The sequence below is a fragment of the Actinomadura sediminis genome, from assembly GCF_042675525.1.
In the GTDB taxonomy this organism is placed as follows: domain Bacteria; phylum Actinomycetota; class Actinomycetes; order Streptosporangiales; family Streptosporangiaceae; genus Spirillospora; species Spirillospora sediminis.
Genome location: NZ_JBHTJA010000016.1, coordinates 1 through 103575 on the forward strand (window position 1 = coordinate 1; position 103575 = coordinate 103575).

The window sequence follows — 103575 nt, forward strand, 5'->3', positions numbered from 1 at the left end:
GGGCGCGGCGCCGCCGGGGCCGCCCGCGCCCGCGGCCGCTCCCGCGCCCGCCGCCGAGCCGCCGCCGAACGAGGACGGGTTGCCGCCGAGGCTTCCGCCGGAGGAACCGCCGTCGCCCGCAGAGGCCAGGCTGACGCCGCCACCGCCGCCACCGCCGCCCCCGTCACCCAGGAGCGCCGCGATGCGGTTGCCGCCGCCACCGCCGGAGTCGCCTCCGCCGTAAGAGCCGCCACCGCCGCCGGACGAGCCGCCGCCACCGGACGTGGAGCCTCCTCCACCGCCGGACGAGCCACCGCCGGAGTGGGAGCCGCCTCCGCCGCCGCCGGAGGAGCCGCCGTCCCCGTAGGAACCGCCTCCGCCGCCGCCGGACGAACCTCCGCCCGTGTACGAGCCGCCTCCGCCGCCGCCGGACGAGCCGCCACCGCTGTAGGAGCCGCCGCCGGATCCGCCGCCGGATCCGCCTCCGCCCGTGTACGAGCCGCCGCCGGACGAGTTCGAGCCGCTGCCGGGGCCGCCCCCGGAGCCGCCGCCGGGGTTGCCGCCCGAGCCGCCGGGGTCGCCGATCGACGGGTTCGGGCCGTTGCCGCCGCCGGACGGGTCGCCGGGGCCGCCGGGGCCGCCCGGGGTGGGGGCCTCGAAGTCGGTCAGGCCGCCCTTGGCGCCGCCGACGCCGCCGCCGAAGGCGCCGGACGTGGCGCCCTTCGCGATGGCCTCCCAGGTCAGCGGGTCACCGTGGATCGCGGCCGTGGCGACCGTCCCGGCGACGCCGCTGATCGCCTCGGACGCCGCCTCGCGCCCCATGCCCTTGAACATGTTGCCGAGCGGGGTGTCGGCGGCCTCGCCCAGGCCGGGGACCCTGCCCATGCCGTGCGAGACGCCGCCGGAGATGGCGCCGCCGATCGCGCCGTCCAGCGTGGAGGACGCGGTCTGCTTCCAGTTGATGCCGTCCCGGTTGCCCTGCGCGACCTGCACGCCCTGGATGAGCAGGTCGAGGCCGCCGCCCTCCAGGGCGCCGAACGCGGCGCCGCGCAGGACGGCGCCGAGCAGCCGCTGGCCGAGCCGCTGCGCCAGCCGCTCCATCAGCTCCCGGAAGATCATCCGGGCGGATACCTGGGCCGCCGCCTGCACCGCCGGAATGGCCGCGGTGGACGCGCCGAAGGTCGCGAACGCCGCCGCGATCAGATAGGCGATTTCGATCGCCGTAATGATCAGCAGGGCGATGAACATGTATTTGGCGTACTCGATGTCGAGTGCGCCGCCGTCCAATATCTCGGCCAATTCCTTGCAGGATTGGACGAGTTTGGGCAGCATTTGCGGGTCCGTGGAGACCCATTTTTCCCAGTTCTCGCTGAACTTGTCCGCGGCGCCGCTGTCGAGCGTGCCGAGCACGTTGGCGGCGGTGCCCTCGAGCTCGCCGATCAGCGACTCGATGTCCACGCCGGCCTGCCGCCACGCGTCGGCGCAGCGGCGCATGGCGGTCTCGTCGCCCTCCGGCCAATCCGCGCCGATGATCCAGGACAGCCACTGAACGGGTTCGGGGATCTCAAGACCCACGGATCAGCTCACTTAATCCTTGACGCCTCTTCGGCCTGCTTGTACGTCTTGGCCATCTTGTCGACGCCCTTTTTGATGCCGTCCAGCCCCTCGGCGAGCTGGCCGAACATCTTCAGCACGTTTCCGGCGGGCTCCCAGTAGCCCTGTTCGAACTGCTGTCCGGTCTCGTCCGCGCCCCAGCACTTGCCCTCGGCGGAGAGCGCGTTGCTCAGCCGGTCGTGGATCGACTTCAGGGTCTGCGCCCCGGTGTGGAAGCCCTCGCCCGAACGCTTGAGGGCCTCGGTGTCTACTTCGAGGTAGTCGTACGTCATTGCGGCAGGATCCCGAGCCGCTCGCGGAGGGCGTCCATGTCGGCGGGCCGCTCCGGCAGGAACTTGGTGAGGTCGGGGGTGCCGTTCTCCGCGCCTTCGGGGGTGAGGCCCCGCATGGCGTCCTGGATCTGCTCCGTGACCTGACGCTGGGCGTCCTTGGACGCCTCCATGATCGCCTCGGAGAGCTCGGTCGCTCCGAGGCGGCGCTGGACGCGCGGGTCGAGTTCGAGGGCCGTCAGCCGTCCCTGCTGGTCGACCTTGACCTTGACCATGCCGTCGGCCGCCTCGGCCTCGGCCTCGATGGCCTCCAGCTTGGACTGCATGTCCTGGATCTGCCGGCGCTTCTCCTGGTACGTCTGCAGGAGATCATCGATATGCGCCTGCCACTCAGCGCGCACAGGGACCCCTCTGTTCGTCGGGAGCTTGCGAGCCCGCGACCGCGCACGATCACAGACACAGAGATTGATCATTTATAGAGTTTTATCGAGGCTTTTGCAAGTTACGTCTTGCTTGCCGGTTGGGTGGGGTTCGTCGCCGGCGTTGTGGAACACTGCGATGGGACGCATGTGCGACGAGGACCAGGGAGAGGGTGCGGGGACCGATGCGCAGGAAGCCGAGCATCTGTGACGCCTGCGTGCGTCTGCAGAAGCGGTCCAACCCGGAGGCGCGGACCACGATCGATCGGTGGATTCCCTACTGCGACGCCTTCCCCGAGCGGATTCCCGGTGAGATCTACACCGGTGGGTTCGATCACCGGAACCCATTCGAGGGCGACCAGGGCATCCGGTTCGAGATGCGCCCGGGCGGGGAGCGGATGCTGGACGCCTATGAGCGGTCGCTCGCCCGCCGCCAGGCCTCGCGCCCGCAGAGCGACTGACGAAGCCGCTGACGAAGGGCGACCGCCGCGGCGGCTCGGGCCGTCCGGTGTTCTCACGGCGAGCTTCCGCACACGCGTTCCGTGTGCATGTGGTGCGGGGCGTCTCGTAGGCTGACGCGGGAGAGGGGGGCAGGTGTCCGACTCCAGTTGGCAGCAGGCGGTTCTACGCGAGATCGGTGCCGCCCAGCGGGGCTTCCAGACGCTCGACGCGACGCCGTCCGGCCCGGTGGGCGCGCCGTCCGACGCGGCGCCGCCCGTCCCGGAACCGCAGGCGGCCCCGGCGCCCGTGCCGTCCTCCCCTCCGGAGCCGTCCCCGCAGGCTGCCCCGGAGCCGACTCCGGCGCCGGCGCCGTCGTCGCAGGGGGGCGACGGGGTCCAGGCGGACACCGCCGACCGGCTGCCGCCCGTGCCCGCCCCGGCCCCCGCCGACGAGCAGGGGACCGGCTACCAGCAGCCCGTGGCGGCGGCGCCGAACGCCGCCGCCGAGCAGACGCCCGCGCAGCAGATGCCTGCTCAGCATCCGCCCGAGCAGCAGATGCCCGAGCAGCAGGCGCCCGAGCAGCAGATGCCCGAGCAGCAGGCGCCTGGACAGCAGGTGCCTGGACAGCAGGTGCCCGGGCACCAGGTGGCCGGACAGCAGGTGGCCGGGCAGCAGGCCCCTGCGCAGCAGGACGCCGCGCAGCAGGCCGCCGCCCGACAGGCGGCCGAGCAGCAGGCGATCGAGCAGCAGGCGGCCGCGCAAGAGGCGCGGCTCGCGGCCGCCCCGGAGGACGCCCCGCCGCTCCTGCACTCCGACTTCGACTGGGCGGCGGCCGTCAACCCGGTCCTCGACGCGGTGTCCTCGTCCGCCGAACGGACGGACGGCGACGCGGCCGACGCCGCCTCGGCCGCGCCGCCCGCCCCCGCCCCGCAGCCGAACCAGCCGGGGGGCGCGCCGCCGATCCCGGTCGACCAGCTCGTCCGCAGGAACCAGCATGGTGATCCGCTGGCCCGCCGGATGGGGCGCGGCGTCCGCAAGGCCGTCGGCGGCGGTGCGCGGGAGGCGCGGGAGCAGGCCGCCTTCGCGGACCTGATGCAGCGGCCGGTGCCGAGCTCCCGGCAGCTCGCCGTCGCCAGTGTGCGGGGCGGCGCGGGCAAGACGACGATGGCGGCGCTCTTCGCCACCGAACTGGCCCGCCACCGCGGCGACCGGGTGCTCGCCGCCGACGCCGACGCCGAGCTGGGCTCGCTGCCGCTGCGCCTGGGCGTCCACTCGCAGCTGTCGCTGTTCGACCTCGCCGCGCAGAACCCGCAGTCGTTCGAGGAGGCCGCGCGCTTCCTGACGCGCACGCAAGAGGGCCTGTACGTGCTGTCGTCCACGCGGAGCGGACGGATCGCGGGCGAGTTCTCCCTGGAGACCTTCCAGAGCGCGCTCAGCAAGGTGAGCCGCTACGTGTCCGCCACCGTGGTCGACTGCGGCGCGGGCATTCTCACCGAGGTCAACCGGGGAATGATCGCCACGTCGCACGCGCTCGTCCTGGTGACTCCCGGGACCGTGGACGGCGCGTTGAGCGCACGGGGCGCGCTGGAGTGGTTCGCCGCGAACAACCAGCAGGACATCCTTCCCCGCACCGTCATCGCGATGGTGTCGCATGCTCCCCAGGTGGGCGCCGACCTGCACCGGGCCCACGAGATGCTGACGGCGTGGGGGCTGCCCGTCGTCTCGGTGCCCTACGACCGGCACCTGGCCACGGGAAGCTCGCTCGACTTCGGCAAGATCTCCGGTGCCGCGCGAACCGCCATCACGCACATCGTGCGGGAAGCGTTCTCCCGCTCACTGATCGCCAGGTGACCGCCCCCGGTCCGCCCGGCGGGCGTGCCGGGGGGAGCGGGCCGGGTCAGAGGGACGCGTAAACGGCGTCGATCAGCGCCATCTTGCGGGGATCGTCGGCGATGTGGGGGCCCATGCGGTTCATGACGTAGCCGAGGCTGAGGTCGGCCTCCGGGTCGGCGAGGCCCGAGGACCCGCCGAAGCCGTCGTGGCCGAAGGCGCGGGGGTTGGGGCCGTAGGAGGCGTTGGGGCCGCTCAGCCACAGGCCCAGGGCGACCTCGGTGTCGTGGGCGAAGCCGGCGCCCAGGACGAGGTCGCGGCAGGCCCCCCTGGCCTTCGCGGACGCGCTCGGCGGCTTCGGGCGAGAGGACGCGGTGGTCCCCGGCCAGGCCGCGGCGGGCGAAGACGCCGTACAGCGCGGCGACGGCGCGTGCGGTGCCGTGGCCGTTGGCCGCCGGGATCTCCGCGGCCCGCCACTCGGGGCTGTTGGCCTGGTCTGCGCCGACGAGCGGGTTGGCCAGGGCTGCCACCGCGACCGGCGCGAGCTGCGCGAACACGGCGGCCTGCCCGCCGGTGTCCGGGGTCGGCGGGTGGACGAGCTCGGCCGCGCGGCCCGCGTCCTTCTCCGGCAGGCCGATCGTGAAGTCGATCCCGAGCGGCCCGGTGATCTCCCGGCGCAGGAAGTCGCCGGGAAGCAGGCCGGTGATGCGGCGGATCACCTCGCCGATGAGGAAGCCGTAGGTCATCGCGTGGTAGCCGGACCGGGTGCCCGGCTCCCACCACGGCTCCATCGCGGCCAGCCGCGATGTGTTCGCCTCCCACGTGTAGAACTCGTCGAGGCTGTGCGGTTCCCGCAGCCCGGCCAGGCCCGCCCGGTGGGACAGGAGGTGCCGGACGAGGACGGCGGACTTGCCGGACGCCGCGAACTCCGGCCAGTACGCGGCCACCGGGGCGTCCAGGTCGAGCCGCCCGCGGTCCGCCAGGAGGTGGGCGCACAGCGCGGTCACGCCCTTGGTCGTGGACCAGACGTTGACGAGGGTGTCGCGTTCCCACGCGCGGGTGCGCGCGGCGTCCGCCCAGCCGCCCCACAGGTCGACGACGGTCTCGCCGCCGACCTGGACGGTCACGGCCGCTCCCAGCTCGCCGCGCTCCCGGAAGTTGGCCTCGAAGGCGGCCCGCACCCCGGCGAACCGTGCGTCGCAGTGCCCGTCGATCGTCGGCTCGGACGCGGTCATGGGGCCTCCCTCGCTCGGCTGGGTTCCGAACATACCGACTGGTCGGTACGAGCGGAAGAGGTGCGGGCGCCCGCTCCCGGCACGGCCACGCCGCGTGTGCCGTGCCGACTTCCGGGCCGCTCGCGGTGCGCGGAGGCCGGCGACGCTACCGGGACGGACAGACGGGCGGTGCGGTCACCGGCCGGGCGGCGCGCAGCAGGTGCAGGCCGGGCCGCAGCCGGCCGCCGGTGGCTCCGCGAGTTCCGCCGGGCCGGACGTCCCCTTGGTCGGGATCGGCGTCCCCGGCGTGGGGATCGACGCGCAGCAGGCGTCGCCGCGCCAGGCTTCGCGTCCTTCCTTCACCGCGACGGCGGCGATGACGAGTGCGGCGATCGGGTCGGCCCACGCCCAGCCGAGCAGCGCGTTGACCCCCAGGCCGACCAGCAGTACCGCCGACAGGTACGTGCACAGCAGCGTCTGCTTGGAGTCGGCGACGGCGGTGGCCGAGCCGAGTTCGCGTCCGGCGCGGCGCTGGGCGTACGACAGGCCGGGCATGATCGCGAGGGAGAGGGCGGCGAGGACGAGGCCGGGCGTGGAGTGCCCGGCCTCGCCGGGGCCGGCCAGGGCGCGGACGGCGTCGGCGGACACGTAGGCCGCGAGTGCGAAGAACGAGAACGCGATGATGCGCAGCGCCGTCTTCTCCCGGCGCCGCACCGTGGCGGGGTCGCGGGCGGCGAACTGCCAGGCGACGGCGGCGGCCGAGGCGACCTCGATCACCGAGTCGAGCCCGAACGCGACCAGGGCGCCGGACGACGCGGCCGTCCCGGCGGCGATCGCGACGACCGCCTCGACCACGTTGTAGGCGATGGTCGCCGCGACCAGCAGCCGGACGCGCCGGGCCAGCAGCGCCCGCCGCGCCGGCGTGCCGACGGTCGGGGACATCGTCAGCAGCACCCCTGCTCGTCCGCGTCGGGGCAGGCGGCGTCGGCGGCGACCGCGACCACGGCGGCGCGCAGGTCGTCGAGGGCGTGCCCGAGCCGGGCGTCCGCCAGCTCGTAGCGGACGCGCCGGCCCTGCGGCACCGCGACGACGAGCCCGCAGTCGCGCAGGCACGCCAGGTGGTTCGACAGCCGGGTCCGCGAGATGCCCAGCGTGTCGGCCAGGTCCGCGGGGTGCGCGGGGTCGTCGCGCAGCGCGAGGAGGATCCGGCAGCGGATGGGGTCGGCCAGCGCGCGCCCGAACCGTGTGAGCGCGTCCAGCCCGCTCGCCAGGTCGACGGGGACGTCCGTGGAGTTCGCCATGGACATCAGAGTACATGGATGCTTGGATTCACGAAACTGTGAATCAACGGGGGGTTCCATGCCGCGCCGTGCCCCATGCCCGCCACCCCCATGCCCCTCCCCGCAGACCTGGCCCCCTGCTGCGCGGCGCCGGTGTCGCGTTGGACTCCCGCCGACCTGCCCGGACGAGGCGTTCGCGGGTCAGCGGGGATCGGCGGTGCCGTCCGTGGCGGGGGACCGGGCGCGGCGCAGCCGTTCCAGCTCCGCCACCGCCCGGACGACCTTCCCGGCGGCGTGGTCGGCGTCGGGCAGCGTGTAGCAGGTGAGGGCGTAGAGCTTCACCGGCAGGTGCCGGCCCTTCAACCGCAGGGCGGGGCAGTCGGCGGGCAGCGGGGCCTGCCCGGCGGCGATCACTTCGACGCCGTCCACGTCGTCCCAGGCGTAGAGGCGGGTCCGGAAGAACGCGTGGTGCCGGACGCCCTCCGGGGCGGCCACCACCTTGCAGAGGGCGGCGCGGGCCACCGGAACCTGTCCCGCCGACAGCGTGAGCAGGACGAGCGCGGCCTTCGGGCCGGTGTGCAGAGGCGCGGACATGATGCCGCCCGCCGCCATGAGCACCAGCAACTCGGTGATCGCCGCGGCGACGAGCCGGAAGGCCGGGCTCCGGTACGTGCGGCGCATTTCCCGACACTAGATCGATACGGGTGGGCGGACAACGGCATGCCCGGTCGGTCACGATGGGAGCCGTCGCGGAACCGTCCGGGGTCGGCCGCTTGACCCTCACACCGTGTCAGGCGGTCTGCTCGGAGGCGTCATGTTCACCATCGGAGAGTTCGCCCGGCACGGTCGTGTATCGGTCCGGATGCTGCGTCACTACGACGCGCTCGGGCTGCTGCGGCCGGCCCACGTCGACCCCGCCAGCGGCTACCGCCACTACACCGCCGCCCAGCTCGCCCGCCTGAACCGGATCATCGCGCTGAAGGACCTCGGGTTCACCCTCCAGCAGGTCCGGGACATCGTGGACGACAAGGTCGGCGCGGACGAGCTGCGCGGCATGCTGCGGTTGCGGCACGCCGAACTCGAGACGGCCGTCGCGGCGGCGCGGGCGCGGCTGGTGCGGGTCGAGGCGAGGCTCCGAGCGATCGAGAGCGAGGGCCACATGTCCACGAACGACATCGTCGTCAAGAGCGTTCCCGCCGTGCGGGTCGCGGAGATGACCGCGACCGCCGCGAGCCTCGAGCCCGCGGAGATCGGGCCGGTCGTCCGGCCGCTGTACGGCGAGCTGTTCCGGCATCTGGACGCGGCGGGCATCGCCCCTGCGGGACCCGGCGTCGCCTACTACGAGGACGCGCCGGACGGCGGCGGGGTCGTCGTCCACGCGGCCGTCGAGGTGTCCGCCCCGCTCCGGGACGGCGCCTTCCGGATCCTCGACCTGCCGGCTCTCGACCGGGCGGCGACCGTCGTCCACCGCGGGCCGATGGACGATGTGCTCCCGACCGTCCAGGCCCTGGCCCGGTGGATCGACGCGAACGGCTACCGGTCGACCGGCCACCCCCGCGAGGTCAACCTCGAGTGCCCCGAGGACCGGGACGACTGGGTGACGGAACTGCAGGCACCGGTGACCGAAGCCTGACCGCGCCGGACGGGCGCACCGCCCGTCCGGCGCGGCCGCCCTCACGCGGGTTCGTGCTCGCGGGGTGGCGCGGTGCGCCGGACGGGCGCGAACACGCGGCGCGCGGGGAGGGCGACGAGGAGCGCGGCGGCGACGAGGGCCCCGCTCGTCCACAGCGGCCCCAGGTTCCCGGACCCGCCGCCGAGCGTGGCCGCCGCGATGACGGGACCGGCGGCGGCGCCGACGTTGAGCGCCGCCGTCGCGTAGGCCCCGCCCATCGCCGGGGCGCCCGCCGCCTCGTACAGGACGCGCGCGATCAGCGTGCTGCCCACGCCGAACGACAGCGCCCCCTGCACGAACACGAGGACGAGCAGCGCGGCCGGGTGCCCGGCCAGGACGGCCAGCGCGGGCCAGCCGACGAGCAGCAGCGGCCCGCCCGCGGCGATGACCGCGCCGGGGCGCCGGTCCGACAGGCGTCCGGCGACGGTCACGCCGGCGAACGAGCCGGCGCCGAACAGCGCCAGGGCGGCGGGGACCCACAGGTCGCCGAGCCCGGCGGTGCCGGTCACGACCGGGCCGAGGAACGTGAAGCCCGCGAACGTCGCCGCGTTCACCAGCGCGCCGAGCCCCATGACCAGGACCAGCCGCGGGCGGCGCAGGCACGCGAGTTCCCCGCGCAGGGACGGCCCCGCCCCGTCCCCGCGCGCGGGACGCGGGATCCCCGTGAGGACGCCGATGGCCGCCGGGAGGCAGAGCGCCGCGACCGTCCAGAACGTGGCCCGCCACCCCAGCAGCGCGCCGAGCAGCGCGCCCCCGGGGACCCCGGCGACCGTGGCCGCCGTCGTCCCCGACAGCAGCACCGCGAGCGCCCGTCCCTTCCGGTCGGACGGGACGAGCGCGGCGGCCGTCGTCATCGCGACGGCCAGGAAGCCCGCGTTCGCGAACGCCGCGACGACCCGGGCGGCGAACAGGACGGCGAAGCTCGACGTCGCGGCGCCCACGACGTGGGCCGCCGAGAACACGAGGACGAACGCGAGCAGGCTCGTCCGTCCGGGCCGGTCGCGGGCGAGCCCGGCCATGAGCGGCGCGCCGACGACCATCCCGATCGCGAACGCCGAGGTGAGGGTGCCCGCGGCCCCGACGGTCACGCCGAGGTCGGCGGCGATGTCCGGCAGCAGGCCGGCGAGCATGAACTCCGAGGTGCCCATGGCGAAGACCGCCATCGCGAGCAGGTAGAGCGGAAGAGGCATCGAGTGACTCCGAGGTGAGGAGAGGTACGAGACGACGTCTCGTCACCGCGGTCAGCGCCTGCGGGCGCACTCGTCCGGCCGCGGGCGCGGCGGGACGGACTCAGTGGTGCAGGGGGCTGACGGCGTGACCGAAAGCCCCCACCTCAACCGCCTCGGGGCTCGACATGCCCCGCACGCTACCGGACGGCACGGCGGCCCGGCACGTCGATCGCGAACGCCCCGGTTCCCGGTGAGCGGCGCCCGCGGGGTCAGTCGAGGGTGGCGAGGATCTTCGCGGCGATCTCGATCGCCTGCTTCTTGGCGGTGCCGTAGGGGAGGTTCGTGCCCTGCACGAGCTTGCCGCGGGTGCGGTAGCCGTCGGCGGCCGTCCAGGTGACGTCGATGGTGACGTTGCCCTCGCGGACGAAGACCTGCGCGCCGCCGAGCCAGTACGTCTTGGCGCGGGCCTGGTCGGGGCCGTAGACGATCGGGCTGACCTGGTGGCTGGCGAACGCCTCGTCGCCGAGGCCGGTCAGCTTCTCCCGTCCCTTGCGGAACTCGGGGTCGCCCGCGTGCTCCCAGGCGCGGCCGAACTCCTCCGCGGCGTCCTCGAGGGCCTTCCCGGGGTCGCCCGAGACGTTGGTGTCCACGACGACGTCGAGGTTGCGGCCGTTGGCGCTCGTCAGCCGCTCCCACTGGCACGACCGGCGGCCGGCGTCGCTCGTGACGGTGTCGACCTCGATGCCCCGGACCTTGGCCGGGAGCGAGCCGCGGAGGCCCTTGCAGTAGTCGGGGAGGGACGTGACGACGGCGGCCCGCGGGCTCGCCGGCGCCGAGGTCGACGGGCTGATGGTGGGGGCGTCCGGGACGCCGATGTTCGTGTCGGCGGACGAACCGCCGCGCATCTCCTTGCGGACGGCGCCGGAGATCGCCTTGCCGCCCAGGAGCACGGCGATCGCGGCGACGACGGCGATGACGCCGACCGCGGCGCGGTTGCCTCCGCCGCCGGCCGGCGGCGGGTGGACGGGTGGCGGCATCGCTCCGGGCGGTACGGCCGGGCCGGGCGGGAAGGCGCCGGGCGGTGCCATGCCGGGGGCGGGCGGCGGGGCCATCGGAACGCCGGGCGGAGGCGGCGGCGCCGGAACGGGGGCGGCGCCGAAGGCGGGGCCGGGGACCGCTTCCCACGGGGGCGGGGGCGGCATGCCGGGGGGCTGGGACACGGCCTCGTCCTCTCGATCGGCGGGTGACCCGGACGGCCGCCGTTCCGGGCCCGCTGCGCGATCGTGCGGTACCGCCCCGGTGACCGACGGTCATGCTAGCGGTCATCGATCTTCCGTCGCCCGGAGCCGTTCGGCGGGACGGCGGCGCCCGGTTCGCCGCGCGGGCGGGCGGGTGCGGGCGCGCCGGCCGTCAGTCGGTGAAGCGCAGGACGTTCGTGATCTCGACGCCGAGTTCGCCGGCGGTCGCGTACACGTCGCCGTCACGGCCGCCGGGGGCGGCGCCGTCGGCGTAGTACGACTGGGCGTAGATGACGCGCTCGTCCAGGGACCACGTGCGGGTCCAGTAGTCCGGTTCGGACCGGGGGCGCGGGAGGCCGCTGTCCTCGGCCGGGGTCAGCAGTTGCGGCCAGCCGTCGGACGCCGTGACCTCCTTGACGGCCTCGGCGTCGGCGGCGGTCCGGAACTCGAGGATCGACACCGCGGTGATGATCTTCTTGGCGGGGTCGGCGTAGACGGCGGAGTTCATGGCGCCGACGCAGGGATGGTCCCGCAGGGCGGCCCGGAGCCGGTCGTTCGCGCGGCCGGCGCAGGACTGGGTGCGGGTGCCCGCGCGGGTGAAGACGGTGCCCTTGGCCGTCTCGACGGTGGGGCCGAGGATGCTGAAGGGGTCGGAGGACGACGCGCGCGTGGGCGCGTCCGTCGCCGTGGACGGCGCACTGGACGGCGGGACGGCGGTGGTGGCGTAGGGCCGGTCGTCGTTGCTCTCGATCAGGATGAACGCGCCGATGGCGGCGACGGCGACGACCACGACCGCGCCGAAGACCAGGAGCGGGATCAGCAGGCCCCCTCCGCCGCGCGGCGGAGGCGGCGGCGGGGGACCCGGCGGGTAGCCGGGCGGATGTCCCGGCGGGCCGGGCGGGTAGCCCGGCGGGCCGGGCGGCTGGCCGGGCCAGGCGGGGCCGTTCATGATCGCTCCGGAGGACGTCGCGGGGGGATCGGATCAGCTTAACGCCGGGCGATGCCGGTTTTCCGCGGGTATCGCCCAACGCGCGATCATCGTGCCGGTGGCCCGGGCGTCCCCCGCAACTCCTAGGCTGGGTGCGGGCCGTCCGCGCTCTTGCGATGCGGGCGGTGCGGAGCGTCTCGTAGGCTTGGCCGGGAGAGGGGAGGCAGGTGTCCGACTCCAGCCGACTGCGGACGGGTGTGCGCGGCAGCGCGCGGCCCGGTTTCCGCCTGCCCTGCACGGTGCCGACGATCGGGCGGATCGATGAGCGCTGACCTGGTCGCCCTGGTGCGGCGCCGCCCCGACGTGCACGCCGTCGCGGACGGCCTGATCGCGCTGGGCGAGCCGCTGGAACTGCGCGGCGGCGCGCCCGCGGCGATGCGGCTGCACGGACCGGACGGACGGCTGCTCGTCTCCGTCGAGGACGCCGTGCGGGTGTCGGTGCAGGGCGAGATCGGGCGGCTGCTCGGCGCCGAGTTCGCCGAACGGGTGAAGGCCCCGGTCTGGTGGGTGGACGTCCGCGCCGTCGCCGACGTCCCGGAGGCCGAACGCGTCGCCCGCCGGTTCGCCGACTCGCTCGTCCACTGGCTCGGCGGCGCCGTCTACCCGGACGGCGAGCACGACGGGCCCGCGCTGAGCTGGAAGGCGGCGGACGCCGAGGCCGGCGGAGCCGGGGTCCCCGGCGAGCCCGGGCCGGCCGCGGAGGGCGCGTACCAGGGCGGTGTCGCGGGCCGCTGAGGCGGCGCGGGGCGGACCGGCCGGACGGCCGGACCGGCGGGCGGACCCGCACGGTCGCGTCCGTAGGATCCCTCAGGCCCTTCGGCTCCTCAGGCCCAGTCGCGGGTGAGGGCGAGGTCCCACGGGACGGCGTTCCACGGGCTGCGCGGCTCGGCGGCGAGCGCGTCGATCAGCCGGTCGTACTCGTCGTGCGCCCGACCGCCGCCGCCCGACCACAGCAGCCGCCCCTGCAGGTAGCACGTCGCCATGTCCCGCCAGGACGTGTACCGGCGCTGGACGTCGAGGGCGAGCGGCAGCATCCGCTCCCAGCAGTACTCCTCGGTCAGCCAGCCGACCATGTGCCCCCACCGGTACAGCATGAGCGCGCGGCCGTAGTCCCAGATGAGGAACCGGCCGGCGTCGGCGCGCAGCGCCGGGTCCGCGAGCGTCTTCAGCCGGTGCAGCTCCTCGGCGGCGTGGCTCCGGTCGTTGAACAGCCGGTGCAGGAAGTGCGCCAGCTCCGCGCCCTGCTCGCTGAGGTCGGCGCCGGGCTCGTCGCGCAGCAGCGGCGGGACGAGCCGCGCGTACGCCTCGCCGCGGTCGCCGTACCGGACGCGCACCAGTGCGATGAGCCGCTCGACGAACGGGGGCTCGAGCATGTCGCGGGCGATGAGGCCGTCGACCTCGCGCAGCAGTTCGGCGTACTCCTCCTGGTCGGCGGGCGGCCGGGCGGCGAGCTCCGCGTCCTGCGCGAAGTCGGCGCGGTGCCCGTCCTGGACGAGCCAGTTCACGGCGGCGAGGAGCTGTTCGAGGTCGTAGGCGCCCCACGGGTCCTGGAGGAGTTCGAGGGCGGTGCGGCGGTCGGCGGCCGCGGCGGACTCGCCGGGCGCGGTGCCGAGCCGGTCGAGCCGGAACCCGTTGGCGGCGCCGTAGGGGGCGCCCGCGCCGATGATCCACTGCTGGACGGGCGTGAGGCCGGCGCCGTGCGCGAGGACGGCGGGCGGGTCGGGCGCGGAGATCAGCTCCCACAGCCGCCGCCCGAACTCCGCGGCCTGCCGCTCCTCGCCCTCGAAGAACCCGGCGACCTGCTTGCGCAGCGACGGGTGGCGCACGTACAGGCGGCGGAAGAACCGGCCGTTCTTCCACACGAGGTGCTCGGGGCGCAGCTCGCCGAACGGGACGCGCGTCCGCCGGTGGACCAGGGCCCGCTCGGCGAAGTGGACCTCGAGTCCGGGCCACAGGGCGGCGACGGGCGTGAACCGCAGCAGCGCCAGCAGCACCAGGACCGCGCCGAGCATGAGCGCGCCGGGGGCGAGCGCCCAGCGCGCGGCGTCCGCCAGCCCGGCCAGGGAGAGGACGGCGCCGGTGAGCAGCATTGTGACGCCGCCGATGCCGAGCGACAGCGACCACCCGGTCAGCAGGATGGGGGAGCCGTCGATCCGCAGGACCGCCGTGTCGCCGTCGAACGCGAAGGCCCCCTCGGCGAGGGTGCCCTCGACGGCCCGCTCAAGCGCCTCGAGCCGACCGGGCTGTCCCATGCAGGGGACGCTACATCATCCCTTACGGGTAGATCATCGGCTCTCTGCGGCGAATGGCGACGGACGACCCGTAAATCCCATTTCGGGGAGGTGTCGGGCGAGCGGGGTCAGGCGGACTGGAGGTGCTGCATCAGCATGCTGTGCCGCTGCCAGCCGTCCGCGGACCGGCCGTCGCCCAGCGGGAAGAACGTGAGCGGTGCCCGCTGCGGCCCGACCTGCTGCCCGGGGATGCCGCTCGGCCCGGCCATCTGACCGGCGACGGCCAGCGCGACCGGCGCCGTCTGCCCGGTCCAGCGCGGCTCCGTCGTGAGGTCGGCGCGGCCGGGCGTGTACTGGACGAACATCGACGCGACCGGGCGGTCGGCGGCGAGCGCCCCGACGAGGGACGGCAGGTGCTGCAGGGGCGGCGGGTCGTCGGGGGCGTACCCGACGGTCACGGTGGTGACCTCGGCGACGCCGGCCCCGACGGCCCGGAAGTCGCACATCGCGAGCGCCGCGCGCGGCCCGTCCCCGCCGGCCAGCAGCCGGACGTTGGAGCCGCCCGTGGCGAGCCGGGTGAACGCGTCGCCGCGCCACGGGTCGCCGAGCGGCTCGTCGGTCCCGAATCCGGCCGGGGGCTTGCCGGTGAGCAGCTGGAGCAGCCGCTCGACGGCGCCGGACAGGTCGGCGCCGGCGTCGTGCCGCAGCCGGTAGACGAGGCTGAGCTGCGCCCCGATCGGGGCGGTCGGCCGGGTGGTGAACCCGGGCGCGTAGTCGCGCGCCTCCGGGACGGGCACGAACGTGCCGCCGTCCCACTTGAGGGGCCGCCCGCTGAGGCCCTCGTAGTAGCCGTCGCCGTTACGGACGACCCACTGCACGGTGTTGCCGGCCGCGGCGGTGCGCAGCGGCAGCGTGAGCCGCGTCTCCAGGGGCGTGACCAGCTGCAGCGTGCGTCCGCTCTCGGCGCATTCGCCGATCGTCTCGGCCAGCCAGGGGCTCAGCGGGACGACGGGCCGGTCCTGGAGGACGACCATGGCCCGGTCGGTCAGCGCGTCTACGATGCTCATCTTTCCTCGAGTCTAGTCCGGCCCCCGCGGGCATGGGCACCGTCGGGGACACCGTCCGCCGGGTTCGGCGGCGGGATCCGCCGGACCGCGACGGGTGTTCGCGCCGGCCTGACGTCGGACTTTTCCGTGACGAGGGTGGCGAGTGTCCAATCTGTGCTGAAATGTTGCGGATGCAGCGAGCCGCCGTGCCGCCTCCCGTCTACTACGCGGACGAGGACTACGACGCTCCGCCGATGCGGGAGTCGCCGGGGCGCGCGTGGCGCGCCCTCGGCTGGGTGTCGATCGCCCTGTCGGTCGTCCTGGTGATCGGGAGCCTGACCGCGTACGGGTTCTGGCGGCGGCTGGACGGCCGCATCGACCGCGAGGACGTCAAGGGGCGGCTCGGGGAGAACCGGCCCGCGAAGCTGAACGACGCGACGAACATCCTGCTGCTCGGCTCCGACAGCCGGGAGGGGGAGAACTCCCGGTACGGGGTCGAGGCCGGGCGGCGCTCGGACACGACGATCCTGCTGCACATCTCGCCGGGCGGGAAGGGCGCGATCGGGCTCAGCTTCCCCCGGGACTCGATGGTGAGCATCCCCGAGTGCGAGACCGACCGGCGGACGGTCCCGGCCCGGTTCGGCATGATCAACTCGGCGTTCGCGGAGGGCGGCCCGGCCTGCACCTGGCGGACGATCGAGGACCTCACCAGGATCCACATCGACCACTACGTCGAGGTCGACTTCTCCGGGTTCACGCGGGTCGTGGACGCGCTCGGCGGCGTGGAGATCTGCGTGCCGCGCAAGATCGACGACCCGAGGGCCGAACTGCACCTGGAGGCCGGGCGGCAGACCGTCCGCGGGCAGCAGGCCCTCGGGTACGTCCGGACCCGGTACGGCTTCGGCGACGGCTCGGACCTCGAGCGGATCAAGCGGCAGCAGGCGTTCATGGCGTCGATCGTCAAGAAGGCGACCGACAGCAGCATGCTGACCGATCCCGGGCGGGTCTACAAGTTCCTCGAGGCCATCGCGAGCTCGATCCGGACGGACGAGGGCATGACGCTCTCGGTGATGCAGGAGCTCGCGACGGGCCTGCGCGGGATCAGCGCCGGGAACGTCCGGTTCGTCACCGTCCCGGTGCAGGCGTACCCGCAGGACCGCAACCGCGTCCAGTTCGACAAGGCGCGGGCCGAGCCGCTGTTCGCGGCGATCCGCGAGGACAACACGGTGCCCGAGCCCGAGCCGCCGCCCGCGAAGAAGGGACCGCCGCCCGTCCAGCCCGCGCAGGTGAAGGTCGGGGTCTACAACGGGACGACCTCGTCCGGGCTCGGCAAGCGGACGGCCGAGCAGCTCGCCGACCGCGGGTTCGACGTCGTCAAGGTCGGCAACGCGGACAGGACGTACGAGAAGACGGCGATCCTGTACGGGACGGGCGCGAAGCGGCAGGCGGAGCGGCTCGCGATCGCGGTGCCGGGGCATCCGCCGAAACCGTGGGCGAAGGCCAAGCCGGGCCAGGTGTACCTCGTCATCGGCGCGGACGGCGCGAAGCTCCGCGGCGCGCCCCCGATGCCGAAGGTGGCCGGAGAAGTCCGAGCAGATCAGGACATATGCGCCGCCGGCTAACCGGACGTACGGTAGCGACGTGGTGTCTCGCGCGTCACCCCGGTATCCTCGCCGCGGGCAACCCCCAACCGCACTAAAGCGTCACATGTAGGACGGCAGCACACCCCCCGACGACACCCGACCCCCCCGCGGAGCCGCCCCCCGCACCCCGCTCCGCCCAGCGTCACGGCCCCCCACCCCGGAAACGGACCGCATGCAGCCCGAGCCATTCACTCTGCTCATGACCGTCTATGGCGGTGACCGGGCCGAGTATGTCAAGGACGCCTTCCGCAGTGCGGTGCACGACCAGACGCTCCGCCCGGACCAGGTCGTGCTGGTGCAGGACGGCCCCGTCTCCCCGGAACTCGCCGCCGCCCTCAAGGAGCTCGTCGCCGCCAGCCCCGCCGAGGTCGCCTACGTCCACCTCGAGCACAACCGGGGCCTCGGCCCCGCGCTGGACGCCGGCCTGCAGGCCGCCCGGTACGACATCATCGCCCGGATGGACGCCGACGACGTCGCGATGCCGCACCGCTTCCAGCTCCAGGTGCCGCTCGTCCGGTCGGGGGCCGACCTCGTCGGCGCGGGCCTGCTGGAGTTCGGCACCGACATCGAGGACGTCGTGGGCCGCCGCATCCCGCCGAGCGACCCCGAGGACATCGCCCGCTACTCGCGCCTGCACGACCCGTTCAACCACCCCACGGTCGTCTACCGGCGCAGCGCCGTGTGGGCCGTCGGCGGCTACGGCGACCTGCCGCTGATGGAGGACTACTGGCTGTTCGTCCGCATGATCGCCGCGGGCGCCCGGATGGTGAACGTGCCCGAGCCGCTCGTCTACTACCGCGTCGGCGACGGCGCCTACCGGCGCCGCGGCGGCCGCGACCTGCTCCGCTCCGAGTTGCGGCTCCAGCGCGAGATGCGCCGCGAGGGGTTCATCACCGGCCCGCAGTACGTGCGCAACGTGGTGGTGCGGGGCGGCTACCGGCTCGTCCCCACCGCGATCCGCAAGCCGTTCTACCGCGCGATCGTCGCGACCTACGGCGACCGCCGCAACCGCGAACGCGACCGCGTCAACCTCGAACGTCCGGACGTCGGCGAGCCGGAGAAGCGCGCGTACGTGCCGCGCCACGCCCGCCCGCCCGTGCCGGACGACGAGCCGATGGCGTGGCCGCTGTCCGCCCCGCCGCCCGAGCACCCCGGTCACCACGCCCGCTGAACGCGGAGGCGGCCGCCGGACCCCGTCCGGCGGCCGCCCAGGACCCTCCCTACGCGCTCACCGCTCCCAGAGGACGGGCTGCGCGCCGCTCGCGTCGACGTTCTGCCCCACGCCGAGCACCCTCTCCTTGAACGGGGCGAGCCCGGTGATCTCCTGGTCGCCGTCGCCGCCGAGGCCGGTCCCGCCGGGCTTCGCCGCCTCCCAGGACTTCCCGTCCTTCGAGGTCAGCGACACCACGTCCGCCGAACCCGACTCCCGGCTCGTCGCGGCCGCGGCGAACCCGCCCGGCGTCGCGGTCAGCGCCGTCACGGTGATCTTCCGGTCGCCGCCGGGGGCCGGCAGGTCCTGCCACGTCTTGCCGCCGTCGGCCGAGGTGTAGCCGATCCAGACCAGCCCCTGCTGCGTCGCGGCGATCCCCGCGGCGACGAGCGTGTCGCCCTGCGCGGCGACGTGCGTCAGATGCGCCTCGCTGACCCCGCTCGGCACCGGCAGCGACTTCAGCGCCCACTGCTTGCCGTCGGCCGACGACCACACCGCCGGATGGTTGCCCTGCGCGTCCCGGTGCCCGCCGACGGCGACGAACCCCGACGCGGGCGCGGCGACGTCCAGCATCCACTTGAACGCGTCGGACGCGCCCTTCAGCGCGTTCGCGTCGGCGCCGGCGCCCTTCTCCCAGTTCTTCAGGTCGGTGGAGAACCAGGCCGAGGCGGAGAAGCCGTGCGTGCCGACCACGACGTACCCGGCGGAGCCCGCGGCGACGCCGCTGGTGGCGGGCACGCCGTCGCCGTCGGGACGGAACGCCGCCGCGGAGTCGGCGGCCTGCCAGGTCGCGCCGTCCTGCGAGGTGACGACGAGCGCGCGCTTCGGCGTCGTCTGGTCGTAGCCGACCGCGACCCAGCCGGACCCGCCGGCCGCGACGTCGAGCAGCCGCTGCGCGTTGGGGCGGGTGAAGGCGGCCCCGAGGCCCTGCGCGGGCTTCCAGGCCGCGCCGTCCGCGGACGTCCACACGGCGGCGTCGCCGGACGCGCTGCCGACCGCGACGGCCAGCGACCCGGACCCGCCGACGGCCTGCACGGCGTGGTCGGGGCGGATCGCGCCGGGGATCTTCGCGAGGTCGACCGGGACCTCCTGGCCGCCGGCGTCCCACACGGCGAGCAGCGGGTCCATGTCGCCGCCGCCGGGCTCGCGGCCCACGAGGACGGTCTGGCCGTTCACGACGGCCGCGCCGGTGACCTCGCGTCCCGGCTTGGCGGGCGCGGTGCCCGCCGCCTTCCACGTGTTGCCGTCCGCGCTGTGCGACAGCAGCACGTCGCCGCCGCGCGCGACGAGCGCCGTGTAGCCGTTCGCGTCGCCGACGATCCGGTCGGTCGACCGGTAGCCCTCCGCGGCGACCTTCCCGGCCTTCGTCCAGCTCTGCCCGTCCTTGGAGACGAACGCCTGCCCGAACATCGTGTCGCCGTCCTTCATCTCGCGGACGGCGAGGAACCCGGCCTCGCCGCCGCCGACGATGAGGCCGCGGCTGCCCTTGGGCACCGGCACCTCGGACGTCGCCCAGGTGCGGCCCCCGTCCTGCGAGCTCCACACCTTCCGGTACTGCGGCGGCTTCTTGTTGTCGGGCTTGATGAGCGCCTCGAGCAGGACGACGTCGCCGCTCGCGGCGACCTCGACCAGCGAGTACGACGCCTTCTTGACGTTCAGGCCGATCTGGTCGCCGGCGCGGGCCTCCCAGGCGCGCCCGTCGGAGGACAGCCAGACGACCGGCTCCGCGTCGCTGAAGTCGCCCTTCGCGGACTTCGCGCCGATGGCGATGTACCCGGCGCCGGTCGCCACGATCCGGTCGACCCGGTTGCCGCCGTCGAAGACGCCGCCGACGGCGTCGGGCTGCCGCGTCCAGCTCTGCCCGTCGGAACTGGTCCAGACGGCGCCGCCGGTCGAACCGGCGCCGATCGCCACCCAGCCGGACGGGCCGCCGCCGACGGCCTGCGGGGTCGCGTTGCCCCCCGCGCCCTCGACCGCCGCCGACTTGAACGTGCGCCCGCCGTCGGTCGACACCAGGAAGATGCCGCGGGACGCGCCCGCGCCGACCTCCGAGCCGACCGTGACGATCGTCTGGCCGACCGCGGCGGCGCCGCCGAGCTCCTGGTCGCGGCCGTCGGTCTGGGCGGAGCCCGGCACGGGAAAGGCGGCCGCGGCGAGCGAGGCGTCCCCGCCGTTCGAGGGGCCGTCGTCGCCGCCGAGGACGTTCACGACCGCGTAGCCGCCGCCCGCGATGATCGCGGCGGCAGCCAGCCCGGCGACGCCGATCAGCAGGCCCTTCTTGCCCTTCTTCTTCTTGGGCGCGCCCTGCTGCGGCGTCGTGCGCCACGGCTCGTCGATCTGCGGGGGCGGCGACGCGGGCTGCGCGGGACCCGGCTGCGCGGGCCCGGCGTTACCGCCCGGGACCTCCTGCGCGTACGGGAACGGCTGCGGGCCGGGGGGCTGCGCCGGCGGCTGCTGACTGGGGACGCCCGGGATCTCCTGCGCCCAGGGGAACGGCTCGGGCGCCGGGTTCGGCGCCGGGGCGGGCGGAGTGTGGGAGGCGGCGCCGTTGGCGGGCGGCTGCTGGCCGGGGACGCCGGGAATCTCCTGCGCCCACGGGAACGGCTCGGGGGGCGGCGGGGCGGCGGGCTGCCGCGCGCCCGCGATCTGCTGCGTGTCCGGCTCGATGGGCTGCTCGGCGCGGGTCGCGTCGGCCGGGACCTCCCACTCGGGCCGCTCGGGCGGCTCGGGCCGCGCCGGGCCCGGGACGGGCGGCGCGGGCGGCTGCTGCCCCACCTGCATGGTCTTGTCGGAGTCGACGGCGTCGGAATCGACGATCATCGTCGCGTCGCCCTCGCCCGAGCCGGCGCCGGACGGCCCGGCGGACTCGTCCGACCACGCGGAGGAGTCGGCGACCGTGTGGTCGGGCGCCTCCTCGGCGCCGCCCGCCCCGGGGAACGGCGGCAGCGGCGGCGGCTCGGCGGCGGGCGCGGGCTCGTCGTCCTTCTTGAAGATCTGCGTGCGCATCCCGCTGAGGTCGAGGTCGCTCACCGTGCGGTTGGTGTCGTCCTCCGGCTCCTCCGGGAGCGGCGTGCCGAACGGCGGCAGCGGGGCGGGCTCGGGCAGCAGCGGCGCGGCTCCGCTCGGCTGCTCACCGTCGTTCAGCCACTGCGGCGGCGGGGGAGCCTCGTCCGGCCGCCCGGTCTCGGGCCGCCCGCCCTGGTGGTCGTCGTCCGGGGTTCCGGTTGCGGTCACACCTGCACTCCAGCCTCTGTCGTGTGCATGCCGCCTGCATGCGCGTCGTCGTCTGCACGGTCATGTCTGCAACACCGTCATGCCGTACGCGCGGGGGCCGTACTCACCGGCGATGATAGCGGCGCATACGGGACGGAACTCCCCGCCGGATTCCCTAACCGCTCCGCCCCGCCGCGGCGCACGACGTCCCCGCGCACCGGGTCAGCGCGTACAGCCGCGCGGTGAGCGTCCGCAGACGTTCCGGGGGCAGCGTCGCGGCGATGTTGGAGAGGTGGTGGGGGTCGCGCGTCAGGTCGTAGTACTCGCGCTCGCCGTCCGCGTACTCGACGTACAGCATGTCGGTCGTCCGAAGCGCATTGTAGGTCGTGGGCGCGCCGGGCAGGGCGTCCTGCCGGTCGGGATCGAGTTCGGAGTACGCGGGCTTGACGTGTTCGAAGAGGGCGGTGTCGCGCCAGTCCGCGGGGGCGGCGCCGCGCAGGAACGGGACGAGCGAGCGGCCGTCGGTCTCGGCGGGCACCGGAGCCCCGGCGAGCTCGAGGAACGTGGGCGCCATGTCGGTGTTCTGCACGATGTGCGAGACCCGCCCGCCGCCGCCGATGCCGGGGCCGACGAACACGAACGGCACCCGGACGTCGATGGTGTACGGGGTCATCTTGCCGCCCGCGAGCCGGTGCTCGCCCATGTGGAACCCGTTGTCGGACCCGAAGACCACGACGGTGTCCTTCTCGATCCCGAGCTGCTTCAGGGTGGCGCGGATCTCGCCGAGCATCTCGTCCACGGACTGCACCATGCGGACCCGGTCGCGGAACCCGGCGTCGATCCGCTCGATCTGGCGCGGGCCGAGCTTCTTGTGCCGCCGCAGCCACGCCGGCTTGTCGCGGACGTCGGCCTCGTTGAACGCGGGCGTCCGGGGCGCCTTCAGGTCGGGGAAGAGCGCGGCGTGCCGGGGCGCGGGGACGAACGGGCCGTGCGGCGCGAACGTCGAGACCTCCATGAAGAACGGCTGCCCGGAGGCGTGCGAGCGCTTGATGAAGTCGAGGCTCTTGTAGGACAGGACGTCCGTCATGTAGTCCTGCGGCTCCTCGCCGTAGTGGACGATGCGGCCGTTCTCGTTCAGGTTGTAGCCGAACTCGGGGTAGCCGTTCCCGCCGACGTACCACTCGTTCCAGCCGGGCGGGACGTTCGTCGAGCCGGTGGCGGGGTCGCGCGGCTGGTAGCCGTTCATGTACTTGCCGAGCATCGCGGTCCGGTATCCGGCCTTCTGCAGGCCGGTCGCGAACGACTTCTGCTCGCCGCCCTCCCGCTGGAAGACGCCGTAGCCGCCGAGCGGCGGGAAGTTCGTCCGGACCTTCGTGTTGTGCGGGTACTGCCCGGTGAAGAAGGTGGCGCGGGACGTGCAGCAGAGCGAGTCGGCGACGAGGAAGTTGTCGAACGTGACGCCCTCCGCCTGCATCTTGCGCACCTGCGGCATGTGCGGGACGAGCTTCCAGGAGAGGTCGTCGGTCAGGACGAACACGATGTTCGGCTTCGTGACGGGGGCCTTCTCCTTCGCCGGGCCGCTCTCTTTCCGCGGGAAGCCGAAACAGCCGCTCAGGACCAGCATGGAGAGCGCGAGGAGGACGGCGGGCCCGCCGCGCCCCAGCCGGCTTCTATCGAACAAAGTCGGCCACTCCTCGTGCCCTCGGTCTCCGGCGCGCCCGGTCGCGGCCGCCGGGGCCAAGCGTAATCGGCCGCCGGGTGATTCGCGTGCCGAGTGGTGGTTCGCCGTCGTGTGCCGGTTGTTGGCATGATGCGAGGTGATGTGGAGGACGGGCGGGGCGCCGCGGGCGCGTGGACCGCTGACGCCGCTGTTCGTCGGTGCGGTCGTCAGCGGCGCGGTCGCGCTGGTCGTCGGGCTGGCGGCGTCGTGCGGCCCGGACGGCGGGCGGCCGGACGCGCGCGCCTCGTCGAGCGCGCCCGCGCCGAGCCCGGCCGGGACGGCCGCGCCGATCCTGCCGCCGGGGTACTCGCCGACCGAACCGGTCCTCGACGACTCCTTCGCCGACCCGGCCGCCGTCAAGGTGGGCGACACCTACTTCGCCTACGGCACCAACGGCGGCGACGCGAAGATGCCGGTCGCGACCGCGCCGGGGCCCGCCGGGCCGTGGACCCGCTCGCCCGGCGACGGCCTCGCCCGCCTGCCGGCCTGGGCGGAGGAGGGCTGGACTTGGGCGCCGGAGGTGGTGCCGCCCCAGCGGCGGGGCGACCCGTACCTGCTGTACTTCACGGCCCGCCGCAGGGACGCGGACGTCCAGTGCATCGGCATCGCGACCGCGACGTCGCCCGCCGGCCCGTTCGTCCCGCGCGAGGGCGAACCGCTGATCTGCCCCGCGCGGCTGGGCGGCGCGATCGACGCGGCGTCCTTCATCGAGGACGACGGGACCCGGTTCCTGCTGTACAAGAGCGACGCCCGCAAGACCGCCGCGATCTACCTGGTGCAGCTGACGTCGGACGGGCTGGAGCTCGCCGCCCCCGCGACCCGGCTCCTCGGCCGCAGCGGCGACGAGCCCGTCCTGGTGGAGGCGCCCGACCTCGTGAAGCGGGACGGCAAGTACGTGCTGTTCTACTCGGCGGGCTGGTACTTCAAGCCGAACTACCAGACCCGGTACGCGGTGGCGTCGTCGGTGTGGGGCCCGTACGAGAAGGGGCCCGCGCCGATCCAGTCGACGGACCTGTACGGCGGGAAGATCGAAGGGCCGGGCAGCGCGGACGTCCTCAGCGACGGCACCGGCGACTACCTGGTGTTCCACGGCATCACCGAGTACCACGGCGGGTCGCGGGTGACGCGCCCCATGTACGTGGCGCCGCTCGGCTGGGACGGGACGCGCCCGGTCGTGCGGGGCGTCCCCGCCCGGTACGAGGTCGAGGCGGCCCGGCTGAACGGCTGCGTGTCCGCGCTGCCGCGCCCGAACGCGTCCGGCGGCAAGGCGGCGGGGCCGTTCGCGCGCGACGACTGCACGGTGGACGTGCGGGTGTTCGCGCCCGTCGCCGGGCGGTACTCGGTGCGGGTGCAGTACGCGAACCGGTCCGGTGCGGAGTCGGACCTGGAGGTGGCGGTGAACGGGACGGCGGCGGGGTCGGTACGGCTCGCCGCGACCGACGGCGCCGACTGGACGTCCGTCACCGCGCAGGTGCGGCTGGGCGGCGGCTGGAACACGCTGGGGCTGCGGCGCCTCTCCGGGGCGGGACGCCCGGCGGGCAAGGGCCAGCTCGACTACCTGGAGGTCCGGTAGGGACGCGTCCGCTCAGGGCCGGGCGCGTTCGCGGTGCGCGCGTTCGTGGGGCGCGCGGTACGGGCCGGTCCGCTCGAACAGGACGAGCCACCCGCCCCGGAACGTCCAGGTGCGGACGGGGCGCCACGGCCCGGCGGCCTGGACGGCCTGTTCCCGGGCGTCGACGATCGGGGGGTGCGGGTCCAGGGACCGGTGGTTCATCACCCACACGCGGTCGTACTTCGCGAGCTTCGGCCCGAGGTCGCGCGGGCGGACGTCGCGGCCCTTGAGGTTCGCGGCGGCCACCGGGCCGACGCGCATGCCCACGTCGTCGAGCCGGCCGAAGACGTCCGGGTAGGCGGCCGCGTTCCACCGCACCACGCCCGCGAGGTACACGACGGCGTCGCCGGGGCGGGCGTTCGCCGCGACGGCCGACGCGGCCTCGCGCATGTTCTCCGGGCGGCTCTCCTCGTGGCGGATGAGGCCGTGCGGCTGCACGGAGGGCCCGGCGAGCGCCGCCGCGGCCGCCGCGAGCACCGCGATCCGGTCGGCGCGGCGGGACGCGGCGGCGAGGAGCCGCGCGAGTCCCGCGCCGAGGAGCAGGCCCAGGGCGGGCAGCGTGTAGACGGTGTACCGGTAGTAGAACATCGGGTCGCCGACCATCGAGACGACCAGCAGCAGTGCCGTCGGCACCACCAGCCACGGGACGGCGACGGCGGCGAGCGGCACCCGGTGCGGGCCGCTGCGCGCGCGCAGGGCCGCGACCGCGCCGATCACCGCGATCGTCAGGACGGGCACCACGAGGGGGCCGGACCCGCACACGAACTGCACCTGCGTCCACACGACGTCCCACGACGGTTCGGGCAGCCATGCCACCTGCCGCGTCTGGTCCCGCGCGGCGAGCGCGAACGGGACGAGCGGCGCGGCGGCGAACGCGGACGCCGCCAGCCACCGCGCCCAGACGCCCGGCGCCGCACGCATCGCCGGCAGCGTCGCGGCGTGCGCCGCGACCAGCAGGACGCCGTGCAGGTGCAGGAACCCCAGCAGCATGACCGCCGGGGCGTACCCCGCGAACCACGGCCACCGGCGCCGCGCGTCCGGCTCGACGCCCCGGACGAACAGGTACGTCGCGAGCACCGCGGCCGCCGCGACCATCGCGTAGGAGCGGCCCTCCTGCGCCCACCGGGACGTCTGCACGGCGACGGCGAACGCCAGGCCGCCGAGCAGGGCCGCGGACGTCCCGTGCAGCCGCCGCGCGAGGACGGTGACGCCCGCCGCGGCCGCCGCCGTCGCGAGGGCGCTCGGCAGCCGCAACGCGAACTCGCCCGTCCCGAACGCCAGCACCCAGGGCCGCATGATCATGTAGTAGAGGGCGTGGACGAGGTCGAGGTGGTCGAAGACGGCGAACATGTCCCGGTACGAGCGGGTCGCCATGCTGATCGTCGCGGCCTCGTCGAGCCACAGCGACGGGCGGCCGATGCCGATGAGGGAGATCGCGAGCGTCAGCGCGGCCGGGAGCAGCGGCAGGAACGGGCCGTTCGCGAACCGCGCCGCGCGCCCGCGCCCCCGCCCGCGCGGTCCCGCGGCGGGGCCGGGGGCGGGGGCGGTCAGCGGCCCGCGCGCCTCGGGAACGTCCTGCGCGTTGGGAACGTCCTGCGCTTCGGGAACGTCATGGGGCGTCGCCGTCATGGGAGGGGACCTCGACTCCGATCTCGCGCAGCACGTCCGCGGTCGGCCGCGGCCGGCCGAACACGCCCGCCCGCGCCCCCCGCACGAGCGCGCGGCGCAGCACCGCGCGGTCCGAGGAGCCGGCGAACGTGCGCGACCAGCGCCGCACCGTCGAACCCGCGTACAGGACGCGTTCCGGCGGCGCCAGCCCGCGGCTGCCGGTGAAAAGCCAGATCTTGTTGCGGACCTCGTAGTAGAAGCGGTCGCCGGGATCGGCGTCCGCACCCCCGAACGTTCTGGTCTTGTGGACGACGACGCTGTCGGGGCACAGCACCCCGCGGCGCCCCCGCAGCAGCCGCGTCGTGAACTCGAAGTCGTCGTTCCACAGGAAGTAGTCGGCGACCGGCAGGCCCCGCGCGCGGACGGCCGCGGCGTCCACCAGCACCGACACGAACGACGCCGACCGGATCGGGACGCACCCCGCCGCGTCCGCCGCCGCCCGCTCGACCGCCGACGCGCGCGGCTTCGGCCGCGGCGTGTTCATCGGATGGTCGCGTCCGTCCGTCCACACCACCCGGCTGGCCAGCAGGGTCGCGGGCCCGTCGGGCCCCGCCGTCCGGTCCCGGGCGGCGAGCAGGGCCCGCAACGCGCCGGGCTCCGGCACGGTGTCGTCGTCCAGCAGCCACAGCAGGTCCGCGTCCCCGGCGAGCGCCCGCGCCATCCCGGCGGCGAACCCGCCCGCGCCGCCGGTGTTGCGCGGCAGCACCAGCAGGTCGGCGTCCGGGAACCGTTCCCGGACCATCGTCGCCGTGCCGTCCCCCGACGCGTTGTCGACGACGACGACGCGGTCGGGCGGCCGCTCCTGCGCGGCCAGCGCCGTGAGGGACTCCGCCAGCAGGTCCCGCCGCTCGTAGGTGACGACGACCGCCGCGACCGTCACCCCGGAGACCGCGGACGCCCGGCCGGACGCCCCGCCGGTCACCCGCGCCTGCCGTTGGGGCGGCCCGCGGCGCGGCGGGCGGCGCGCTGCAGCGTCGGGGACGGCGACGCGGCGGCCTGCACCAGCCGGTCGAGGTTCTCCCGGACGTCCGCGAGCTGCCCGTGCAGGTGCGCGATCCCGATCCGGTCGTGCACCGCGTTGAGCCGCTCCAGCAGGTACGCCGACACCCCGATCGACGCCGCGGCGATCAGCTCGTCCGGGACGTCCCCGGGGAGCGTCGCCGCGCGCGGCGTCCGCGACGTCGTCAGCTCGTCCAGGTCGCCGACCACCCCGTACCCGGCGGTGCGCAGCTCGGCGACGATGGCGCGGGTGCGGTCGGCGGCCCAGTCCGCGTGCCGGGGCGGCAGCCCCATCGGCGTGCGGTCGGCCGCGTCGGTCCCGGCGACGAGGCCGCTCCCGATCAGGTGGTCGCGGACGACGCGCTCGTAGTCGCCGCCCAGCGCGGTCCCGAGCCGCCCGTTCAGCCTCCGCAGCAGCTCCGCCTCGACCGCCGACAGCGGAGCCTCGTCCGCGAGGCCCTCGACGTCGCACGTCGCCGGGTCGATGCCGGTGAGCGCGCAGAACCGGTCCCACAGGACGTCCGGGCCGTCTCCCGGCGCGGGCAGCGTCAGGACGTGGACGCGTTCCCTCGGCACCGCCGACTCCCAGGTCCGCAGCACCCGGACCGGGTCGTGCAGCCCCCAGAACATCGGCCCGAACGGTTCCGGGGCGTCGATGCCGAACTCGACCAGGTCGTCCACGAACCGCTCGAACGTGATGTCGTGGTTGTGGCGGATCTGCTCCTGCCAGTCGTAGATGAGCTGCCAGCCGAGGTCGCGGGTCGCGAAGACCACGTGCACCTCCGCGGGCTCCAGCGTCGCGACCGCGTGCCGCGCCTGGGCCGCGGTCGCGCCGCCCAGCAGCCCGTGCGAGAACACGACCGTGGGGCCGTCCCAGTCGCGGGCCCGCTTCGCCACCCGGTCCCACGCGCCGTCCCACGCCGGGTCGCGGTGCCCGCCCCAGCTCATCTCCCGCAGGTCCATGACGGCGCCGAAGTGCTCGTTCGGGCCGGTGACCGGGTGCCCGACGCCGGCGTCGGCGAGCCGCCGCCGGTTCGCCCACAGCGCCCGGTGCAGGAACGCCGCCCCCGCGGTCGGCGCGCCGACGTGCAGGTAGACGGCCTTGCGCCCGTCCCCGCTCTCTGCCATCTGCCGGTTCACCTCGTGCCTCGTGTCGGTGCTCGTGTCGGTGCTCGTGTCGTGCTCGGGTCTCGGTCCCGCTCCCGGTGCCCGGGTCAGCGGTTCGGGTCCGGGCCGGGGTCGGCGCGGGCGGCGATGTCCTGCAGCAGACGGTAGGCGCCGCGCAGTTGCCCCCGGACGGCCGGGTACCGCTCCCCGACCTCCCGCATCGCGCGGACCGTCCGCGGCACGGCCTCCTCGGCCATCAGCGCCGTCACCTCCCGCAGCAGCGCGGCGTCCGCTCCCAGTTCGGCGAGCCGCTCGGCGACGGGCACGTCCGGTTCGGCGACCCGCGCGGCGCGGTCCTCGGCGTCGCGGAGCCGGGCCAGCAGCGTGCCGACCGCGTCCAGCCCGACGTCCGCGACGTCCGGCCAGACCGGCTCGTCCGGGTCGGGGGCGGGCGGCAGCCACTTCGCGGTGCCCGGCCCCACCATCGGGATCAGCTCGTACAGGTCGCCGACGACGTCGTAGCGGGCGCCGCGCAGCCGCTCGACGGTGTCGACGGCCACCTCGGTCGCCCACGGCAGGTGCTCGGCGGGCAGCACGGTCTTCGCCGGCGACGGCCGCGCCGCCAGCACGCCCTGCGCCAGGTTGAGCTTCACCTCCGCGTTGTGGACGTGCCACCCCACCCGCTCGCGGTCGAGGACCCGGTTGAGCCGCAGCAGCCACTGGGTCTCGGCGAGGCCGAGGGACGGGTTGTCGAACGGGGCCGCGAGGTCGTAGGCGTCCGGATCCAGCCGGACCGCCTCGCAGAACCGCCGCCACAGCAGGTCGCGGGGCGCCCCCGGGCGGGGCAGCGTCACCACGTGCACCCGGTCGCGCGGCAGCGTCCCGCCCCAGCGGCGCAGGACGTCCACCGGATCCTGCAGGCCCCAGAACAGCCGCGACATCTCGAAGGCGTTGCGGTCGGGCTGCTTGAGCGTCGCGACGAACTCCGAGAACGAGGTGTCGAACCGGTTCTTGACGTCCTCCTGCCAGTGCGCCGGGATCTGCCGGGCGAGGTCGCGGACGGTGAACACCACGTGGACGTCGGCGAAGCCCAGGTCGGTCAGCGCCCGCCGCACGTACTTCATGCGGGCGGGCGCGAACAGCTCCTGCGAGATGATCGCGTCGCCGCCCCAGTCGCGGACCTCGTCCACGAGCCGCCGCCACGATCCCGGGACGGACGGGTCGGACGCGCCGGAGAAGAACGTGTGCCGCAGGTCGAACGCGGCCCGGACGTGCGCGGCCTGGTCGGCGCCCGGATACAGGACGCCGTGCTCGCGCAGCCGGTGCCGGTTGTGCCAGAGGATCTGCTGCAGGTACGTGGTGCCGCTCTTGGCCGCCCCGACATGCAGGAAGACCGCCGGGCGGGTACCCCGCTCGGCGCGTCCGGAATGGGACGAGATCACCGTGTTCCTTGATTCCTGCACCGGTATCGATCGAACCCCGGGTATCTTAGCCCCAATCTGTACCAACGGACCGGCTGGCGACCCACGTGCAGCGGGTCCCGCACACCGGGTTCTGCAAACACCCCCCGCCGGATGGACGCCCCCCTGTATGAATGTTGATCTCGTGGTGGCCGGCAGCGGGCTGTTCGGGCTTACCGTCGCCGAACGCTGCGCGGCCGACCTGGGCCTGCGCGTGCTGGTCCTGGACCGGCGCGACCACATCGGAGGGAACGCCTACAGCGAGGACGAGCCGGAGACCGGCATCGAGATCCACCGCTACGGCGCCCACCTCTTCCACACCTCGAACGAGCGGGTCTGGGAGTACGTCAACCGGTTCACCTCCTTCACCGGCTACCGGCACCACGTCTACTCCCGGTACCGCGACCGGATCTACCCGATGCCGATCAACCTCGGCACCGTCTGCGAGTACTTCGGCCGGGCGTTCACCCCGGACGAGGCGCGCGCACTGATCGCCGAACAGGCCGCCGAGGTGACGGACCCGGCGAACCTGGAGGAGAAGGCCATCTCGCTGATCGGGCGCCCGCTGTACGAGGCGTTCATCCGCGGCTACACGGCGAAGCAGTGGCAGACCGACCCGCGCGACCTCCCGCCCGAGATCATCACGCGGCTGCCGGTCCGGTACACGTTCGACAACCGGTACTTCAACGACACCTACGAGGGACTCCCGGTCGACGGCTACACGGCCTGGCTGGAACGGATGGCCGACCACCCGAACATCGAGGTGCGGCTGAACACCGACTTCGCCGACCTGCGCGACGACGCCGTCGGCAACGTCCCGGTCGTCTACACCGGCCCCCTCGACGCCTACTTCGGCCACGCGGAGGGCGAGCTCGGCTGGCGCACCCTCGACTTCGAGATGGAGATCGCGGACACCGGCGACTTCCAGGGCACCCCGGTCATGAACTACGCCGACCAGGACGTCCCGTACACCCGCATCCACGAGTTCCGGCACTTCCACCCCGAGCGCCGCGACCGCTACCCGTCCGACCGGACGGTCATCATGCGGGAGTTCTCGCGGTTCGCCGAGCGCGGCGACGAGCCGTACTACCCGATCAACACCCCCGGCGACCGGGAGAAGCTGCGCGCGTACCGCAAGCTCGCCGCCGCCGAGGAGGGGGTCCTGTTCGGCGGGCGGCTCGGCACCTACCAGTACCTGGACATGCACATGGCCATCGCGAGCGCGCTCAGCATGGTCGACAACCGGCTGCGTCCCCATTTCGCCGAGGGTTCGCGTCTCATCAGTGGAGGTGTCGACGAATGAGCGACATGGGAGCAGGAAACGACCTCCGGGTGCTGCAGCGGGTCGTGCTGCCGGTGGACCGCGACCTGGACGTCCTGAAGCTGTACGTCGAGGGGGAGATCGGGCGCGGCGCGGAGGCGTTCGCGGCCGAGGCCGCCGCCGAGGCGGGCGAGGCGGGCGGCGCGGGCGGCGACACCGTCGGGCGCCGCAGCGTGGTCGTCCCGGTCGGGCGGCGGGTGTCGTTCGCGACGTACTTCAACGCGTTCCCGGCGAGCTACTGGCGCCGCTGGACGTCGGTGGACGAGGTGCTGCTGCGGGTCCGCGTGCGCGGGCAGGGGAACGTCATCGTCTACCGGTCGAGCGCGAAAGGGCACGTGTCGCGCGTCGCGTCCGTCCGGGTCGACAGCGACGACGCCCACGAGGAGACGTTCCGGCTGTCGCTGAGCCCGTTCATCGACGGCGGCTGGTACTGGATGGACGTCCTCGCCGGCGAACGCGACGCCGTCCTCGAGCGGGCCGACTGGTGCGCCGAGCCCGGCCACGTCCGGCAGGGCCGCGTCAGCCTCGGCATCACCACGTTCAACCGGCCGAACTTCTGCGTCGACCAGCTCGTCGCGCTCGCCGCCGCGCCCGAGGTGCTCGACGTCGTCGACGAGATCTTCGTCGTCGACCAGGGGAACCAGAAGGTCCGCGACGACGAGCGGTACGCGGCCGCCGCCGAGGGGCTCGGGGCCCGGCTGCGGCTCATCGAGCAGCCGAACCTCGGCGGTTCCGGCGGGTTCTCCCGCGCGATGGACGAGACGCTCCGGTCCGGCACCAGCGACTACGTGCTGCTGCTCGACGACGACGTCGTCACCGAGACCGAGGGCATCCTGCGCGCCGTCGCGTTCGGCGACTTCGCCCGCACCCCGACCATCGTCGGCGGGCACATGTTCAACCTCTACATCCGCTCCCAGCTGCACGCGTACGGCGAGGTCATCGCGAAGTACCGATGGTGGTGGGAAGAGGCCGAGCACACCCGCCGCGAGCACGACTTCGCGCTCCCGCCGGCGCAGACCCTCGACCCGGACGCGAAGCCGAAGACCAGCTCCGGCGGACTGCTCAAGACGCCGTGGCTGCACCGCCGCGTCGACGTCGACTACAACGGCTGGTGGATGTGCCTCATCCCCACCGACGTCGTCCGCAAGATCGGCCTGTCGATGCCGATGTTCATCAAGTGGGACGACGCCGAGTACTGCGTCCGCGCCGGCGCGGCCGGGTTCCCCACGGTGTCGCTGCCGGGCATGGCCGCCTGGCACGTCCCCTGGCAGGACAAGGACGACGCCATCGACTGGCAGGCGTACTTCCACGAGCGGAACCGGATCGTCACCGCGCTGCTGCACTCCCCGTACGAGCGGGGCGGCAACCTGGTGAAGGAGAGCTACATCATCTCGGTGAAGCACGCCCTCGCCATGCAGTACTCCACCGCCGAGCTGATGCTCACCGCGGTCGAGGACGTGCTGACCGGCCCCGAGCACATGCACGCCGGGATCCGCACCAAGCTCGCCGACATCAACGCGTTCCGCGCCGCGTTCCCCGACGCGCAGAACCGGCCGAGCCACGAGGAGTTCCCGCAGGTCCGTACCAACCGGCCGCCGAAGCGCGGGCGCACGCCCAAACCGCCGGCCGGACGGGCGAACGTGCTCGCGACCGCGATGCTCGGCGCCGTCAAGCAGCTTCGGCCCGTCGACCCGGCCGCGCACGGCAACCCGCAGACCGTGATCCCGCACATCGACCGGCACTGGGGGCTGCTGTCGAAGTTCGACAGCGCGCTCGTGTCGTCCGCCGACGGCACGAAGGTCGCCTGGTACCAGCGCGACCCCGAGCGGTTCAAGCGGATCCTGAAGCGCACGTCGCTGCTGCACGCCCGGCTCAGCCGCGAGTGGCCGCAGCTGAGCGAGCGCTACCGGTCCGCGATGGACGAGCTGGCCTCGCAGGACGCGTGGCGCCGCACGTTCGAGGCGTCCGATCCGCCCGGTGGTCCGGACGGGACGGGCGCGCCGGGGGCCGGGCGGCGATGACGGCCCACCCGACCGCGAACCACGCCGGCCGTCCGGGCTCGGACCAGGCCGGGGCGAACGTCCCGGGCGGCGACGGCGGGCACGGGCGGCACCGCGCGTCGCCCGTCCCGCCCGACCCGGGGCTGCGCCCGCCGGGCGGGGACGGCGGGCTGCGGCAGACCGTCCGGCACACGTACCTGCTGCGGCTGCTTGTTCGGCGCGAGCTGCGCGCGCGCTACAAGGGCTCGCTGCTGGGCCTCGGCTGGTCGTACGTGCGGCCCGGCGTGCACTTCTCCGTGTACTTCTTCGTCGTCGGCGTGTTCCTCGGGATGGACCGCGCGATCGAGGACTTCCCGATCTACCTGTTCTCCGGGATGGTCCTCATCCACCTGTTCACCGAGACGATCCACTCGACGACCCGCTCCGTCACCGGCAACGCGGCGCTGATCCGCAAGGTGTTCCTGCCGCGCGAGCTGTTCCCGTCGGCGTCGGTGCTGGTCTCGCTCGTGCACTTCGTGCCCGGCATGCTGATCCTGCTGTGCGCCGCGATCGTCGCGGGCTGGCGGCCGACGCCGGGCGGCCTCGCCGCCGCCGTCCTCGGGTTCGCGATCATCGTGACGCTCGGGCTCGGGCTCGGGCTGCTGTGCGCGGCCGTCAACGTGTTCTTCCGCGACCTCGAGCAGGTCGTGGACATCTCGATGCTCGTGATCACCTGGTCGGTCCCGATGATCTACCCGTGGACGCACGTGCAGACCCACGCGCCCGCCTGGGTGCTCGACGTCTACCTCGCGAACCCGCTGGTCAGCGCCGTGTCCCTGTTCCAGAAGGCGTTCTGGCTGCCCGGGACGCGCGGGGACTTCGCGCTGCCGCCCGACCTCTACCTGCACGCCGGGATCTCGCTCGCCCTCAGCCTGGCGGTGTTCCTCATCGGGCGTGCGGCGTTCGCCCGCATGCAGACGCGTTTCGCCCAGGAGCTATAGAAGTGTCCGCTTCGATCGTCGTCGACTCCGTGACCAAGCACTTCACCCTGCGGCACGCCCGGTCGATCAAGGAGATGAGCGTCCGGGCGCTGCGCCGGCAGCCGCTCTCGGACCGGTTCAAGGCGCTGGACGACGTCAGCCTCACGTTCGCGCAGGGCGAGACCGTCGCGCTGATGGGGCTCAACGGGTCCGGGAAGAGCACCCTGCTCAAGATGATCTCCGGGGTGCTGAACCCGGACTCCGGTTCGGTGCTCGTCCGGGGCCGCATCGCCGGGCTGATCGACGTCGGCGCCGGCCTGCACCCCGAGCTGACCGGCCGCGAGAACGTCTACCTCAACGGCGCGATCCTCGGGATGTCGCAGGCCGAGATCCGGCGCAAGTTCGACGAGATCGTCGACTTCTCGGGCGTCGAACGGTTCCTGGACGACCAGGTGAAGTTCTACTCGTCCGGCATGTTCATGCGGCTCGCGTTCTCGATCGCCGCGCACACCGAACCCGACGTGTTCCTCATCGACGAGGTCCTCGCCGTCGGCGACCCGCCGTTCCGGCAGAAGTGCGTCAACCGGATCCGGGAGCTGCGCGGCGAGGGCCGCACGATGGTCATCGTCGCGCACGACATCAAGATGCTCACCGGGCTGTGCGACCGCGGCGTCACGATGGAGCACGGGCGCGTCCTGTTCGACGGCCCGACGGAGCAGGCGGGGCGGCTCGTCCGGGAGGCCCGGGCGGCCAAGCGCGCCGCCCACACGGGGACGCCGACCTGACCGGAACCGGAATCCAAAGGTGATCGACGGATGTAGCTGACAGATACCTCCAACTGCTCAGATAAGGTGACCCGGTCCGCGGCGGGCGCCCGCGGTGTCCTGCCCGAGTCCAGAGAAGAGGTGCGGTGTTGACCAGACAGGAAGTCGGTAGTCCGCTGCTCGACAACGTTCACCGGATCATCGCCGACCGCGCGTGCACCGTCCTGTCGCTGGACATCTTCGACACCGTCCTGTGGCGCCGCGTCCCGCGCCCGGCGGACGCGTTCGCGCTGCTCGGCGCCCGGCTCCGCGAGGCCGGGCTGTGCCCGGCCTGGGTGACCGACGCGACCCTGCGCCGGATGCGGATCGTCGCCGAGGAGCAGGCGCGCCGCGGCCGCGACTCCCTCGGCACCGAGGTGTCGCTGTTCGACATCTGGCGGGCCATGCCCGAGGGCCCGTTCGGCGGCGCCCCGATCGAGCGGCTCGTCCGCGCCGAACTGGACCTCGAACGCGAGCTGACGGTCGTCGACCTCGACATCGCCGCGCTCGTCCAGGCCGCCCGCAAGCAGGACATCACGGTCATCCTGGTGTCCGACACGTACTTCACCGAGGACCACCTGCACCACCTCCTCGACCGGCCCGAACTCGGGCCGATGGAGAACGTGCGGATCTTCCGGTCCAACCAGCACGGCTCCGCCAAGGCGTCCGGCCTGTGGGACATCGTGCTGCGCGACCTCGGCGCCAGCCCCGAGCAGATCGTGCACATCGGCGACCACGAGGTCGCCGACGACGAGGTCCCCGCCGAGCTCGGCATCCGCACCGTCCACTACCGGCGGCTGGACGACGCGTTCGAGAGCGTCCTGCGGCGCGAGCGCGAGCCCGTCGAACCGTTCGGCGACCACGCCCCCGACCTCGACGAGCGGCACGGCGACTTCGGCCTCACCAGCCTGCGCGCCAAGGCCATCGCCTCCGGCGGCCCGCACGGCACCTCCGCGCTGGACGTCGCCTGGCGGTACGGCGCCGCCGTCCTCGGCCCGGTCCTGACGGGGTTCGCCGAATGGTGCGCGGCGCGCGCGCACGAGACCGGCACCCGCCGGCTCTACTGCTCCATGCGCGAAGGCGAGCTGCTGTCCCGGCTGATCAACGAGGCCGCCGCCGCGCGCGGCTGGGACGTCGAGGCCCGCCCCGTCTGGCTGTCCCGCTTCGTCACCTCCATCGCGGGCCTCGACCCGTTCGACACCGACGCCGTCCACCACTTCATCCGCAGCGGCTACCAGCTCACCGTCCGGCAGGCCCTGTCCGTCCTCGAACTGCAGGCCGGGGACGTGCCGGGCCTCGCCACCGAGCTGAACACCGTCATCGACAACGGCGACATCGCCGACCGCGTCGCCCGCGCCCTCACCGAGACGCCCCACCTGTGCAACCGGCTCGCGGTGACCGTCACCGCCGCCCGCGAGCGGATGATCCGCGCGCTGCGCGCGACCGGCGCCCTCGACGAGCCCGAGCTCACCCTCGTCGACCTCGGCTGGGGCGGCACCATCCAGCGGCAGCTCGCGAAGGCGCTGCGGATCGCGGGCGTCGACGTCGTCCCGTCCGGCCTCTACCTCGCCACCAACACCCGCGCCGAACGCCTCTACGTCGAGGGGCTGCGCGCCGAGGGCTACCTCGCGCAGGCCGGATACCCCGCGAAGGTGTCGGCGACCGTCACCCGCAGCCCCGAGATCGTCGAGCAGTGCGTCAACGCGCTCTGCGGCTCCCTCATCGGCTTCACCGAGGACGCCACCCCGGTGCTCGGCGAGACCGCCGACTCCCCGTCGCAGAACGCCGAGCGCCGCACGGTCCAGGACGGCGTCCTCGCCTTCCAGCGCATGTGGAACCGGCAGGTCGCCCGCGCGGACGGCGACTGGCCGAGCCTCGCCCACGCGCAGGCGGCCCGCGACCGGCTCTCCCGCATCCTGGTGTCGGCGCTGGAGTCCCCGACCCCGGACGAGGCCGCCGTGTTCGGCAACTGGGTCCACGAGGACAACTTCGGCTCCTCGCAGGTCACCACCCTGCTGCCCGCCGACCTCAAGCCCGCCGTCCCCTACCTCGCGCCCGGCGACCTCGACGACCTGCACATGCGGGACTCGTTCTGGCCCGCGCTGATCGCCGCGTCCGACACCGGCCTCGGCGCCATGGCCCGCGCCATCGCCGACGGCGCCCTCGACGTCGAGGCGTTCGACCCGGCGGGGGAGAAGTACGAGACGCGGCTGCGGTACCGCACCGCCGACGACCGCTGGCACGAGGAGATCCGCCGCCGCGTCCGCATCAACCACAACGGCCTGTCGTTCGCGCGCCTCGCGTTCGAGCACCACGACACCGTCGACATCTCCATCGCGATCCCGGGCCGCCCCGCGATCGTCCGCGTCGACTGGATCGAGGCCAAGGTCATCGCCGGTGGACGGCGCCGCGAGCAGGTGCTGCGCTGGGACAGCCCCGAGGACTTCGTCGGCCTGCACTACGCCGACTGCCGCTACCTCGGCGGCAACCTGATGGAGTTCGACACCCCGTACGCGGCCGTCTGGCTGCCGATCGCCCGCCGCGCGGGCGCCCCCGTGGTGTCGTCCGCGCAGATCACCGTCGCGTTCGCGATGCTGCCGCAGTCGATGACCGGCATGGCCCCCCGCATGCCGCTCGACAAGCACGCGACCAGAGCCGCCCGGGCGGCGCGGCTCACCGACAGGCTCCGCGAGGAGTACCGGACGCTCGGCGTGAAGGGCGTTGCCGCCGGCGCCGGACGAGTGGCCAGGAGGAAGCTCGGTGACGCGAAGTGACCCCGGTGCCGGTTCCGGCACGAACGAGACCGGCGCCCAGGACCCCCTTCCGGAGGACGCCCTGAGCACCGCCCCGGAGGGCCCGGCGGAGGCCGAGGCGGCTCCGGCGGAGGCCGAGGCGCCGGTGGAGCCGGAGGTGTTCGTGGACTCGGAGGTGTCCGTGGAGGCGGAGGCGCCTATGGAGTCGGGGCCCCTGCCTCCCGGGGAGCACACGCCGCCCGTGGAGGCGGGGCCTTCTCTGGAGGCCCGAGTTCCCGTGGAGGCTGAAGTCCCGGTGGAGCCGGAGGCTTCCGAAGGGGCGCCTGCGGAGGCCGCCGAGCCCGCGGCCGACGTGGAGCCGTCCGAGGCCGCGGAGACCGTGGAACTCGTGCGCCCGGTGGAGGAGCCCGCGGACGAACCGGACACCGAGCCGGTCGTGCGCAGTGCCGCGAAGCCGAAGCGGGCGGCGTCCAGGAAGACCGCCCGGAAGAAGGCGGTCAAGACGGACGACGCGCCGGGCATCGTCGCGGCCGGGTTCGCCGGTACCCGCGAGGAGCCGCACCGGCAGGCGCGCCTCGCCCGCGAGCAGCCGCTGCTGCTCCACTCCATGTCGATCTTCCGGAGCCTGTTCGAGGCGATCGCCCGGTGCCGCCCGATCGGCACGGTCGTCGAGGTCGGCGTCGAGTCCGGTCGCACCAGCTCGGTGTACGCCGACCTGGGCGCGACCGTCCACTGCGTCGACCCGAACCCGACGGACGAGCTGCGGGCCGTCCTCGACGGCGACCCGCGGCTGCACCTCGTCGAGGGCCGCTCCCCGGACGTCCTGCGCGAACTGCCGGTCGCGGACCTGTACGTCCTCGACGGCGACCACAACTACGCCGTGGTCCGCGGGGAACTCGCCTGGATCATGAAGAACGCCCCCGACGCCGTCGTGGCCCTGCACGACGTCCTGTGGCCGAGCGGGCGCCGCGACACCTACCACCAGCCGTCCCCGCTCGCCGCGGACGACGTGCACCCGTCCACCGACGGCGGCCCGACCGTGTGGCACGACGGGGTCACCCCCGTCGGCTTCGCCGGCCTGGGCGACTACACGGTCGCGACGCATGCGGGCGGCGAGCGCAACGGCGTCCTCACCGCGGTGGAGGACGCGCTCACCGAGGGCGGCGGCGACTGGCGCTTCGAGATCGTCCCGGCCGTGTTCGGGCTCGGCGTGCTCGCCCGGTCCGGCTCGCCCGGCGCGGCGGAGATCTTCGCGGCGCTGCGGCCCTACACGTCGTCGGACCTGCTCGCCGCCATGGAGAACAACCGGATCGCGCTCTACACCCGCGTGCTGCAACTGCAGCACGAGGCGGAGGCGCGCACCGAGGACGCGACCCGCATGGCCGAGACCATCGCCGCGCAGCAGCGGGAGATCAAGCGCCTGCGCGGCGAACCGGCCGGAACCGCCGCCGCGGCGCCCGCGGCCGCACCAGGGCGGGAGGCACCCGCCGTCCAGAAGGAAGAGAAGCCGAGGAGCGCCGAAGTGTCCGACTACGTCTCGACGGTCGCCGTGCACCACGACACCTGGGGGACCTTCCTCGAACCGGACGCCTCGATCGCCGACCTCGAGAACCCGCACGAGGTCCTCGGCATCCCGATCCTGAGCGGCCACCACGCCGACCTGAAGGCGTTCGCCGGGTACAACACGGTGTTCGACCGCATCGCCGACCGCGTCGCGGGCGTGAACCTCGCGTACGAGGACCAGTGCAGCGCGAACCACTACTTCGACGTGTTCACCCGTATCGAGCGCGACCACGAGCAGGCGAACCGCATCGTCGAGGTCGGCGTCTTCATGGGCGGCTCGTCCACCGTGTTCGCGGGCTGCGTCGAGCCGATGGGCTTCGAACTCGACCTCGTCGACGTCAACCCCGTCTACCTCCAGTTCGCGTACGAGCGCATCCGCCGCACGTTCCCGGGCGCGACCCCGCGCGTCCGCATGTTCTACGGCGACCTGCCGACGTACGTCCAGAAGGTGCTCGTCCCCGAGACCTCGGCGCGCGCGATCGTCCACCACGACGGTGCGCACGACTTCAACCAGGTCGTGAAGGACATCAGCTCGCTGTACTTCGTCCGGGACCGGGTGCACAGCCTCGCGATCCAGGACACGCACCTGCGCGGCCTCATCGAGCACTTCAACTTCGTCGACGCCGCCGTCTACGCGATGTTCGGCGTGGACGTGAAGTACGAGCCGGTCGGCGCCCGCTACGAGGAGGGCTCGTCCGTGACGAACCCGAACCAGTGGAACGGGAACTACTTCCTCGCGGGGATGTCGGAGGGCATGTACATCCCGTTCGAGGGCGTCCAGTGGAAGTACCCCCACCCGTCCATGGACCTGGAGAACTTCCTCCCGGAGAAGCGCTGACCCGCCCACCCGACCGTATCGGGCATCGTGCTCAAAGCGTGACCATTCGGACGGTCAACCAAGATCGCTAGAGGGGCGTCTCCACGGAAAACCACCGATCCGTGGAGGCATCCCCCCTTGCGCCGAACACGACCACTGGCCGTCCTGACGGCCCTGATCGTCGCGGTGACGACGTTGCTCGTCCCCGCGACAGCCCGAGCCGACGTCACGGACGTGAACTTGTCCGTGGCGTTCGACCGGCTGTCCGCCGACCGCGTCGCCACGGTGACCCTGAAGGCCAAGTCGGCGAGCGGCATCACCGGCGTCGAGGCGACCGTCGAGAACCTGGCGAACGACGAGTGGACGCCCATCGCGACCTTGCCGCTCACCCTCAGCGGCGGCACGGCGAACGACGGCACCTGGACGGCCGAGTACAAGACCGACATCGAGGCCCGGCCCGGGACGACGAGGTTCACCGTGGCGGTCACGTCCGCGGACGGCGCCACGGTGACCGAGCGGGAATCGATCGACAACTGCTACCGGACGGTCATCACCGACCTCGCCACGTCCCCCGACACCGTCGACGCGGACACGCCGATGACGGTCACGGGCCGCGTTCTGGTGCAGAAGACACGGGAATCCGATGCCGAGCCCACCGCGAACGTCATCGTGCATAGCGCGACGTCCACGGTGGAGACCGGCGCGGACGGCACTTTCTCCTTCACCCACCCCTACAAGAGCTTTGTCTCGCTGCACGCGAGAGTGGGGGAGCAGGAGTGGCTGTGCGAGGTCGCCGAATTCGCTCCCGCGCCCAAGGAGTTCATCAGGCAGTCCGTGGAGCTGTCGGCGGAGATCGTCACTCCGCAGCCCGTCCAGGTCGGGGACGAGGTCCTCGTGAAGGGGCTTCTCCGGCGGAACGGCGCCGACGGTCCCGTCCCCGCCCGTCTGATCGGTCTGGAGCTCTACCAGCAGTACGGATCCCACCGGGAATGGGTCGGCTCCGGCAACTCGCGAGACGACGGTACGTTCTGGCTGCGGTTCAACGCGGAGCGGTCCGGAAAGTTGATCGTGGAGAGCGAGGAAACCGACGTCCTGTGGGCGGGTTCGGTGTCCCCGGGATCAGTGCAGATCGACTGGGACGCCGAGATCACCGACTTCGAGGTGACTCCGTCCACCGTCGAGTTCCGCAAGCCGGTGGTCGCCACCGGTTGGCTCAACGACACGTCCACGGACCAGAAGTACCCGATCGGGGACGCGCCGGTCACGCTGGAGTACTCCGAGACCGGTGAGTCCTGGCGCGAGGCCGGGAGCGGCAAGACCAACACCGGTGGCCGCTTCGAGGTGGAGAGCTCCGAGACGGTCAAGAGCGGCTACTGGCGGGTGCGGTTCGCCGGCTCCGACGGCGAGACGCGGACGGTGAGCGACCTGCGCCGGGTGCACGTCAAGTTCGGCACGAGGCTGGACGGCTTCGGCGTCGAGAAGGTCTCGGGCGGGGAGGTTCTGGTCAAGGGGAAGCTGCTCCGCCTGAAGGACGAGGCCGAGCCCGCGGGCGAGCTGCCGATCTACTTCTACTTCATGGCCGAGGGCGAGTCGACCTGGGAATACCAGGGGACGATGGACACCTGGCTCGACGGCTCGTTCGGGAAGCGGTTCCCGGCTCGGCAGGACGGCTACTGGACGGCCGCGTTCTGGGGCGACGACGACCACACACGGTCGAACGCGCCGATCGAGTACGTGGACGTGGACGGGCAGTACACGACGAAGTTCGCCGAGTTCGGGGCGTCTCCGTCGCCGGTGGCGGCCGGTGAGCCGGTCACGGTGAAGGGATTGCTCACGCGGGCGATCGGCGGCGGCGCGGCCGAGCCCGCGCCGGGCAAGCCGGTCTACGTCTACTTCCTGCCGGCCGGTGCGACCGAGTGGAAGCAGATGGCGATCGTCGAGACGGGCACGGACGGGCGGTTCGAGAAGGCGTTCGCGGCCGAGCGGGACGGTTACTGGACGGCGTGGTTCTTCGGTGATGACGGGCATCTGAGCGTCAACTCCGGAAGCAAGTACGTCGACGTGCAGTAGGCGGCGCCGACCGGGTTCCGTGGGGGAGGACGCCTCGCGGAACCCGGTCGGCCGACCGTTTCCGGCCAAACGGACCCGGTGCCTCAAACGTGATCATTCACGTGGCCACCAAGATCGTTAGGCGGGCGTCTCCAGGGAAACACCATCGATCCGTGGAGGCACCCCCTTGCGCCGAACACGAAGTCTGGCCGTCCTGACGGCCTTCATCGTCGCGGTGACGACGTTGCTCGTCCCCGCGACCGCCCGCGCGGACGTTACCGACGTGAACGTCTCCGTGGCTTTCGATCCGCTTTCCGCCGAGCGCGTCGCCACGGTCAGCGTCAAGGCCAAGCACGAGACCGAGATCACCGAGGCGAAGGCGATCGTCGTGCATCAGACGGAGGAGGGGGGAGCGTGGACGCCCATCGCGACCGTGCCTCTCACTCTCACCGACGGCACGGCGACCGACGGAACCTGGCAGGCCGAGTACCAGACCGACATCGAGGCCCACCCGGGGGCGACCGGATTCCTCGCGGAGCTCACGACGGCGGACGGGGTCACGCGGGATCCCAACGGGCACTACATCGACAACTGCTACCGGCTGTCGATGGTCGAGCTCACCAGCTCGCCCGCGGCGATCGACGCCGACACGCCGATGACGATCGCGGGCCGCGTTCTCGTGCAGAAGACCCGGGACGCGGCGCCGGAACCCGCCGCGGACGTCCCCGTCTGGAACACCTCGTCCCCGGTTCGGACCGGGGCGGACGGCTCCTTCTCCTTCACCCACCTGTACACGAGCTTCACTTCCCTTCAGGCGCAGGCATCCTGGGAGTGGTACGACCAGTGGTGCGAGGCCGGCGACTTCGCACCTTCCCCCGAGATCACGCGGCAGACCGTGGAGCTGTCGGCGGAGATCGTCACTCCGCAGCCCGTCAAGGCCGGTGACGAGGTCACCGTGGAAGGACGCCTGCAGCGCAACGGCGCCGACGGCCTCGTCCCCGTGGCCAACGTGTGGATCGCCGCGTACGTCACCTCTTCCGAGAAGGAAGGGGTGGGCGACACCTACACCAAGCCGGACGGGACGTACCGGCTGACGTTCACGGCCGAGAAGTCCGGTCCCCTGACGGTGCAGAGCGACGAGCGGGACATCGTCTGGAGCGGTACGGCCTCCCCGGGGCAGATCACGGTGGTGGGCGACCCGCAGTTCTCCGAGTTCAGCCTCACGCCGTCGCCCGTCGACTACGAGAAGCCGATCCGGGCGACCGGGAAGCTCACGGACGCGGGGACTCCGGTCGCGGACGCGACGGTGTGGCTGCTGTTCTCGCCCGACGGTGAGAACTGGCAGAAGATGCAGAACGGCAAGACGACGGCGGCGGGGCAGTTCGACCTGCAGAGCACGGAGACGACCCAGGACGGGTACTGGCGCGTCTGGTACCAGAGCGCCGACGGCACGGCGTCCGCTTCGAGCGACGTCCGCCAGGTCAAGGTCCGGTTCGGGACGCTCCTGGACGACTACAAGGTGGAGGTGGGGCCCGCCGCGACGGTGACCGTCAAGGGCACGCTGCTCCGCCATGACGGGTCGTTGCTGGGCAAGGAACTGCCGATCTACATCTACTTCATGGCCGAGGGCGAGTCGACCTGGGAGCTTCAGGGGACGACCACGTCCAGCGCCACGAACGGGACGTTCTCGAAGCAGTTCACGTCCTACCAGGACGGCTACTGGACGGCGGCGTTCTGGGGCAACGACGAGTACACCAGGTCGAACGCGCCCATCAAGCACGCGGACGTCCCGGGGCAGTACACGACGAAGTTCGCCGAGTTCGGGGCGTCTCCGTCGCCGGTGGCGGCCGGTGAGCCGGTCACGGTGAAGGGGCTGCTCACGCGGGCGATCGGCGGCGGCGCGGCCGAGCCCGCGCCGGGCAAGCCGGTCTACGTCTACTTCCTGCCGGCCGGTGCGACCGAGTGGAAGCAGATGGCGATCGTCCAGACGGGCACGGACGGGCGGTTCGAGAAGGCGTTCGCGGCCGAGCAGGACGGCTACTGGACGGCGTGGTTCTTCGGTGACGAGGGCCACCTGAGCGTCAACTCGGGCACCAAGCACGTCGACGTGCGGTGACCGGCGCCGGCCGGGCCTCGGGGCGGGCGGGAGCCGCCCTCCCGGGGCCCGGCCGGCTGTCCACTGCCGGTCAAACGGACATAATGCTCAAAATGCGATCATTCAAGTGGGCAACCAAGATCGTAAGGTGCGCGTCTTCACCGCGACAGCACAAATCTCGTGGAGAGGCACCCTCCTTGCGCCGAACACGACCCTTGGCCGTTCTCACGGCCCTGATCGTCGCGGTGGCGACGTTCCTCGTCCCCGCGACCGCCCGAGCGGACGTCACGGACGCGAACCTGTCGGTCGCGTTCGACCGGCTGTCCGCCGACCGCGTCGCCACGGTCACCCTCACGGCCAAGTCCGCGAGCGGGATCACCGGCGTCGAGGTGACCGTCGAGCAGCCGTCGGGCGGCGACGCGTGGACGTCCATCGCGACGCTGCCGCTCACCCGCACCGGCGGGACGGCGAACGACGGAACCTGGACGGCCCAGCACGCGCTGGACATCGCGACCCACCCGGGCAGCACCCGGTTCGTCGCGGAGATCACGTCGGCCGACGGGGCGACGCTGACGGCCGGTCACCAGTACATCGACAACTGCCACCCGCTGACGATCACCGGGCTCACCAGTTCCCCCGGCACCGTCGACGCCGACACGCCGATGACGATCGCGGGCCGCGTCCTCGCGCAGAAGACCCGGGACGCGCAGCCCGAGCCCGCCGCGGGCGTCTCCGTCTGGAACGCGACGTCCCCGGTCGTGACGGGCGCGGACGGCTCGTTCTCCTTCACCCACACGTACGCGAGCCCTCTCTCGCTCCAGGTGAACCCGGGGTGGCAGGCCGGGGACCAGTGGTGCTCGGTGAGCCGGTTCGCGCCCTCGCCCGAGATCACCCGGCAGTCCGTGGAGCTGACGGCCGAGGTCGTCACCCCGCAGCCGGTCGGGGTCGGTGACGAGGTCACCGTCGAGGGACGGCTGCAGCGCAACGGCGACGCCGGGCTCGTGCCCGTCCCCAAGGTGTGGGTCGCCGCGCACGTCACCGCCGCGGAGAAGAAGGAGGTGGCGGCGGCGCTCACGGGCGAGGACGGGACGTTCCGGCTCACGTTCAAGGCCCGGGAGGCCGGGCCCGTGACGGTGCAGAGCGCGCAGAACGACATCGTCTGGGCGGGTTTCGCGTCTCCGGGCGAGGTGGCGTTCGAGGACGGCCCCCAGTTCTCCGACTTCACCGTCACGCCGTCGCCCGTCGACTACGAGCAGCCCATCCGGGCCACCGGGAAGCTGACGGACGCGGGCGCCCCGATCGCGGGCGCGACCGTCGCGCTGCAGTTCTCGGCGACGGGCGAGACCTGGCAGGACGTGCAGAGCGGCCAGACGACGGCGACCGGCGACTTCGACATCGAGAGCACCGCGACGACGCAGGACGGCTACTGGCGCGTCTGGTACGAGAGCGGAGGCGCGACGGCGTCGAGCGAAATCCGCCAGGTCAACGTCCGCTACGGGACGCTCCTGGAGAACTTCGCCGCCACCTCGGGCTCCGGCGCGAAGGTGACCGTCAAGGGCACGCTGCTGCGCGGCGACGGGTCGCAGCTCGGCGAGCAGCTCCCGATCCACGTCTACTTCATGCCCGACGGAGGGACGACCTGGGAGTTCCAGGGCACGACCGAGACCAGCGCCGCGAACGGGTCGTTCCAGGCGGAGTTCACGTCCTACCAGGACGGCTACTGGACGGCGGCGTTCTGGGGCAACGACGACTACAGCAGGTCGAACGCGCCGATCGGGTTCGTGGACGTCCCGGGTCAGTACACGACGGCGTTCGCCGAGTTCAGCGCGTCTCCGGCGACCGTGCCGGCGGGTGAGGCGATCACCGTGCAGGGCCTGCTCAACCGGTCGGTGTCCGGCGGCGCCGCCGAGCCCGCCCCGGACCTGCCCGTCCACGTCTACTTCCTTCCCGCGGGCGCGCAGGAGTGGCAGGAGATGGTGGCGACCCGGACGGGCGCCGACGGGCGATTCGCCGAGACGTTCACGGCCGAGCAGGACGGCTACTGGACGGCGTGGTTCTTCGGCGACGAGGGCCACCTGAGCGTCAACTCCGGAACCAAGCACGTCGACGTACAGTGACGGTCGGCCGATCGGGTTCCGCCCGGCGGGACCCGATCGGCCGACAATCCGGACTCTCTCCCCCCGAGAAGGTGCCATGTCCGATCGCCGGCCTCATTCCCCGTCCCCGGTCTGGATCGGGCTGTTCGCGGTCGTGGCGGGTGCACAGATCGTCTGGGTCACCACCGCGGGCGGGTGGCCTGTTCTGCCGACCGTCGCCTTCTTCCTCGGCGCGGGCGGGATGCTCCTGACCTTCTACCGCTGGCGCCTGCACGGGGACGCGTCGGCACGGGCGTGCTGTCTGCTGGCCTTCGGCACGTGGACGGTCGCGGTCGTCGCGGGTTCGATCGGCGACGACGGCTTCACCCCCTCCCACCCCTCCTACTGGATCGCCGCCGCCGCACTGCTCATCGGGTTCCTCGGCGGATCGGTGACGCTGCTGCGGATCTTCATGCGGACGTCTTCGCGCTGAGTGCGGGACGGCCTGAAGCGATCGGGGCCCGAAACAAGGCCGGGGTGGCCGGATGTGGCCAGGGTGGTGTGGGGTCGGGTGTCCGATCTTTCCCGCAGGTGAACCCAGTGACCGAATTCGGGTGTTGTTACGGAGGATGGCGGACGGGTTACGGCGAACGGCGCACGGGACGCCCCCGGGCTCTTTACCCTGTGGATGTGTAGAAAAGGCAGGAAGGCGACCCGACCATCCCCAGGCGTTCCCCCCGTACCGCGACTCCAGGGGTCTACTCGACGTGACGGACATGGCGAGCGGGTCCGCGGCGGCGCGGCTCACGCAAGCAGACCGCGTCTACGTGGGCTGGCGTTACGCGCAGGTGCACCCCGATCCGGGCCCGCCTCCCGAGCCCCCGGCCGAGCCGGAGCGGCCCGCGGCGCGGCCGCCGGTCCGGCAGCCGGGCGAGCACATGGCCGCCCGGCCGCTCCGCATCGCCGTGACCGGGACGCTCGTCGGCGTGGGCCTGTTCCTCGTGTGCGGCGTCGCCGGGATGATCCCGTGGTTGTTCGCGGGCGTCGGGCTCGTGGCGTGCGCGGTCGTCCTCGCGATCACGGGCGGGGCGCTGTGGCGGGACGAGCGCGCGGTGCGGGACCGGCTCGCGCGGTGGCGTGACCTGGACGAGCGGGAGCGGGCCGCGCGGGAGAAGCGGTGCGCGGCGGCGCGGCGGGCGCACGCGGAGGCGGTGCGGGAGTGGGAGCGGCGCCGCGCGGAGTACGAGGCGCAGCGCGAGTGGTACCCGGTGGCGGTGCCGCCCGGGGTCGACCGGGTCGACGTGGTGGGCGGGACGCTCGCGGGGTGGTCGGCGGCCGTGACGACGATGGGCGCGGCGCGGCTCGCGGTCGGTGCGCGGCTCACGGTGATCGACCTGTCGGAGGGCGCGGTCGCGCACGACCTGCTGCGGCTGGCGGCGGACCGGGGCGACGACCCGCTGGTGTGGGTGCTGCCGAACGACCTGCCGAGGCTGGACGTGACGCGGGGGCTCGGCCCCGAGGCGCTGGCGGACGTCCTGTCGCTGGTGGTCGGCGCCGGGGAGGAGCAGGACGGGACGCGGGACCTGTCGTTCGACAACTCGATCCTGGAGCGGCTCATCGAGGTGCTCGGCGCGGACACGACGATCCCGTGCATCACGGCGGCGCTTCGGGTGCTGGCGCAGGTCGGGGACCCGCGCGACGACCTGCGCAAGGGGCTGCTGACCGAGGAGCAGCTCGAACGGATCGCGACGCTGTTCGGGCGGGACGCGACGGACCGGATCGTCGTGCGGCGCGCGTGGGCGCTGGAGGCGCAGCTGCGGAAGCTGGAGCGGCTCGCGGCGGAGCCGGTGGCGCTGCCGCCGTCGCGGCTGCACGTCGTGTCGATGGACCGGCGCGCGGGCGTCCTGACGAACCGGGTGCTCGGGACGTACGTGACGACCGCGCTGACGCACCGGGTGCGGGAGTCGCCGCCGGGCGGGCGGTGGGACCACACGCTGTTCCTGTGCGGCGCGGAGAAGCTCCGGGGGGACGTCCTCGACCGGCTCATCGACGCGTGCGAGGCCACCGGGACGGGGCTCGTGCTGATGTACCGGTCGATCCCGCGGCACGTGCGGGAGCGGCTGGGGCGGCGCGGGCACGCGGCCGTCGGGTTCATGCGGCTGGGCAACCCGGAGGACGCGCGGGTCGCGGCCGAGCACATCGGGGCCGACAAGCCGCTCATCGTCGCGGAGATCACCGAGTCGGCGGGGGAGACGCTGTTCGACGTCGCGGGCGAGACGTACGCGAGCACGGTCGCGTACGCGCGCCCGTCCGGGGACGGGCTGACGGACCCGGTGTGGTCGCCGCTGCCCGCCCCGGCGGCGGACGACTCGGCGCTCGTCGAGGGGATCAGCTCTGCGACGGCGTGGGGCCGGACGGTCGCGGCGGTGCGGGAGGACGCCAAGCAGCGGTTCCGGGAGCTGCTGGTGGGGCCGCCGCAGCTCCAGGAGCTGCCGCCGACCGCGATGGTGTTCACCCACGCGGGCGCGACCGGGCGCCGGATCATGCTCGTCGACGCGAACCCGGGCATCATCACGCTGCCGACCGCGCACTCGATGGAGTTCGAGGAGTACCTGCGCGAGCAGGAGAGCCTCGCGCGCGCCGAGACCGCCGAGCCGGAGGGGCCGCCGCCCGCGCCCGCCCCGGCGGACGAGCCGTCCGTCCCGCGCCCCCGGCACGCGCCGCCGCGCCGGCCGGGCCGGCTCGTCCCGATCCTCCGGCCGAACGGCAAGCACGCCGCCGATCCGCCGGCCGCCCCCTGACCCCGGGATGCCGCCGTGATGCCGCCGCAAGGCCCGATGCCCCCGCCGCGCCGGCCGCCGCAGGGCCCGCCGCCCTACCGCCCGTTCCCGCAGGCGCCGCCGGAGGCGGGCGACGCCGCCGGGCACGGGACGCGCGCGGGCGGCGCGTTCGGGACCGGCACGGGGGAGCGCGCCGCGTCCCGTGCCGAGCCGCTCGACCTGCCCGGCCCCTGGTACCGGATCGAGGCGATCCCGGCGCCCGAGGGGGCGGCGTCCGCCGAGCGGGACTTCGTGAGCGTGCTGCCCGCGGCGCTGTCGGCGGCCCGCGCGGGGCGGCCGTTCGTCGTCGGCTGGCTGTCGCCGGGCGGCGGCGCGCCGCTGGAGCTGATCACGAACGCGGGCCCGATCGGGGCGCCGTCCGGCACGGGACCGCTGTTCCCGAGCGGCGCGCGGGGCGTCCCGATCGGGGACGGCTGGCTGCGCCGCGCGGAGCGGATGGCGTGGACGCGCTGTCCCGGACGTCTCGCGCCGCAGGCGGCGCCGGCGCCGCCGGTCCTCGACCGTCCGGGCGCGGGGCTGTTCGAGTCGACGCTGGTCACGCTGATGGAGCGGCCGTTCGGCTGGTTCGTGGTGGCCGAGCCGTGCGACGAGCGGCTGCTCGACGCGGAGATGCGCGAGCTGCACCACGAACTGCGGATGCTGCGGCGCGGCGAGGACGAGCAGGCGCGGCTCGCCGTCGGCCGGACCGATCGGCGGCTCGCGGAGCTGGACGCGTTCCGGGAGGCGGGGCTCTGGCAGGTGCGGGTCCTCGCGGGCGCCGGCGACCAGGACGAACTGGGGCAGATCGCCCCGGTGCTCGTCGGGTCGATGGAGCTGGGCCACCACCCGTACCGGCTGCGGTCCGGGCACGGCAGCGGGACGTTCGCGGAGATGCTGCGGCCGGGCGCCGCGCCCGCGCCCGTCCGGGCGGCGGCGGAGTCGGACCAGCGGTTCCCGTTCGTCGCGACCGCCGGGGCGCTCGCGGCGCTCGCCGGGCTGCCGAACCGCGAGGTCCCGGGCCTGCGCGTGCTGGACGCCGGATACTTCGACGTCACGTCCGAGACGGCCGCCGAGACCGGCCCGGACGGCCCGGGGACCATCGAGCTCGGCGCCATCCTCGACGGGCGGGACCGGGAGGTCGGCCGGTTCACGGTCCCGCGCTCGACCGTCAACCGGCACGTGTTCGTCACCGGCGCGACCGGCGCGGGGAAGTCGCAGACCGTCCGGCACCTGCTGGAGCAGCTCACCCGCGCGGGCGTCCCGTGGCTCGCGATCGAACCGGCGAAATCGGAGTACGCGGCGATGGCCGGGCGGATCGCCGACCTCGGCGGGCCCGTCACCGTCGTCAACCCGTCCGACCCGGGCTCGGTGCCGCTGTCGGTGAACCCGCTCGCGCCCGAACCCGGCTACCCGGTGCAGGCCCACATCGACATGGTGCGGGCCCTGTTCCAAGCCGCCTTCGACGCCGAGGAGCCGTTCCCGCAGATCATGGCGCAGGCGTTGCAGCGGGTGTACGAGGCGAACGGGTGGGACGTCGTGACGGGCGCGGGCGTCCCCGGCTCGCTCATCGAACCGGCCGTCCCGACCCTCGAGCAACTGCAGAACGCCGCGCTCCAGGTCATCCAGGACGTCGGATACGGCCGCGAGCTCATGGCGGACGTCCAGGGGTTCGTGGACGTCCGCCTGCGGTCCCTCCGGATCGGCTCGGCCGGACGGTTCTTCGAGGGCGGGCACCCGGCCGACATCGGCGGGATGCTCCGCGACAACATCGTGCTCGCCATCGAGGACGTCGCGAACGACGAGGACAAGGCGTTCCTCATGGGCACCCTCATCATCCGCATCGTGGAGCACCTGCGGATGCGGGAGCGGCGCCGCGGCCCCGACCGGCGCTCCGCGCTGCGGCACGTCATCGTCATCGAGGAGGCGCACCGGCTGCTGCGCAACCGCGGCCCCGAACGCGGGTCGTCGCACGCCGTCGAGCTGTTCGCCGGGATGCTCGCGGAGATCCGCGCGTACGGCGAGGGCATCATCGTCGCCGAGCAGATCCCGACCAAGCTCGTCCCCGACGTCATCAAGAACACCGCGCTGAAGGTCGTGCACCGGCTGCCCGCGCACGACGACCGGCACCAGGTCGGCGCCGCGATGAACCTCGACGCCGACCAGTCCCGGGAGGTCGTGTCGCTGCGGCCGGGCGTCGCGGCGGTGTTCGCCGACGGGATGGACCGGCCGCTGCGCGTCCGCGTCCCGCTCGGCGAGGGCCGCGAGGCCGAGCTCGCCGGACCGCCCCCGCCCGTGGACGGGCGCCGCTCGGCCGCGTGCGGCTGCGAGTGCCGCTCGGGACGCGCCTGCACCCTCTACGAGCTCCGCGAGGCCGACCTCGTCGCCGGGCACCCCGACTGGGCGTGGCTGCGGCTGTGGGCGGACGTGCTCGTCCTCGCGCACGTCGCCGGGCGCCCGCTGCCGGCCGTCCCGCCCGACCTGCGCCGCGCGTGGGCCCGGCTGGCGCCGCGGCTGCGCGACTGCGCGCTCGCGACCGTCCTCGAACGCGCCGTCACCCGCCGCTCGTGGGCGCTGCGCACCGCGTTCCCGCCCGCCGACCTGACCGGCGCCGTCGCCGGCGTCGCCCGCCGCCTCCTGGACGGCCGGGACGCCCCGGGCCGCGCCGCCGCGGGCCCGAACTGGGTGATCCCGCAGGTGCGGTGGCTGCACGAACTCGACCGGCTGTTCCCGTACGGGGCCGACGCGCCCGACAAGCACGCGCCCGCCCCGCCCCTCGACTACCAGCTCCCCGGGCTCAAGCAGCAGCCGGACGCGAGACTCGGGCACCGGCTGCGCGCGCTCCGCCGCCACCCGCTGTCGATGGAGCTCGAACGCAACCGCCCCCTGGCGCTCACCGCGCTCTACGGGGACGACGACCACGCGGCCTTCTACCGGGACCTCGCCGACGTCACCATCGGGTTCGAGGAGGACGAGCAGATCGAGCACGTCGCGGACACGATGGACGTCACCGCGTGGCTCGAACCGGTGCTGAGCTGGCCCGACCGGTTCGTCCTGCCGTTCGCCGACCCGTCCGCCGGACTCCCCTTCGCCGCCCCCGGCGACGACCGGGCGGACGGCTGACGGCGAACGCCCGGGGTCAGATGTCGTCGCCCGACCGGGCCGGCAGCCCCGCCTCCCGCGCGATCGGCGCCCAGTGGCCGGCGAACTCGTTCTTCGCGTCCGTCGCGCGCTGGTTCACGTCCGACACCTCGGCGGGCGACGGGCAGCCGGGCGCCACCGCCGCGTACCGCTCGTTCGACTCCACCGACGCCTCGAGCGCGCGCACCAGCGCGTCCTTCAGCTCGGCGCCGCCGTCGAGGGCGCCGACGTCCAGCGCGCGGGCCCGCGCGAGCTGCGAACGCCGGCTCGCCAGCACCCGCTGGATCCCCGAGACGCTGCAGTCCTCGTCGATGACGACCGAACCGAGGTCGGCGCGGGTGCCGCTCATGTCCGCGAGGACGCCGTCCACCGCGCCGGCCTGCTCACGGAACGCGGCGTCCGACTGCGGCTCCGGCTCGGTCGCCCCCGCGCCCGGCCCGGCCGTCCCGCCCCCGCCCGCGCCCTCGCCTGCCCCGCCCTCGCCGGCCGTGGACGACTCCGCCGACGACAGGCCGTTCCCCGACGCGGGCTCGGACCCGCTCGGCCAGAACACGATCCCGAACGCGACGAGCGCCAGCGCCACCCCGCCCGCCACGACCAGCACGAGCGGCCCGCGGCCGCGCTTCGGCGGCGCGGGCGGCCGCCAGATCGCCGGCTCCGCCCACGGCTCCGGCGACAGCGGGATCGACGTCTCGCCCGGCGCCGACGGCGGCACCGGCGTCGTGCGGTCCTGCGGCGGCGAAGGCCACGGGACCCCCACCGGGTCCGGCGGATCGGGCACGGGAATCGTCGGCGGATCCGCCCGCGGGTCGCGGACCGTCTCGTCCCCGGTGCCCGCGCCCGCCAGCGGGGCGCGGCACCAGAGGCACTGAGGCGAGGTCGGTGACGTGTCGCTTCCACAAGCCGGGCACCGCATAGAAACCCCTTACAGCAGCAGGTCCCCCGACGGTGACAAGATACTGCGCGGCGCGCCGGATCGTCCTGCCCAGCGCGCGGTTGCCCGTGTCCCGTTACCGGACGGCTACACGCGTCGCCAGTCGCGCTCCGGCAGGCCCGTCTTCTGCGCGACCGGGTTCCACAACTGGACGAACCGCTGCTTCGCCGTCGTCGCGCGCCGGTTGTCCGCCGCCGTCCCCGGAACCTGCGCCGCGCTCGGCTTCGGCTTCCCCTTGCCCTTGCACTTCGGCTGGACCTGCCGCGCCCAGTGCAGGTACTTCTGGTCGACGTCCAGCGACGCCTGCAGCGCCTGCGACAGGGACGTCCGCAGCTGCTCGCCGTTCGGGACCTGGTCGAGCTTCATCTCCCGGGTGCGCTTGAGCTGGTTCTGCCGCCGCTGCGCCACCGTCTCGAAGCCCTGGATCGCCTGCGGCAGCGTCTTGCACTTCCCGGCCCGGGTGAGCGCCGCGCCCAGCACCGCGCGGGTGTTGGTGCTCGCGTTCAGCACCTCGTTCATGACCGCCGCCTGCTCCCTCGTCGCGGCGGAGACCGGGTCCTTCTGCGCCACCGGGGTGCTGGACGGCGTCGTGTCCGGCTGCGCGGTGTTCCCCGCGGGCTTCTTGTCGTCGCCCGACGGCCACGCCACCAGCGCCACGGTCGCCACCGCGACCGTCACCAGCGCCGACACGACCGCGATGAGCACCTTGTTGGGCGCCGTGCCGCCGCGCTCCGTGCCGCCGTACCCGGCCGGGAGCCCGCCCTGCCCCGGCGGGCCCATCGGCGCGCCGGGCCCGTGCGGCGGCGGCCCGCCGGGACCCATCGGCCCGTGCGGCGGCCCCGCCGCCCCCATCGGCCCGTGCGGGGCGCCCATCGGCGCGGGCCCGCCTCCCGGGTCCATCATCGTGCGGTCGAGCGCGCCCGCGCCCGGCGCCGCCTGCGGCGTCCACGCCTGCGTGGCCGCCTCGGGCTCCTGCGGCCTGCGCGGCTGCGCGAACCAGGAGTCCGGGACGATCGACTCGGTGGGGGGCGGCGCGTCCGCGAGCCCGAACGGGTTCGACGGCGGCACCGCCGCCACCGCGGGAGGCGCGGGCCGCGCGGGCCCGCCGAGCCCCGGGATCTCGACCTCGTCCTCGTCGTCGTCGTCGGGGTCGAACGCCCAGGGCGCCGTCGACTCCCCGGTGGCCTCCGCGGGCCCGTCCCCGCCCGACGTGTCCACGCGCCGGTCCGAGGCGTTCGGGATGTCGCGGATCGTGGCGTCCGCGCCCGCCGCACCGGCCGCGGCCCCGCCGAACCCGCTCCCGGCGTCCGGCAGCCCCGGGAACCCGGACGGCGCGGGGCCGGACGCCGGGCTCGACGGCGCGGGCGCGGACGGCGTCCAGGACGGGCCGGGCGGCGGGACCGTCATCGTGCTCTCGCCGAGGACGTCCGCGGGGGCGTCGGCGACCGGCGCCGCGAGCGGCGGTGCGCCGGGCGCGTACACGTCGACCGGCCCGCCGCAGTTCGAACACCTGCCGAGCGTCCCGGGCGTGTGGGAGCCGCACGTCGGACACTGCATCGCTCAGACCTCGCCTTATCGCCGCTTCGCCCACGTCTGCGATCCCGGCCCGCCGGACCGGGCGGGCACCGCTTCCCCCGCAAAGCGCAGGGCACCCGACAAAAGTAGTGGGTGAGGTCCCATCGGGGCGTGTGGTTGGGAATCTGGCTCACCGACGTCGGGGCTCGCACCGAATCACGAGATCTCGCTCTTGGTCAAGATTGCCGGAGCCGGTTTACGTGGAAAGTTATGATGCTGATCACACCGCCGCTCCGAGCCCGGCGCGCGTCCCCGGGCGAAGCGGGACGGTCGCGCCGCGAGCGGTACGTGCAGCGGCTAGGCTCGGAAGCGGTTTTCCCCGGCGCATCCAGAGAAGACGGAGTCAATGAGCGATCTTCCGCTGCGTTCGCAGCTGGCCGTCGCGCTCGGCCGCACGGCCGCGAAGATGTCCCGGCTCGCGGGCCGAGGGGACGGCTCGGTGATCGGAGGGCGGATCGGCCTCCGGCTCGACCCCGAGCTGCTGACCAGGCTCGCCCGGGACCGCAAACTCGTCCTCGTCAGCGCGACCAACGGCAAGACGACGACGACCCGGCTGATCACCTCGGCGATGACGCCGCTGGGGGAGGTCGCGACCAACGCGTTCGGCGCGAACATGCCCACCGGGCACGTGTCCGCGCTCGCCTCCTCGCCGACCGCCCGGTACGGCGTGCTGGAGTGCGACGAGAAGTACGTCCCGATGGTCCTGCGGGAGACCGGGGCGAACGTCGTCGCGCTGATGAACCTGAGCCGCGACCAGATGGACCGTGCCGCGGAGATCTGGCTGCTGGCGGGCAAGTGGCGCAAGGCGCTGGAGGCGGCCCCGCAGAGCCACGTCATCGCCAACTGCGACGACCCGCTGGTCACCTGGGGCGCGTCCGGGGCGAAGTCGGTGACGTGGGTCGCGGCCGGCCAGCACTGGCGCGAGGACTCGTGGTGCTGCCCCGAGTGCGGCGGCCCCCTCGACCGGCAGGACACCGACGAGGACAGCGACTGGGCCTGCCGCCAGTGCCACTTCCGCCGCCCCCGCCCCGACTGGGCGCTCAAGGGCGACACCATCACGGCCCCGGACGGGCGCGTGTACTCCCTGACGGGCCTGTCGCTGCCGGGGCGGGCGAACCGGTCGAACGCCCTCATCGCGCTCGCGGTCGTCGCGCAGTTCGGCGTCCCGCCCGACCAGGCGCTGCCGCTGCTGTCGCAGGTCACGTCGGTCGCGGGCCGGTACACGACGGTCGAGCACGAGGGCCGCAGCATCCGGCTGCTGCTGTCGAAGAACCCCGCGGGCTGGCTGGAGGCGTTCGACGTCCTGCAGCCGCCGCCCGGCCCGGTCGCGCTGTCGATCAACGCGCAGGGCCCGGACGGGCGCGACACGTCCTGGCTGTGGGACGTCGACTACCGCATCCTGCGCGGGCGTCCCGTGTGGGTGACGGGCGAGCGGCGCATCGACCTCGCGGCGCGGCTGGAGGCCGCCGACGTGTCGTTCACCGTCGTCGACGACATCGACCAGGCGGTCATGGCGGTGCCGCCCGGGCACCTCGACGTGATCGCCAACTACACCGCCTTCCAGAGCATCCGAACGAGGTACGGCCGTGTCGTCTGACCGCATCAAGATCGTCTGGATCTACCCGGACCTGCTCAGCACCTACGGCGACCAGGGCAACACGATCGTCCTGGAGCGCCGCGCGGCGCTGCGCGGGATCCCGACCGAGACCGTCAGCCTGCGCTCGGACGAGCCCGTCCCCGCCGACGGCGACATCTACCTGCTCGGCGGCGGCGAGGACCGGCCGCAGATCCTCGCGGCGCAGCGGCTCGGCAACGACGGCGGCCTCGCCCGCGCCGTCCAGTCGGGCGCCGTGGTGTTCGGCGTGTGCGCCGGCTACCAGATCCTCGGCCGCGAGTTCGGCGGCGACGAGGGGCAGCAACTGCCCGGCCTCGGCCTGCTCGACATCACGTCGGGACGCGGCGAGCAGCGGGCCGTCGGCGAGATCGTCGGGGACGTCGCGGCGGAGCTGAACGTCCCGCGCATCACCGGGTTCGAGAACCACCAGGGCGTCACCCGGCTCGGCCCGAACGCCCGGCCGTTCGCGCAGGTCGTGCACGGCATCGGCAACGGCGACGGCTACGAGGGCGCCTACACCGGGCGGGTCCTCGGCACGTACATGCACGGTCCGGCGCTCGTCCGCAACCCCGGCCTCGCCGACCTGCTGCTCACCTGGGCGGTCGGCCGGGAGCTGCAGCCGCTGGACGACTCGTGGGCGGGCCGCCTGCGCGAGGAGCGGCTGAACGCCGTCATGAACGCCGGCGCCTGACCGCGCTCCCGGGCGTTCATCCGGGCGAACCGGACGCCGCGCGGAGGTGAATCCGGGGCGGCGAACGATCATTGGGCCTGGCGCGCCGCGCCGGGTCCTGTGACCGTGGCGGTCATGGTCGATGCCGCGCGCCGTTCCCTCGTCCTCGGGACGGCCGCGGCGGCCGGGGCCGCCGTGCTCGCCCGCAGCACGCGCGCCTCCGCCGCCGCGGTCCGTCCGGTGAACCTCGAACTCGTCACCGTCACCGAGTCCACGGCCGTCCTCACCTGGTACACGGGCGAGGCCGGGACGGACGACGGGCTCGGGCGCATGCGCCCCGCCCCGTCCGACGCCGAGGTGCGGTACGGCACGCACCCGGCGCGGCTCACCCGGACGGCGCACGGGCCGTCCGGCACCCCGTACCACTACGTGGAGCTCACCGGGCTGGAGCCGAACCGCACGTACTACTACCGGGCGCGGTCGTCCGGGCGGGACGCCGAACCGACCTGGCTCGCGGCGGGGCGGGCCGCCGGGACGCCGCACGGGGACGTCTTCGCGTTCACCACCCCCGCCCCGCCGCCGGGGCGCCACGTGGCCACCATCGCGCTGTGCAACGACCTGCACGTCGGCGAGACCGTCGCGGGCCTCGTCGGCGGCCTGCCGTGGATCAAGGGGATCGAGCAGGTCCCCGGCGGCCCGCCCTACCCGGAGGCGATGGCGCGGGCCCTCGTCGCGGACGCCCGCGCCCGCGGCGCGTCGCTGATCATCGCGAACGGCGACCTGACCGCCGAGGCGGGACGCGCGGACGTCCGCCGCGTGAAGTCGCTCTTGGACGGGTTCGGCGCGTACGGCCGCGACTACCTCGTCACCCGGGGCAACCACGACCGCCCGCACGAGACCGACCACTTCAAGGACGCCTTCTTCCCGGACGGCCGCACGTACTTCGCCCGCGAGCTGCCGGGCCTGCGCGTCATCGCGCTCGACACCTACGACAAGCCGGGCGACGGCGGTGACGCGGGCGGCCTGTCGGCCGCGCAGCTCGCCTGGCTGGAGGCCGAGCTCCGCGCGGATCCGGACCGTCCCACGCTCGTCGTCGGCCACCATCCGCTGTTCGAGGAGCATTCGCCGCTCGCCGTCACGGGGGGACGGTCGCTCGACCCCGTCCAGTCGCTGCGGATCCTCGCCGCGTACAACCGGGCGCCCGGCGTCTTCCTGCACCACGCCGGGCACACGCACCGCAACCACCGGTCGGTGTTCCCGCTCGCGCCGCGGGTCGTCCACCAGGAGGTCGGCGCCGTGAAGGAGTACCCGGGCGGCTTCGCGCTGCTGCGGGTCCACACCGGCGGCCACGCGGTGAACTTCTACAAGACGCGGTCGGACGAGGCGCGGGCCTGGTCGGAGCGGTCCCGGCAGGAGCTCGCGGGCCTGTGGCCGCAGATCTCCTTCGGTAACCGCGTCACCGACCGGAACTCGTCGGCCGCGTTCCGCTGACCGGGCGCGGGTCCGGTCAGGACCGCGTCTCGGAGGTCTCCTCCTCGTGCTTGCGGGGCTTGCGGATGGCGCCCGGCTTGGCCTTCTCCTCCGGGTGCCCCTTGACGCGGACGAGGCTGGCGACGGTCGTGACGACGAGGACGACGAGGATCACGCCGAGGGACACCGGCGTCGCGATGTGCGGGATCGAGTGCGACACGTCCTCGTGCAGGAACTGCAGGATCAGCTTCACGCCGATGAACGCGAGGATCGCCGACAGGCCGATGGACAGGTAGACGAGCCGTTCCAGGAGGCCCTCGATGAGGAAGTACAGGGCGCGGAGGCCGAGGAGCGCGAACGCGTTCGCGGAGAAGACGATGAACGCGGACTTCGTGACGCCGTACACCGCCGGGATCGAGTCGAGGGCGAACAGCAGGTCGGTGCTGCCGACCGCGACGAACACCAGCAGCAGCGGCGTCATCACGCGCTGCCCGTTCTCGTGCGCGAACATCCGGCCGCCGTGGAAGTCGGCGGTCATCGGCATGATCTTGCGGGCCCGGCGGACGACGAAGGAGTCCTCGACGTCGGGCTCCTCGTTGCGGTGCCGGACGAGCTGGACGGCCGTCCAGATCAGGATCAGCCCGAAGATCAGGAACGTGAACGAGAACAGGTTGATGAACGCGGCGCCGACGGCGATGAGGATCGCGCGCAGGACGAGCGCCGCCGCGATGCCGAACAGCAGCACCCTCTGCTGGTACATGTCCGGCACGCCGAACTTCGCCATGATGATGACGAAGACGAAGAGGTTGTCGACCGACAGGCTCTTCTCGACGATGTAGCCGGCGAAGTACTCGGTTCCGGCGGTGTGCCCGACGAGCATCCACACGGCGAGGCCGAACAGGAGCGCGACGGCGATGTAGAACACCGACCAGAAGGTCGCCTCGCGGATGTGGACGGCGTGCGGCTTGCGCACCGCGGCCACGAAGTCGAGCACGAACAGCCCGACGATCAACGCGATCGTCGCGAGCCAGGCCCATGTGGGGATGTCCAGCATGCCGACGGATCTCCTGTGTTCGGGGCGTCGGCTCTCTCATATCCGTTTCGGAGCCGATCAACCGGGGCGGCGGCGTCAGTACACGATGGCCTGGACGTCCTCCGCGGTGATCTCCTCGACGAACGTGGGCGCCCCGGCGATGCGGACGCCGGGCAGGACGTCGTCCGGTCCGATGTCGCGGCGGGCGGCGCACTGGGTGCAGAGCGTCACCCGCCCCGCAGACAGGACGACGGCCAGCAGGTCGTCGAGCGGCGTCGCGTGCGGCAGCCGGAACTCGGCGGCCCGGCCGGGCAGCGCGAACCACGCGGACTCCCCGGTCAGCCAGAGCGACACCGGGACGCCGCTCGCCGCGGCGGCCGCCGCGACCGTGAACGCCTGGTTGCAGCGTTCGGGGGCGTCCGCCCCCGCCGTCACCTTGATCACCAGAGGTCGTGCCATGGACGCACTCTATAGAGCGCGGCGTCCGCGAGACGGCCTCGCCGGGCCGTATAGTCGTCCGACCGGCGGGTCGCGGGAGGCCGGGTGCGGGAGGCCGGGTACGGCAGGCCGGGTACGGCAGGTCGGGTACGGGAGGTGCCGTGGGCGGCGTTGTGAACGCGAGTGTTATGGTCGGCGCGCTGGGGCTGGTGGCGGTCGTCGCCGTCCTGCTCGTGGTGCGTCTCGGGCGGCTGCGCTAGCGCGCTACGCTCGGTTCCCATGGAGCCTGAGCTGCACCCCGACCTTGAGCCGCTGAAGTTCCTCCTCGGCACCTGGGAGGGGGCCGGCGTCGGAGGCTACCCGACGATCGAGGAGTTCAACTTCGGCCAGGAGATGTCCTTCGCCCACAACGGCAAGCCCTTCCTGATCTACACGAGCCGGACGTGGATGATCGAGAAGGACGGGTCGCTGGGGCGTCCGCTGGCGACGGAGACCGGCTACTGGCGGCCGCTGCCCGACCACCAGGTCGAGGTGACGCTGGCGCACCCGACGGGCATCGTCGAGATCTACGTCGGGAACGTCGCGTTCAGCCGGGTGGAGCTGCAGACCGACGTCGTCGCGCGCACCGAGTCGGCCAAGGAGGTCACGGCCGGGCACCGGCTGTACGGGCTGATCGGCGAGGACCTGGGCTGGGCGTACGACATGGCGGCCGTCGGGCAGAAGCTCCAGGCGCACGTGTCCGCGCAGCTCAAGAAGGTCGGCTGACGCGCCCGGCCACCTGACCGGGGCCGGAAATGGAACGATCCCCGGACCTTCCCGCATGGTGCGGGTGATGGACGGGACTGGTCCATCGGTCCGGGGACCGGGTAACTGCCTGGTATTCGCCGGTCACCGTCGCGACCGGTTGCCGCCGCCGGGGGCGGCGGCGCCGAGGCGGAACGGCGACTAGCGGACAGTCACCTCGCGAGTCCCACTGCAAACCATTGCTTGGACCACCTCCTTTCACGCGTGCCTCGAACGTATGCGACGGATCCGGCGCGGAGCAAACGAATTCTCGGCGCCGCCAACCCGCATACACTCGGGTCATGGCGGAGCGCGGCACGGAGCGCACGATGGAGCGCGGTATGGCTGACTCGTGGCAGCAGGAGCTGCGGGCGAAGGGGTACCGGGTCACCCCGCAGCGCCAGCTCGTGCTCGAAGCGGTCACCAACCTGGAGCACGGGACGCCCGAGGAGATCTGCACGGAGGTGCAGCGCACCGCGCGCGGCGTGAACATCTCGACGGTGTACCGGACGCTGGAGCTGCTGGAGGAACTCGGGCTCGTCAAGCACGCGCACCTGGGGCACGGGCCGCCGAACTACCACCTGGCGGCGGAGGCCGAGCACATCCACCTCGTCTGCCGGGGCTGCCACAACGTCGAGGACGTCGACCCGGCGGTGGCGGAGGGGCTCGCGGCGCTGCTGGAGCGCGACCAGGGCTTCGAGACGGACGTGCACCACCTCACCGTCTACGGGCGCTGCAAGGAGTGCCGGGGCGGCTGACCGCCGCATAGTGTGGGGTTCATGGAGAGCCCGCTGCTGCAGTCGCCCGGAGCCGTCGCCGCCGATCCGCCCGACGAGGGCGTCGCCGCGCACTACGGGGAGCCCGCGCAGGAACAACGCGCGCTTGCGGCGGGCGCCGCGTTCGCCGACCGGAGCAACCGGGGCGTGGTGCGGGTCTCCGGGCCCGACCGGCTGGCCTGGCTGCACAGCCTGCTCAGCCAGCATCTCGACGCGTTGAAGCCGCACGAGCCGACCGAGGCGCTGCTGCTCAGCCCGAACGGGCACGTCGAGCACCACCTGTTCCTCGTGGACGACGGCGAGGCCGTCTGGGCGCACGTCGAGCCGGGCACTGCGCCGTCCCTCGTGGAGTTCCTCGACCGGATGCGGTTCATGCTGCGCGTCGAGGTCGCCGACGTGACCGGCGAGTACATGGTCGTCACCGGCCCGCCCGGGGACGCGCCGTCCACGGACGTCCCGTCCTGGCCGGACGCCGCCGGGACGACGACGCGCATCGTCCCCCGCGCCGGCGGCTTCCCCGCGGACCTGCGGCCCGCGGGCATCTGGGCGTACGAGGCGCTGCGGATCGCCGAGCACCGGCCCCGGTTCGGGCTCGACACCGACCACCGGACGATCCCGCACGAGGCGGGGCTCGTCGAGACGGCCGTCCACCTGGAGAAGGGCTGCTACCGGGGGCAGGAGACGGTCGCGCGCGTCCACAACCTGGGGCGTCCGCCGCGCCGCCTGGTGTTCCTGCACCTGGACGGCAGCGTGGACCGGCTCCCGGCGCACGGCGACCCGGTCGAGATCCCGGGCGGCCGCCAGGTCGGGTTCGTGGGGTCGGCGGCGCGGCACCACGAGCTGGGGCCGATCGCGCTCGCGACCGTGAAGCGGAACGTCCCGGTGGACGCGGAGCTGCTCGCGGGCGGGGTCGCCGCCGCGCAGGAGGTCGTCGTCTCGCCGGACACGGGGGCGAACGCGCAGATCGACCTGCGCCGCCGTCCCGCCGCCCGCGGCTGACCCCGGGACGGGCGCCGATCGCGGGCGCCGATCACGGGCGCCGATCACGGGCGCCCGGGGGCTAACGCGCCGGGCCGGTTCGCCATATCGTCGGTCTTGCATGAATCTGACCGGCCGGCCCCGGTGAAAGGTGGTTCCTGCCGATGGTCGCGAACTCCGGTGGTGAGCGTCCCTCCGAGCCCCGGCCGCCGTCCGCCCGGAAGGGCGGCTCGCGGCGCCGCCCGCGCAGGGAGCCCGCGCCGGTGTGGTGGGCGGGGTTCGCCGCGTTCCCCGCCGCCGCCCTGTGGCTGGGATCGTGGCGGGTGGCGGTCGTGGGCCTGCTCGCCTGGTGCCTGTACCAGTTCGCGCTCGTCCCGACGCTGTGCCGGGTGCTGACCCCGCAGGGGTACGCGTGCGCCGAGCGCGCCCGGGGACGCCTGTTCGCCTGCGGCCCCGAGCACCAGCGGGCGAAGAACGCCGCGCTGCGGCGCCTCGCGGGACGGCGCCGCCGCACCGCGAACGGCGGCGGGCACCACGACGTCCACGACGGCACCGGCGTCGTCGTGGTGTCGGGGGACGTGCGCGGGCGGCTCGACGTCGCCGACCGGGCCCTGCTCCTCCTCGCGGCCGCCGGGACGGCCGTGGCCGTCGCGGCGATCGTCCACGGCCTGCGCTGACCGGTCAGATTTCCAGGACGAGCGTGACGGGGCCGTCGTTGACCAGCGCGACCCGCATGTCCGCGCCGAACTCGCCCGTCTCGACCTTCGCGCCGAGCGCCCGCAGTTCGGCGACGACCGCGTCGACCAGCGGTTCGGCGACCGGCCCCGGCGCGGCGGCCGTCCAGCTCGGGCGGCGGCCCTTGCGGGCGTCGCCGTAGAGGGTGAACTGGCTGACGACGAGCAGCGGCGCGCCGGTGTCCGAGCACGACCGCTCGTCGTGCAGGATGCGCAGCCCCCACAGTTTCGCGGCCAGTTTCCGGGCCTTCGCCTCGTCGTCGTCGTGCGTGACGCCGACCAGGACCATCAGGCCCGGCCCGTCGATCGCGCCGGCGACGCGGCCGGCGACGGTCACGCTCGCGCTGCTCACCCGCTGGACTACTGCCCTCATGACGATGCATTCTGCCGCCTATGGGAGCAACGACGCTCATCACGGTGGCGCCCACGGGTGCGGAGTCCGCGAAGGCGGACGTCCCGGCCCTGCCCGTCACCCTTGAGGAACTGGTTCAGACGGCCAAGGAGTGCGAGGCGGCGGGGGCGGCGATCGTCCACGTGCACGTCCGCGACGACGACGCGCGGCCGACGCTCGATCCGTCCCGGCTGCGGGACACGGTGCGGGCGCTGCGGGAGAGCACGGGACTGATCGTGCAGTTGTCCACGGGCGGGGCGGTGACCGACCCGTACGAGGATCGGCTGGCCGTCCTGGACGCCGAGCCCGACATGTGCTCGCTGACCTGCGGGACGGTCAACTTCGGCGACGACGTGTTCATGAACCCCTGGCCGTTCATGGTGGAGCTTTACCGGCGAACACAGGAACTGGAGGTCGTGCCCGAGTTCGAGCTGTTCGACCTGGGGCACATCGCCGCGCTGCACCGTCTCCTGGACAAGCACGGGCTCCCGTACGGCGGTCACGTGCACTGCGATCTCGTGATGGGCGTGCCCGGCGGGATGCCGGGGGACGCGCGGACGCTCGTCGCCGCCGTCGAGGCCCTCCCGGACGGCGCCACCTGGTCGGCGACCGGTGTCGGGCGGACGTCGCTGCCGGTGATGTTCGCGGCGCTGTCGGCGGGCGGGCACCTGCGCGTCGGCATGGAGGACACGCTGACCCTCGCGAAGGGGACGCCGGTGACCGCGAACGTCCAGCTCGTCGAGCGGGCGGCGGCCGCCGCGACGCTCGCGCAGCGGCCCCCGCTGGCCGCCCCGGACGCCCGCGCCCTGCTGCGGGTCAAAGCCCGCTGACCGGGCATGATGGGGTCATGATCAATCCGGTGCTGGTCGAGGTGGAGCGTTCCGGGTTCGTGGAGTCGCGGCATCGCGGCGCGGCGGTCGGGCTCGCGGTGGACGGGACGCAGGCGGTGCGGGCCGGGTCGGTCGAGGAGCCGATCTTCCCGCGCTCCGCGAACAAGCCGCTGCAGGCCGTCGCGATGCTGCGGTCCGGGCTGGAGCTGGACGGGGAGCTGCTGGCGCTCGCCGCCGGGAGCCACTCGGGGGAGGACTTCCACGTCGAGGGCGTCGAGAAGATCCTCGCGGGCGCGGGCCTGACGGCGGACGATCTGCGCTGCCCCGAGTCGTGGCCGATCGACCCCGGCTCCGCGCGCGCGTGCGCGGGGCCGTCCCGGGTCCGGATGAACTGCTCCGGCAAGCACGCCGCGATGCTCGCCACGTGCGTCGCCGCCGGCTGGCCCACGGCGTCCTACCTGGACCCGGAGCATCCGCTGCAGGCCGCGGTGCGCGAGGTCGTGGAGGAGCTGGCGGGCGAGCCGGTCGCGGCGGTCGGGGTGGACGGGTGCGGGGCGCCGCTGTTCGCGATCTCCACGCTGGGCGTCGCGCGCGCCTACCGGGCGCTCGTGCTGGCCGCGCCGGACGCCCCCGAGGGCCTGGTCGCGGACGCGATGCGCACGCACCCGCAGTGGACGTCCGGGACGGAGCGGGAGGAGCACCGGCTGATGGACGCCGTCCCGGGCCTGCTGGTCAAGTGCGGCGCGGAGGGCGTGGACGCGTTCGCGCTCGGCGACGGCCGGGCCGGCGCCGTCAAGATCGACGACGGGGCGATGCGGGCCCGCACGCCGGTGACCGTCGCCCTGCTGCGCGCCCTCGCGGGGAGCGACGCGGGCGGCGCGCCCGCGGGCGGCCTGCCGGAGGCCGCCGACGCGGACGCGCTGGAGCGGCTGGCGACCGAGCCGCTGCGCGGCGGAGACGGCGACGCGGGCGTCATCCGCCCGGCCCCGGGCGCGTTCTAGACGGCGCGGGCCGCTCCCGGTCGCGTTCCTCGGGCGGGACCTTCGGCTCGCGTCCCGGCTGCGGGTTGTCGCGGCGGAACTCGTCGAACTGCGTCGACTTCTCCGGCGGGTAGCTGTGCGAGAACATGCCGGGCCGGTAGGTGTAGGTGCCGCCCTGCTCCATGCCGCGGTGGTTGTGCTGGTCGTTGCGGCGCTCCGGGTGGATCTTCCTGGACGAGGATGCGATCGTCAGGTACAGCCAGGTCAGCAGGCCCAGCGTGCCGAGGACCGGAATGAACCACACCAGGATGTGGCCGGGCGTCGCGTAGCCGGCGATGGTCGCGAACATCGTTCCACCTCCCTGCCGGGTGTGGTGCCCGACTGGGAGGTGGGTATGTGGCGATTGAGGTCAATTTTGGGTGTTTTTGGGCCGGCTACTTGAGCGCCGCCGCAGCGGCGTCCGCCGCCGCGCCCCCGGGCGCCGGGGCGCCGATCGTCCGGTTCCGCCCGGCGATCATCCCCGGGACTAGCAGCGCCGCCGTCGCCGCCAGCACGCCGAGCATCGGAACGGTCCAACCGCCGGTGGCGTCGTGCAGCGCGCCCACCCCGAGCGGCCCCAGCGCCGCGAGCACGTACCCGAGGCCCTGCGCCATCCCCGACAGCTGCGCCGCGACCGCCGCGTCGTGGGAGCGCAGCCCGATGAACGACAGCGCCGTCGGGAACCCGATGCCCTGCCCGACGCCCAGCACGACCGTCCACACCCAGACCGTCCCGATCGGCGCCCACGTCGCGCCCGCGAAGCCCGCCGCGGTCAGCACCACGATCAGCAGCACGAGCGGCCGCTGGTCGCGCGTCCGCCGCGCCAGCACCGGCACCAGCAGCGACGACACCGCCTGGACCCCGGACGTCACCGCCAGCGCGTACCCGGCGCCCGCCTCGCTCATCCCGCGGTCCTGCCAGATCGTCGCCAGCCACCCCAGCGTCACGTACGCCAGCAGCGACTGCAGGCCCATGAACGCCGTGACGCTCCACGACAGCGGCGACCGCCACACCAGCCCCGCGACGCCCCGCGCCGCCGGGACGGGCGGCGCCGCGCGGGCCGCCCGGGCCGCCCGCAGCGCGCGCGGCAGCCAGATCAGCCCCGCGGCCGCCGCCGGAATCGCCAGCAGCCCCAGCGGCAGCCGCCACGACGCGCCGAACGCGTTCTCCACCGGCACCACCAGGCCCGCGGCCAGCGCCGCGCCGCCCGACATCGCCACCGTGTAGATCGCCGTCACCGTCGTCAGCGACTCCGGATGGTCGCGCTTGATGATCGCCGGCATCGCGATGTTGCCGACGCTGATCGCCATTCCCGCCACGAGCGACCCCGCGAACAGCGGGAACGGGGCGTCCAGCAGGCGCAGCACCAGCCCCACGACCAGCAGCGCCATCGACGCCACCAGCAGCGTCTCGCTGCGCGGGGCGCGCCGCAGGAACGGCGCGATCAGCCCGTAGGAGCCGAAGAACGCCAGCGGCAGCGTGGTGAGCGCGCCCGCCGCCGTCCCCGACAGCCCGAACGCGTCCTGGATCTCCGTGAGCACCGGCCCGACCGCCGCGATCGCCGGCCGCAGGTTCAGCGCGACCAGGACGATCAGCGCCACCGCCCCGATCCGGGACGCGCGCGCCGCGCTCACCGGTCGTCCGCGGACGTGCCGGCGGCGTCGGCGATCAGCCCGTCGAGGGCGGCCAGCGTCGGCTCGACGACCGCGGCCGCCGCGCGCGCCGCGGCGTCGGCGTCCCGCGCCGCGACCGCGTCCAGCACCGCCCGGTGCGCCTCCGGGCTCGCCTCGGGCACCTCGTGGTCGAGGCGGACCGTCCGCAGCGCCTCGCCGAGGTGCTGGATGAAGAACCGCATCGCCTCGATCAGCACCGGGTTCCGGCCCGCCTCCGCGACGCCGAGGTGGAACCGCGCGTCGGCCGCACCGAACTCGGCGGCCTCCGTCGCGGTGTCGCGCGCCTCCAGCAGGTCCGCGAGCCGCACCAGGTCCGCGTCCGTCCGGCGCCGCGCCGCCAGCCGTGCCGCCTGCACGTCGTAGGCGAGCTGCACCTCGAAGACGTCCCGCGCCGTCGCCCGGGACACCCGGCGCAGCAGCGGGCGCGGGTCGGCGCTGCTGCGCACGTACGTGCCGTCGCCGCGCCGCACCTCCAGCACGCCCACGTGCGACAGCGCCCGGATCGCCTCCCGCACCGCCGGGCGGCTCACCCCGAGCTGCGCGGCGAGGTCGGTCTCCGCGGGAATCCGGCCGCCGATCGGCCACGCCCCGCCGCTCACCTCCGCCTGCAACTGGTTCAGGACGGCGTCGACGGTCGACCCGCCGGGAACCGGACTCAGCGCCACCACGATCTCCCTGACGATCCCATAACGGACAGACGTCAGACATCTTACCGACGACGCTCACGGCGTCTCGGCGAGGCGCCCCCGGCCCCTCAGAGCGCCTGACCGGCATGCCTCCCGGCCTCGGCGCCCGCTGCGGGTACCAGCCGAGCAGGGGGAACGGCCCTCGCCCGGGACCTTTCCGGAGACCCAGGGAACAACGCCCGCCGGGCCGGGGGATGTGACGGGGCGTACGCGGCCCGGCGGGCGTTGGATCAGCGGAGCGTGCGCGGTCTCAACGCGGCCACCGCCTGCGGCGGCGCGGCCCGCCGGACGCGGCCCGGCCCGTCCGGCCCGACAGCGCGCGGGCCGCGCGGCCGATCACCGCGCGGCCGCTCGACGCCATCGTGACGGGCTCCTTCGCCGTGAGCCGGGCCTCCTCGGCGCGGGCCCGCGCGGCGGCGAGCTCGGCCTCCCGCTGCCGTTCGAGCTCGGCCCGGTAGGCCGCGGCGCGGCGCTCGTCCTCGGTCACCGCCCGATCGCGCCGGGTCCGCTGCGACGGGCTGCCCTGGAGGACGCCGCCCATCACCGGCCCGCCGCGGTGCGACAGGCCGTCCTCCCGGCCCCGCGAGCGGAACCGCATCCGGGAGGCCGCGAGCGTGATCCCGATCCAGAACAGGACCGCCAGCAGCACCACGACCGGCACGATGAACAGGAGGGGACTGTACGTGGCTCCGGTGTTCGGCGGGAGCATGGGGCGTCACCTCCTGCGTCGGCGGCTCCTCCCCGCACATACCCGGCGGCGCGGATTCAACCGCGACGCGCGTCACATCCCCCGCGCCTGCGAGATGGATCCCGAGGTGGCGAGGGTGAACGTCCGCATGGACTCGGCGAACTTCGACAGGTCCCACTCGGCCGGGCCCTCGTACCAGTAGAGGTTGTCGGCGCCCTCGGCCCGCTCGCCCGCGTGCTCGACCGTCCCGGCCCACCGCTCGACGACGTCGAACACGACCGCGTACGGCAGGAACCGGGAGAACAGCGCGATCTTCTGCGGCGAGGCGAGCTCCGCGCCGTCCGGCAGCTCCCCGCGCTCCAGGTACTCGCGGAACCCGATGGTGTGCGCGAGGACGGTCGAGCCGCGCGCCGTCTTCGCGGGCATGTACTGGCCGCCGTACGCCAGCGCCGCCCCCGCGATGATCACCGCGAGCCCGGCGAGCGCCCACTCCGTCGTCAGCGCCAGCGCGACGGTCCCGGCGATGCCGAGGACGGTCAGCGCCAGCCCCGCGACCGTCCACCGCGACCGCACCGTGTCGGGCCGCCGCGCGAACCACCCCTGCCGGACGACGTCGTCGTACATCGCCGCCCGCACCTGCCCGAGCTTCGTCGCGAACGTCCCGCCGAGCTCCGACAGCTTCACCGCGTCGCGCGCCGTCCCGTCCGGCGCGGTGAGCAGGGCGTCCAGCAGGATCCGCTCGTAGGGCAGCAGGTCGACCACCGGACGGTCGAGCCGGCGCAGCGTCCAGTCGAGCCGGCCGGTGACCGCCCGGTCCTCCTCCTCGATCAGCAGGTAGCCGCGGACGGCGAGGTCCACGATCGTCGCGGTCACGTCGATCACGTCGGCCTGCTCGTCGATCAGCGTGCCGATCTGCCCCGGCCGGACGCCGTCCGGCGGCTCGAACTCGGCGCCCGCCACCGGCGCGTGGTCGCCCTCGGCGGCCCGCTGCCCGACGACCCGCGCGTCCCGGCCGCGCAGCATGTACAGGGCGGCGACGCCGCCGCCGAGCAGCACCAGCAGCCCCAGCAGCGCCGACGCGGTCACCGCGTTGACGGAGAAGGCGGTGGCGACCGTCTGCCGCCGCTCGTAGAGCGCGTGCCCGCCGGTCGTCCCGGCCGGGAAACCCGCGACGACGGTCAGGTACTCGCCGGGAAGCATCTTCTCCTGGCTGTAGATCCCCTGCGTGTGCGCGTGGTTCATGTAGAACTGCGTGCAGCCGACCGTGCTGCCGACCGGGCCCGCGAAGCAGTTCACGTTGCGGATCATCGTGCCGCCGTCGACCGTCGCGCTCGCGGTCTCCACCGGGACGTCGAACCCGCCCGCCACCGGCCACCACAGTTCGTCCGCCCCGCCCATCCGGGTGACCGCGCCGCGCAGCTCGTACTCCAGGACGACCGTGCGCCGGCCCGTCAGCTTCTTCGGCCCGCGCACCTCGACGGTCGTCCGGGTGCCCTCGCTGCTCACGGTGACCCGCGTGGGGCCGCCGTCCGGGCTGCTCGCCCGCAGGTTCGTCATCCGGTACACGCGGTCGCGGGTCGCGCTCTCGTGCTCGCGCGTCACGTACTCGCGGGCGAAGCCGTCCCGGCCCGCGAACTCGTAGACGATCGTCTCCTTCACCCGGGCGACGCCGCCGCCCACGGTCATGACGACCCGGTCGCCGAGCACCCGCTCGCTCGCCGCGCGGTCCGCCGCGGCCGCCGGCGCCGCCGGCGTCAGGGGGAGGAGGGCGGCGGCCGTCAGCGCCGCCATGACAGGTCGCACCCGGCGCAGCGCCGCAAGAGCAGACATGGCCGCACATCGTAGCGGTAAAGGGTGTACCAAGAACGTGCGATGATGCTCCCTTATGGCAGGTCGCACGCCCCCACCGGCACCCGCGTACCGTCGGCCTGCCTACCGGCACGTCCCGTCCCGCCGCCCGCCGCGCCGCACCCCGGACGGGACGGCGGCGGGCGTCGTCGGCGGCGTCGCCACGGTCGTCGTGCTGGCGGTCCTCGGGTTCTCGTTCTTCGGCGACCGCGACCCCATCGGCGCCATCACCGGGACCTACCGGGAGGCCGCGGTCAGCCGGGAGACCGCCACCGACAACCGGCTGTACGCCACCGGCGGGCTCACCCCCGTGAACTGCGCGCTGCCGCGCCTGGAGCCCGGCGGCGCGTCCATGCACCGGTTCATGGACGTCCTGAGCGACTGCCTCGACGCCTCGTGGGGCCGCCAGTTCGCGAAGGCCGGCATGACGTTCGACGTCCCCGACCGCGTCTTCTGGCGGGACGCCGGGCGCAGCCCGTGCGGGACGTACCCGAGTCCCGGTTCGTCCGCGTTCTACTGCCCGGCGAACAACACGATGTACGTCGGCGTCGACCACGTCGTCGCGACGTCGGGGGACGAACCGCTGGCGAACTTCGCCGTGTTCGCCCGGGTCGTCGCGCACGAGTACGGCCACCACGTCCAGGACCTCGCCGGGATTCTGCTGTACGGGAACCGGCTGATGGAGGACGCCGACCCGCTCGGCCGCGCGGAGGCCGGCCGGCGCATCGAGCTCCAGGCGCAGTGCTTCGCGGGCGCGTTCCTCGGCGCGGAGCGCGGCACGCTGCCGATGACCCGCCACCAGATCGCCGCCATGCTCGAGGACGTCCGGGGGCGGGGCGACGACCACCTGCCGCCCGCCCGGCGCGACCACGGGTCCGGCCGCCACTACGCGGGCTGGGTCGTCACCGGGTTCCAGGGCGGCGGACTCGCCGTCTGCAACACGTGGACGGTCCCGCCCGGCAAGGTGAGCTAGAACCCCTCGGCAGCCGGTGGACCGGACGCGCTCAGCCGGGCGTTCGTCCGGGTGTTCTGCCCAGTGGTACATGAGCGCACGTACTCATGTGCCGGGCGCGTCCAGACCGCAGACTCGTGGCATGACGACACGTACACCGCCGCCCGCGCCGCCGGGCTCCACCGCGTTCTTCGTCCAGGCCGCGATCTCGTTCGCGGTCTCCGGCGTCGCCGTCGTCCTCGGCGTCCTGTACCTGCCGGTAGACGAGTGGGTGCGCGCGTTCCTCGCCCTCGGCGTGCTCTACGTGATCACGTCCACGTTCACGCTGGCGAAGTGCGTCCGGGACCGGCAGGAGACGCAGACGCTGGCCGGCCGCGTCGACCAGGCGCGGCTCGACAAGCTGCTCGCCGAGCACGACCCGTACACCACGAACGTCTGAGCCGGATCGTCCCGTTCTGTCTACTATGCCGTCACGGACCGTGTGAGCGGACTCACGCGCCGAGTGCTAGCTAGCCTGCTTGCAATTGCAAGCACCATGACGCAGGGTGGAGACATGGCGAGTTCGAAGGTCGGCTCGATCGGGGAGTACATCCGGGAGCAGCGCACGCGGGCGAAGATCTCGCTGCGCCAGCTCGCGGACGTCTCGGGGATCTCCAACCCGTATCTGAGCCAGATCGAGCGCGGCCTGCGCAAGCCGAGCGCCGAGATCCTGCAGCAGATCGCCAAGGGGCTGCGGATCTCCGCCGAGGCGCTGTACGTGCAGGCCGGGATCCTCGAGGACCGGGAGGCCGACACCGATGTGCAGGCCGCCGTCCGGGCCGACCTCCTCCTCACCGAACGGCAGAAGCAGGTCCTTCTGGACATCTACGCGTCGTTCCTGAAGGAGAACGAAGCCACCGGGGTGTTCGACGACGTCCGGGACGACACCGGACCGGACGACGACGAGCCCGCAGTCCACGAGCAGAACGGAAAGGAAGAAGTCGGATGACGCTGGCCGGCAATCTTCGAGACAACAAGGCCGTCTACACCGTGGCCGGCGCCGGCGACTTCGCGGTGGAGAAGCTCCGCGAGATGCCCGAGCAGATGACCCGGGCGCGCGAGGTCGCGGAGAAGTACCAGGGCGAGGTCCGCGAGACCGTGTACCGCTACGGCGGGCAGTTCCGCGAGACCGTCGAGCGCTACCGCGGCGAGGTCCAGGGGCGCGTCGACGCCAAGGAGCTGCCGGGCGCCGCCGTCGCGTACGCGACCACGTTCGGCAACCGGGCCGCCGAGTTCATCGACGAGCTCGCCGAGCGCGGCCGCAAGGTCGTCCACCGGGAGGCCGCCGAGGTCGCCGAGATCACCGAGGCGAAGCCCCGCACCGCGCCGAAGCGGACGACCGCGCAGCGCAGGACCACCGCGAAGAAGACCGGCTCCTGACCCGAAGGATCGGGGGCGCACGCGCACGGGCCCGGCCGGGAACCCCCGGCCGGGCCCTGTCGTCCTCCTGTCGGGGCCGAATAGTGTGGGTGGCGATGAACGCGTGTGCGCGGCGTGAAGCCGCCGTCCGAGACGAGCAGGAGCGCTGATCACCGATGGCGGGCTTCAACGTTCTGGATTACTTCTTCTGGCTGCTGCTGATCATCGCCTTCGCGATGGAGGCGTGGGCGCTGATCGACGCCCTCACCGTGCCGCAGAGCGCCTACGCGGCGGCGAGCAAGCAGAGCAAGAAGCTGTGGACGATCATCACGGTCGTCTGCGCGGTCGTCGGCATGGCCTACGCCGTCGCGCCGGCCGCGCTCAACGCCAGCCCGGTCGCGCTGCTCCTCGGCATCCTGCCGGTCGCCGCGTTCCTCGGCGCCGCGATCTACCTCGCGGACGTCCGTCCGGCCGTCGCGCCCTTCAAGAAGCGCAACGGCGGCCGCGGCGGCCAGCGGCAGGGCCCCTACGGCCCCTGGTAGACCGCCGGAACCTGAGGTTTTCCGCAGGGGCGGCGCTGCGGCGCACCGCGGAAACCGTGCGGTCCGCCTCATCACGCCCCGGGGGCCGCCGGATCTAGCGTCCGATGCATGAAGGACGCGAAGAGGCCCGCCACGGTGCGGGTCGCCCGGTGGAGCGCCGCCCACCCCTGGTCGGCCGTCGGCCTGTGGATCCTGTTCGTCGCCCTGTGCGCGACGCTGGGCACCGCCGCCGGGACCAACGACATCGACGACGCCGAGTCGGGCGTCGGGGAGTCCGGACGGGCCGGGCGCATCGCCGCGTCCGGTCACTTCCCGGAGAAACCCGAAGAGAACGTCCTCATCACCGCCCTCGACGGCTCCCTGGACCCCCGCGCCGCGCGGGCCGCCGCGGACGACGTCGTCCGGCGCATGGGGACCCTGCCCGAAGTCGAGTCGGTCGGCCGGCCCGTCGCCGCCCCCGACCGGACGGCCGTGCTCGTCCCCGTCACCATGACGGGCGACGCCGAGACCGCCGACCGGCGCATCGACCCCCTCCTCGCCCAGAGCGCCGCCGTGCAGAAGGCGCACCCCGGCCTGCGCGTCGAGCAGGTCGGCACCGGCTCGACCGCCAAGGGCCTCACCGAGACCCTCGGCGAGGACTTCCGGCGCGCGGAGTACATCAGCCTCCCGCTCACCCTGCTGATCATGCTCGCGGTGTTCGGCGCGCTGATCGCGGCGTGCGTCCCGGTCGTCCTCGCCCTCTCCTCGGTGGCCGCCGCGATCGGGCTCTCGGCCCTCGTCTCCCACCTGCTGCCCGCCACGGGCGCGCTCGGCAACGTGATCCTGCTGATGGGCATGGCCGTCGGCGTCGACTACTCGCTCTTCTACCTCAAGCGCGAACGGGAGGAGCGCCGGCGCGGCCGGCCGGACGCGCTGGAGATCGCCGCCGAGACGTCCGGGCACACCGTCGTCGTGTCCGGCGGCACGGTCGTCGTCGCGATGGCCGGCCTCTACCTCGCCGGCGAGGCGACCTTCACCTCCCTCGCCACCGGCTCGATCACCGTCGTCGCCGTGGCCGTCGCCGCCTCCCTCACCGTCCTGCCCGCGCTCCTCGCGAAGCTCGGCCCCCGCGTCGACCGCCCCCGCATCCCCGTCCTGTGGCGGCTGACGATGCGGTCCCGCGAGTCGCGCGTCTGGCCCGTGCTCCTGCGCCCCGCGCTCCGCCGCCCCGGCCTCACCCTCGCCGTCTCGACCCTCGCGCTGCTCCTCGCCGCCCTCCCCGCCCTCGACCTGCGGCTCAAGCAACCCGGGGCGGACGACCTGCCCCGCGACGTCCCCGTCGTCCGCGCGATGGACCGGCTCACCGCCGCGTTCCCCAGCGAGGGCACCGTGCACGAGATCGCCGTCCGCGCGCCCGCCGCACAGTCCGCGGACGTCCGAGCGGCCCTCACCGGGCTCGCCGCCCGCACCGCCCGCGACCCGCTGTTCGCCCACGACCGCGTCCCCGAGATCCGCACGTCCCCGGACGGGCGCGTCCACCTGATGAACGTCGCGACCCCGCACGCCCGCGGCAGCGACGAGGCCCGCCGGTCCCTCGACACCCTCCGCGCCTGGGTGCCCGAAGCCCTCCGCGGCCTCCCCGCCGAGCACGGCGTCGGCGGCAAGCTCGCCGAAGGCGTCGACTTCACCGACCACCTCGAAGAACGGCTCCCGCTCGTCGTCGGGTTCGTCCTCCTGCTGACGCTCGTCATGACGGGCCTGATCTTCCGGTCCGTCGCGATCGCCCTCTCGGCCGTCGCGCTGAACCTGCTCTCGGCCGCCGCGGCCTTCGGCGTCCTCGTGGCCGTGTTCCAGCACACGTGGGCCGAAGGGATCCTCGACTTCCGCTCGTCCGGCGCCGTGGTCTCCTGGCTGCCGCTCTTCCTGTTCGTCGTCCTGTTCGGCCTCTCGATGGACTACCACGTGTTCGTCGTCTCCCGGATCCGCGAGGCCGCCCGCGACATGCCGTCCCGCGCGGCCGTCGGCGCGGGCATCACCCGGTCCGCGGGCGTCGTCACCAGCGCGGCCGTCGTGATGGTCGCCGTGTTCGCGATCTTCGGCACGCTCAGCATGGTCGAGTTCAAGCAGCTCGGCGTCGGCCTCGCCGCCGCGATCCTCATCGACGCCGTCGTCATCCGGATCTTCGTGCTGCCCGCCCTGATGGCCCTGCTCGGCGCCGCGAACTGGTGGCCCGGCCGCGTCCCGCCACGCCCCGCGGACACGACCGTCCCCGACCTCCCGCTCCCGGCCCGCCGATGACCGCGGTTGCGGCATGATCGAAAGCCCGGACCACGCGTGCACGACGAGGAGGCCGCCATGAACGCGCACGGACGCACGGCTCGGCTGGAGCTCGACGACCAGGACCTTCGCGAATGGGAGGCGATCGTCCTCGAATCCGGGCCGGACGGGATCGTCCTCGACCGCTCGGCGTTCTACCCGGGCGGCGGCGGGCAGCCGCCGGACCACGGCGTGCTCCTCTGGCAGGGCGTCCAGACCCGCATCGCCGGGGTGCGCAAGGGCGACGACCTGGTCCGCATCGTCGGCCTCGACACCCAGGCCGACGGCGGCACCCACGTCGCGTCGACGAAGCAGATCGGCCGCATCACCGTCGCGAAGGTCGAGAACAAGGGCCGCGGCTTCCGCCGCCTCCGCATCAAGATCGCCGACTGATCCGGGCCCGCGCCTCACCGGGCGCCGGGTCGCCTGCGGCTTCGTCAGCGCGACAGCACCTCCAGCAGCGTGAGTCCCACGGGTACCGCGGCGGCCCCGCCCATCAGGCTCGCGACGTCCCGGAGGAACCCCCGCCCGCCCGCCCGCACCGGCGGGACGGGCGGGTCGCCGTAGTAGAAGTCGCCGTAGTAGAAGTCGTCGTAGTAGAAGAGGTACCGCGCGGGTGCGTCGTCGCCCAGCCGACCGCGTGCGTCCATGGCCCCCCTGCCGTCCGGCCGAAGCGCGGAGTGCCCGTGTGACGCCCACGGCCCCGCCCCCGGTTCACCCCCTGTCCCGAACCGGCCACCCGACCCCCGTGGCGCCCCCGGCCCGGCGAACCCCGGTCACCCCCCGCCCCGTCCGACCGCGCCCGCGCTTCCCATCGAGACCGGACAGCCCATGAGGGCGAGCGGCCGACCGTGTGCGGGGCCGGGGCGCGGGAGGCGGGGGAGCGGGCCGGCCGGGACACGGGGTGGTGGGTATCGGGAAGTTGGGGTCAGGCGTCGCCGACGAGGTCGCGCAGCAGGTCGCGGAGGTGGCGCTGCCGGTCGGGGGGCAGCGTGGTCAGGGGGGAGCGGGCGTCCAGGCGTTCGAGGACGGCCGTGCGGCGGGCGCGTCCCGGCTCGGTGAGGACGATCTGCTTGGCGCGGCGGTCGGTCGGGTGCGGGCGCCGCTGGACGAGGCCCTGGTCCTCGAGGCGGTCCACGACGAACGTCGCGTTGGACGCCTCGCACGCCATCCGGGACGCCAGTTCCCGTGCGGTGATCGGGTCGGACAGCTCGCGCAGCGCGACGACCTGCGACGCCGTCATCCCCATCTCCTCGGCGATGCGGCGCACGTGGACGTCCAGCCGGTGCGCGAACCGGTGGACCAGCTTGCACACCTCGCGGTCGATCTCCGCGGTCACGGGTTCCTCCGGCATGACCCGAAGTGTAGCCACATGCTTCGAATCATGATAGTTCTGACTCGTCTTATTCGAGTTCGCACTATGCGAGTTCGTGTCTTTCGAGTTCGAATCGAGGAGTGCGTGTGCCGCTTCCCCTCTTCTCCCTGATGCTGGTCGTGTTCGGCCTCACCACCGGTGAGTTCGTGATCGCGGGGATCCTGCCGGACGTCGCGGGCGACCTGTCGGTCTCGATCCCGGCGGCGGGGCAGCTCATGACCGCCTACGCGCTGGGCATGATCGTCGGCGGTCCGGTCGTGACCGTCCTGACGGCCCGGCTGCCCCGCAAGACGCTGATCACGGGCCTCATCACCGTGTCCGTGCTGGGCAACCTGGCGTCCGCCGCCGCGCCGAACTACCCCGTGCTGCTGACGGCGCGGTTCCTCGCGGGCCTGGTCGTCGCCACCTTCTTCGCCGTCGCGATCGCCACCGCCGTCTCGATGGCGCCGGAGGGCAGGCAGGGCTCCACCGTGGCGAAGGTGGCGCTCGGCATGAACCTGGGCATCATCCTCGGCACCCCGATCGGCACCGTCATCGGCCAGCACGCCGGCTGGCGGGCGACGTTCGCCGCGATCGCCGCCGTCACCGTGGCGGCGCTGCTGCTGGTGCTGCGGTTCGTTCCCGCCGGCCCACCCGCCGCGTCCGGTCCCCTGCTCGGCGAACTGCGCGTCTTCGCGGGACGCGACGTCCGGCTCGCCATCGCCCTCACCGCGCTCGGCAACGTGGGGGTCCTCACCGTCTACCTCTACATCGCGCCGCTGCTCACCGAGATCGGCGGCTTCTCCGCGGGTGCGGTGCCCGTGCTGCTGCTGGCGTACGGGGCGGGCGCGGTGCTCGGGAACCACCTCGGCGGCCGGGCGGCCGACCGCGCCCTGATGCCGTCCCTCGCCGGTCTCCTCGCCGCGCTCGCGGCCGTCCTGGCGCTGTTCTGGGCGGTCAACGAGATCCGGGTGCTCGCGGCGGTCCTGACGTTCGTCCTCGGCGTCCTCGCCTTCGCGGTCATCCCCGGGATGCAGACGCGGGTGCTCACCACCGCGCAGGCGGCGCCGACGCTCGCCGTCGCGGTCAACGCGTCCGGCTTCCAGCTCGCGGCCGCGTTCGCCGGCTGGTTCGGGGGCCGGATCGTCGCCGCCGACTGGGGGTTGCGGGCCCTCCCGCTGATCGCGGCCGTCCTCACCCTCACCGGCCTCGCCACCGCCCTCGCGATCCTCCGGACCGAACCCGCCCGCGTCGACGCGTGAAGGGCTCCGCGCGATCCGCGTGCACGGCCGGGCACGGGAGTCAGGGGGCCACATGACCGGATACACGCTCGGCTGCGCCGCCGGGTTCGGACGTGACGTGACGTTCACCGGGGGTTGAGCGGTCGCGCCGGGTCCGGGCGTAGATGTAGGCGAGGAACGTCAGGGCCGCCACCAGGTAGGCGTTGGCGGCCAGAGTGAGGAGGCCGTGGAAGCCGTATTCGTCGGGGCCCCCGTCGTGGGGCGTGAACCACATGGGGGCCACGGCGAACACGGCGTAGGCGACGGCGGGGGCGACGCGGTGGCCGTTGCGGACGAGGACGGCCAGCGCCGGGACGATCCACACCCAGTGGTGCGCCCACGAGATGGGGGAGACGAGGAGGCCCGTGGTCCCGGTGACGGCGGTCGCGGCGAGCCAGTCGCCGCGGCGGGCGCGGGCGGCGGCGAGGGCGAGGCCGGCGACGGCGAGCAGCGGCGGGACGAACGCGTACCAGCCGTCCACGTGCTCGGCGCCGTCCAGGATCCGGACGGCCGCGCCGTACGGCGACTGGTTGCTGATGTACGGGGCGCCGACGCGGGACGTGTCGAAGAAGGTGCGCAGCCAGTAGACGCGGGACGCGTCGGGGGAGACGGCCCACGCGGCGAGGGTGCAGGCGCCGAACGTCGCGGTGGCGACCGCGGCGGATTTCGTTTTCCGGGTGACGAGGAGGAGCAGGATGAAGATGCCGGGCGTCAGCTTTATGGCGGTGGCGATGCCGATTCCGATTCCCGCCGTTCCTCCACGGGCGATGCGTTTCATGTCGAACATGACCAGCGCCAAAAGGAACAGGTTGACCTGGCCCTGGAACAGCGAGTGCCACATGGGGGCGAGGACGAGCCCGGCCGCGGCCGTCGCCGCGATGAGGGGACGGGACGGGCGGCGGCCGGCGAGTTCGAGCGTCACCGCGCAGGCGTGGGCGAAGGCCGCGACGGACGCGAGCTGCCAGGCGACGCGCGCGAGGGTGAGGGGGAGCGCGGAGAGGGGCGCGAACACCAGGGCGGCGAACGGGGTGTTGGTGAACCAGTGGTCGGCGTGCTGGGAGAGGTAGAGGGACGCGCCGTCGGTGAGGGCTTCGCCGCCGAGCATGTAGATGCGGAAGTCGAGGGAGTCGTAGGTCGCGGCGAATACCGCGACGGCGACCAGTTCGATGGCGAGGGCCGTGTACGCCAGCCGTTTCACGAATGTCCTCCGTCCGGTGTGGACGGCCAACGATCGCGAATGGCGCGGGATCGTCGCGTCGGGCCGGGGAACGCAATCGCGGGCGGCTTTGTGGCCCGTGGGATTAAGCCCGTGGGCCAATGTGCGGCGGGGGCGCGCTCGTTACGATCGGCGCATGTCGTTGGATCGCCGGGTTCTGTGGGCCGTCCTGGTCTGGTGCGCGGCGGGGCTCTACCCGGTCGTCGTCTTCGTCACGTTCGCCTCCGCGTCGGCGGGTTACGGCGAGCTGGAGGTGCTGCTGACGGCCGCGCTGACGGCGCTGCTCCTCGGGATGCTGCCGCGGTGGCCGCTGCCGGTGTTCGCCGTGCTGGTCGTGAGCTGGATCGGCGCGCTGACGGCCGAGCAGAACGGCGTGGTGCTGCTGCTGCACGTGCTGCTGATCGACGGCGGGCTCGCGTACGTCGCGTCGGTGCGGTCCCGGCGGGTGTCGCTGGCCGCGGCCGCGGTGGCGCTCCTCGTCCAGCTCGGCTGCGCCACGGTGTTCGTGTTCGCCGACGAGACGCTGCTGCTCTCGGTGGCGCTCGCGGCCGTCGTCGCGTGGACGGCCGGGAACTCGGTGCGGGCGCGGCGGAAGCACGCGGACGCGCTGCGGGCGCGGGAGACGGAGCGGGCGGTCGCGGAGGAGCGGCTGCGGATCGCGCGGGAACTGCACGACATGGTGGCGCACAGCGTGGGGATCATCGCGATCCAGGCGGGGGTCGGGGGACGGGTGATCGAGACGCAGCCCGCGGAGGCGCGCAAGGCGCTCGACGCGATCGAGGCGACGAGCCGGGACACGCTCGCGAGCCTGCGGCGGATGCTGACCGGCCTGCGCCGGGAGGGGGCGCTCGGCCCGGCGCCGGGGCTGGGCGACCTGGAGCGGCTCGCGGCGGCGACGCGCGACGCCGGGGTGCGGGTGGACGTGCGGCGCACCGGCGTGCCGCGGGACCTGCCGTCGGACGTCGACCTGTGCGCCTACCGGGTGGTGCAGGAGGCGCTGACGAACGTGGTGCGGCACGCGGGCGTCGCGGACTGCAGGGTGACGATCGGGTACCGGGAGGACGGCCTGGAGATCGAGGTCGCGGACGAGGGGAGCGGCGGGACGGTGGGGTCCGGGTTCGGGATCGTCGGGATGCGGGAGCGGGTCGCGCTGCTGCGGGGCGAGTTCACGGCGGGGCCGCGGCCCGGGGGCGGGTTCCGGGTGGCGGCGAGGATCCCGGCGTGACGGTCCGGGTGCTGCTCGTGGACGATCAGCCGCTCGTCCGGGCGGGGCTGCGGGTGCTGATGGCCGACACGTCCGACCTGGAGATCGTGGGGGAGGCCGGGACGGGCGCGGAGGCGGTGCGGCTGGCCGGCGAGACGGCGCCGGACGTCGTGGTGATGGACGTCCGGATGCCGGACATGGACGGCATCGAGGCGACGCGCCGCATCTCGGGCGCGCGGGTGGTGATGCTGACGACGTTCGACGACGACGAGTACGTCTACGGGGCGCTGCGGGCGGGCGCGAGCGGGTTCCTGGTGAAGGACATGGCGCTGGAGGAGATCCTCGGCGCGATCCGGGTGGTGGCGCGCGGCGACGGGCTGATCGCGCCGAGCGTGACGCGGCGGCTGATCGCGGAGTTCGCGGCGCGCCCCGAGCCGGCGCCCGCACGCCGGGCGCGTCCGGTCGAGGGGGTCACCGGGCGGGAGCGGGAGGTGCTGACGCTGGTGGGGCGGGGGCTGACGAACCGGGAGATCGCGGACGAACTGGTGATCAGCGTCGCGACGGTGAAGGCGCACGTGGCGCGGCTGCTGGCGAAGCTGGACGCCCGCGACCGCGTCCAGTTGGTGATCATCGCGTACGAGCAAGGCCTGGTGGCCCCGGAGGGCTGATCGTCTACCGGCTGTAGTACTACGCGGAGGTGTCGGATAACCTGGGCTTTGTGAAGGGTCTGGGAGAGCTTGAACGCACGGTCATGGAGGTCCTCTGGGCGCGGGAGGACGCCGGCTCCGGCGCCGCCACCGCGCGGGACGTCAGCCGTGCGCTGGCGGGCGACCGGGATCTCGCCCACACGACCGTCATGACGGTTCTCGACAGGCTCGCGAAGAAAGGCTTCCTCGAGCGCGAGCGCGACGGCCGCGCGTGGCGGTACCGTCCGGTGGAGAGCCGGGAGGGGTACGTGACCGAGCTGATGCTGGGCGCGCTCGAGGAGACGGGCGACCGGGACGCGGCGCTCGTGCACTTCGTCCGATCGGTCTCGAGCGACGAAGTCGACGTGCTCCGCCAGGCGCTGGCGGCCCTCACAAAGGAACCACCGGCATGACCGGCACCGCCCTGCTCGCATTGATCTCCCTGGGGACCGTCGGCGGGGCGCACGCGCTGGCCCGCGCACGGTGGACGTGGCGGACCCCGCGCATCGGCATCGCCCTGTGGCAGGCCCTCGGCCTGTGCTGGGGCGTCGCCACGATCGGCGCCATGCTCGGGCTGGCGCTGTTGCCGTACCAGAGCGGCGTGGCGGGCGGGCTGCCCGGCCTCTACAACGACGGGGCCGCCAGGCTCGACACCGTCCACATGGCCGCGCTGCTCGGCGCGCTCAGCCTCGCCGGGGTGCTGCTGGTGATGCTGGCGTTCGCGGTGGTGCGGGTGGTGCGGGCCCGGCGGCGGCACCGGGCGCTCCTCGCGCTGGTGTCGCGCCGCGACTCGGCCGTCCCCGGCACCCTCGTCCTGGATCATCCGGGCGCCGCGGCGTACTGCGTGCCGGGCGTCCGCTCGTCCAAGGTGGTGGTGAGCGCCGGGACGCTGGAGCTGCTCGACACGGCGGAGCTGGCCGCGGTGCTCGCGCACGAGCGGGCGCACGCGCGCGAGCGGCACGATCTGGTGCTGCTGCCGTTCGCGTCGCTGCGGCAGGTGTTCCCGCAGTTCCGACTGGTGGGCCGGTGCCTGGACGCGGTGGAGCTGCTGATCGAGATGGCCGCGGACGACCGGGCCCGGTCGGGGCGCCCGCCGCGCGAGCTGGCGACGGCGCTGCTGCGCTTCGCCGCGGCCCGCCCGGCGGCGGCGCCCTCGGGGACGCTCGGGGTGGCGTCCCGCGACGACATCCCGGTGATGGCCCGGGTGAACCGGCTGCTGGAGCCGCGCCCGCTGCCGCGCGCGACGCGGCTGGCCGCGACGGCGGCGGTGCCGGTCGTCGCGGGCCTGCCGCTGCTGCTGATCGTCCTGCCGCACTGACCGCGCTCCACGTCAGTCCGCGAGGACGGTCCCGTAGAGCCGGTCGACGTGCAGGCGGGCGAGGTCGTCCTGGGAGGCGGGCTTCGGGCCGGGTCCCTGGCCGGGGCCGTAGCGGGTCATGGTGTGCTCCTTCATGGTCGGTGCGGCCGGTGGGCGGCGGTTCAGAGAGTGACGGACGGGACGGACGGCTCGGCGGGCGCGGGGGCGTCCGGGCCGGGCCTCGGGGCGCGCAGGACGAGCGCGGCGACGGCGATCGCGGCGGCGAGCAGGGCCGCGGCGACGCCGAACGCGAGCCGGTATCCGCCGGTCAGCGCGGTCGCCGCGGTGTCCCCGGCCGCGAGCAGGGTGTCGGTGCGGGCGGCGGCGAGCGTGGACAGCACGGCGACGCCGATCGCCATCCCGATCTGCTGCGCGGTGTTGAACAGGCCGGAGGCGAGGCCCGCGTCCTCGGGACGGGCGCCGGACATCGCGAGGCCGGTCAGCGCGGGCATGACGAGCCCGCCGCCCGCGATCAGCAGCATCGGCGGGAGCAGGTCGGCGGCGTACGCGGCGTGCACCGGGACGCGGACGAGCAGGGCGAGCGCGGCGGCGAGCAGGACGAGCCCGGTGAGCAGGACGGCGCGTTCGCCGAACCGGCGGGCGAGCCGGGCGTAGCCGAACAGCGAGATCGTCCCGATGGCGACGGCGGCCGGGAGCATCGCCAGGCCGGTCTGCAGGGCCCCGTAGCCGAGGACCTTCTGCATGTAGAGGGCGACCATGACCTGGAACGAGAACATCGCGGAGAACGTGAGGATCTCGACGGCGTAGGCGCCGGAGGCGGTGCGGGAGCGCAGGATGCGCAGCGGCATGAGCGGCGTCCGGGCCTTCGCCTGCCGGGCGAAGAAGCCCGCGAGCAGCGCGATCGCGAGGGCGCCGAGGCCGAGCGTGCGGGGGGCGGCGGCGCCGTACTGCTCGATCTTCACGACGGTGTAGATGCCGAGCATCAGCCCGGACGTGACGAGCAGCGCCCCGGCGACGTCCGCGCCGGCGGCGAGCCCGGCGCCGCGGTCGCGGGGGAGGGCGGGCAGCGCGAGCAGGATCGTGACGAGCCCGATCGGCAGGTTGATCAGGAAGATCCAGTGCCAGTTCAGGGCGTCGGTGAGAACCCCGCCGAGCACCTGCCCGACGGAGGCGCCCGCGGCTCCGGTGAAGCTGAAGATCCCGATGGCGCGGGCGCGTTCGGCGGGCTCGGTGTAGAGGGTGACGAGGATGCCGAGGACGACCGCGGCGGCCATCGCGCTGCCGACGCCCTGCAGGAAGCGGGCGGCGATGAGGACGGCGGGGCCGGTGGCGGCGCCCGCGAGCAGCGACGCGGCGGTGAAGACGATGTTCCCGGCGAGGAACATCGCCTTGCGGCCGACGAGGTCGCCGAGCCGTCCGGCGAGCAGCAGGAGGCCGCCGAACGCGATCAGGTAGGCGTTGACGGTCCAGCTCAGGCCGGTGGCCGAGAAGCCGAGGTCGTGCTGGATGGCGGGCAGCGCCACGGTGACGATCGAGCCGTCGAGGATCGTCATCAGCATCGTGGCGGACAGCACGCCGAGCGCGGTGCCGCGCGCTCGCAGGGCAGTGTGCACGGGTCTCTCCCATCGCGGAACGATGAGAGGGACACTAGCAGATAGTTTTGTTAGAGACGATCTATTGGCGGACTATTTGGTGTGCTCCCGGGCCCGCCGCACCGGCCGCGGGCTCTCCACGGGGCGCGCGAGATGCCCGGTGACCAGCCGCTCCAGCGCGCGGACGAGCACGTCCCGTTCGTCGTCCGGAAGCGAGCCGAGGGCGTCGCCGTGCACCCGGTCGACGACCCGCTGGCTCTCGGCGGCGACCCGCGCGCCCTTCTCGGTGACCGCGATGATCCGCGCGCGCCGGTCCCGCGAGGACGGCCGCCGCTCGGCGAGGCCCGCCTTCTCCAGGGCGTCCACGGTGACGACCATCGTGGTCTTGTCCATGTCGCCGATCTCGGCGAGCTGGATCTGCGTCCGCTCCTCCTCGAGGGCGTGCACGAGGACGCAGTGCATCCGCGGCGTCAGCCCGATCTCCGCGAGCGCCGCCGTCATCCGGCTCTTCAGCGCGAGGCCGGTGTGGTCGAGCAGGTAGGACAGGTCGGTCTCGGTGCTGGACGGTGCGAGTGCGGTCATGCCGCCAGCGTACCCAGTTGGTCCCGAAGCGGATTATCCCGTGACGTTCGCATTCGCGCGGGGTACCCTGGCGGGCATGCAGCGAACCGCGTGCCTCGGCTGGTGGCCGTCCTAGGACGGCCGCACGATCACGCGATCACCAACGCGAGGGCCGTCCCGCCGGACGGCCCTTCTCCTTTCCCCGTGCGGGGCCGCCCGGCGCGGCGGCCGGGAAAGGAGACACCGCCATGGACCCCGTCGTCGACGCCGCCGAGCGGCGCACCCGCGAACTCGAGGAGCGCATCGCCGCCGATCCCGCGGCGTTCCGCGTCCTCACCGGAGACCGCCCCACCGGACCCCTGCACCTCGGGCACTACTTCGGCACCCTCGCCAACCGGGTGCGGCTGCAGCGCCTCGGCGTCGACGTGTTCGTGCTGATCGCCGACTACCAGGTGCTCACCGACCGGGACGTCGCCGAACGGCTCTCCGAGCACGTCGAGGGCCTCGCCGCCGACTACCTCGCCATCGGGATCGACCCCGCCGACGCGACGATCTTCCAGCACAGCGCCGTCCCCGAGCTGAACCAGCTCATGCTGCCGTTCCTGTCCCTGGTGTCGGTCGCCGAACTGGCCCGCAACCCGACCGTGAAGGACGAGATCGCGGCGTCGTCCCGGCCGGCGGTGAGCGGGCTGATGTTCACCTACCCGGTGCACCAGGCCGCCGACATCCTGTTCTGCAAGGCCGACCTCGTGCCCGTCGGCAAGGACCAGCTCCCGCACCAGGAGGTCACCCGGACGGTCGCGCGCCGCTTCAACGAGCGCTACGGGCCCGTCTTCCCCGTCCCGGACGCGCTGCTGTCGGACGCGCCGAACCTGCTCGGCACCGACGGGCGGAAGATGAGCAAGAGCCGCGGCAACGCGGTCGCCCTGTCGGCGACCCCCGACGACACCGCCCGGCTGCTCGGGCGCGCGGTGACCGACGCCGACCGGCGCATCACCTACGAGCCGGACGCCCGCCCCGGAGTGTCGAACCTGGTGCACCTCGCCGCCCTCTGCCAGGGCCGCGACCCGCACGACGTCGCCGCCGACATCGGCGACGGCGGCGCCGCGGCCCTGAAGAAGGTCGTCATCGAGTCGGTGAACGAGTTCCTGCGGCCGATCCGCGCCCGCCGCGCCGAGCTCGCCGCCGACCGGACGCACCTGCGCCGCGTCCTCGCCGAGGGGAACGCGCGGGCCCGCGACGTCGCCGCCCGGACCCTCGCGGAGGTGCGGGAGGCGATGGCGGCCTGACGCGGGGGCGGCCTGACACGGGGGCGGCCTGACACGGGGGGCGGCCTAGCGCGGGGCGATGCCGTGCAGGACGGTCGCGACGACCTCGTCCACCGCCACCGGGGCCGGCTCGCGCGCACCCAGCAGCGCCGACAGGACGGCCTCGTGGCACACCCCGACGATCATCGACGTCGCGGCGGCCGGGGACGCGTCCGCCGCGACCCGGCCGAGGTCGCGCTCGGCCCGCAGGTAGGCGTGCAGGCGGTCGTGCCACGTCTCGCCCGGTTCGTGGACGGCCGCGAACCGGGCGAGCACGTCGGGCCGCGCCGTCAGCCCGGCGAGCGCGGGCAGCAGCGCGCGGTGCAGCGCGAGGCCGTGCTCGACGTGCGCGCGCAGGTTCGCGGCGAGCGTCCCGGCGCCCGGCTCGGGGAGCGGCCCCAGCTCCCGCTCGACGCGCAGCACGCGCGCGTGCAGGGCCAGCGCCAGCAGCTCCTCCTTGCCGTCGAAGTGGTTGTAGAGGACGCCGTCGGCCACGCCCGCCTCGCGCGCGATCGCCCGCACGGTCAGGCCCGCCGCGCCGCGCTCGGACATCATGCGGTCGGCGGTCGCGATCAGGTGCTCGCGCAGGGTCCGGTCGCCGTCCCGCAGCGCGGCGGCTTTACGTGGTGACATCACCGGCATCGTATTCGTGGAGCTCGAACCCGTGTTCCGCCAGTTCGTCCAGGAAGCGGGGCCCGGCGGCGGCCTCCAGGTGCCGCACGCCTCGCGGCGTCCCGTCCAGCCGCCGGACGGCCAGGGCCGCCACCAGCCCGGACGCCCGGCTCTGCCGCCGCCCGGTCAGCGCGGCGACCCGCCCGCCGGACGCGGCGGCGACCGCGAAACCGTCCCCGCCGACGTGGACCCGCTCGGCGGCGGCCCGCAGCAGGCGGGCGTTCCGGAAGCGGGCGGCGCGGGGGAGGAGCGCGGTCACGGCGCGGGAATCGAGGGCCAGGCCGGTACGGACCCGTCCGGGCAGCGTGTACTGGTCGGGGAACGGGAAGCGGTGGACGCGGCGCGTGCCGAACGGCGGCGGGAACCGCATCGTCCACGACTCGTCCAGGTCGCGGAGCGCGCCGAGGGAGCCGAGCGTCCACGCGACGGCGCTCGGCCCGTGCCGCTCGCCCGAACCGAGCAGGACGCCGATGTCGACGGGCCGTCCGGTCCCGGCGAACCGGTGCGCGAGCAGGTTCGTGACGCCGGGCGCGAGGCCCACGCTGACGACGACGGAGGCGCCGTTCGCGGCGGCGAGCCCGTCGAGGTCCTCGAGGCGGCGGAGGATCTCGCGGGACGCCGTCACGTCGACGTAGTGGACGCCGCGTTCGGCGCACGCCCGCGCGACCCGCGCGTTCTCCCGTTCGGCGCACATCACGACGGCGTCGGCGTCCAGGATCGCGTCGAACGGCTCCCGCAGGTCGACGCGCATGGGGACCGTTCCCGGCACCGCGCGGGCCTTCGCGAGGTCCCGGCCCGCGACGACGATCTCGGGCACGTGCCCGCGCAGGCCCGCGACGACCTCCCGGCCGACCGCCCCGTAGCCGCCGAGGACCACCGCCCGCCTCACCGGCGCGCCGTGATCAGGCCGGCCGTGGTGCGCAGCCGGACGGCGCCGTCCCGCTCGAACGGACGCAGCGCCCCGGTGAGCGTCGCGACCAGTTCGTCGCTCTCGCCGTAGTTGTAGCGGATCGGCCCCCACCCGGCGAGGAACGCCGCGGCGTCGGCGGCGTCCCGGCCCCACACCTGCTCGGCCTCGACGCGCCGGTTCGTCACGGCGCGGAACCCGGCGTCGCCGAGGATCGCGGCGGCGCGGCCGGGGTCGGCGAGGGACAGCGGCCCGTCGTGCCCGATCGCGGGCCGCGGGAGCGCGGGAAGGGCGGCGAGGACCGTGCCGAGGTCGCTCTCCTCGGGCGGGGCCATGACCACGAACGCCGCCCGCCCCCCGTCGGCCGCGAGCGCGCGCCGCACGTTGCCGAACGCGGCGACGGGGTCGGCGAAGAACATGACTCCGAACCGGCTGATCGCGACGTCGAACCCGCCGTCGGGGAACGGGTACAGCTGCGCGTCGCCCTGCTCGAACCGGACGTTCCCGACGCCCTCCCGCTCGGCGAGGTTCCGCGCGCGGGCGAGCATCGGCGCCGACAGGTCGACGCCGGTCGCGGCGCCGAGGTGCGCGCGCTCCGCCGCGAGCCGGGTGACCTGCCCGTTGCCGCAGCCGATGTCGAGGACGCGGTCGCGCGGGCCGATCGCGGCGGCGTCCAGCAGGTGCGGGTTGAAGCCGCTGTTCACGGCGTCGTAGCGGGCGTGGTGGTCGGCCCAGTGCGTTCCCTCGTACCCGTTCCACGCCTCGGCCTGGTGCTTGTTGACGGTCTCCACGGCTGTCCCTCCGTTATGAACACACGTTCATGAACATGGGTTCATGATCCTCCGGCGGGGCCCTGGCGTCAACCCCCCGCTCCGGCAGTAGAACGGAATTGTTCGTTCCCGTACGATGGCGGCATGGAGAGCACGGCAGCGGCGCCCATGAGCGGGCGCAAGGCACAGGCGGCGCGCAACGACGAACTGATCCGGGAGGCGGCGCGCGCGGTGTTCACGGCGGACCCGGGCGCGCCGATCTCCGCGGTGGCGGAGCACGCCGGGGTGGGGATCAGCGCCCTCTACCGCCGGTACCGGAGCAAGGAGGTGCTGCTCCAGCACCTCGCCGACGAGGGGATGGACCGCTATCTCGCGGAGGTCGAGCGGGCCCTCGCCGACGACGGCGACCCGTGGGAGGCGTTCGCCGCGTTCATGCGCCGCTGCCTGGACATCGGCGCCGGCTCGCTGACGATGCGGCTCGCCGGGAACTTCGAGGTCACCGAGGAGATGAGCCGCAAGGGGCAGACGATCCACCAGGCCACGGAACGTCTCCTGGAGCGGACGAGGCGGGCCGGGGCCCTGCGCCCCGACATCACGGTCGGCGACGTGTCGGTGCTGCTCGAGCACCTGCACACGATCCGGATCGGCGACGACGCCCGGATGAACCGCCTCCAGCACCGGTACCTCGCCCTCATGCTGGACGCCCTGCGCCTCACGGACGCGGAGGAGCTCCCCGGCCCCCCTCCCGGCTGGCAGGAGCTGCGGGGTCGCTATGACGACTGACGGGGAACGGGTCCTCGGGAAGCGGGAGCTGAACCGGGCGCTGCTCGCCCGGCAGATGCTGCTGCGGCGCGAGCCGGTGGGGGCGCTGGAGGCGATCGAGCGGCTCGTCGGGATGCAGGCGCAGGCGCCGAACCCGCCCTACATCGGGCTGTGGAGCCGCCTGGAGGGGTTCGGCTTCGACGAGGTGTCGCGGCTGCTCACCGAGCGGCGGGCGCTGCGGATCGTCGTCATGCGCGGCACCCTGCACCTGGTGAGCGCCCGCGACGCGCGCGCCCTGCGCCCGCTGACCCAGCCGATCCTCGACCGGGCGCTGGCCGGGCCGATGGGCCGGGACCTGGACGGCGTCGACCTGCGGGCGGTCGTGGCCGCGGCGCGCGCGCTGCTCGAGGCGGAGCCGCGCTCGGACAAGGAGCTGCGGGGCCTGCTGGCCGAACGGTGGCCCGAGCACGATCCGGCGCTGCTCGTCTGGGGCGTCCGGTGCGTCCTGCCGCTGGTGCAGGTGCCGCCGCGCGGCCTGTGGGGGAAGGCGGGGACGGCGCGGCACACCACGCTCGACGCGTGGCTCGGCGACGGCCCGGCCGTGGAGCCGTCCCTCGACGAGCTGGTGCTGCGGTACCTGGCGGCGTTCGGGCCGGCGAGCGTGCAGGACGTCCAGCACTGGTCGGGCCTGCCGGGGCTGCGCGAGGTCGTGGAGCGGCTCGAGCCGAAGCTCGTCCGGTTCCGGGACGAGCGGGGCCGCGTCCTCCACGACCTGCCGGAGGCCCCGCGGCCGGGGCCGGACGAGCCCGCGCCCGTCCGGTTCGTCCCGGAGTTCGACAACCTGACCCTCGCGCACGCCGACCGGGCCCGGATCGTTTCCGAGGAGGACCGCAGGCGGATCTTCACGGTGAACGGGATCATCCGCGCGACGTTCCTCGTGGACGGGTTCGTCCACGGCATGTGGAAGGCGGAGAAGCGGCGCGGCGCGGCGACGCTGCGGATCGACCCGTTCGCGCCGGTCCCGGGGCCGGAGCGGGCGGCCCTGGAGGAGGAGGGCCTGCGGCTGCTCGCGGCCGTCCATCCGGGCGCGAAGGCGCACACGGTCGAGTTCGCGGACTGAGCGCGGGCGTCAGCCCTCGCCGCGGGCGCAGGGCGCCTCGCGGTGCGGGCCGAGCGAGTCCAGCAGCGCGCGCAGCGATTCGCGGAACCGGAGCATCTGGTCGCGGGTCAGCGGGTCGAACAGGTGCCGCCGGACCTCGGCGACGTGGCCGGGCGCGGCCTCGACCAGCACGTCGAGGCCGGCGTCGGTCAGTTCGGCGATCGTGGTGCGGCGGTCGGCGGGGTGCTTGGTGCGGCGCACCCAGCCGGCCGCCTCCAGCCGGTTGACGGCGTGCGAGAGACGGCTCGGGGACGAGTGGACGAGCTCCGCGAGTTCGGACATCGTACGCGCGCGCCCGGGCGACTCCGAGAGCATCGCGAGGATCATGTAGTAGGCGTGCGGCATCCCCGAGTCGCGCTGGAGCTGCCGGTCCAGGGCCTCGTTGAGCAGCCGCGACGTCCACAGGAACGCGCGCCAGGTCTCCTGCTCGTCGTCGTCGAGCCACGGGGGGTCCGCCATGCCGCCAGTCTAGGCGAGTCGTTGAACCCTCAAGTCTTGAGGTTTCAACTTCCCGGCGACCCCATCACGCTTGTCACGTTCCGTCCGAAATGAAGGGGAACGCGTGGATCAGCTGGTGCCCATCTCGGCGAACCCGGTCCGCCAGGACTTCACCCGCGGCTCCCAGCCGAGCTTCCGCGCCTTCGCGTTGGACACCGGACGGCCCGTCGCGGCGGCGTGCCGCGCGCCGCGCGGGGTCGGGGCGCCGAGCGCGGCGGTGTAGACCGGCAGCCACTCGTTCGTCGTGGCGGGCTCGTCGTCGACGATGTTGACCGGCCCGGCGGGCCAGTCGAGCGCGGCGAGCGCCGCCGCGGCGGCGTCGTCGGCGTGCACGAACGACGTCCACGCCGGATTCGGCCGCATGTTCCCGGCCTTGACCCGCGCGGCGATGGCGCCGTCCGGGGCGTACCAGGTGCCGGGCCCGTACAGCGCCCCGTAGCGCAGCACGACCCCGTGCGGCATCTCGGCGACCGCCTTCTCCAGCGCGGCGATCCCCGAGTAGGGCGGCAGCTTCGCGTTCAGCTCGTCGGACTCGACGGCGGGCTCGTCGCCCGGCACGTACAGCCAGGCGATGCTCTGCGCGATCATCGTCCGCACGTCCGCGTCGAGCGCGGCGTCCACCAGGTTCCGGGTGCCCTCGATCCGCAGGTGCGAGTTCGCCTCGAAATTCTCGGCGGACAGGTCCGTGAGCTGGTGCATCACCACGTCCGGGCGCGCCGACGCCACCGCGTCGCGCACCGACCCGGCGTCCAGCGCGTCCATCACGACCGGCGCGGCGCCCAGGTCGGCGATCGACCCGGTGCGCTCGGAGTGGCGAGTCGTCCCTGCGACCTCGTGGCCCGCCTGGACGAGCAGCGGGATCAGCCGGCGGCCGATGACTCCGGTCGCTCCGGCGAGGAGAATCTTCAAGGGGGTAACCTCCACGGCTTCACGCCATCGCGGGTCGTTTCACGGCAGGATAGGCAGACTCTCTTCCCAGGTCACGCCCACCTCCGGCGGTGGACGCGCCGGCCACGCCCGAACGCGGGGCCGGATGCGGGGATGGACGGGCGGTTCCGCCCCCGTTGCCCGTCCGCCACCGAGGGTACCGCCGCCGGGCGCTCCGGTGCGTTTTGCGCACCGGGCGGTGGAGAATTCTTCTGTTCCGGCGGGATTCTCAGAGCGGAGGACGCGGCGAGCATGGAGATCACTCTTGTCCTGGGCGACATCACCGAGGAGCGCGTGGACGCGGTGGTGAACGCGGCGAACTCCTCCCTGCTCGGCGGGGGCGGCGTCGACGGGGCGATCCACCGCAGGGGCGGGCCGGAGATCCTGGACGAGTGCCGCAAGCTGCGCGCCTCCCACTACGGCGGCGGGCTCCCCACCGGGCAGGCCGTCGCGACCACCGCGGGCGCGCTGCCCGCCCGCTGGGTGATCCACACGGTCGGGCCCGTGTACTCCGCCACCGAGGACCGCGGTGACCGGCTCGCCTCCTGCTACCGCGAGTCGCTGCGGGTCGCCGACGAGCTCGGGGCCGCGTCGATCGCGTTCCCCGCGGTGTCGGCGGGCGTCTACGGCTGGCCGATGGACGACGCCGCGCGCATCGCGGTCGGCACCGTGCGGAGGGCGCCCACGCAGGTCACCGACGTCCGGTTCGTCCTGTTCAACCGGGACGCGTACGCGGCGTTCGCCCGCGCGCTCGACGCGCCCTAGTCCTCCGCGCCGTCCGCGTCCTTCGCGGGCGGCACGATGAGGACGGGCCGCTGCACGTGGTGCAGGACGCGCGTCGAGGTGCTCCCGAGCAGGACCGACCGGGCCCGCGACAGCCCCCGCGACCCGGTGACGACGAGGGAGGCGTCCAGTTCTTCGGCGACGTCCACGATCGCCGCCCAGATCGGGCCGCCGCTGCGCTCGGCGCGCGGCGTCACGTCCGGGAGTCCCGCGGCGGCGGCCAGCTCGGCGCCCTTCGAGGCGAGCCGTTCCGCCTGTTTCTCCTCCTCGAACTTCTCGCGGTCCCGGGTCTGCATGACGACGGGGGCGGCCGCGGCGATCGGCGCCCAGGTGATCTGCGCGACCAGCGGCTCCCAGACGGAGAGGATCACGGCCGGTTCGGGCCGGAGGTGCCGCGCGGCGTACTCGACGGCGGCGCGGGAGTCGTCGGAGCCGTCGAAGGCGATGAGAACTGTCATGTCCTCCACGTATCCGCAGAAGACGGTCCCGAACGCCCGCGGCGGTGGGAGGCGCCGCTCGGCCCGCCGCCGCGCTCAGACGCCCCGCCCCGGCTTCGGGTCCGCGCCGGGCGTGCCCGCGAACGCCTGCGCGATGCCGAGCCAGCGGTCCGCGTCGGGCCCGTCCGCCGTCACTGCGAGGTCGTCGCGGTGCCGCCGCCGGGTCACCAGCATGCAGAAGTCCAGCGCCGGGCCCGTGACGGACTGCCGCGCGCCCTCCGGCCCCCACGTCCACACCTCGCCGGACGGGCCGGTGAGCTCCACCCGGAACTCCTCGGCGGGCGGGGTGAGGCCGCGGTTGCCGAACGCGAAGTCGCGCGCGCGGACGCCGATGTGCGCGACGTGCCGGAGCCGGTGCGTCGGCGCGCGCCGCACGCCCAGCGCCTCGGCGACGTCCTCGCCGTGCGCCCACGTCTCCATCAGCCGCGCCGTCGCCATGGACGCGGCGCTCATCGGCGGCCCGAACCACGGCAGCTTCGTGCCCGGCGGAACGGCGGCGAGCGCCGCGCGCATCCGGCGGCGGCCGTCCCGCCAGCGGGCCAGCAGCGCGGCCGGGTCCTCGGCGGCGCCCGCCGCGGCGCCCTCCTCGACGAAGGCGGGGCCGTCGGCGATCGCCCGCTCCAGCAGCGCGGGGAACGCCGCCGGGTCGGTCGCGGCGACGTTCGCCTGGTCGTCCGTCCACGCCAGGTGCGCGATCTGGTGGGCGATCGTCCAGCCCTCGGCGGGCGTCGGATCGGCCCACCGGGCGGCGGGCAGCGGCGCGACGAGCGCGTCCAGGGAGTCGTTCTCGGCGGTCAGATCCGCGAGCAGCGCGTTCACATCCGGCATTCCGCCACTATTCCCCGGTCTCGCCCGGCCCGTCGAGGGAGGTTTCCACCAACTCCCGGGCCGCCGCGTAGTCGGCCTTGCCGTTCGGCAGCCGCAGCGTCCGCCCGGTGCGCACGAACGCCTTCGGGATCTTGTAGCGGGCGAGGTGCGGAGCGCAGCCGTCCCGCAGCGCCGCGTCGTCCGGGGCGTCCGCCGGGCCGACCACCGCGACGATCTCGCTGCCCCACCGCTCGCTCGGCCGGCCGAGGACCAGCGCGTCCGTGACGCCCGGCAGGCCCCGCAGGACGGTCTCGACCTCCTCCGCGAACACCTTCTCGCCGCCGGTGTTGATCGTGGTGGCGTCCCGGCCGTGCACCTCGACCGTCCCGTCCGCGAGCAGCCGCGCCCGGTCGCCGGGCACGACGAGCCGGTCGCCGTCCACGGTCAGGAACGTCGCGGCCGTCTTCTCCGGCGCGTTCAGGTAGCCGAGCGGGATCGAGCCGCCGCCCTTGGCGAGCCAGCCCAGCTCGTCCTCGCCGGGTGCGAGGCGGCGCGTCCGGTCGGCGCTGAGGACGGCCGCGCCCGGGTGCAGCGCGAACCGCGCGTCGGCGCCCTGCCGGGTCACCGAGAAGCCGCTCTCGGACGAGCCGAGGACGTCCACCAGCCGCGCCCCCGGGGCCAGTTCCAGCAGCCGCCGCTTGACGCCCGGGCTGATCCCGGCCGCCGAGTTCAGCAGCGTCCGCAGGGACGACAGGTCGCGCGGGCGGCGCTCCAGCGACTCGACGATCGGGCGCGCGAACGCGTCCCCGACGATCGGCATCCGGGTCGCGCGCTCCCGCTCGGCGACGTCCATCAGGTCGTCGGCGTCCAGCCCGTCCACCCGGTGCGGGAAGATCACGCACGCGCCGCCGCACCAGCCGCCGAGCGCCGACCAAGTGCCGCCGCCGTGCATCATCGGCGGCGCCACCAGCACCCGGTGCCCGCCCCGGACGGCCCGCGCCACGGCCTCGCCGACGTCGGTGAGCGCCGCGCCGTCCCGGCGGCGCGCCTGGAACGGGCCGTGCATCAGGTCGCCGATCCGCCACAGCACGCCCTTCGGCATGCCGGTCGTCCCGCCGGTGTAGAGGATCTGCAGGTCGTCCGGCGACGGACGGACGCCGGGGGGCGGTTCGGCGGACGCGGCGGCGAGCGCGTCCTCGTAGCCGAGCGCGCCCGGCGCGAGCGGCGCGCCCGAGTCGTCCGCGACCTGGAGCAGCAGCGGCGGCGCGCCGCCCAGCCGCTGCACGACGCGCTCGACCTGCCCCGCGAACCGCGCGTGGTACAGGATCGCGGCGGGCCGCGCGTCGGCGAACAGGTGCGCCAGCTCGTCGTCCACGTACCGGTAGTTGACGTTGAACGGCGCCACCCGGGCCTTGTGCGCGCCGACCAGGCCCTCCAGGTACTCGGGGCCGTTGTGCAGGTACAGCGCGAGATGGTCGTGCGGCGACTCCCACGGCTCGTGCGGCCCGTCCCGGCGGCCGAGCCCGTGCGCGCGCAGGACGTTCGCGAGCCGCCGCGTCCGGTCGGTGACCTCGCGCCAGGTCATCCGGCGGTCGCGCCACACCAGGCACTCGCGGTCGGGGATCGCGGCGGCGACGGCCTCGTGCAGGGTCGCCAGATCGAGCTGCTGCTCGGCGAGCCGCGGCTCGGCGGACTGGGGCATCGGCGGTCCTCCGGGGATGGTCGTGGGCACCCGGAATCACCGTAACCCAATGCTTACCGAATCTCATTCGGCAGGGTGGTCGCGAGACGATGTCCCGATGGCCCGACCGCAGAAGCCGCAGGGGGAGCCGACCCGCGGCACCACCGCGCCCAACCGGCTCCGCCGCGTCGACCGCTGGATCGCCGCCACCCAGCGGCCCGCCCTCCGCCAGTACGACGGCACCGCCGTCCGGCCGCTCGCCGTCGACCTCGGCTACGGGGCGTCGCCCGTCACCACGTTCGAGCTCTACACCCGGCTCCGCGCCGTCGCACCCCGCCTGGACGTCGTCGGCATCGAGATCGACCCCGACCGGGTCGCGGCCGGGCTCGACTTCCTCGCCGCCACCGGGCCCCACGAGGGCCTGTCGTTCCGGCGCGGCGGATTCGAGCTGCCGGTGCCGCGCCCGCCCGTCCTCGTCCGCGCCCTCAACGTCCTGCGCCAGTACGACGAACCCGCCGCCCGGCGCGCCTGGGACGGGCTGCGCGGCCGGCTCGCGCCCGGCGGCGTCCTCGTCGAGGGCACCTGCTCCGAGACCGGGCGCCGCGCCGTCTGGGTCGCCCTCGACCGCGACGGGCCCCGCACCATCACGTTCGCCGCGCACCTGCCGACCCTCGACCGCCCGTCGTCCCTCGCCGAACGGCTCCCGAAGACGCTCATCCACCGCAACGTCCCGGGCGAGCCCGTCCACGCGCTGCTCACCGCGTTCGACCGGGCCTGGGCGACCGCCGCGCCGCACTCGGCGTTCGGGCCGCGCGCCCGGTGGGTGGAGGCGGTGCGGCTGCTCGCGGGCACGCATCCCGTGCTGACCGCACCGCCCTACGGGGGCCGCCGCCGCTGGCGCCTCGGCGAGGTCACCCTCCCCTGGACGGCCGTCGCCCCGCGCTAGCCCTCGCGGTGCAGCTTGTACGGCGCGGCCTGCACGCGCGGCTGCACGTCGATCCGGTCGATGTTCACGTGCGGGGGACGCGTGACCGCCCACGCGACGCAGTCGGCGACGTCCTCGGCCACCAGCGGCTCCGGCACGCCCTCGTACGGCTTCTCGGCCTTCTCCGCGTCGCCCTTGAACCGGACCAGCGAGAACTCCTCGGTCTTCACCAGGCCCGGCGCGACCTCCGTGATCCGCACGGGCTCCGCGACCAGCTCCAGGCGCATGACCTCGTTCACCGCGTACGCGCCGAACTTCGCCGCGTTGTAGCCCGCGCCGCCCTCGTACGCGACGTGACCCGCCAGCGAGGTGATGTTCACGACGTGCCCCGCGCCGCTCTCGATCAGTTTCGGGAGCAGCGCCTTGGTGACCCGGACGAGGCCCAGCACGTTCGTCTCGTACATCGTGCGCCAGTCGTCCAGGTCGGCCTCGGCCACGGCGTCGAGCCCGACCGCGCCGCCCGCGTTGTTCACGAGCACGTGGCAGCCGCCGACCGCCGCGGCGAGCGCGTCCACCGACTCCTGCGACGTCACGTCGAGCGTCACCGGCACGACGGCGCCTCCGGGGCCGGCCGGTCCCGGCCGGCCGCCCAGGGTCGTGCCCGGCACCTCGTCCGTGATCTTCTTCGCCAGCTCGTCGAGCCGGTCGCGGCGCCGCGCCGCGAGGACGACGTTGAACCCCTCCGCCGCCAGCCGCCTCGCCGTCGCGGCCCCGATGCCGCTGCTCGCTCCGGTCACCACCGCCGTTTTCCGCATGCGTCCAGCCTCTCAGGCGGCCGGGGGCGGGCGCCGGTGAGGTCGCTCACTGTCGGAGAATGTCGCAATTGAAGACCATCTTCGGGGAACACCCGGCGCGGTGGATAGGTTGCACTACCGGAGGTGGTGTCCGGTGCCGCGTCGTATCAACCGGGTTGCGACGGTAAGTCTTCATACGTCCCCTCTTGATCAACCGGGGACCGGTGACGCCGGCGGCATGAACGTCTACATCGTCGAGACCGCCAAACGCCTCGCCGAACGCGGCGTCGAGGTCGACATCTTCACCCGCGCCACGTCCCGCGCCCTCCCGCCCGTCGCCGAACTCGCCCCCGGCGTCCTCGTCCGGCACGTCGTCGCCGGGCCCTTCGAGGAGCTCGACAAGACCGACCTCGCCCGGCACCTGTGCGGCTTCACCTCCGGCATCCTGCGGGTCGAGGCCGCCCACGACCCCGGCCACTACGACCTCCTGCACACCCACTACTGGCTGTCCGGGCAGGCCGGTGACGCCGCCAAGCGCCGCTGGGGCGTCCCGCTCGTGCACTCCATGCACACGATGGCCAAGGTCAAGAACGCCGCCCTCGCCGACGGCGACAAGCCCGAACCGGACGCCCGCGTACTCGGCGAGGAACAGGTCGTCGCGTCCGCCGACCAGCTCGTCGCCAACACCGCCAAGGAGGCGCGCGAGCTCATCGACCTCTACGGCGCCGACCCCGCGCGCGTCGCGACCGTCCGGCCCGGCGCCGACCTCCGCCTGTTCCGCCCCGAGCGGTCCCCGCGGCGCGGCGGCCCCGCCCGCCGCCGCCTCGGCCTGCCGCGCGACGCCTACGTCCTGCTGTTCGTCGGCCGCATCCAGCCGCTCAAGGCCCCGGACGTCCTGCTGCGCGCCGCCGCGCGCATGCTCGCCGACGACCCGTCCCTGCGGTCCCGGCTCGTCGTCGCCGTCGTCGGCGGCCCCTCCGGCTCCGCCCGCTGCCGCCCCGAGGGCCTGCAGACGCTCGCCGCCGAGCTCGGCATCTCCGACGTCGTCCGGTTCGAGCCCCCGTCGCCCCAGGCGGAGCTGGCCGACTGGTACCGCGCCGCCGACGTCACGGTCGTCCCCTCGCACTCGGAGTCGTTCGGCCTCGTCGCCGTCGAGTCCCAGGCGTGCGGCACGCCCGTCGTCGCGTCCCGCGTCGGCGGCCTCTGCACCGCCGTCGCCGACGGCGAGTCCGGCGTGCTGATCCCCGGGCACGACCCCGCCGACTACGCGGCCGTCCTCCGCCGCCTCGAGGACCCCGCCGTGCACGCGCGCCTCGCCCGCGGCGCCGTCCGACACGCCCGCTCCTTCGGATGGGACGCCACCGTCGACGCGCTCCTCGACGTGTATACCGGTGCCATGTCCCGTCCGACCGCACTCGTCCCGCAGGTGACCGTATGAACCCCGTCGAGACCATCCGGCAGACCCTGCGCGACGCCGAGCTCGAGTTCGACGAGCCGCGCGACAGCGCGTTCTTCGTCAAGCTGCCCGGCAAGCGCAAGCTCGCCACCATGACGTGGCTGATCGTCGGGGACCACAGCCTGCACGTCGAGGCGTTCTTCTGCCGCCGTCCCGACGAGAACCACGCCGAGTTCTACCGGTTCCTCCTCGAGAAGAACGGCCGCATGTACGGCGTCGCGTTCGCGCTCGACGACGTCGGCGACGTCCACCTCGTCGGGAGGCTGCCGCTCGCGTCGATCAGCCCCGACGAGATCGACCGGGTCCTCGGCTGCGTCCTGACCTACTCGGACGAGAACTTCGACAAGGCCCTCGAACGCGGGTTCAAGACGTCCATCCAGCGCGAATGGGACTGGCGCGTCAAGCGCGGCGAGAGCCTCGCCAACCTGCAGGCGTTCGCGTCGTTCGCCGACCCGGCGAATCGTGACTGAACCGGCGGCTCGATAAGCTCTGCACCATGGCGACCCTGGTATTGCTCCGGCACGGTGAAAGCGTCTGGAACGCCGAAGGACTGTTCACCGGGTGGGTGGACGTGGACCTGTCGGCGAAGGGCGAGAGCGAGGCCACCCGCGGCGGCGACCTCCTCCTCGACGCGGACATCACCCCCGACGTCGTGCACACGTCCCTGCTCAAGCGCGCCATCCGCACGGCCAACATCGCGCTCGACGTGGCCGACCTGCTGTGGATCCCCGTCCGCCGCTCCTGGCGCCTCAACGAGCGCCACTACGGCGCCCTGCAGGGCAAGAACAAGGCCCAGACGCGGGAGCAGTACGGCGAAGAGAAGTTCATGACCTGGCGCCGCTCCTACGACACCCCGCCGCCGCCGATCAAGGACGACGACCCGCTGTCGCAGGTCAACGACCTCCGCTACGCCGAGCTGCCGTCCGAGCTGATCCCGCGCAGCGAGTGCCTCGCCGACGTCATCGACCGCATGCTGCCGTACTGGTACGACGCGATCGTCCCCGACCTCTCCGCCGGGAAGACCGTCCTGGTCGCGGCGCACGGCAACTCCCTGCGCGCCCTCGTCAAGCACCTCGACGACATCTCCGACGACGACATCGTCGGCCTCAACATCCCGACCGGCATCCCGCTCGTCTACGAACTCGACGACGACTTCGCCCCGCTCAAGCGCGGCGGCGAGTACCTCGACCCGGCCGCCGCGAAGGCCGCCATCGAGGCCGTCAAGAACCAGGGCGCCGGGAAGTCCGCGCCCGGCAAGGACGCCCCGAAGCCCCCGGCCCCCGCGAAGGGCAAGGACGCGAAGCCGGCCGGCAAGGACGCCAAGGACAAGCCCCGCCGCGGCCGCCGCAAGTAAGGCCCGCCGGCCCGCGACGCCGCCCGCACCCGGCAGGTGCGGGCGGCGCATCACTCCTCCAGCCGGAGCAGGTCCGTCTGGACGAGCGCGGCGCGGACGAGGAGCGCCATGATCAGGTTGTGGTTGAGCGCGTTGCCGATCGGCGGCGGGATCTCCTCCTCGCGGAGCCCCGGAACGTCCTCGCTGAGCCGCAGGCGCACCTTCTCGACGACGCGCTGCGCCCGCTTGACGTTCCACCCCTCGTCCGGACGGGCGACGTTCAGCTCCTCGGCGACCTGCGCCCACGTGAGCGGCGCCGGGTTCGGCTCCTGCGCGAGGTAGCGGCGCGCCAGGCACGCGAGGACGAGCCGTTCGACGTCGTCCCGCAGCAGCGAGCCGTCCGGGTCGGCGGTGGGGAGTTCGGGGAGGTCCGGCGGTTCGGCGCGGGAACGCGCGGCGATGCGCGTCTCCAGCAGGTGCTCCTGCTCCGGGCCGATGACGAACAGGGGCGTGTAGGCCGTGGGGAGCTCGGCCTCGTGACCGTCGAGCACCAGCCGGTCGGGGAAGCGGATGGCGCGCTTGCCGGTGTTGTAGAGCATCCAGCGCGAGCCGTCGTGGCGGATCAGGCCCTGCCGGCGGCTGACGTGCCGGTCGTTCGCGCCGACGCAGATGTGGACCTCGGGCTCGCACCGTCCGAAGACCACGGTGAACCCGGCGTCCGGCGCGACCCGCATCCCGCCGTTCGGCCCGCGGACGAACAGGGTGCCGGGGGCGGCCGGGGGGAGCCCGTAGGCGAGGCCGGGGCCGTCGGCGGGGAGGAAGTCGACCTTCCGGGTGGCCGCTGTCAGCGCCATGATCGCATCCTTCTCTCGCTCAGAAGACGCCCCTGGCGCCGCCGTTGCCCTGGCCGACCAGGGTGCCCCGGCCGTTGGGGCGGCCGTTCACGAAGACGCTCCAGTGGATCTCGCCGCCGCCGCTGACGATCTCCAGTTCGTACGCGGTCCGCGGCACCGAACCCGGGACGGGCACCGTCGTCTCCCACGGCAGGTCGACGTTCTCCACCGTCGTGGACTCGCCGTTCACCGTGTACGTCAGCGACGTGACGTCACCGTCGCCGCTCAGCTCGAACCGCAGCTCGCCCGCCGGTGCAGGGGACGCGCTCGTGGCCGGCGCGGCGGTGGGCGCGGACGGCGGTGCGGAGACAGCCGCGGGGTCCGCCGGGCCGTCGCGCCCCTGGAGGACGGCGACGGCCGCGACCGCGACGGCGACGACCGCGACCGCGACGACGGCCGCGCCACGGGGGACGCGCGGCCGTCGCGCGGCGGGGACCGGCGGGTTCGCGGCTTCCCGCCGGCGCCGGTCGATCTCGGCCGCGATCGGGCCCGGCCACGCGGCCGTCCCGGACGGCTCCGCCGCCAGCCGCTCCGCGATCCGCTCCGCGGTCGGACGCCGGGACGGCTCGCGCTCCATGCAGTCGGCGATCAGCGCCCGCAGGGACTCGTCGGGCACCCGGTCGAGGCGCGGCCGCTCCGACCGGACGCGGAGGAGCTGCTCGTGCCACGAGTCCCCGCCGAACGGCTCCCGGCCGGTGCACGCGTACAGCAGCGTCGCGCCGAACGTGAAGACGTCGCTCGGCGGCCCGGCCGGCTCCCCCGCGGCCTGCTCGGGGGACATGAACCCGGGCGCGCCCGGCGGCGCCCCCGAGGTCGTGATCGTGGCGGCGTCCAGCGCGCGGGCGATCCCGAAGTCGATCACGCGGGGGCCGTCCGCGGTCAGCAGGACGTTCGCGGGCGTGAGGTCGCGGTGGACGATCCCGGCGCGGTGGATCTCCACCAGCGCGTCCGCGACGCCCGCCGCCAGGTACCGGACGACGCCGGGCGGCAGCGCGCCCCAGGACCGGACGGCCTCGCGCAGCGGCACCGACGGCAGGAACTCGGTCGCGAGCCAGGGGACCGGGGCGTCCGGGTCGGCGTCGACGACCGGTGCGGTGAACCCGCCGCCGACCGTCCCGGAGAGTTCGGCCTCGCGCCGGAACCGCTCCCGGAACGCGGGGTCGGCGGCGAACTCGGCGTGCACGAGCTTGACCGCCACGGCCCGTCCGGCGGCGGACCGGCCGAGGTAGACGGTGCCCATGCCGCCCGCGCCGAGCCGCGCGAGCAGCCGGTACGCGCGTCCCGACACCTCGACCGAGCGGGGATCGTCGCGTTCGAGAGCCTGCACGTCATCCTCCGGGGGAATCGGGCGGGACGATCGCGCGCACGTGCCCGTCCGCCGTCGCGACGTGCACCAGCCCGGCGACGCTCGCGGGCGCGCCGCGCCGGATCTCCTCCGCCGCGTAGATCCAGCGGACGCGGCCGTCGGCCGCGTCCAACGCGTACAGTGTGCCGTCGCTGCACGCTGCGTACAAGATCCCCCCGGCGAGCCGGAACGCGGTCGACTGGGCGCGCGGGACGTCCTCCAGCCGCGCGACCCGGCGCGACCAGGCCGTCCGTCCCGTCGCCGCGTCCAGGGCGAGGACCTCGCCGTCCGCGCCCTCCAGGTAGACGCGCCCGCCGCCGAGCCGCGCCGTCCACGCGGCCGCGTTCCGGTGCGTCCAGGCGGTCCCGCCGTCGGCGGCGCGCAGCGCGTGGAGCGTGCCGAGCCGGTCGCAGGCGTACACCGTGTCCCGGCCGGCGATCAGGTGGTCGCCGTACTCCATCGCCCGCCGCCACCGGCGCTTTCCGGTCGAGACGTCGAGCGCGGCGAGCGAGGTCGCCGTCGCCGCCACCACGAGCCCTCCGCCCGCGGTGACCGCGTGCAGATCCTCCATGGGCTCCGACGTCCAGCGCCGCCGCCCGTCGTCGCGGCCCAGCGCGCCGATCTGCTCGGCCGGGTCCCTCCCGTGCCGCGAGATGCGGAAGCAGACCACCGGGCCGGACGCCGTCAGGTCGCCCGGGCCCTCGAAATACTCGAAGTCGTCGACGAAGTCGTACGTCCAGCGGGTGCGACCGGAGGACGCTCGCACGGCGCGCACCCGTTCGCCCTTCACGTCCGTCAGGTACACGTCGTCACGGGCGGTGTCCTTGCCGGTCCGGGCGACGGTGCCCGTGCGCTCCCACACCACCGTGCCGTCGCGCGGATCCAGGGCCCGGACGTCGTTGTCCACGCTCTCGTCCGTGCTGCCGGACGCGTTCACGAGGAGCAGGCCGCCCGCGACGTCCAGCCCGAGGTCCTTGCCGGTGAACGCCCGCCGCCATCCCGGGGCGCCCTCCGGGGGCGGGCCCGCCGGCCGTTCCGGGGCCGCGGCGCCCGCGCCGCCGCCCGCAGCGCCGACGTCGTCGGCCGCGCCCCGCACCAGCGGCACC

At 74.0% G+C, this 103575-nt stretch carries 93 protein-coding genes and 1 pseudogene; 48 read left to right on the forward strand and 46 right to left on the reverse strand.

Annotated features, from left to right (window positions below; translation table 11 throughout):
- From ACFQ11_RS11370 to ACFQ11_RS11380, 3 genes are all read right to left on the reverse strand, one after another.
- On the reverse strand, positions 1–1554 hold a 1554-nt coding region (locus ACFQ11_RS11370), incomplete at its 3' end, for a WXG100-like domain-containing protein (RefSeq protein ID WP_449193553.1).
- An 8-nt stretch (positions 1555–1562) separates the two neighbouring features.
- Positions 1563–1865 (reverse strand): WXG100 family type VII secretion target, encoded by a 303-nt coding sequence (locus tag ACFQ11_RS11375; RefSeq protein WP_378298051.1) that lies wholly within the window; start codon positions 1863–1865, stop codon positions 1563–1565.
- Positions 1862–2263: a YbaB/EbfC family nucleoid-associated protein gene (locus ACFQ11_RS11380; RefSeq protein WP_378298052.1), complete on the reverse strand. Its 402-nt coding sequence runs from the start codon at positions 2261–2263 to the stop codon at positions 1862–1864. Before ACFQ11_RS11380 ends, ACFQ11_RS11375 begins: the two co-directional genes overlap by 4 nt.
- Before the next feature lie 236 nt (positions 2264–2499).
- Here ACFQ11_RS11380 and ACFQ11_RS11385 point away from each other — a divergent pair, with 236 nt between their 5' ends.
- Entirely contained in the window at positions 2500–2742 is a 243-nt protein-coding gene (locus ACFQ11_RS11385) for a hypothetical protein (protein ID WP_378298054.1), read from the forward strand.
- Positions 2743–2875: 133 nt separating this feature from the next.
- Complete coding sequence (locus tag ACFQ11_RS11390; protein WP_378298056.1) at positions 2876–4573, forward strand: AAA family ATPase; 1698 nt, start codon at positions 2876–2878, stop codon at positions 4571–4573.
- Positions 4574–4619: 46 nt separating this feature from the next.
- Here ACFQ11_RS11390 and ACFQ11_RS11395 read toward each other — a convergent pair whose 3' ends face one another.
- From ACFQ11_RS11395 to ACFQ11_RS11415, 5 genes and pseudogenes are all read right to left on the reverse strand, one after another.
- A complete protein-coding gene (locus ACFQ11_RS11395) occupies positions 4620–4859 on the reverse strand; it encodes a serine hydrolase (protein ID WP_378298210.1) in 240 nt (79 codons plus the stop codon).
- Positions 4860–4887: 28 nt separating this feature from the next.
- A pseudogene (locus tag ACFQ11_RS11400) lies at positions 4888–5820 on the reverse strand (serine hydrolase domain-containing protein); the annotation flags it as partial.
- Between the two features lie 141 nt (positions 5821–5961).
- The gene (locus ACFQ11_RS11405) at positions 5962–6708 is read right to left on the reverse strand and encodes a cation transporter (protein ID WP_378298212.1); all 747 of its coding nucleotides are present in this window, start codon (positions 6706–6708) and stop codon (positions 5962–5964) included.
- A 2-nt stretch (positions 6709–6710) separates the two neighbouring features.
- Complete coding sequence (locus ACFQ11_RS11410) at positions 6711–7067, reverse strand: ArsR/SmtB family transcription factor (RefSeq protein ID WP_378298058.1); 357 nt, start codon at positions 7065–7067, stop codon at positions 6711–6713.
- 180 nt (positions 7068–7247) lie between these two features.
- The gene (locus ACFQ11_RS11415) at positions 7248–7727 is read right to left on the reverse strand and encodes a PH domain-containing protein (RefSeq protein WP_378298059.1); all 480 of its coding nucleotides are present in this window, start codon (positions 7725–7727) and stop codon (positions 7248–7250) included.
- 133 nt (positions 7728–7860) lie between these two features.
- Between ACFQ11_RS11415 and ACFQ11_RS11420 the strand changes: the two genes are divergently transcribed.
- Positions 7861–8679, forward strand: coding sequence for a MerR family transcriptional regulator (locus ACFQ11_RS11420; RefSeq protein ID WP_378298060.1), 819 nt, complete (start codon positions 7861–7863; stop codon positions 8677–8679).
- A 41-nt stretch (positions 8680–8720) separates the two neighbouring features.
- Here the strand turns inward: ACFQ11_RS11420 and ACFQ11_RS11425 are convergent, their stop codons facing one another.
- From ACFQ11_RS11425 to ACFQ11_RS11435, 3 genes are all read right to left on the reverse strand, one after another.
- Complete coding sequence (locus ACFQ11_RS11425) at positions 8721–9908, reverse strand: Cmx/CmrA family chloramphenicol efflux MFS transporter (RefSeq protein ID WP_378298061.1); 1188 nt, start codon at positions 9906–9908, stop codon at positions 8721–8723.
- Between the two features lie 248 nt (positions 9909–10156).
- Positions 10157–10924, reverse strand: coding sequence for a hypothetical protein (locus ACFQ11_RS11430; RefSeq protein WP_378298062.1), 768 nt, complete (start codon positions 10922–10924; stop codon positions 10157–10159).
- A 373-nt stretch (positions 10925–11297) separates the two neighbouring features.
- Positions 11298–12074: a hypothetical protein gene (locus ACFQ11_RS11435; protein ID WP_378298064.1), complete on the reverse strand. Its 777-nt coding sequence runs from the start codon at positions 12072–12074 to the stop codon at positions 11298–11300.
- A gap of 300 nt (positions 12075–12374) precedes the next feature.
- On the opposite strand from ACFQ11_RS11435, the gene ACFQ11_RS11440 reads away from it, so the two are divergent.
- Entirely contained in the window at positions 12375–12848 is a 474-nt protein-coding gene (locus ACFQ11_RS11440) for a hypothetical protein (RefSeq protein ID WP_378298066.1), read from the forward strand.
- A gap of 89 nt (positions 12849–12937) precedes the next feature.
- Here ACFQ11_RS11440 and ACFQ11_RS11445 read toward each other — a convergent pair whose 3' ends face one another.
- Entirely contained in the window at positions 12938–14365 is a 1428-nt protein-coding gene (locus tag ACFQ11_RS11445; protein WP_378298068.1) for a DUF1266 domain-containing protein, read from the reverse strand.
- A 107-nt stretch (positions 14366–14472) separates the two neighbouring features.
- Positions 14473–15411, reverse strand: a complete 939-nt coding sequence (locus ACFQ11_RS11450) for a DUF6177 family protein (RefSeq protein ID WP_378298070.1) — start codon at positions 15409–15411, stop codon at positions 14473–14475.
- A gap of 170 nt (positions 15412–15581) precedes the next feature.
- Here ACFQ11_RS11450 and ACFQ11_RS11455 point away from each other — a divergent pair, with 170 nt between their 5' ends.
- Together ACFQ11_RS11455 and ACFQ11_RS11460 are read left to right on the forward strand one after the other, a co-directional pair.
- Positions 15582–17012, forward strand: coding sequence for an LCP family protein (locus tag ACFQ11_RS11455; RefSeq protein WP_378298072.1), 1431 nt, complete (start codon positions 15582–15584; stop codon positions 17010–17012).
- 220 nt (positions 17013–17232) lie between these two features.
- Positions 17233–18204, forward strand: a complete 972-nt coding sequence (locus tag ACFQ11_RS11460; protein WP_378298074.1) for a glycosyltransferase — start codon at positions 17233–17235, stop codon at positions 18202–18204.
- 57 nt (positions 18205–18261) lie between these two features.
- Here ACFQ11_RS11460 and ACFQ11_RS11465 read toward each other — a convergent pair whose 3' ends face one another.
- Both ACFQ11_RS11465 and ACFQ11_RS11470 read right to left on the reverse strand, forming a co-directional pair.
- On the reverse strand, positions 18262–21477 hold the full coding sequence (locus ACFQ11_RS11465; RefSeq protein WP_378298076.1) for a hypothetical protein: 3216 nt from the start codon (positions 21475–21477) through the stop codon (positions 18262–18264).
- Positions 21478–21631: 154 nt separating this feature from the next.
- Entirely contained in the window at positions 21632–23137 is a 1506-nt protein-coding gene (locus ACFQ11_RS11470) for a sulfatase family protein (protein ID WP_378298077.1), read from the reverse strand.
- Between the two features lie 139 nt (positions 23138–23276).
- Here ACFQ11_RS11470 and ACFQ11_RS11475 point away from each other — a divergent pair, with 139 nt between their 5' ends.
- Positions 23277–24749: a family 43 glycosylhydrolase gene (locus ACFQ11_RS11475; RefSeq protein WP_378298079.1), complete on the forward strand. Its 1473-nt coding sequence runs from the start codon at positions 23277–23279 to the stop codon at positions 24747–24749.
- Positions 24750–24761: 12 nt separating this feature from the next.
- Here ACFQ11_RS11475 and ACFQ11_RS11480 read toward each other — a convergent pair whose 3' ends face one another.
- The 4 genes from ACFQ11_RS11480 to ACFQ11_RS11495 all read right to left on the reverse strand — a co-directional run bounded on the left by ACFQ11_RS11480 (position 24762) and on the right by ACFQ11_RS11495 (position 30004).
- Entirely contained in the window at positions 24762–26417 is a 1656-nt protein-coding gene (locus tag ACFQ11_RS11480) for a glycosyltransferase family 39 protein (protein WP_378298081.1), read from the reverse strand.
- Positions 26398–27378, reverse strand: coding sequence for a glycosyltransferase (locus tag ACFQ11_RS11485; RefSeq protein ID WP_378298083.1), 981 nt, complete (start codon positions 27376–27378; stop codon positions 26398–26400). Before ACFQ11_RS11485 ends, ACFQ11_RS11480 begins: the two co-directional genes overlap by 20 nt.
- Positions 27375–28583 (reverse strand): hypothetical protein, encoded by a 1209-nt coding sequence (locus ACFQ11_RS11490; protein WP_378298084.1) that lies wholly within the window; start codon positions 28581–28583, stop codon positions 27375–27377. Before ACFQ11_RS11490 ends, ACFQ11_RS11485 begins: the two co-directional genes overlap by 4 nt.
- An 86-nt stretch (positions 28584–28669) precedes the next feature.
- Positions 28670–30004 (reverse strand): hypothetical protein, encoded by a 1335-nt coding sequence (locus ACFQ11_RS11495; RefSeq protein ID WP_378298086.1) that lies wholly within the window; start codon positions 30002–30004, stop codon positions 28670–28672.
- Between the two features lie 163 nt (positions 30005–30167).
- On the opposite strand from ACFQ11_RS11495, the gene glf reads away from it, so the two are divergent.
- The 12 genes from glf (at position 30168) to ACFQ11_RS11555 (ending at position 52396) form a co-directional block, all read left to right on the forward strand.
- Positions 30168–31325, forward strand: coding sequence for a UDP-galactopyranose mutase (gene glf, locus ACFQ11_RS11500; RefSeq protein ID WP_378298088.1), 1158 nt, complete (start codon positions 30168–30170; stop codon positions 31323–31325).
- A complete protein-coding gene (locus ACFQ11_RS11505; RefSeq protein ID WP_378298090.1) occupies positions 31322–33364 on the forward strand; it encodes a glycosyltransferase in 2043 nt (680 codons plus the stop codon). The genes glf and ACFQ11_RS11505 overlap by 4 nt, the downstream gene beginning before the upstream one ends.
- Entirely contained in the window at positions 33361–34323 is a 963-nt protein-coding gene (locus tag ACFQ11_RS11510) for an ABC transporter permease (protein WP_378298092.1), read from the forward strand. Before ACFQ11_RS11505 ends, ACFQ11_RS11510 begins: the two co-directional genes overlap by 4 nt.
- A gap of 2 nt (positions 34324–34325) precedes the next feature.
- Positions 34326–35087, forward strand: coding sequence for an ABC transporter ATP-binding protein (locus ACFQ11_RS11515; protein ID WP_378298094.1), 762 nt, complete (start codon positions 34326–34328; stop codon positions 35085–35087).
- Between the two features lie 128 nt (positions 35088–35215).
- Positions 35216–37879 (forward strand): HAD family hydrolase, encoded by a 2664-nt coding sequence (locus tag ACFQ11_RS11520; protein WP_449193554.1) that lies wholly within the window; start codon positions 35216–35218, stop codon positions 37877–37879.
- On the forward strand, positions 37866–40259 hold the full coding sequence (locus ACFQ11_RS11525; RefSeq protein WP_378298098.1) for a class I SAM-dependent methyltransferase: 2394 nt from the start codon (positions 37866–37868) through the stop codon (positions 40257–40259). The genes ACFQ11_RS11520 and ACFQ11_RS11525 overlap by 14 nt, the downstream gene beginning before the upstream one ends.
- Before the next feature lie 213 nt (positions 40260–40472).
- On the forward strand, positions 40473–42308 hold the full coding sequence (locus ACFQ11_RS11530; protein WP_378298100.1) for a hypothetical protein: 1836 nt from the start codon (positions 40473–40475) through the stop codon (positions 42306–42308).
- A gap of 166 nt (positions 42309–42474) precedes the next feature.
- Complete coding sequence (locus ACFQ11_RS11535; protein WP_378298102.1) at positions 42475–44403, forward strand: hypothetical protein; 1929 nt, start codon at positions 42475–42477, stop codon at positions 44401–44403.
- Positions 44404–44597: 194 nt separating this feature from the next.
- Positions 44598–46499 (forward strand): hypothetical protein, encoded by a 1902-nt coding sequence (locus tag ACFQ11_RS11540; RefSeq protein WP_378298104.1) that lies wholly within the window; start codon positions 44598–44600, stop codon positions 46497–46499.
- 76 nt (positions 46500–46575) lie between these two features.
- The gene (locus ACFQ11_RS11545; RefSeq protein WP_378298106.1) at positions 46576–46950 is read left to right on the forward strand and encodes a hypothetical protein; all 375 of its coding nucleotides are present in this window, start codon (positions 46576–46578) and stop codon (positions 46948–46950) included.
- 283 nt (positions 46951–47233) lie between these two features.
- Positions 47234–49258, forward strand: a complete 2025-nt coding sequence (locus tag ACFQ11_RS11550; RefSeq protein WP_378298107.1) for a hypothetical protein — start codon at positions 47234–47236, stop codon at positions 49256–49258.
- 18 nt (positions 49259–49276) lie between these two features.
- Positions 49277–52396, forward strand: a complete 3120-nt coding sequence (locus ACFQ11_RS11555; protein ID WP_378298214.1) for a helicase HerA-like domain-containing protein — start codon at positions 49277–49279, stop codon at positions 52394–52396.
- Positions 52397–52412: 16 nt separating this feature from the next.
- Here the strand turns inward: ACFQ11_RS11555 and ACFQ11_RS11560 are convergent, their stop codons facing one another.
- Together ACFQ11_RS11560 and ACFQ11_RS11565 are read right to left on the reverse strand one after the other, a co-directional pair.
- Complete coding sequence (locus ACFQ11_RS11560) at positions 52413–53195, reverse strand: hypothetical protein (protein WP_378298108.1); 783 nt, start codon at positions 53193–53195, stop codon at positions 52413–52415.
- Positions 53196–53435: 240 nt separating this feature from the next.
- Positions 53436–54905 carry a hypothetical protein gene (locus ACFQ11_RS11565; protein WP_378298110.1) on the reverse strand — a complete coding sequence of 490 codons (1470 nt, stop codon included), beginning with the start codon at positions 54903–54905 and terminating at the stop codon, positions 53436–53438.
- Between the two features lie 364 nt (positions 54906–55269).
- Between ACFQ11_RS11565 and ACFQ11_RS11570 the strand changes: the two genes are divergently transcribed.
- From ACFQ11_RS11570 to ACFQ11_RS11580, 3 genes are all read left to right on the forward strand, one after another.
- Complete coding sequence (locus ACFQ11_RS11570; protein WP_378298112.1) at positions 55270–56520, forward strand: Mur ligase family protein; 1251 nt, start codon at positions 55270–55272, stop codon at positions 56518–56520.
- Positions 56510–57229 (forward strand): type 1 glutamine amidotransferase, encoded by a 720-nt coding sequence (locus tag ACFQ11_RS11575; RefSeq protein ID WP_378298114.1) that lies wholly within the window; start codon positions 56510–56512, stop codon positions 57227–57229. The genes ACFQ11_RS11570 and ACFQ11_RS11575 overlap by 11 nt, the downstream gene beginning before the upstream one ends.
- A gap of 114 nt (positions 57230–57343) precedes the next feature.
- On the forward strand, positions 57344–58699 hold the full coding sequence (locus ACFQ11_RS11580; protein WP_378298116.1) for a purple acid phosphatase family protein: 1356 nt from the start codon (positions 57344–57346) through the stop codon (positions 58697–58699).
- Positions 58700–58715: 16 nt separating this feature from the next.
- Here the strand turns inward: ACFQ11_RS11580 and ACFQ11_RS11585 are convergent, their stop codons facing one another.
- Together ACFQ11_RS11585 and ACFQ11_RS11590 are read right to left on the reverse strand one after the other, a co-directional pair.
- Positions 58716–59732, reverse strand: a complete 1017-nt coding sequence (locus ACFQ11_RS11585) for a TerC family protein (RefSeq protein WP_378298118.1) — start codon at positions 59730–59732, stop codon at positions 58716–58718.
- Positions 59733–59807: 75 nt separating this feature from the next.
- A complete protein-coding gene (locus ACFQ11_RS11590) occupies positions 59808–60170 on the reverse strand; it encodes a DsrE family protein (RefSeq protein ID WP_378298119.1) in 363 nt (120 codons plus the stop codon).
- A 258-nt stretch (positions 60171–60428) separates the two neighbouring features.
- Between ACFQ11_RS11590 and ACFQ11_RS11595 the strand changes: the two genes are divergently transcribed.
- The 4 genes from ACFQ11_RS11595 (at position 60429) to ACFQ11_RS11610 (ending at position 63363) form a co-directional block, all read left to right on the forward strand.
- Positions 60429–60914 (forward strand): heme-binding beta-barrel domain-containing protein, encoded by a 486-nt coding sequence (locus ACFQ11_RS11595; protein ID WP_378298121.1) that lies wholly within the window; start codon positions 60429–60431, stop codon positions 60912–60914.
- Positions 60915–61273: 359 nt separating this feature from the next.
- On the forward strand, positions 61274–61690 hold the full coding sequence (locus tag ACFQ11_RS11600; protein ID WP_378298122.1) for a Fur family transcriptional regulator: 417 nt from the start codon (positions 61274–61276) through the stop codon (positions 61688–61690).
- A gap of 21 nt (positions 61691–61711) precedes the next feature.
- Entirely contained in the window at positions 61712–62707 is a 996-nt protein-coding gene (ygfZ, locus tag ACFQ11_RS11605) for a CAF17-like 4Fe-4S cluster assembly/insertion protein YgfZ (protein WP_378298124.1), read from the forward strand.
- Between the two features lie 143 nt (positions 62708–62850).
- A complete protein-coding gene (locus ACFQ11_RS11610) occupies positions 62851–63363 on the forward strand; it encodes a hypothetical protein (RefSeq protein WP_378298126.1) in 513 nt (170 codons plus the stop codon).
- 4 nt (positions 63364–63367) lie between these two features.
- On the opposite strand, the gene dtd is transcribed toward ACFQ11_RS11610, so the two are convergent.
- The gene (dtd, locus tag ACFQ11_RS11615; protein ID WP_378298127.1) at positions 63368–63793 is read right to left on the reverse strand and encodes a D-aminoacyl-tRNA deacylase; all 426 of its coding nucleotides are present in this window, start codon (positions 63791–63793) and stop codon (positions 63368–63370) included.
- A 20-nt stretch (positions 63794–63813) separates the two neighbouring features.
- On the opposite strand from dtd, the gene ACFQ11_RS11620 reads away from it, so the two are divergent.
- Positions 63814–64641, forward strand: coding sequence for a beta-keto acid cleavage family enzyme (locus ACFQ11_RS11620; RefSeq protein WP_378298129.1), 828 nt, complete (start codon positions 63814–63816; stop codon positions 64639–64641).
- Between the two features lie 17 nt (positions 64642–64658).
- Positions 64659–65642, forward strand: coding sequence for an asparaginase (locus tag ACFQ11_RS11625; protein ID WP_378298131.1), 984 nt, complete (start codon positions 64659–64661; stop codon positions 65640–65642).
- Here the strand turns inward: ACFQ11_RS11625 and ACFQ11_RS11630 are convergent.
- From ACFQ11_RS11630 to ACFQ11_RS11650, 5 genes are all read right to left on the reverse strand, one after another.
- A complete protein-coding gene (locus tag ACFQ11_RS11630; protein WP_378298133.1) occupies positions 65614–65970 on the reverse strand; it encodes a hypothetical protein in 357 nt (118 codons plus the stop codon). The two genes, ACFQ11_RS11625 and ACFQ11_RS11630, sit on opposite strands and share 29 nt — an antisense overlap.
- An 85-nt stretch (positions 65971–66055) precedes the next feature.
- Positions 66056–67294, reverse strand: coding sequence for a CynX/NimT family MFS transporter (locus tag ACFQ11_RS11635; protein WP_378298134.1), 1239 nt, complete (start codon positions 67292–67294; stop codon positions 66056–66058).
- Positions 67291–67998 (reverse strand): FadR/GntR family transcriptional regulator, encoded by a 708-nt coding sequence (locus tag ACFQ11_RS11640; RefSeq protein WP_378298136.1) that lies wholly within the window; start codon positions 67996–67998, stop codon positions 67291–67293. Before ACFQ11_RS11640 ends, ACFQ11_RS11635 begins: the two co-directional genes overlap by 4 nt.
- A gap of 271 nt (positions 67999–68269) precedes the next feature.
- A complete protein-coding gene (locus ACFQ11_RS11645) occupies positions 68270–68728 on the reverse strand; it encodes a hypothetical protein (RefSeq protein WP_378298138.1) in 459 nt (152 codons plus the stop codon).
- A 72-nt stretch (positions 68729–68800) separates the two neighbouring features.
- Positions 68801–70537, reverse strand: a complete 1737-nt coding sequence (locus ACFQ11_RS11650) for a DUF2207 domain-containing protein (protein WP_378298146.1) — start codon at positions 70535–70537, stop codon at positions 68801–68803.
- A gap of 55 nt (positions 70538–70592) precedes the next feature.
- On the opposite strand from ACFQ11_RS11650, the gene ACFQ11_RS11655 reads away from it, so the two are divergent.
- The 7 genes from ACFQ11_RS11655 to ACFQ11_RS11685 all read left to right on the forward strand — a co-directional run bounded on the left by ACFQ11_RS11655 (position 70593) and on the right by ACFQ11_RS11685 (position 76135).
- Positions 70593–71528 (forward strand): neutral zinc metallopeptidase, encoded by a 936-nt coding sequence (locus tag ACFQ11_RS11655; RefSeq protein WP_378298147.1) that lies wholly within the window; start codon positions 70593–70595, stop codon positions 71526–71528.
- Positions 71529–71649: 121 nt separating this feature from the next.
- A complete protein-coding gene (locus ACFQ11_RS11660) occupies positions 71650–71946 on the forward strand; it encodes a YiaA/YiaB family inner membrane protein (RefSeq protein WP_378298149.1) in 297 nt (98 codons plus the stop codon).
- A gap of 114 nt (positions 71947–72060) precedes the next feature.
- The gene (locus tag ACFQ11_RS11665) at positions 72061–72495 is read left to right on the forward strand and encodes a helix-turn-helix domain-containing protein (protein WP_378298151.1); all 435 of its coding nucleotides are present in this window, start codon (positions 72061–72063) and stop codon (positions 72493–72495) included.
- Positions 72492–72926, forward strand: a complete 435-nt coding sequence (locus ACFQ11_RS11670; RefSeq protein ID WP_378298153.1) for a hypothetical protein — start codon at positions 72492–72494, stop codon at positions 72924–72926. Before ACFQ11_RS11665 ends, ACFQ11_RS11670 begins: the two co-directional genes overlap by 4 nt.
- A gap of 155 nt (positions 72927–73081) precedes the next feature.
- On the forward strand, positions 73082–73447 hold the full coding sequence (locus ACFQ11_RS11675; RefSeq protein ID WP_378298155.1) for a DUF2516 family protein: 366 nt from the start codon (positions 73082–73084) through the stop codon (positions 73445–73447).
- Between the two features lie 108 nt (positions 73448–73555).
- Positions 73556–75724 (forward strand): MMPL family transporter, encoded by a 2169-nt coding sequence (locus ACFQ11_RS11680; protein ID WP_378298156.1) that lies wholly within the window; start codon positions 73556–73558, stop codon positions 75722–75724.
- 57 nt (positions 75725–75781) lie between these two features.
- Positions 75782–76135: an alanine--tRNA ligase-related protein gene (locus ACFQ11_RS11685; RefSeq protein ID WP_378298157.1), complete on the forward strand. Its 354-nt coding sequence runs from the start codon at positions 75782–75784 to the stop codon at positions 76133–76135.
- Positions 76136–76179: 44 nt separating this feature from the next.
- On the opposite strand, the gene ACFQ11_RS11690 is transcribed toward ACFQ11_RS11685, so the two are convergent.
- Together ACFQ11_RS11690 and ACFQ11_RS11695 are read right to left on the reverse strand one after the other, a co-directional pair.
- Positions 76180–76392, reverse strand: a complete 213-nt coding sequence (locus ACFQ11_RS11690; protein WP_378298159.1) for a hypothetical protein — start codon at positions 76390–76392, stop codon at positions 76180–76182.
- A 278-nt stretch (positions 76393–76670) separates the two neighbouring features.
- Positions 76671–77096, reverse strand: a complete 426-nt coding sequence (locus tag ACFQ11_RS11695) for a MarR family winged helix-turn-helix transcriptional regulator (protein ID WP_378298161.1) — start codon at positions 77094–77096, stop codon at positions 76671–76673.
- 107 nt (positions 77097–77203) lie between these two features.
- Here ACFQ11_RS11695 and ACFQ11_RS11700 point away from each other — a divergent pair, with 107 nt between their 5' ends.
- Positions 77204–78358 carry an MFS transporter gene (locus tag ACFQ11_RS11700; RefSeq protein WP_378298163.1) on the forward strand — a complete coding sequence of 385 codons (1155 nt, stop codon included), beginning with the start codon at positions 77204–77206 and terminating at the stop codon, positions 78356–78358.
- 40 nt (positions 78359–78398) lie between these two features.
- Here the strand turns inward: ACFQ11_RS11700 and ACFQ11_RS11705 are convergent, their stop codons facing one another.
- A complete protein-coding gene (locus ACFQ11_RS11705) occupies positions 78399–79574 on the reverse strand; it encodes a glycosyltransferase 87 family protein (RefSeq protein ID WP_378298165.1) in 1176 nt (391 codons plus the stop codon).
- A gap of 154 nt (positions 79575–79728) precedes the next feature.
- On the opposite strand from ACFQ11_RS11705, the gene ACFQ11_RS11710 reads away from it, so the two are divergent.
- The 4 genes from ACFQ11_RS11710 to ACFQ11_RS11725 are packed head-to-tail and all read left to right on the forward strand — an operon-like array spanning position 79729 to position 82800.
- Positions 79729–80817 (forward strand): sensor histidine kinase, encoded by a 1089-nt coding sequence (locus tag ACFQ11_RS11710; protein WP_378298166.1) that lies wholly within the window; start codon positions 79729–79731, stop codon positions 80815–80817.
- Positions 80814–81464 carry a response regulator gene (locus ACFQ11_RS11715; protein ID WP_378298168.1) on the forward strand — a complete coding sequence of 217 codons (651 nt, stop codon included), beginning with the start codon at positions 80814–80816 and terminating at the stop codon, positions 81462–81464. The genes ACFQ11_RS11710 and ACFQ11_RS11715 overlap by 4 nt, the downstream gene beginning before the upstream one ends.
- 29 nt (positions 81465–81493) lie before the next feature.
- A complete protein-coding gene (locus ACFQ11_RS11720; protein ID WP_449193556.1) occupies positions 81494–81895 on the forward strand; it encodes a BlaI/MecI/CopY family transcriptional regulator in 402 nt (133 codons plus the stop codon).
- The gene (locus tag ACFQ11_RS11725) at positions 81892–82800 is read left to right on the forward strand and encodes a M56 family metallopeptidase (protein WP_378298169.1); all 909 of its coding nucleotides are present in this window, start codon (positions 81892–81894) and stop codon (positions 82798–82800) included. Before ACFQ11_RS11720 ends, ACFQ11_RS11725 begins: the two co-directional genes overlap by 4 nt.
- Positions 82801–82961: 161 nt before the next feature.
- Here the strand turns inward: ACFQ11_RS11725 and ACFQ11_RS11730 are convergent, their stop codons facing one another.
- Together ACFQ11_RS11730 and ACFQ11_RS11735 are read right to left on the reverse strand one after the other, a co-directional pair.
- Positions 82962–84413 carry an MFS transporter gene (locus ACFQ11_RS11730; protein ID WP_378298171.1) on the reverse strand — a complete coding sequence of 484 codons (1452 nt, stop codon included), beginning with the start codon at positions 84411–84413 and terminating at the stop codon, positions 82962–82964.
- Positions 84414–84485: 72 nt separating this feature from the next.
- A complete protein-coding gene (locus ACFQ11_RS11735) occupies positions 84486–84974 on the reverse strand; it encodes a MarR family winged helix-turn-helix transcriptional regulator (protein WP_378298172.1) in 489 nt (162 codons plus the stop codon).
- A gap of 227 nt (positions 84975–85201) precedes the next feature.
- On the opposite strand from ACFQ11_RS11735, the gene trpS reads away from it, so the two are divergent.
- Positions 85202–86242 carry a tryptophan--tRNA ligase gene (trpS, locus tag ACFQ11_RS11740; RefSeq protein WP_378298174.1) on the forward strand — a complete coding sequence of 347 codons (1041 nt, stop codon included), beginning with the start codon at positions 85202–85204 and terminating at the stop codon, positions 86240–86242.
- A gap of 45 nt (positions 86243–86287) precedes the next feature.
- Here the strand turns inward: trpS and ACFQ11_RS11745 are convergent, their stop codons facing one another.
- From ACFQ11_RS11745 to ACFQ11_RS11755, 3 genes are read right to left on the reverse strand one after another with little or no spacing between them, the layout of a single operon-like run.
- Complete coding sequence (locus tag ACFQ11_RS11745) at positions 86288–86893, reverse strand: TetR/AcrR family transcriptional regulator (RefSeq protein ID WP_378298176.1); 606 nt, start codon at positions 86891–86893, stop codon at positions 86288–86290.
- A complete protein-coding gene (locus tag ACFQ11_RS11750) occupies positions 86880–87821 on the reverse strand; it encodes a saccharopine dehydrogenase NADP-binding domain-containing protein (RefSeq protein ID WP_378298178.1) in 942 nt (313 codons plus the stop codon). Before ACFQ11_RS11750 ends, ACFQ11_RS11745 begins: the two co-directional genes overlap by 14 nt.
- Complete coding sequence (locus ACFQ11_RS11755) at positions 87818–88630, reverse strand: class I SAM-dependent methyltransferase (protein ID WP_378298179.1); 813 nt, start codon at positions 88628–88630, stop codon at positions 87818–87820. Before ACFQ11_RS11755 ends, ACFQ11_RS11750 begins: the two co-directional genes overlap by 4 nt.
- Positions 88631–88753: 123 nt before the next feature.
- On the opposite strand from ACFQ11_RS11755, the gene ACFQ11_RS11760 reads away from it, so the two are divergent.
- Together ACFQ11_RS11760 and ACFQ11_RS11765 are read left to right on the forward strand one after the other, a co-directional pair.
- Positions 88754–89392 carry a TetR/AcrR family transcriptional regulator gene (locus tag ACFQ11_RS11760; RefSeq protein ID WP_378298181.1) on the forward strand — a complete coding sequence of 213 codons (639 nt, stop codon included), beginning with the start codon at positions 88754–88756 and terminating at the stop codon, positions 89390–89392.
- On the forward strand, positions 89382–90491 hold the full coding sequence (locus ACFQ11_RS11765; protein WP_378298183.1) for a winged helix DNA-binding domain-containing protein: 1110 nt from the start codon (positions 89382–89384) through the stop codon (positions 90489–90491). Before ACFQ11_RS11760 ends, ACFQ11_RS11765 begins: the two co-directional genes overlap by 11 nt.
- Before the next feature lie 9 nt (positions 90492–90500).
- Here ACFQ11_RS11765 and ACFQ11_RS11770 read toward each other — a convergent pair whose 3' ends face one another.
- Both ACFQ11_RS11770 and ACFQ11_RS11775 read right to left on the reverse strand, forming a co-directional pair.
- A complete protein-coding gene (locus tag ACFQ11_RS11770) occupies positions 90501–90989 on the reverse strand; it encodes a MarR family winged helix-turn-helix transcriptional regulator (RefSeq protein WP_378298185.1) in 489 nt (162 codons plus the stop codon).
- A 108-nt stretch (positions 90990–91097) separates the two neighbouring features.
- The gene (locus tag ACFQ11_RS11775; protein WP_378298187.1) at positions 91098–91937 is read right to left on the reverse strand and encodes an NAD-dependent epimerase/dehydratase family protein; all 840 of its coding nucleotides are present in this window, start codon (positions 91935–91937) and stop codon (positions 91098–91100) included.
- Between the two features lie 270 nt (positions 91938–92207).
- Here ACFQ11_RS11775 and ACFQ11_RS11780 point away from each other — a divergent pair, with 270 nt between their 5' ends.
- Entirely contained in the window at positions 92208–92720 is a 513-nt protein-coding gene (locus ACFQ11_RS11780; RefSeq protein WP_378298189.1) for an O-acetyl-ADP-ribose deacetylase, read from the forward strand.
- On the opposite strand, the gene ACFQ11_RS11785 is transcribed toward ACFQ11_RS11780, so the two are convergent.
- The 3 genes from ACFQ11_RS11785 to ACFQ11_RS11795 all read right to left on the reverse strand — a co-directional run bounded on the left by ACFQ11_RS11785 (position 92717) and on the right by ACFQ11_RS11795 (position 95744).
- Positions 92717–93196: a universal stress protein gene (locus ACFQ11_RS11785; protein WP_378298191.1), complete on the reverse strand. Its 480-nt coding sequence runs from the start codon at positions 93194–93196 to the stop codon at positions 92717–92719. The two genes, ACFQ11_RS11780 and ACFQ11_RS11785, sit on opposite strands and share 4 nt — an antisense overlap.
- 75 nt (positions 93197–93271) lie before the next feature.
- Positions 93272–94063, reverse strand: a complete 792-nt coding sequence (locus tag ACFQ11_RS11790; protein ID WP_378298193.1) for a TIGR03084 family metal-binding protein — start codon at positions 94061–94063, stop codon at positions 93272–93274.
- A 7-nt stretch (positions 94064–94070) separates the two neighbouring features.
- Positions 94071–95744, reverse strand: a complete 1674-nt coding sequence (locus tag ACFQ11_RS11795; protein ID WP_378298195.1) for an AMP-binding protein — start codon at positions 95742–95744, stop codon at positions 94071–94073.
- A gap of 97 nt (positions 95745–95841) precedes the next feature.
- Between ACFQ11_RS11795 and ACFQ11_RS11800 the strand changes: the two genes are divergently transcribed.
- Complete coding sequence (locus tag ACFQ11_RS11800; RefSeq protein WP_378298197.1) at positions 95842–96669, forward strand: methyltransferase domain-containing protein; 828 nt, start codon at positions 95842–95844, stop codon at positions 96667–96669.
- Here the strand turns inward: ACFQ11_RS11800 and ACFQ11_RS11805 are convergent.
- Positions 96666–97463 (reverse strand): SDR family NAD(P)-dependent oxidoreductase, encoded by a 798-nt coding sequence (locus tag ACFQ11_RS11805; RefSeq protein WP_378298199.1) that lies wholly within the window; start codon positions 97461–97463, stop codon positions 96666–96668. The genes ACFQ11_RS11800 and ACFQ11_RS11805 overlap by 4 nt on opposite strands.
- Before the next feature lie 133 nt (positions 97464–97596).
- On the opposite strand from ACFQ11_RS11805, the gene mshA reads away from it, so the two are divergent.
- From mshA to ACFQ11_RS11820, 3 genes are read left to right on the forward strand one after another with little or no spacing between them, the layout of a single operon-like run.
- Complete coding sequence (gene mshA, locus ACFQ11_RS11810; protein ID WP_378298200.1) at positions 97597–98880, forward strand: D-inositol-3-phosphate glycosyltransferase; 1284 nt, start codon at positions 97597–97599, stop codon at positions 98878–98880.
- Positions 98877–99368: a type III secretion system chaperone family protein gene (locus tag ACFQ11_RS11815; RefSeq protein ID WP_378298201.1), complete on the forward strand. Its 492-nt coding sequence runs from the start codon at positions 98877–98879 to the stop codon at positions 99366–99368. The genes mshA and ACFQ11_RS11815 overlap by 4 nt, the downstream gene beginning before the upstream one ends.
- 26 nt (positions 99369–99394) lie before the next feature.
- Positions 99395–100252 carry a phosphoglyceromutase gene (locus ACFQ11_RS11820; RefSeq protein ID WP_378298203.1) on the forward strand — a complete coding sequence of 286 codons (858 nt, stop codon included), beginning with the start codon at positions 99395–99397 and terminating at the stop codon, positions 100250–100252.
- A 50-nt stretch (positions 100253–100302) separates the two neighbouring features.
- Here the strand turns inward: ACFQ11_RS11820 and ACFQ11_RS11825 are convergent, their stop codons facing one another.
- The 3 genes from ACFQ11_RS11825 to ACFQ11_RS11835 all read right to left on the reverse strand — a co-directional run.
- The gene (locus ACFQ11_RS11825) at positions 100303–101085 is read right to left on the reverse strand and encodes an FHA domain-containing protein (protein WP_378298204.1); all 783 of its coding nucleotides are present in this window, start codon (positions 101083–101085) and stop codon (positions 100303–100305) included.
- 19 nt (positions 101086–101104) lie between these two features.
- Complete coding sequence (locus tag ACFQ11_RS11830; RefSeq protein WP_378298206.1) at positions 101105–102451, reverse strand: serine/threonine-protein kinase; 1347 nt, start codon at positions 102449–102451, stop codon at positions 101105–101107.
- A gap of 1 nt (position 102452) precedes the next feature.
- Positions 102453–103575: outer membrane protein assembly factor BamB family protein (locus ACFQ11_RS11835; RefSeq protein WP_378298208.1), on the reverse strand; the 1123-nt coding region annotated here is incomplete at its 5' end.

What these genes read in the sequence shown, in the direction of transcription:
- ACFQ11_RS11375 (WP_378298051.1), bottom strand. Translation starts at nt 1,865, where the DNA reads ATGACGTACGACTACCTCGAAGTAGACACCGAGGCCCTCAAGCGTTCG.
- ACFQ11_RS11405 (WP_378298212.1), bottom strand. Translation starts at nt 6,708, where the DNA reads ATGTCCCCGACCGTCGGCACGCCGGCGCGGCGGGCGCTGCTGGCCCGG.
- ACFQ11_RS11410 (WP_378298058.1), bottom strand. Translation starts at nt 7,067, where the DNA reads ATGGCGAACTCCACGGACGTCCCCGTCGACCTGGCGAGCGGGCTGGAC.
- ACFQ11_RS11415 (WP_378298059.1), bottom strand. Translation starts at nt 7,727, where the DNA reads ATGCGCCGCACGTACCGGAGCCCGGCCTTCCGGCTCGTCGCCGCGGCG.
- ACFQ11_RS11420 (WP_378298060.1), top strand. Translation starts at nt 7,861, where the DNA reads ATGTTCACCATCGGAGAGTTCGCCCGGCACGGTCGTGTATCGGTCCGG.
- ACFQ11_RS11425 (WP_378298061.1), bottom strand. Translation starts at nt 9,908, where the DNA reads ATGCCTCTTCCGCTCTACCTGCTCGCGATGGCGGTCTTCGCCATGGGC.
- ACFQ11_RS11430 (WP_378298062.1), bottom strand. Translation starts at nt 10,924, where the DNA reads ATGCCGCCACCCGTCCACCCGCCGCCGGCCGGCGGCGGAGGCAACCGC.
- ACFQ11_RS11435 (WP_378298064.1), bottom strand. Translation starts at nt 12,074, where the DNA reads ATGAACGGCCCCGCCTGGCCCGGCCAGCCGCCCGGCCCGCCGGGCTAC.
- ACFQ11_RS11440 (WP_378298066.1), top strand. Translation starts at nt 12,375, where the DNA reads ATGAGCGCTGACCTGGTCGCCCTGGTGCGGCGCCGCCCCGACGTGCAC.
- ACFQ11_RS11445 (WP_378298068.1), bottom strand. Translation starts at nt 14,365, where the DNA reads ATGGGACAGCCCGGTCGGCTCGAGGCGCTTGAGCGGGCCGTCGAGGGC.
- ACFQ11_RS11450 (WP_378298070.1), bottom strand. Translation starts at nt 15,411, where the DNA reads ATGAGCATCGTAGACGCGCTGACCGACCGGGCCATGGTCGTCCTCCAG.
- ACFQ11_RS11455 (WP_378298072.1), top strand. Translation starts at nt 15,582, where the DNA reads ATGCAGCGAGCCGCCGTGCCGCCTCCCGTCTACTACGCGGACGAGGAC.
- ACFQ11_RS11460 (WP_378298074.1), top strand. Translation starts at nt 17,233, where the DNA reads ATGACCGTCTATGGCGGTGACCGGGCCGAGTATGTCAAGGACGCCTTC.
- ACFQ11_RS11475 (WP_378298079.1), top strand. Translation starts at nt 23,277, where the DNA reads ATGTGGAGGACGGGCGGGGCGCCGCGGGCGCGTGGACCGCTGACGCCG.
- ACFQ11_RS11480 (WP_378298081.1), bottom strand. Translation starts at nt 26,417, where the DNA reads ATGACGGCGACGCCCCATGACGTTCCCGAAGCGCAGGACGTTCCCAAC.
- ACFQ11_RS11490 (WP_378298084.1), bottom strand. Translation starts at nt 28,583, where the DNA reads ATGGCAGAGAGCGGGGACGGGCGCAAGGCCGTCTACCTGCACGTCGGC.
- ACFQ11_RS11505 (WP_378298090.1), top strand. Translation starts at nt 31,322, where the DNA reads ATGAGCGACATGGGAGCAGGAAACGACCTCCGGGTGCTGCAGCGGGTC.
- ACFQ11_RS11510 (WP_378298092.1), top strand. Translation starts at nt 33,361, where the DNA reads ATGACGGCCCACCCGACCGCGAACCACGCCGGCCGTCCGGGCTCGGAC.
- ACFQ11_RS11545 (WP_378298106.1), top strand. Translation starts at nt 46,576, where the DNA reads ATGTCCGATCGCCGGCCTCATTCCCCGTCCCCGGTCTGGATCGGGCTG.
- ACFQ11_RS11550 (WP_378298107.1), top strand. Translation starts at nt 47,234, where the DNA reads ATGGCGAGCGGGTCCGCGGCGGCGCGGCTCACGCAAGCAGACCGCGTC.
- ACFQ11_RS11555 (WP_378298214.1), top strand. Translation starts at nt 49,277, where the DNA reads ATGCCGCCGCAAGGCCCGATGCCCCCGCCGCGCCGGCCGCCGCAGGGC.
- ACFQ11_RS11565 (WP_378298110.1), bottom strand. Translation starts at nt 54,905, where the DNA reads ATGCAGTGTCCGACGTGCGGCTCCCACACGCCCGGGACGCTCGGCAGG.
- ACFQ11_RS11570 (WP_378298112.1), top strand. Translation starts at nt 55,270, where the DNA reads ATGAGCGATCTTCCGCTGCGTTCGCAGCTGGCCGTCGCGCTCGGCCGC.
- ACFQ11_RS11580 (WP_378298116.1), top strand. Translation starts at nt 57,344, where the DNA reads ATGGTCGATGCCGCGCGCCGTTCCCTCGTCCTCGGGACGGCCGCGGCG.
- ACFQ11_RS11585 (WP_378298118.1), bottom strand. Translation starts at nt 59,732, where the DNA reads ATGCTGGACATCCCCACATGGGCCTGGCTCGCGACGATCGCGTTGATC.
- ACFQ11_RS11590 (WP_378298119.1), bottom strand. Translation starts at nt 60,170, where the DNA reads ATGGCACGACCTCTGGTGATCAAGGTGACGGCGGGGGCGGACGCCCCC.
- ACFQ11_RS11595 (WP_378298121.1), top strand. Translation starts at nt 60,429, where the DNA reads ATGGAGCCTGAGCTGCACCCCGACCTTGAGCCGCTGAAGTTCCTCCTC.
- ACFQ11_RS11600 (WP_378298122.1), top strand. Translation starts at nt 61,274, where the DNA reads ATGGCTGACTCGTGGCAGCAGGAGCTGCGGGCGAAGGGGTACCGGGTC.
- ygfZ (WP_378298124.1), top strand. Translation starts at nt 61,712, where the DNA reads ATGGAGAGCCCGCTGCTGCAGTCGCCCGGAGCCGTCGCCGCCGATCCG.
- ACFQ11_RS11610 (WP_378298126.1), top strand. Translation starts at nt 62,851, where the DNA reads ATGGTCGCGAACTCCGGTGGTGAGCGTCCCTCCGAGCCCCGGCCGCCG.
- dtd (WP_378298127.1), bottom strand. Translation starts at nt 63,793, where the DNA reads ATGAGGGCAGTAGTCCAGCGGGTGAGCAGCGCGAGCGTGACCGTCGCC.
- ACFQ11_RS11620 (WP_378298129.1), top strand. Translation starts at nt 63,814, where the DNA reads ATGGGAGCAACGACGCTCATCACGGTGGCGCCCACGGGTGCGGAGTCC.
- ACFQ11_RS11625 (WP_378298131.1), top strand. Translation starts at nt 64,659, where the DNA reads ATGATCAATCCGGTGCTGGTCGAGGTGGAGCGTTCCGGGTTCGTGGAG.
- ACFQ11_RS11630 (WP_378298133.1), bottom strand. Translation starts at nt 65,970, where the DNA reads ATGTTCGCGACCATCGCCGGCTACGCGACGCCCGGCCACATCCTGGTG.
- ACFQ11_RS11645 (WP_378298138.1), bottom strand. Translation starts at nt 68,728, where the DNA reads ATGCTCCCGCCGAACACCGGAGCCACGTACAGTCCCCTCCTGTTCATC.
- ACFQ11_RS11650 (WP_378298146.1), bottom strand. Translation starts at nt 70,537, where the DNA reads ATGTCTGCTCTTGCGGCGCTGCGCCGGGTGCGACCTGTCATGGCGGCG.
- ACFQ11_RS11655 (WP_378298147.1), top strand. Translation starts at nt 70,593, where the DNA reads ATGGCAGGTCGCACGCCCCCACCGGCACCCGCGTACCGTCGGCCTGCC.
- ACFQ11_RS11660 (WP_378298149.1), top strand. Translation starts at nt 71,650, where the DNA reads ATGACGACACGTACACCGCCGCCCGCGCCGCCGGGCTCCACCGCGTTC.
- ACFQ11_RS11665 (WP_378298151.1), top strand. Translation starts at nt 72,061, where the DNA reads ATGGCGAGTTCGAAGGTCGGCTCGATCGGGGAGTACATCCGGGAGCAG.
- ACFQ11_RS11670 (WP_378298153.1), top strand. Translation starts at nt 72,492, where the DNA reads ATGACGCTGGCCGGCAATCTTCGAGACAACAAGGCCGTCTACACCGTG.
- ACFQ11_RS11675 (WP_378298155.1), top strand. Translation starts at nt 73,082, where the DNA reads ATGGCGGGCTTCAACGTTCTGGATTACTTCTTCTGGCTGCTGCTGATC.
- ACFQ11_RS11680 (WP_378298156.1), top strand. Translation starts at nt 73,556, where the DNA reads ATGAAGGACGCGAAGAGGCCCGCCACGGTGCGGGTCGCCCGGTGGAGC.
- ACFQ11_RS11685 (WP_378298157.1), top strand. Translation starts at nt 75,782, where the DNA reads ATGAACGCGCACGGACGCACGGCTCGGCTGGAGCTCGACGACCAGGAC.
- ACFQ11_RS11690 (WP_378298159.1), bottom strand. Translation starts at nt 76,392, where the DNA reads ATGGACGCACGCGGTCGGCTGGGCGACGACGCACCCGCGCGGTACCTC.
- ACFQ11_RS11695 (WP_378298161.1), bottom strand. Translation starts at nt 77,096, where the DNA reads ATGCCGGAGGAACCCGTGACCGCGGAGATCGACCGCGAGGTGTGCAAG.
- ACFQ11_RS11710 (WP_378298166.1), top strand. Translation starts at nt 79,729, where the DNA reads ATGTCGTTGGATCGCCGGGTTCTGTGGGCCGTCCTGGTCTGGTGCGCG.
- ACFQ11_RS11725 (WP_378298169.1), top strand. Translation starts at nt 81,892, where the DNA reads ATGACCGGCACCGCCCTGCTCGCATTGATCTCCCTGGGGACCGTCGGC.
- ACFQ11_RS11735 (WP_378298172.1), bottom strand. Translation starts at nt 84,974, where the DNA reads ATGACCGCACTCGCACCGTCCAGCACCGAGACCGACCTGTCCTACCTG.
- trpS (WP_378298174.1), top strand. Translation starts at nt 85,202, where the DNA reads ATGGACCCCGTCGTCGACGCCGCCGAGCGGCGCACCCGCGAACTCGAG.
- ACFQ11_RS11745 (WP_378298176.1), bottom strand. Translation starts at nt 86,893, where the DNA reads ATGTCACCACGTAAAGCCGCCGCGCTGCGGGACGGCGACCGGACCCTG.
- ACFQ11_RS11760 (WP_378298181.1), top strand. Translation starts at nt 88,754, where the DNA reads ATGGAGAGCACGGCAGCGGCGCCCATGAGCGGGCGCAAGGCACAGGCG.
- ACFQ11_RS11765 (WP_378298183.1), top strand. Translation starts at nt 89,382, where the DNA reads ATGACGACTGACGGGGAACGGGTCCTCGGGAAGCGGGAGCTGAACCGG.
- ACFQ11_RS11770 (WP_378298185.1), bottom strand. Translation starts at nt 90,989, where the DNA reads ATGGCGGACCCCCCGTGGCTCGACGACGACGAGCAGGAGACCTGGCGC.
- ACFQ11_RS11780 (WP_378298189.1), top strand. Translation starts at nt 92,208, where the DNA reads ATGGAGATCACTCTTGTCCTGGGCGACATCACCGAGGAGCGCGTGGAC.
- ACFQ11_RS11785 (WP_378298191.1), bottom strand. Translation starts at nt 93,196, where the DNA reads ATGACAGTTCTCATCGCCTTCGACGGCTCCGACGACTCCCGCGCCGCC.
- ACFQ11_RS11790 (WP_378298193.1), bottom strand. Translation starts at nt 94,063, where the DNA reads ATGCCGGATGTGAACGCGCTGCTCGCGGATCTGACCGCCGAGAACGAC.
- ACFQ11_RS11795 (WP_378298195.1), bottom strand. Translation starts at nt 95,744, where the DNA reads ATGCCCCAGTCCGCCGAGCCGCGGCTCGCCGAGCAGCAGCTCGATCTG.
- ACFQ11_RS11800 (WP_378298197.1), top strand. Translation starts at nt 95,842, where the DNA reads ATGGCCCGACCGCAGAAGCCGCAGGGGGAGCCGACCCGCGGCACCACC.
- ACFQ11_RS11805 (WP_378298199.1), bottom strand. Translation starts at nt 97,463, where the DNA reads ATGCGGAAAACGGCGGTGGTGACCGGAGCGAGCAGCGGCATCGGGGCC.
- ACFQ11_RS11815 (WP_378298201.1), top strand. Translation starts at nt 98,877, where the DNA reads ATGAACCCCGTCGAGACCATCCGGCAGACCCTGCGCGACGCCGAGCTC.
- ACFQ11_RS11820 (WP_378298203.1), top strand. Translation starts at nt 99,395, where the DNA reads ATGGCGACCCTGGTATTGCTCCGGCACGGTGAAAGCGTCTGGAACGCC.
- ACFQ11_RS11825 (WP_378298204.1), bottom strand. Translation starts at nt 101,085, where the DNA reads ATGGCGCTGACAGCGGCCACCCGGAAGGTCGACTTCCTCCCCGCCGAC.